The 107,566-nt window shown below is 71.9% G+C and carries 86 protein-coding genes and 10 pseudogenes (1 of these 96 running past the window's edge); 35 read left to right on the top strand and 61 right to left on the bottom strand.

Going from position 1 to position 107,566, the window contains the following annotated elements; translation table 11 throughout:
- Nucleotides 1-293: 293 nt before the first annotated feature.
- Entirely contained in the window at nucleotides 294-419 is a 126-nt protein-coding gene (locus CRP52_RS40175; protein WP_257033208.1) for a hypothetical protein, read from the top strand.
- A 77-nt stretch (nucleotides 420-496) separates the two neighbouring features.
- The gene (locus CRP52_RS35030) at nucleotides 497-712 is read left to right on the top strand and encodes a hypothetical protein (RefSeq protein WP_097240865.1); all 216 of its coding nucleotides are present in this window, start codon (nucleotides 497-499) and stop codon (nucleotides 710-712) included.
- Nucleotides 713-1,034: 322 nt separating this feature from the next.
- Here the strand turns inward: CRP52_RS35030 and CRP52_RS41070 are convergent.
- The 13 genes and pseudogenes from CRP52_RS41070 to CRP52_RS34980 form a co-directional block, all read right to left on the bottom strand.
- A pseudogene (locus CRP52_RS41070) lies at nucleotides 1,035-1,148 on the bottom strand (IS630 family transposase); the annotation flags it as partial.
- Between the two features lie 51 nt (nucleotides 1,149-1,199).
- Nucleotides 1,200-1,418 (bottom strand): annotated as a pseudogene (locus CRP52_RS41065) (transposase); the annotation flags it as partial.
- 154 nt (nucleotides 1,419-1,572) lie between these two features.
- Complete coding sequence (locus tag CRP52_RS40170) at nucleotides 1,573-1,740, bottom strand: serine/threonine-protein phosphatase (RefSeq protein WP_257033212.1); 168 nt, start codon at nucleotides 1,738-1,740, stop codon at nucleotides 1,573-1,575.
- Nucleotides 1,713-2,282: a PP2C family protein-serine/threonine phosphatase gene (locus CRP52_RS40165; RefSeq protein WP_257033207.1), complete on the bottom strand. Its 570-nt coding sequence runs from the start codon at nucleotides 2,280-2,282 to the stop codon at nucleotides 1,713-1,715. Before CRP52_RS40165 ends, CRP52_RS40170 begins: the two co-directional genes overlap by 28 nt.
- Nucleotides 2,249-2,476, bottom strand: coding sequence for a hypothetical protein (locus CRP52_RS40160; protein ID WP_257033206.1), 228 nt, complete (start codon nucleotides 2,474-2,476; stop codon nucleotides 2,249-2,251). Before CRP52_RS40160 ends, CRP52_RS40165 begins: the two co-directional genes overlap by 34 nt.
- Nucleotides 2,477-3,638: 1,162 nt before the next feature.
- Entirely contained in the window at nucleotides 3,639-3,920 is a 282-nt protein-coding gene (locus CRP52_RS35015) for a hypothetical protein (protein ID WP_143685913.1), read from the bottom strand.
- Between the two features lie 1,357 nt (nucleotides 3,921-5,277).
- Nucleotides 5,278-5,760, bottom strand: coding sequence for an ATP-binding protein (locus CRP52_RS35010; protein WP_097240862.1), 483 nt, complete (start codon nucleotides 5,758-5,760; stop codon nucleotides 5,278-5,280).
- A 162-nt stretch (nucleotides 5,761-5,922) separates the two neighbouring features.
- The gene (locus tag CRP52_RS35005; RefSeq protein WP_179853135.1) at nucleotides 5,923-6,195 is read right to left on the bottom strand and encodes an STAS domain-containing protein; all 273 of its coding nucleotides are present in this window, start codon (nucleotides 6,193-6,195) and stop codon (nucleotides 5,923-5,925) included.
- Between the two features lie 257 nt (nucleotides 6,196-6,452).
- Entirely contained in the window at nucleotides 6,453-6,713 is a 261-nt protein-coding gene (locus CRP52_RS35000) for a sigma factor (protein WP_373560581.1), read from the bottom strand.
- A gap of 348 nt (nucleotides 6,714-7,061) precedes the next feature.
- The gene (locus CRP52_RS34995; RefSeq protein WP_179853134.1) at nucleotides 7,062-7,376 is read right to left on the bottom strand and encodes a hypothetical protein; all 315 of its coding nucleotides are present in this window, start codon (nucleotides 7,374-7,376) and stop codon (nucleotides 7,062-7,064) included.
- 696 nt (nucleotides 7,377-8,072) lie between these two features.
- A complete protein-coding gene (locus CRP52_RS34990) occupies nucleotides 8,073-8,792 on the bottom strand; it encodes a hypothetical protein (protein WP_097240860.1) in 720 nt (239 codons plus the stop codon).
- Nucleotides 8,789-9,955, bottom strand: coding sequence for an NAD(P)/FAD-dependent oxidoreductase (locus CRP52_RS34985; protein WP_097240859.1), 1,167 nt, complete (start codon nucleotides 9,953-9,955; stop codon nucleotides 8,789-8,791). Before CRP52_RS34985 ends, CRP52_RS34990 begins: the two co-directional genes overlap by 4 nt.
- Complete coding sequence (locus CRP52_RS34980; RefSeq protein ID WP_097240858.1) at nucleotides 9,955-11,895, bottom strand: LodA/GoxA family CTQ-dependent oxidase; 1,941 nt, start codon at nucleotides 11,893-11,895, stop codon at nucleotides 9,955-9,957. The genes CRP52_RS34985 and CRP52_RS34980 overlap by 1 nt, the downstream gene beginning before the upstream one ends.
- A 274-nt stretch (nucleotides 11,896-12,169) precedes the next feature.
- Between CRP52_RS34980 and CRP52_RS40155 the strand changes: the two are divergent.
- Nucleotides 12,170-12,589: pseudogene (locus CRP52_RS40155) on the top strand (transposase); the annotation flags it as partial.
- A 115-nt stretch (nucleotides 12,590-12,704) separates the two neighbouring features.
- Here CRP52_RS40155 and CRP52_RS40150 read toward each other — a convergent pair.
- Entirely contained in the window at nucleotides 12,705-13,082 is a 378-nt protein-coding gene (locus CRP52_RS40150) for a hypothetical protein (RefSeq protein WP_101948343.1), read from the bottom strand.
- Nucleotides 13,083-13,110: 28 nt separating this feature from the next.
- On the bottom strand, nucleotides 13,111-13,488 hold the full coding sequence (locus CRP52_RS34970) for a copper chaperone PCu(A)C (RefSeq protein WP_097240856.1): 378 nt from the start codon (nucleotides 13,486-13,488) through the stop codon (nucleotides 13,111-13,113).
- 464 nt (nucleotides 13,489-13,952) lie between these two features.
- On the opposite strand from CRP52_RS34970, the gene CRP52_RS34965 reads away from it, so the two are divergent.
- Complete coding sequence (locus tag CRP52_RS34965) at nucleotides 13,953-14,372, top strand: hypothetical protein (RefSeq protein WP_097240855.1); 420 nt, start codon at nucleotides 13,953-13,955, stop codon at nucleotides 14,370-14,372.
- A gap of 171 nt (nucleotides 14,373-14,543) precedes the next feature.
- Here the strand turns inward: CRP52_RS34965 and CRP52_RS34960 are convergent, their stop codons facing one another.
- Complete coding sequence (locus CRP52_RS34960; RefSeq protein WP_143685912.1) at nucleotides 14,544-15,254, bottom strand: hypothetical protein; 711 nt, start codon at nucleotides 15,252-15,254, stop codon at nucleotides 14,544-14,546.
- A 340-nt stretch (nucleotides 15,255-15,594) separates the two neighbouring features.
- Between CRP52_RS34960 and CRP52_RS40970 the strand changes: the two are divergent.
- The 7 genes and pseudogenes from CRP52_RS40970 to CRP52_RS34930 all read left to right on the top strand — a co-directional run.
- Nucleotides 15,595-16,077 (top strand): annotated as a pseudogene (locus tag CRP52_RS40970) (AAA family ATPase); the annotation flags it as partial.
- An 845-nt stretch (nucleotides 16,078-16,922) separates the two neighbouring features.
- Nucleotides 16,923-18,299, top strand: coding sequence for a helix-turn-helix domain-containing protein (locus tag CRP52_RS40145; protein WP_257033205.1), 1,377 nt, complete (start codon nucleotides 16,923-16,925; stop codon nucleotides 18,297-18,299).
- Between the two features lie 243 nt (nucleotides 18,300-18,542).
- Nucleotides 18,543-18,998: an SRPBCC family protein gene (locus CRP52_RS34950; protein WP_097240853.1), complete on the top strand. Its 456-nt coding sequence runs from the start codon at nucleotides 18,543-18,545 to the stop codon at nucleotides 18,996-18,998.
- A gap of 51 nt (nucleotides 18,999-19,049) precedes the next feature.
- Nucleotides 19,050-20,501, top strand: coding sequence for an MFS transporter (locus CRP52_RS34945; protein WP_097240852.1), 1,452 nt, complete (start codon nucleotides 19,050-19,052; stop codon nucleotides 20,499-20,501).
- A 72-nt stretch (nucleotides 20,502-20,573) separates the two neighbouring features.
- Nucleotides 20,574-21,014, top strand: a complete 441-nt coding sequence (locus tag CRP52_RS34940) for an SRPBCC family protein (RefSeq protein WP_097240851.1) — start codon at nucleotides 20,574-20,576, stop codon at nucleotides 21,012-21,014.
- Nucleotides 21,015-21,077: 63 nt separating this feature from the next.
- Complete coding sequence (locus CRP52_RS34935; protein ID WP_097240850.1) at nucleotides 21,078-22,424, top strand: carotenoid oxygenase family protein; 1,347 nt, start codon at nucleotides 21,078-21,080, stop codon at nucleotides 22,422-22,424.
- A gap of 68 nt (nucleotides 22,425-22,492) precedes the next feature.
- The gene (locus tag CRP52_RS34930) at nucleotides 22,493-23,059 is read left to right on the top strand and encodes an SRPBCC family protein (RefSeq protein ID WP_257033204.1); all 567 of its coding nucleotides are present in this window, start codon (nucleotides 22,493-22,495) and stop codon (nucleotides 23,057-23,059) included.
- A 201-nt stretch (nucleotides 23,060-23,260) separates the two neighbouring features.
- Here CRP52_RS34930 and CRP52_RS34925 read toward each other — a convergent pair whose 3' ends face one another.
- The 5 genes from CRP52_RS34925 to CRP52_RS34910 form a co-directional block, all read right to left on the bottom strand.
- A complete protein-coding gene (locus CRP52_RS34925) occupies nucleotides 23,261-23,662 on the bottom strand; it encodes a DUF3592 domain-containing protein (protein WP_097240849.1) in 402 nt (133 codons plus the stop codon).
- A 156-nt stretch (nucleotides 23,663-23,818) separates the two neighbouring features.
- The gene (locus CRP52_RS38740) at nucleotides 23,819-23,980 is read right to left on the bottom strand and encodes a hypothetical protein (RefSeq protein WP_179853132.1); all 162 of its coding nucleotides are present in this window, start codon (nucleotides 23,978-23,980) and stop codon (nucleotides 23,819-23,821) included.
- Nucleotides 23,981-24,149: 169 nt separating this feature from the next.
- The gene (locus CRP52_RS34920) at nucleotides 24,150-24,563 is read right to left on the bottom strand and encodes a hypothetical protein (RefSeq protein ID WP_143685911.1); all 414 of its coding nucleotides are present in this window, start codon (nucleotides 24,561-24,563) and stop codon (nucleotides 24,150-24,152) included.
- 228 nt (nucleotides 24,564-24,791) lie between these two features.
- Nucleotides 24,792-25,964 (bottom strand): hypothetical protein, encoded by a 1,173-nt coding sequence (locus CRP52_RS34915; protein ID WP_097240847.1) that lies wholly within the window; start codon nucleotides 25,962-25,964, stop codon nucleotides 24,792-24,794.
- 512 nt (nucleotides 25,965-26,476) lie between these two features.
- Nucleotides 26,477-27,337 (bottom strand): LysR family transcriptional regulator, encoded by an 861-nt coding sequence (locus CRP52_RS34910; RefSeq protein WP_097240846.1) that lies wholly within the window; start codon nucleotides 27,335-27,337, stop codon nucleotides 26,477-26,479.
- 198 nt (nucleotides 27,338-27,535) lie between these two features.
- On the opposite strand from CRP52_RS34910, the gene CRP52_RS34905 reads away from it, so the two are divergent.
- The 3 genes from CRP52_RS34905 to CRP52_RS34895 all read left to right on the top strand — a co-directional run bounded on the left by CRP52_RS34905 (nucleotide 27,536) and on the right by CRP52_RS34895 (nucleotide 30,598).
- Complete coding sequence (locus CRP52_RS34905; protein WP_097240845.1) at nucleotides 27,536-28,222, top strand: isochorismatase family protein; 687 nt, start codon at nucleotides 27,536-27,538, stop codon at nucleotides 28,220-28,222.
- Nucleotides 28,223-28,367: 145 nt separating this feature from the next.
- Nucleotides 28,368-29,621, top strand: coding sequence for an MFS transporter (locus CRP52_RS34900; RefSeq protein ID WP_097240844.1), 1,254 nt, complete (start codon nucleotides 28,368-28,370; stop codon nucleotides 29,619-29,621).
- A 110-nt stretch (nucleotides 29,622-29,731) separates the two neighbouring features.
- On the top strand, nucleotides 29,732-30,598 hold the full coding sequence (locus CRP52_RS34895; protein ID WP_097240843.1) for a Cof-type HAD-IIB family hydrolase: 867 nt from the start codon (nucleotides 29,732-29,734) through the stop codon (nucleotides 30,596-30,598).
- Between the two features lie 237 nt (nucleotides 30,599-30,835).
- Here CRP52_RS34895 and CRP52_RS39020 read toward each other — a convergent pair whose 3' ends face one another.
- The 3 genes from CRP52_RS39020 to CRP52_RS34880 all read right to left on the bottom strand — a co-directional run bounded on the left by CRP52_RS39020 (nucleotide 30,836) and on the right by CRP52_RS34880 (nucleotide 32,659).
- Nucleotides 30,836-31,213, bottom strand: a complete 378-nt coding sequence (locus CRP52_RS39020) for a hypothetical protein (RefSeq protein ID WP_218893213.1) — start codon at nucleotides 31,211-31,213, stop codon at nucleotides 30,836-30,838.
- Nucleotides 31,210-32,004, bottom strand: coding sequence for a serine hydrolase domain-containing protein (locus CRP52_RS34890; protein WP_218893212.1), 795 nt, complete (start codon nucleotides 32,002-32,004; stop codon nucleotides 31,210-31,212). Before CRP52_RS34890 ends, CRP52_RS39020 begins: the two co-directional genes overlap by 4 nt.
- 340 nt (nucleotides 32,005-32,344) lie before the next feature.
- Nucleotides 32,345-32,659 carry a hypothetical protein gene (locus CRP52_RS34880; RefSeq protein ID WP_257033203.1) on the bottom strand — a complete coding sequence of 105 codons (315 nt, stop codon included), beginning with the start codon at nucleotides 32,657-32,659 and terminating at the stop codon, nucleotides 32,345-32,347.
- A gap of 377 nt (nucleotides 32,660-33,036) precedes the next feature.
- Between CRP52_RS34880 and CRP52_RS34875 the strand changes: the two genes are divergently transcribed.
- Entirely contained in the window at nucleotides 33,037-33,585 is a 549-nt protein-coding gene (locus tag CRP52_RS34875) for a 2'-5' RNA ligase family protein (protein WP_097240842.1), read from the top strand.
- A 51-nt stretch (nucleotides 33,586-33,636) separates the two neighbouring features.
- Here the strand turns inward: CRP52_RS34875 and istB are convergent.
- From istB to CRP52_RS34835, 7 genes and pseudogenes are all read right to left on the bottom strand, one after another.
- A pseudogene (gene istB / locus CRP52_RS34870) lies at nucleotides 33,637-34,432 on the bottom strand (IS21-like element helper ATPase IstB).
- 5 nt (nucleotides 34,433-34,437) lie between these two features.
- Nucleotides 34,438-34,761, bottom strand: coding sequence for a hypothetical protein (locus CRP52_RS34865; RefSeq protein ID WP_257033202.1), 324 nt, complete (start codon nucleotides 34,759-34,761; stop codon nucleotides 34,438-34,440).
- A gap of 119 nt (nucleotides 34,762-34,880) precedes the next feature.
- Nucleotides 34,881-35,969, bottom strand: coding sequence for a MerR family transcriptional regulator (locus CRP52_RS34860; RefSeq protein WP_218893218.1), 1,089 nt, complete (start codon nucleotides 35,967-35,969; stop codon nucleotides 34,881-34,883).
- Nucleotides 35,970-36,300: 331 nt separating this feature from the next.
- Nucleotides 36,301-36,990, bottom strand: coding sequence for an adenylate kinase family protein (locus tag CRP52_RS34855; protein WP_097240840.1), 690 nt, complete (start codon nucleotides 36,988-36,990; stop codon nucleotides 36,301-36,303).
- Nucleotides 36,991-37,782: 792 nt separating this feature from the next.
- Nucleotides 37,783-38,127, bottom strand: coding sequence for a YybH family protein (locus CRP52_RS39015; RefSeq protein WP_097240893.1), 345 nt, complete (start codon nucleotides 38,125-38,127; stop codon nucleotides 37,783-37,785).
- Between the two features lie 69 nt (nucleotides 38,128-38,196).
- Nucleotides 38,197-38,463, bottom strand: a pseudogene (locus CRP52_RS40140) (muconolactone Delta-isomerase family protein); the annotation flags it as partial.
- Between the two features lie 382 nt (nucleotides 38,464-38,845).
- A pseudogene (locus tag CRP52_RS34835) lies at nucleotides 38,846-39,549 on the bottom strand (phosphotriesterase family protein).
- A gap of 1,680 nt (nucleotides 39,550-41,229) precedes the next feature.
- On the opposite strand from CRP52_RS34835, the gene CRP52_RS34815 reads away from it, so the two are divergent.
- The 4 genes from CRP52_RS34815 to CRP52_RS34800 all read left to right on the top strand — a co-directional run bounded on the left by CRP52_RS34815 (nucleotide 41,230) and on the right by CRP52_RS34800 (nucleotide 43,991).
- On the top strand, nucleotides 41,230-41,748 hold the full coding sequence (locus tag CRP52_RS34815) for a MarR family winged helix-turn-helix transcriptional regulator (RefSeq protein ID WP_097240834.1): 519 nt from the start codon (nucleotides 41,230-41,232) through the stop codon (nucleotides 41,746-41,748).
- Between the two features lie 159 nt (nucleotides 41,749-41,907).
- Nucleotides 41,908-42,372: a hypothetical protein gene (locus tag CRP52_RS34810; protein WP_097240833.1), complete on the top strand. Its 465-nt coding sequence runs from the start codon at nucleotides 41,908-41,910 to the stop codon at nucleotides 42,370-42,372.
- A 61-nt stretch (nucleotides 42,373-42,433) separates the two neighbouring features.
- Entirely contained in the window at nucleotides 42,434-43,297 is an 864-nt protein-coding gene (locus tag CRP52_RS34805; RefSeq protein WP_097240832.1) for an NmrA family NAD(P)-binding protein, read from the top strand.
- 169 nt (nucleotides 43,298-43,466) lie between these two features.
- On the top strand, nucleotides 43,467-43,991 hold the full coding sequence (locus CRP52_RS34800; RefSeq protein ID WP_097240892.1) for a MepB family protein: 525 nt from the start codon (nucleotides 43,467-43,469) through the stop codon (nucleotides 43,989-43,991).
- Between the two features lie 218 nt (nucleotides 43,992-44,209).
- On the opposite strand, the gene CRP52_RS34795 is transcribed toward CRP52_RS34800, so the two are convergent.
- The 3 genes from CRP52_RS34795 to CRP52_RS34785 all read right to left on the bottom strand — a co-directional run bounded on the left by CRP52_RS34795 (nucleotide 44,210) and on the right by CRP52_RS34785 (nucleotide 48,502).
- On the bottom strand, nucleotides 44,210-44,959 hold the full coding sequence (locus tag CRP52_RS34795; protein WP_097240831.1) for an aspartyl/asparaginyl beta-hydroxylase domain-containing protein: 750 nt from the start codon (nucleotides 44,957-44,959) through the stop codon (nucleotides 44,210-44,212).
- Between the two features lie 74 nt (nucleotides 44,960-45,033).
- Entirely contained in the window at nucleotides 45,034-47,256 is a 2,223-nt protein-coding gene (locus CRP52_RS34790; RefSeq protein ID WP_097240830.1) for a non-ribosomal peptide synthetase, read from the bottom strand.
- Between the two features lie 241 nt (nucleotides 47,257-47,497).
- Nucleotides 47,498-48,502, bottom strand: a complete 1,005-nt coding sequence (locus CRP52_RS34785; protein ID WP_097240829.1) for a DUF5937 family protein — start codon at nucleotides 48,500-48,502, stop codon at nucleotides 47,498-47,500.
- A 122-nt stretch (nucleotides 48,503-48,624) separates the two neighbouring features.
- Between CRP52_RS34785 and CRP52_RS34780 the strand changes: the two genes are divergently transcribed.
- Nucleotides 48,625-49,842, top strand: coding sequence for an MFS transporter (locus CRP52_RS34780; RefSeq protein WP_097240828.1), 1,218 nt, complete (start codon nucleotides 48,625-48,627; stop codon nucleotides 49,840-49,842).
- On the opposite strand, the gene CRP52_RS34775 is transcribed toward CRP52_RS34780, so the two are convergent.
- The 17 genes and pseudogenes from CRP52_RS34775 to CRP52_RS34695 form a co-directional block, all read right to left on the bottom strand.
- Nucleotides 49,826-51,481, bottom strand: coding sequence for a DUF885 family protein (locus CRP52_RS34775; protein WP_097240827.1), 1,656 nt, complete (start codon nucleotides 51,479-51,481; stop codon nucleotides 49,826-49,828). The two genes, CRP52_RS34780 and CRP52_RS34775, sit on opposite strands and share 17 nt — an antisense overlap.
- Nucleotides 51,468-52,613, bottom strand: a complete 1,146-nt coding sequence (locus CRP52_RS34770) for a M20/M25/M40 family metallo-hydrolase (protein WP_097240826.1) — start codon at nucleotides 52,611-52,613, stop codon at nucleotides 51,468-51,470. The genes CRP52_RS34775 and CRP52_RS34770 overlap by 14 nt, the downstream gene beginning before the upstream one ends.
- Nucleotides 52,614-52,639: 26 nt before the next feature.
- Entirely contained in the window at nucleotides 52,640-53,869 is a 1,230-nt protein-coding gene (locus tag CRP52_RS34765; RefSeq protein ID WP_097240825.1) for a class I SAM-dependent methyltransferase, read from the bottom strand.
- Nucleotides 53,866-57,945, bottom strand: coding sequence for a non-ribosomal peptide synthetase (locus tag CRP52_RS34760; protein WP_097240824.1), 4,080 nt, complete (start codon nucleotides 57,943-57,945; stop codon nucleotides 53,866-53,868). The genes CRP52_RS34765 and CRP52_RS34760 overlap by 4 nt, the downstream gene beginning before the upstream one ends.
- Nucleotides 57,946-57,989: 44 nt before the next feature.
- A complete protein-coding gene (locus CRP52_RS34755) occupies nucleotides 57,990-58,346 on the bottom strand; it encodes a hypothetical protein (protein ID WP_097240823.1) in 357 nt (118 codons plus the stop codon).
- 629 nt (nucleotides 58,347-58,975) lie between these two features.
- Entirely contained in the window at nucleotides 58,976-62,215 is a 3,240-nt protein-coding gene (locus tag CRP52_RS34750) for a non-ribosomal peptide synthetase (protein ID WP_179853130.1), read from the bottom strand.
- Nucleotides 62,212-63,504, bottom strand: a pseudogene (locus tag CRP52_RS40135) (condensation domain-containing protein); the annotation flags it as partial. The gene CRP52_RS34750 and the pseudogene CRP52_RS40135, both read right to left, overlap by 4 nt.
- Nucleotides 63,505-63,873: 369 nt before the next feature.
- A pseudogene (locus tag CRP52_RS34740) lies at nucleotides 63,874-68,420 on the bottom strand (amino acid adenylation domain-containing protein); the annotation flags it as partial.
- Nucleotides 68,421-68,493: 73 nt separating this feature from the next.
- Complete coding sequence (locus tag CRP52_RS34735) at nucleotides 68,494-68,691, bottom strand: MbtH family protein (RefSeq protein WP_097240819.1); 198 nt, start codon at nucleotides 68,689-68,691, stop codon at nucleotides 68,494-68,496.
- Between the two features lie 31 nt (nucleotides 68,692-68,722).
- A complete protein-coding gene (gene asnB / locus CRP52_RS34730; RefSeq protein ID WP_097240818.1) occupies nucleotides 68,723-70,540 on the bottom strand; it encodes an asparagine synthase (glutamine-hydrolyzing) in 1,818 nt (605 codons plus the stop codon).
- Nucleotides 70,541-70,547: 7 nt separating this feature from the next.
- A complete protein-coding gene (locus CRP52_RS34725; RefSeq protein WP_257033200.1) occupies nucleotides 70,548-71,429 on the bottom strand; it encodes an LLM class flavin-dependent oxidoreductase in 882 nt (293 codons plus the stop codon).
- Nucleotides 71,426-72,598: a GNAT family N-acetyltransferase gene (locus CRP52_RS40130; protein WP_097240816.1), complete on the bottom strand. Its 1,173-nt coding sequence runs from the start codon at nucleotides 72,596-72,598 to the stop codon at nucleotides 71,426-71,428. The genes CRP52_RS34725 and CRP52_RS40130 overlap by 4 nt, the downstream gene beginning before the upstream one ends.
- Before the next feature lie 76 nt (nucleotides 72,599-72,674).
- A complete protein-coding gene (gene panD / locus CRP52_RS34715; RefSeq protein ID WP_097240815.1) occupies nucleotides 72,675-73,091 on the bottom strand; it encodes an aspartate 1-decarboxylase in 417 nt (138 codons plus the stop codon).
- A gap of 39 nt (nucleotides 73,092-73,130) precedes the next feature.
- A complete protein-coding gene (locus CRP52_RS34710) occupies nucleotides 73,131-74,510 on the bottom strand; it encodes a DUF6002 family protein (RefSeq protein WP_143685909.1) in 1,380 nt (459 codons plus the stop codon).
- A 57-nt stretch (nucleotides 74,511-74,567) separates the two neighbouring features.
- On the bottom strand, nucleotides 74,568-75,173 hold the full coding sequence (locus CRP52_RS34705) for a TIGR00730 family Rossman fold protein (RefSeq protein ID WP_179853129.1): 606 nt from the start codon (nucleotides 75,171-75,173) through the stop codon (nucleotides 74,568-74,570).
- A gap of 415 nt (nucleotides 75,174-75,588) precedes the next feature.
- The gene (locus tag CRP52_RS34700; protein WP_179853128.1) at nucleotides 75,589-78,387 is read right to left on the bottom strand and encodes an AfsR/SARP family transcriptional regulator; all 2,799 of its coding nucleotides are present in this window, start codon (nucleotides 78,385-78,387) and stop codon (nucleotides 75,589-75,591) included.
- 562 nt (nucleotides 78,388-78,949) lie between these two features.
- Nucleotides 78,950-79,315, bottom strand: coding sequence for a DUF308 domain-containing protein (locus CRP52_RS34695; RefSeq protein ID WP_143685907.1), 366 nt, complete (start codon nucleotides 79,313-79,315; stop codon nucleotides 78,950-78,952).
- Between the two features lie 378 nt (nucleotides 79,316-79,693).
- Between CRP52_RS34695 and CRP52_RS34690 the strand changes: the two genes are divergently transcribed.
- The gene (locus tag CRP52_RS34690; protein ID WP_097240810.1) at nucleotides 79,694-80,611 is read left to right on the top strand and encodes a hypothetical protein; all 918 of its coding nucleotides are present in this window, start codon (nucleotides 79,694-79,696) and stop codon (nucleotides 80,609-80,611) included.
- A 224-nt stretch (nucleotides 80,612-80,835) separates the two neighbouring features.
- On the opposite strand, the gene CRP52_RS39010 is transcribed toward CRP52_RS34690, so the two are convergent.
- A complete protein-coding gene (locus tag CRP52_RS39010) occupies nucleotides 80,836-82,476 on the bottom strand; it encodes an eCIS core domain-containing protein (protein WP_101948341.1) in 1,641 nt (546 codons plus the stop codon).
- Nucleotides 82,477-82,666: 190 nt separating this feature from the next.
- Nucleotides 82,667-83,668: a helix-turn-helix transcriptional regulator gene (locus tag CRP52_RS34680; RefSeq protein ID WP_097240809.1), complete on the bottom strand. Its 1,002-nt coding sequence runs from the start codon at nucleotides 83,666-83,668 to the stop codon at nucleotides 82,667-82,669.
- A 94-nt stretch (nucleotides 83,669-83,762) separates the two neighbouring features.
- Between CRP52_RS34680 and CRP52_RS34675 the strand changes: the two genes are divergently transcribed.
- Together CRP52_RS34675 and CRP52_RS40965 are read left to right on the top strand one after the other, a co-directional pair.
- A complete protein-coding gene (locus CRP52_RS34675) occupies nucleotides 83,763-84,161 on the top strand; it encodes a VOC family protein (RefSeq protein WP_097240808.1) in 399 nt (132 codons plus the stop codon).
- Nucleotides 84,162-84,332 (top strand): annotated as a pseudogene (locus CRP52_RS40965) (MBL fold metallo-hydrolase); the annotation flags it as partial.
- Nucleotides 84,333-84,763: 431 nt separating this feature from the next.
- Here CRP52_RS40965 and CRP52_RS34665 read toward each other — a convergent pair.
- On the bottom strand, nucleotides 84,764-85,438 hold the full coding sequence (locus tag CRP52_RS34665; protein WP_257033199.1) for a TetR/AcrR family transcriptional regulator: 675 nt from the start codon (nucleotides 85,436-85,438) through the stop codon (nucleotides 84,764-84,766).
- Between the two features lie 122 nt (nucleotides 85,439-85,560).
- Here CRP52_RS34665 and CRP52_RS34660 point away from each other — a divergent pair, with 122 nt between their 5' ends.
- The 4 genes from CRP52_RS34660 to CRP52_RS34645 all read left to right on the top strand — a co-directional run bounded on the left by CRP52_RS34660 (nucleotide 85,561) and on the right by CRP52_RS34645 (nucleotide 92,845).
- Nucleotides 85,561-86,142, top strand: coding sequence for an NADPH-dependent FMN reductase (locus CRP52_RS34660; protein WP_097240806.1), 582 nt, complete (start codon nucleotides 85,561-85,563; stop codon nucleotides 86,140-86,142).
- Nucleotides 86,143-86,170: 28 nt separating this feature from the next.
- A complete protein-coding gene (locus CRP52_RS34655) occupies nucleotides 86,171-87,703 on the top strand; it encodes a DHA2 family efflux MFS transporter permease subunit (RefSeq protein ID WP_097240805.1) in 1,533 nt (510 codons plus the stop codon).
- 194 nt (nucleotides 87,704-87,897) lie between these two features.
- On the top strand, nucleotides 87,898-90,924 hold the full coding sequence (locus tag CRP52_RS34650) for a glycoside hydrolase family 2 TIM barrel-domain containing protein (RefSeq protein ID WP_097240804.1): 3,027 nt from the start codon (nucleotides 87,898-87,900) through the stop codon (nucleotides 90,922-90,924).
- 388 nt (nucleotides 90,925-91,312) lie between these two features.
- Nucleotides 91,313-92,845 carry an amino acid permease gene (locus CRP52_RS34645; protein WP_097240803.1) on the top strand — a complete coding sequence of 511 codons (1,533 nt, stop codon included), beginning with the start codon at nucleotides 91,313-91,315 and terminating at the stop codon, nucleotides 92,843-92,845.
- Here CRP52_RS34645 and CRP52_RS34640 read toward each other — a convergent pair.
- The 3 genes from CRP52_RS34640 to CRP52_RS34630 all read right to left on the bottom strand — a co-directional run bounded on the left by CRP52_RS34640 (nucleotide 92,796) and on the right by CRP52_RS34630 (nucleotide 95,691).
- Nucleotides 92,796-93,470 carry a TetR/AcrR family transcriptional regulator gene (locus CRP52_RS34640; protein ID WP_097240802.1) on the bottom strand — a complete coding sequence of 225 codons (675 nt, stop codon included), beginning with the start codon at nucleotides 93,468-93,470 and terminating at the stop codon, nucleotides 92,796-92,798. The genes CRP52_RS34645 and CRP52_RS34640 overlap by 50 nt on opposite strands.
- A 143-nt stretch (nucleotides 93,471-93,613) precedes the next feature.
- Nucleotides 93,614-94,765 carry an MFS transporter gene (locus CRP52_RS34635; protein ID WP_097240801.1) on the bottom strand — a complete coding sequence of 384 codons (1,152 nt, stop codon included), beginning with the start codon at nucleotides 94,763-94,765 and terminating at the stop codon, nucleotides 93,614-93,616.
- Nucleotides 94,762-95,691, bottom strand: coding sequence for a pirin family protein (locus CRP52_RS34630; protein ID WP_097240800.1), 930 nt, complete (start codon nucleotides 95,689-95,691; stop codon nucleotides 94,762-94,764). Before CRP52_RS34630 ends, CRP52_RS34635 begins: the two co-directional genes overlap by 4 nt.
- 196 nt (nucleotides 95,692-95,887) lie before the next feature.
- Between CRP52_RS34630 and CRP52_RS34625 the strand changes: the two genes are divergently transcribed.
- The 3 genes from CRP52_RS34625 to CRP52_RS34615 all read left to right on the top strand — a co-directional run bounded on the left by CRP52_RS34625 (nucleotide 95,888) and on the right by CRP52_RS34615 (nucleotide 97,339).
- Nucleotides 95,888-96,457: an NADPH-dependent FMN reductase gene (locus CRP52_RS34625; RefSeq protein WP_097240799.1), complete on the top strand. Its 570-nt coding sequence runs from the start codon at nucleotides 95,888-95,890 to the stop codon at nucleotides 96,455-96,457.
- Nucleotides 96,458-96,626: 169 nt separating this feature from the next.
- Nucleotides 96,627-97,118 carry a DUF2975 domain-containing protein gene (locus CRP52_RS34620; RefSeq protein ID WP_097240798.1) on the top strand — a complete coding sequence of 164 codons (492 nt, stop codon included), beginning with the start codon at nucleotides 96,627-96,629 and terminating at the stop codon, nucleotides 97,116-97,118.
- Nucleotides 97,118-97,339 carry a helix-turn-helix domain-containing protein gene (locus tag CRP52_RS34615; protein WP_097240797.1) on the top strand — a complete coding sequence of 74 codons (222 nt, stop codon included), beginning with the start codon at nucleotides 97,118-97,120 and terminating at the stop codon, nucleotides 97,337-97,339. The genes CRP52_RS34620 and CRP52_RS34615 overlap by 1 nt, the downstream gene beginning before the upstream one ends.
- A gap of 95 nt (nucleotides 97,340-97,434) precedes the next feature.
- Here the strand turns inward: CRP52_RS34615 and CRP52_RS34610 are convergent, their stop codons facing one another.
- The 3 genes from CRP52_RS34610 to CRP52_RS34600 all read right to left on the bottom strand — a co-directional run bounded on the left by CRP52_RS34610 (nucleotide 97,435) and on the right by CRP52_RS34600 (nucleotide 99,709).
- A complete protein-coding gene (locus tag CRP52_RS34610) occupies nucleotides 97,435-98,037 on the bottom strand; it encodes a hypothetical protein (protein WP_097240796.1) in 603 nt (200 codons plus the stop codon).
- A 220-nt stretch (nucleotides 98,038-98,257) separates the two neighbouring features.
- Nucleotides 98,258-98,911, bottom strand: a complete 654-nt coding sequence (locus CRP52_RS34605; RefSeq protein WP_097240795.1) for a hypothetical protein — start codon at nucleotides 98,909-98,911, stop codon at nucleotides 98,258-98,260.
- A 108-nt stretch (nucleotides 98,912-99,019) separates the two neighbouring features.
- Nucleotides 99,020-99,709: a GntR family transcriptional regulator gene (locus tag CRP52_RS34600; RefSeq protein ID WP_097240794.1), complete on the bottom strand. Its 690-nt coding sequence runs from the start codon at nucleotides 99,707-99,709 to the stop codon at nucleotides 99,020-99,022.
- 188 nt (nucleotides 99,710-99,897) lie between these two features.
- On the opposite strand from CRP52_RS34600, the gene CRP52_RS34595 reads away from it, so the two are divergent.
- The 5 genes from CRP52_RS34595 to CRP52_RS34575 all read left to right on the top strand — a co-directional run bounded on the left by CRP52_RS34595 (nucleotide 99,898) and on the right by CRP52_RS34575 (nucleotide 105,056).
- The gene (locus tag CRP52_RS34595; protein ID WP_097240793.1) at nucleotides 99,898-100,617 is read left to right on the top strand and encodes a DUF969 domain-containing protein; all 720 of its coding nucleotides are present in this window, start codon (nucleotides 99,898-99,900) and stop codon (nucleotides 100,615-100,617) included.
- On the top strand, nucleotides 100,614-101,582 hold the full coding sequence (locus tag CRP52_RS34590; RefSeq protein WP_097240792.1) for a DUF979 domain-containing protein: 969 nt from the start codon (nucleotides 100,614-100,616) through the stop codon (nucleotides 101,580-101,582). The genes CRP52_RS34595 and CRP52_RS34590 overlap by 4 nt, the downstream gene beginning before the upstream one ends.
- Before the next feature lie 68 nt (nucleotides 101,583-101,650).
- Nucleotides 101,651-102,292 (top strand): pyroglutamyl-peptidase I, encoded by a 642-nt coding sequence (gene pcp, locus CRP52_RS34585; RefSeq protein ID WP_097240791.1) that lies wholly within the window; start codon nucleotides 101,651-101,653, stop codon nucleotides 102,290-102,292.
- A gap of 403 nt (nucleotides 102,293-102,695) precedes the next feature.
- A complete protein-coding gene (locus tag CRP52_RS34580) occupies nucleotides 102,696-103,832 on the top strand; it encodes a nucleotide disphospho-sugar-binding domain-containing protein (RefSeq protein ID WP_097240790.1) in 1,137 nt (378 codons plus the stop codon).
- 234 nt (nucleotides 103,833-104,066) lie between these two features.
- Nucleotides 104,067-105,056 (top strand): aldo/keto reductase, encoded by a 990-nt coding sequence (locus tag CRP52_RS34575; RefSeq protein ID WP_097240789.1) that lies wholly within the window; start codon nucleotides 104,067-104,069, stop codon nucleotides 105,054-105,056.
- A 104-nt stretch (nucleotides 105,057-105,160) separates the two neighbouring features.
- On the opposite strand, the gene CRP52_RS34570 is transcribed toward CRP52_RS34575, so the two are convergent.
- Nucleotides 105,161-107,566, bottom strand: the 3' portion of a protein-coding gene (locus tag CRP52_RS34570; RefSeq protein ID WP_097240788.1) for a beta-L-arabinofuranosidase domain-containing protein. 318 nt of this gene lie beyond the right edge of the window; the window shows 2,406 of its 2,724 coding nt (coding positions 319-2,724); the start codon falls outside the window, past its right edge; the stop codon is at nucleotides 105,161-105,163.

Raw genomic sequence — 107,566 nt, 5'->3', positions numbered from 1 at the left:
CGGCGATGCACGCTCAAGACAGGTGCCCATGAAGTCTCCCGAAGAAAAATCCTGACCACCGACCAGGCGGCCACGTCCAGGGGGAGGTTCGATGCCGACCGGGAGCTTCGGGAAGACCCGGTCAACGGGCACTGATTTCCGCGTGTCGGGGTGCCGTCAACGAGCGTGTCATGAGCCCCAACTGCGGTGGTCTTTGGTCTGTTGTGCGCGTTGGTCTGGGTTTGTCCTGCCGTGCGGGCCATGGGCGCAGCCGGTGGGCGTGGACGAGCTGGTGGAGCACTGGACGGTGCTCGATGATGAGGCGGGAGTGCGAGAGCATCCTGTTCAACAATGCCGCGTCGATCCTGGTCGCCGTCGAGGTCTCGGCCTGCGCCCGCGCCGTCACCGCCGAGGGCAGCCGTATCCGCGCCGGCCGCTGACCGATCAACAGCCGGCCGTGCCGACAACCCATGCGGGCGTCGGCACGGCCGTACACCCACCGCCCCGAAGGAACACCTTGCGACCCACCACCCGCATAGCCGCCACCCTGGCCATGCTCGCCGCTCTCACCGCCTGTGCCGGCACCGCCACACCCACCACGACGGCCACGGACGACAGCCCCGCCCTGCGGTGGGCCCGCACCCAATTCCTTCTCGCCGACCACGCCACCGGCAACACCCTGTGCCATGCTCGCGACATTGACGGCATCGAATCCGCCATCGCTACGCGATGATCGACGCCCCCAACGACAACATCCCTGACCAGGACCGACGCGACGCGATGCGCCAGGTCATCACCGTCATGTGCCAGTCCCCCACCGCCTCGAAGACGCACCGGTGACCGACAACACCCCGCGCCCTGATCGCGACACACGTCCCGACATGCCGCCATAGCAGCCATAGCAGTGGGTCTGTCAGAGGTCTGGCCAAGGTGAGGCTGGTAGCCGCCTCACCTTGGCCGGACCCCCATCACGGCCGCTGACAGGCCGTGAGCTCGTTTGGAGCCGGTGACACGGTCGTTACTGACGTCGGCTCGTCAGGGTGAGGTGAGGTGTCGAGATTCAGGCCTGTGCCGGCCATGAAGCCGTCGAGGGCGTCGGGTCGGAACTGCAGGCGCTTGAGCCGGTGACGGACGAGGGCTTCGAGTCGGTCGAGGGCCCAGGTGATCAGACCTCTCGCGTCGGCCCCGGCCTGCAGCTGGGTGAGGCTCCGGCTCCAGGTGCCGTCGCGCTGCCGGCGCCGGAGGAGGCCGTAGACGCTCTCCCACTCGCCGTGGTGTGCGGGATCGTTCCGCCAGGGCGCGCCGGTGCGCGTTCGCCGGCGTATGCCGTTGATCAGCCGGCGCTTCGACCGGACTGGAGGCCGCCGCGGCTTCTTGCCCACCGGCAACAACGGCTCCGGCCTGGCCCATTGCTCGCTCGTCAGATCTTCACACGCCACGAGTGGATCATGAAAGGCCTTGATCCACTGATAAGACAGCCCAACCCGCAGACGCACCCGCGAGCCTGGGCTCCTGGACGATGGGACGGTCCTGTGGCCGCTGAGGGAGCCGTCGCGCGCGGCTGTGGAATCCGGCAGACGTCGGCTCGGGTCCTCACCTGCCTGCCGGCGGCCGCGGCTGCGGGTGCCACTCGGTGAGCAGGATCGTGGCGTCGTCGCGCAGTTGCTGGTCCTGGTGGCGCAGGATCTGCTGGATGAGGCGGCGTAGGGCTTCCGGCGCGGGCAGGCCGTCGGTCATGGCGCGGACGACGGTGTCGGCCAGGCGGTGCTCGCCGAAGAGTTCGCCGCCGGGCGAGCGGGCCTCGGTGACGCGTCGGTGAACATCAGCACCCGGTCGCCGGGCTGCAGGCGGGCGGTGTGGACCTGCGGCGGGGGAGCGGCGCTGTCGAGTCCCAGCGGCAGGTGCGGGGGTCGGTCGAGTGCGCCGGTCACGATGCGGCCCTCGCGCAGCAGTAGCGGTGCCGGGTGGCCGCAGTTGATCCAGTCCAGCCGGCCGGTGGCGGTGTCCAGGTCGGCGATCAGGCAGGTCAGCAGCCGGTCGGGGATCCACCGGGCCAGGGTGCGGTCGATTTGCTCGGCGATGTCGACGAGGCTGCCGCCGGCACGGCGGGTGGAGCGGCAGGCGGCGAGAGCCACGGCGCTGCAGCCGCCGGAGGCGAGGTCGTGGCCCATGGCGTCCAGCAGGGTCAGGTGCAGGAGTGTGCCGGCCAGGCTGTGGTCGAAGGCGTCACCGCCGATCTCGTACGCGGGTTCCAGGACGGCGGAGGACGTCACCGCGGTGGTGCCGATCGTCCGCGGCGGCACGAACGCCAGAGCAGCTCCGCCTGCAGCGTCATCGGCCGGGTGCGTACCGTCTGGATCAGGACGTCGCTGCAGTACTGCTTGGTCGCGAGGATCATGGCCGTCAGGGATGCCAGGGCCTTGCACCGCACCAGCATCGCCGCATCCAGGACCGGGGCGGCCACCTTCAGGACGCCGATGCGTTCAATGCCGTCCACCAGCGGCAGCCAGCCCCGCCCGGTGTCCCTGTCCGCAGCGGTCTGTACGGACTCGGTGCGGTAGGCGCGGCCGGCCAGCGAGGTGTCGACCGCGATGGTCTCCAGCTGGACCGGCCTCCCTGGACGAGGAGTTCGGCCTGGGCCGGGCCGGGCAGGGCGACCAGTTCGTGTTGCTGCACGTCCGCCACGTAGACACTCGCCTGGGACAGCCCCAGCCGCACAGCGGTTTCCTGGACCAGCCCCGCGATCTCCGACGGAGCGATGCGGTGGGCCGCGGCCAGCACGTCCGCGAGAACCTCGCCAGAACGGAGTCCTCGACAGCCACCCGTCCGCCCTCGCCGTAGATCGCGCCAGCCGCCGCGGCACTCGTCCTCATCATCGCGCCGCGTTGCCCGGCAGTCGGTACCGACGCACGGCCCGGCCGGGTGAACGGCGGCCGCGCTGCGCGTCGGCCGGGTGTGACACGGCGCGGCCACGACGGCGAGAACAGCACAGCACAAACCGTCCCGCTGGACAACGACGACGACGGCCGGCGCCAGTACGACGACGAGCCTTCCTCGCCCACCCGCGCTCCCCGCCGGTGCGCGTGCGCCGGGCGCCGTCGAGCCGATGGCCGCCCTGTCCAAGGCCGGCCACACCCAGTCACCGCTGTCGCTGTGCCCCCACGACACGCTCGTGCGCGAGGCCCGAGAGGCCGGCATCGGGCACTTCTCCACCCGGATCGAGGGCCGCACCGGGTCCGGCGGCACCAAGGCCGCCCCGCTCGCCGCCCACCTCCACGCCACGGCCTCACCGGCCAGGGCCACCGGGTACTGCCGGTCGGCGACGCCGTCGACGACACGGATGCCGCCCACGCCAACGACGCTCACGCGGTGCTGCACACCGGCGGGCTGCACCATCCCGGAGAACACCGACAACCGGGCGGCGAAGCTGTCCGATGGCACGGTGGCGACCTTCCGGGAGCACGGCGGTGCGCGCGGGCCGTGGACCGCACGCGGCGGCTCCCCGGGCGCGGCGAGCCAACCGACAAGGCCAACCGACAAGGCCAACCGACAAGGCCAACCGACAAGGCCGACCGAAAAGGCCGACCGGCCGGAGGGAGCGGCACGGTCCCGTCGTGGTCCGGCCCCGAGCGGGACCACGACGGGACCGGCCTGGCCTGTCAGTACGAGGCACTGGTGGCGCAGCGGCCGGTGTTCCCGTTGCACACGACGACGTACGACGTGATTCCGGCGTCCAGGAGTTCTGCGGTCCACTGCGTGGCACCCCGGGTCGACGCGCCCGAGTGCCCGCCGTTCGATTGCCGGAGCTCCACGCTGCAGTAGTCGCCCATGGTGGAGGTCACGTAGCCCTGCACGTGGTCGTGCCCGCTGTAGAACGAGACCACCATGCCCCCGGCACAGCCGGAAACGTCGGCCGTGTAGGCGGTGCTGGCCGACGCCATCCCGACGCTGAGGCCCAGACCGGCGGCGGTGGCGGCGACGAGAGCGCCGAGGCGGACGGCGGTGCGCTTCCTGATCCGGGGCCGTGGGGCAGTGTGGCGGCCGGGTGGGTCCTTCGGCGACAGCGACGCCGCGGCGCACACCGGCCGCCGGGCCCCCACCCGCCGGGCCCCAACGCGCGCGCCCCGGGAAGCACCCGGCGGCGGAGGCCGGGCGTGACCGCCGTCCGGACAACGGCGTTCGCGCTGGTGCCGGCGGTGGTGCGCAGCCGCGCGAAGGCGGGGCGCCCGGCGGCGGCCGGTGGTCACCCGGGTGACTGCCGACGGCGGAACGGGCGCCGAGGGCGGGCGTTCCCCCGCCGGAGCGGATTCCTGCCCCGGAGCTCCGGGGCAGGAATCCGCTCCGGCTCAGTCCGGCGGTTCCGGTGTGCGGGGCTCGCCCGGTTCCGGCGCCGCCGGCTCGGGACGGGGCAGGGCGGGAGCGGGGTGCTCCGGTTCCGGCGGCGGCACGGGCACGCCTGGCGGAGCCGGGGGATCCGGCACCAGCGGGGGGCCGGACGGGCCGGCTGGGGCCGGCGGACGGGGTGTGGCCCCGAAGGGCGGGGCAGGGTCAGTCACCGTGTGCTCCGTATCGTCGTCGGGCCGGGCTCTCGGACGGGCCGACCGCTGTGTGCGTCCGGGTGCCCCCGATCTGCGGATTCATGCCTTCCGCCCGGCCCCGCCGCCGCCGCCGCCGCCGCCGGAACCACCGATACCCCGGAGGCGCTCGCCGCTCACGTGGTCGAAACCCCCCTCGACGACCCCGGCCCCACGGAAACACCGGCAGGGCCGAAACACCGGGGGCCGCCCGGGATGCCCCGCCTCCCCCGGCTCAGCCCCGTCGCTGACCTGCTAGTATTCCTCTCGTCGCGGGAGAGGGTGATCTCCCGTCAGGCGTCAGCGGTGCTACCAGAGCACGCCCTACTTTCAGTAGGGAGAGTCCGTGCGACCCGGGCCTGGCGCTCCACCATCGGATGAGGTCCGGTGCCCGAATCGGGCACCGGACCTCATCCGTGTTCGCTTGCCGGTACCGGCACGTGGTACGTCAACTCGTCGGGCAGTCCGACTCGAGGCCAGTTACGCCGGCACTGCAGAGCAACGCGAACCAGCCCCGCAGATCAGCAAGAGCCCCGAAGGGGGGATGAGCCAGCCCCGGACCTGACATCACGTCACCCGCACCGGCATCAGCGGCGCCGGTGCTGCCCATCCCGCGGGGCGCATCACGTCGGCAGGCCGGTCGCCTCACGCGACCGGCCTGCTCTTCTGTCTGTTCGAATCCTTGGAGGGAGCCTTTCGAGGGGACTGCCAGCGTGCGGCGTGCTCAGCGGCCCGGGGCCAGGCGGTCGACGTCAACCTCGGCCCAGACGGTCTTGCCCTGGCCGTGCCGCTCGGCGCCCCAGCGGTCGGCAACGCGCTCGACGATGAACAGCCCATGACCACCGGGAAGCCCCGGGTGGTGCGGGCGGCGGGGAACGGGCAGGGCGGTGGTAGCGTCGCTGACCTCGATCCGCAGCCGCGCCCCAAAGGCCTGGAGGACGAGCTCCAGCGGGCCGTCGGCGTGCATCATCGCGTTGGCGATGAGTTCGGCCACGAGCAGCAACACGTCGTCCACGACGTCCGGGTCGACGCCGGACGCGGGTGCGGCCCACGACCAGTCGGCGAGCGTCTGGCCGGTGAACTCACGGGCACGGGCGACGGGTCGGGGCAGACCGGCCAAGTACAGCCGCCGCCGCTGGCCACCGGGCGGCAGCAACGTGCCAGCGTCGGACCGGTCGCCGTCGAGGGTGCCCCGGCTGGTCGTCATCTGCGGGTACCCCTTCCCTCTCTGCGGTGACGGATCACCCGGACGGCTTCCCACCGGTCCTCGGATTATGTCTCTCCCGCCCGGATCGGTCGCCCCTCCCAGCCGGATCGGTCGCCCTCCCGGCACCCGCAGCCATACCAGGCACCGGACACCGAGAGGACGTCATCCCACAAGAGCAGCACGAACCGACGCGTGGACGGAGAAAACCACCTGCGCGCCAGTCAGTTCCAACACACGCCTCACCGCCGAGGCAGGGGCAGCCAGCCGGAACTCGACGCCCACCGCCTGCGCCGACAAGCGGGTTCCCAGCAGCAGGTTCAGGGCGCAGGAGTCGCAGAACCCGACACGTTCAAGGTCGACCACAAGCACCGGCGGACGGACACCGACGAGCGAGGTCAGCGCCTCCTCGGCCAGTGCCAGGATGTCGATCTCCAAGTCTCCCACCCCCGTGCAAACGACTGCCTCGGCGTCCGCCCGCCAGATATCCACAAGGACCCCGCCCACGGCAGACCCGACCGCGGGCGGGCGGGCGGCCCTCGGAACGATGATCTACGACCCGTTCTCGGCCGCCATCGTCGTGATGGTCCCCTCCGAAGTGCTCTGCGAATGCTCTTCGACCATACGCAGCACACGACGGCCGGCCAAGACGCTGCGGCGCCCGGGCCCAACCCCTCCCCCCGAGCCCCGCCCCCTCAAGCGCAGGTCAGACCCTCGCCCAGCTCGGTTGCGGTCGGCGCCCGGTCCAGCTGCTGGGACAGCTGTTCCTGCGCCTTGGCCAGGCCGATGCGCAGTTCCTGGAGCCGGCGGGGGACGTGGACGGCCCAGGTGGTGTCGCGGAAGTGGCGGCGGACCTCGCCGAGGATGGTCGGCAGCGCGAAGGTGGTGAATCCGACGCCGTGGTCGGGGTCGAAACGGTCGATGGCCTTGATCAGGCCGATCGCACCGACCTGCATCAGGTCTACGCGGAGGTGGCGCTGCGAGCCGAAGCGGCGGATCGCAGCGCCACCAGCGAGAGATTCAGCTCGATCAGGGTGGACCGCACGCAGGAGTACTCCCGGGAGCCCTCCTCCAGGCCGGCGAGTCAGCGCAGCAGGACCCGGGTCAGCTCCCGGCCGTCGGCGGGCGCGACCTCGCGCCGATCCCCGATGGCGAGGCCCTCGGGCGGGAGCGCCCCGGCGGCGCCCCCGCCCGGAGCCTCGTCGCCTGCCCTGCTCGGGGGCAGGGGCCCGCGGGAATGAGGAGTTCATCACTGGGCGCAGCCATGTCGATCCTTTCCTCTCTTCGGGCCGGTCCCCGTCCCGTTACCCGATGTCGGTGGATCGATGCCTCTGCCGCCTGTGAGGGTCCGGCGACGAAGGGCCGGGTTCGGCGTGCGGGCCAGGCAGCTGGCTGACGGACACCCGGGGCAGCGCGTGCGGGTGGTTCTCACGGATGTAGGCCACCAGATGCTCACGGAGCTGGCAGCGCAGTTCGAAGGCGTCATCGGCATTGGCCGACGTCGCCAGGGCACGGACCACGATCGTACTAGGCGTGGTATCGACGACCTGCAAGGCACTGCCCTCACCGTCCCAGAGCGGATTCATCGCGAGGAAAGCGTCGAACTCCTTCCGCAGCACAGCGACCGGGGTCGAGCTGCCAGCAGACGGCGAATCTCGGCCGGTGTGAGGTCCACGTCCTGGAGAGCATCTACGCCAACGAGCTCGGCGCCAACGGGCACTGGGTCCGCCCGGCGCGCGCGGCCCAGGCGGTCCTCGCCGAGCGGACCTGCCCATGGGACGCGGCCGAAACCGGCCGGTTCCGCCGGCAGCTGGCCGCCTGCGAGCGGCGCGCGGGCACCCCCCGGATCCCGGCCAGGATCTCCCCGTTCACCTGGCCCCGCACCGTGGAGGCCATCGCGTCCAGCGTCGAGAACCGGGGGATCTCCAGCCCGGTCCACCGGTTTCTCCAGCGCGATGTTGATCAGGTCCGCTGGGTTGTTCTTCGACGCCGTCTCGATCCGCATCCGTCGTAGCGCATCCCGCACCGCTCACGTACCCACGACCGGTGCCGTCGCCGAACTCGCCCAGGCCCGGGTCGACGCCGGCTTCACCGCCGTCAAGGTGAACGGCTCCGCGCAGCTGCGCCCAGTTCTGGGGACCGCTTCGAGACATGGCTGCGGATCGGCCAGTTCTCGCGCTGGTCCCGGCCTTCCGGATCGGGTGGTGGTGCCCGATCCGGAAGGCCGGCAGTTCCCACTGTGGAGTAGCCGGTCAGGAGTGGGTGAGCACGTCGTGGAAGCGGGACAGCGGATCGGTGTGCATGGCCCTGCCTCGTCAGGCGTTGAGTGTGGTGATGTTCCACCAGCGTTCGTCACCGAGGTCGAGTGTGATCGGCGTGGGGGCTGCCTTGCCGCGGTGGAGCATGGCCGGGTAGCTGCCGTCGGACAGCGGCCTGGTGGTCCACGGCTGGCCGTCGTGCCCGTTGTCGGGCACCGAGGGGATGGTGATCTCGACGGCGTTCGCCAGATCGTCGGCCTTGACGCCGTCGGGCACCTGCCGGAGGGTGAAGATCTGCTCGAAGTGGGGGCGCCGGACCAGGCGGTGGGCGATGTGAGCCTCCTTGCCCTGGCCGTAGAGCAGGTAGGTGAGGTGCGCGGGGAAGGGCTCCTCGCTGAACCGGCGGAAGTTCAGCACCCGCTTGACCCGCGCGGTGAAGCCGCCCGAGATGGGCTCCCAGATCCGGTCCTCGCCGTTGCCGGTCTGGGTGACCCGGTCGAGGCGGGCCGGGTACTCGGTGACCGAGCCGTCGCCGATCGGAGGCAGCACCATGTCCTCGGTGTTGCGCACCGCGTGCCAGCTGGCCGGGCGGTCCGCCTGGTCCTTGAGGTAGATGTCGACGATGTCGGTGGGCAGGTCGTACTCGACCACGACCTGGTAGCGGTGCTCGGCCATGCCGAACATGGCCAGGTGGTAGCCGAAGACCGTGTCCCGGCCGGACAAGATGAAGGAGTGGACCGAAGGGTCCTCGTGCTCGTGGTCGTGACGGGTGGTCATGCGAACTCCTTTTGGACGCTGTGCTGTGGTGCGGAGGGATGCGGTAGGGACGTGTGCCGGCGCTGCCAGAAGATCCGGTCGCTCCAACGGCTTTCCAGGCTGTACACCGTGTGGTGGTTGCGCCGGTAGGCGGTGAGGATCGCGGCGACCTGGGCGCGGTAGGACTCCAGCGCCTGGCCGTCGCCGTCGAGGTGGGCGGCCAGGGCCGAGGCTCCGGCCATACCGGTGTGCAGGGCGGTGAGGATGCCCTGGGAGGAGATCGGGTCGAAGGCGGTGGCGGCGTCACCGACGGCGATCCAGCCGTCGCCGGTGGGAGTGTCGAGGTGCGAGGAGTGGGCGGGGGCCCGCCGCGGAGTCGCGTCGGTGGGCAGCGGGTGGGCGCCGGCCCGGGCCGCGACGTGCCGGGTCTGACGCAGCAGCCGGGCGAAGTCCGAGCGGGTGCGCGGTGCGGGCGGGGCGAGGTCGGCGTCGGTGAAGTAGGCCACCAGGCGGCGGCCGGTGGGCAGCAGCGCGGTGTACCACCAGCCGTCCTGGGCGGATTCGACCAGCGAGCAGGTCTCGCCCGCTCGGCCCGTGGGGTCGGGTGCCAGGTCCATACAGGTGGCGACCAGGCCGTCCGTGCGCTGAGCGGCGGCCCGGCCGACGGAGGCTACCGCCCGCCGGCGGCCGCTGGCGTCCACCAGCCAGTTGCACCGGACCATCCGCTGCTCGGCTGGTCCGCGCAGTGCGACTGACCAACACCCGTCTGTGGCGCGGGACTTCGGACGTGCTGTGGTGTGCTCCGCCACTTCGGCGCCGGCCGAGCGGGCCGCTTCGCGCAGGCACCGGTCGAATCGAGCCCGGTCCAGGTGCCAGCCGGGCCCGTTCGGGTCGTTGATGAAGTCCGTGTGACGCAGGGCGGTCGATCCCCAGGCGGAGAGGTTGGCGTAGCAGGTCAGGTGGCCGGCCACGACGGGCCGTTGACCGGCGCCCAGGTCGGCGAGCAGGACCTTGGCCACCGAGGGCAGGGCCTCGCCGAGCTTGGGCGGGCCGTTCCCGGCGTCCGTGAGCAGGACGGTCCGGCCCGCGCGCGCCAGGGTCAGGGCGGCGGCGGCGCCCGCCGGTCCGCCGCCGGCGACCACCACGTCGTAGTGGCGGCCGGCGGCGGTGCGCCGACCGGTCATCAGGCGTTGTCGCGGAAGGGCGCGACCTTGTCGATGAAGCCGGCCGTCACCTCTTCGGCGGTGTAACCGCTGACCGAGATCGCCTGGTTGACCGCCACCGACGCGAGGGCCGGGTCTGCGGCCTGGGGCACGTGCAGCGTCACCAGGTTCTGGGTGAGCGGAACGCCTTCGAGGTCGATGGAGGGCCTGGACTCCACCTGGATCCGGTCGGGGAAGTCCTTGGCGCCCTCGCGCACTTCGACGATGCCGAGCCGGTACCAGTCGTCGATCATCTGGTTGAGCTGGTCGGTGTTCTGCCCGCGCAGTCCGCGCAGCCACACGGCCCGCCGCTCGAACGCCTCGGTGCGTTCGGCCAGCGGCCGGGTCTCGTCCACGACCACCTGGTAGTCGTCCTCGGTGAGGACGTGGTTGGGGACCCGGGCCGGCCAGAACGTCGGCAGGTACGGGTCGTGGCGCGGACCCAGGGACAGCTCGTAGCCGGAACGGCAGCTGGCGGTGTCGCTCTGCCACGGGACGGCCATCCACCGGGAGAGGTCACCCGGCGCCTGGGCGTACAGCGGTCCGTTCACCGACAGCGCGGTCTCGGGGGTGAGGACCGTGCCGTACGAGGGCTCGGGCCGGTCGGCCGGGCGGTGGCGGATCCGGAACGGCGCCATGTACATCGAGGGGTGCCGGATCGGCCAGGTGACTTCGCAGCCGGGGTGGAAGGCGTCGGCGAGGCAGAAGTCCAGTGCGGCTCGGTCGAGCGCGGCCGGCTGCTCGGCGAGGCGCACCTCGGCAAGTGTCCGGGGCGGCGGGGTGGCCCCGAGGGTGCCCCAGTCGTCCTCGAAGTCGCCGTCGGCCCAGTACTGGAACATCCGGTACTGGGTCGGGGAGAACGCCATGTGGTGCAGCGGCGAGCGCGGCGGGATAGCCATCGCATCCCCGTACAGCCAGGGCCAGGGGACGGGCGAGGCGCCGTCGCGCCCGAAGTCGCGCAGCGCGTTGAACACCTGCCGGCGCAGCGCGCGGCGGGTGGGGGCGTTGCTGCTGAGCCGTGCCAGCATCTGCGGGGTGGTGACCTGGCCGAGGCCGTCGTGTCCGTAGTACCCGGCGAAGCCGTGGTTGACCCACTGATGATCGGTGAAGCGCTGGAGCACCGGTGCGATGTGGCGGGCGAAGGAGACCCTGTCCGGGAACGGCAGCGATCCGTCGCAGACGAACACGTCGTACAGCAGGTCGTAGAGGGTGCGGATGCCCTTCAGCGCGGGGGCGTAGTTGGGCGGGGCGACCAGGACCCAGGCGGGGTCGACCGGCAGAGCGCGGCCGGCGACGGTGACGGTCGCCGTGACCGGGCCGTCGCCGATGTCGTCGTGCCAGCCGTCGTTGTTGGCGTAGGTGGTGATCGGCTTGCCGTTGTAGGAGGCCGACTGGCCGAAGCCGCCGAGCACCAGCAGGTGCCCGTCCTCGTCGGTGCGCAGTTCCCCGAGATAGACCTCCTTCCCCATGAACTTGCCGTCGCGGAAGTGGAAGTCGGGGCCTGAGAGATTTCTCCCGCTGATGCTGATCGGGCCCGGGTCGATGATCAGGTCTTTTCGGAGATCGCCGGTGATCTCCTTGTTACGCAGCTCGGACGCCTTGGCGCCCGCCGCGTCGGGAATGTCGAGAGCGAGCTGGAACTGGTACCAGGCAGCCTTCTTGTTCGCCAGGTGCGCGCTCCAGCGGATATCGGCGTTGTCCGCCGTCAGCTCGGCCACCACCTCGCCCAGGGCGTTGTACCCGTAGACCCGAAAGCGCGCCGCCTCGCGTTTGATCGCGCCGGCGGAGTCCTTGTAGAAGCCCGGGTCCTGCGGCGCGGGGTCGGGCACCTCGGGTGCGGTGTAATACTCCTCCAGTGAGTTTCCGACTCTGGCGATTCCGATGGCGGGGTGGATCGCAGCACGGACGATCTCGTCGGTCATCTGGCTCGGTGCCTCCAATTCCGGGGATCCGGCTACGAGCCGAAGGTTCGTTCGCAAACACTATGGGAGGAGGCTCTGATCCGATTGGAGGGACACGCATGACCACTCGGGAGAGTGAGGCGGGAATCCTGTGCCGTTCGGAAACCGGTCGCTGCTGGTCAGGCCGCGTATCCGTACTCGTTGATGACGCCGCCGAGCACTTGGGTGCGGAGGAGCCGGTGAGCGGTAAGACCGTGCTCACCGTGAGCCGTGTTGGGGCGGGTATCCGTCGGACCTGACGGATGAACAGTGGGCGCTGGTGGAGCCGTTGCTCTCGCCGCCGCGGGTGGGTCCGGAGGGCGGGCGGCGGGGAGAAGCATCCGCGGCGGCGGATCGTGGACGCGATCTTCTACGTGGTGCGGACCGGGTGCGCCTGGCGACAGCTTCCGAAGGACTTCGCCCCGTGGCCAACGGTGTACTGGTACTTCACGTGGTGGCACCGTGAAGCCGATGGCCGCGACGCAGAGCCGAGTGCGGACCTGATCGACTCGCAGTCGGTCCGCACCGCCGACACCGTCCCGCTGCCTGGAGGGGCTTCGACGCGGGCAAGAAGGTCAAGGGCCGCAAGAGGTTCATCGTCACCGACACCCTCGGCCTGCTCCCGGCCGTCCACGTCGTTGCGGCGAGCATCCAGGGCCGCGGCGGCGCGAGACGACCCTGGCGGCAAGCAGGCCAGGCGGAGGCGCAGCGAGGCGGGCAGCCCTTCGCTGACGCGGGCGGGCCCATGGCCTGTGACGGGCCCGCCCTGCGTTGCTGGTGGGTGGGGTGGGTTACTTCTCTACGGTGATGTCGGCGAAGGTGATGGCGAAGGCGTCGGGGTCGTCGTCCTCGTCGAGGTGGTAGGTGGCGCTGGCCCAGGCGTCGGCGAGGCGGACGCGGCGGGAGGTGGGGTCGGCGGGGTCGCCGGCGATGAGGACGACGTCCTGGTGGGTGGCGGTGTTCTCGACGTCCTCGACCCACTGAGTGGTGGCGGCGTGGCGGTCGTCGCCGCGGGTGAGGACCACGCTGCCCCACAGCGGCACGGGGGCCCGGTAGTCACCGGAGAGGTAGGTGTCGAGGTCGACGGGGGTGTTGATGAGTTCGAGCTGGGCGACGGAGTCCAGCGGTTCGGTCCGGTTGTCGCCGAGGTCGAGGTGGAAGACGGTCATGTCCGGCTCTCCTGGGTGCGTGGGCGGGTCAGTACAGCTCGGGGGAGGTGCGCACGGGGATGCGGGCCTTGAAGACCTTGCCGTCGCTCAGGAAGAAGACGATCTTGGCGTTGTCGCCGGGCTTGATCAGGCGGGTCGGCTTCTCCAGCATGAGGTGGTGCTCGCCCGGCGTGAAGGCGAAGCCGCCCTTGGCGGACAGGGTGACCTTGTCCAGTTTGACCATCTTCGAGGTCTCGCTCTCGGTGGTGGTCTGGTAGATCGTGATCTTCTGGTAATCGGGGGCTCGTGATCTTGGTGATGTCGAGGCGCTGGTCCGAGGAGTTGTCCAGCGTGATGTAGCCGGCCGCCGGCAGGGCGTTGGGCAGCCAGCGGACCCAGGCGGACTTGTCCCGGACCGTGACGTCAGTGCTCACAGGGATCTTCATGAAGTGCAGCTCCTCTTCGGAGGGCCGGTGGTCGGCCCTGCACTCGCCAGCACATCCAGTGACGGGCCCATCACACAAGGCGAGGCCAGGGAAGATCACCCGATCCGGTACACGCCCGCCGGATCTCCGGACAAACCTCGCTGAGACTGATCAACATCCGGTGAGATGGGTCACCGGGACGGATGGCGGTTTGTGCCAGCAAAGGTGGCCACCGCAGGTCAGCAGCATGAGGTAGCGGCAGCCGGAGCGGACGCAGGGTCAGGCGGAGGTCGGCAGGCCCGGGAGGACCTGGCCGCCGACGATCCGCGCGCGAGCGGCGATGGCACAACCAAAGGTCCAGACAGCCCGGCCTGCAGGGCCGAACCACCCCCACGCACGCCAACAGGTCACACCCCGGCGGGCTGATCCCATTTCCCCCGAACAGCCCCGCCGATAGGGTCACGCCATGGGCATGTTGAAAGCGGTCGACCGCGTCGTCGACGAGGCGGAACTCCAGCTCACCGACGGAACATGGCAGCTCACCGCCACCGACGCGGCCTTGGCCCGGGAGACGGCCGCAGCTCTCGCGGGCGCCGTCGGCCCCGCGGGCACCCACGAAGCGCTGCCGCGGATCGAGCGGCTCGCCGCGCTGCGCGAGGCCCTCGCCGCCCTCGCCCTGACCGTCGCCCGCACCCACGGCCACCTCGCCTGGTTCCTCGCCGACGCCAGCAGCCACCTCGCACCCGTCCTCCACTGGCGCGCCCTGGACGCCCCCGGCGGCCGCTCCTTCGGGGCCGTCCTGCCCACCGACGCCGAACTCGCCGACGCCGAAGCCGCCATCCGCCTCCTCACCCACGCGCTCACCCGCACCAGTCAACCTGCCTGACCACACCCGCCGGCCCCTCGCCGGACATAGTTCGGCACTGTTGCCCCCGCGTTGCAGTGCCGCGTTGTACTCGGCGATCAGGACCCACGGAGCAGCGACGGCGGCGTGCAAGAACGATCGTTGGTTCCCGCTCTGGGGGACCTCGGAGATGGAGGACCGGGGCGCGCGGCGTCAGCCGCCGGCGGAACGGTACGACTTCACGGCGGCGGCGAGGACCTCTTGGGTGTCCGTGGACGGCTCATGGCTGGAGGAGTGCTGCACCACGAGGATCACGTCGCCCTGGCGGGCGAAACCGGTGACCTTCTCGAAGGGTTTCGAGGCCCCGGGGAAGGTCGAGGTGAAGTGGATCAGGAGGCTGTCGTCGGCCGGCACCCCGGCCGGCGTGACGGACGCGGTCTCCCGGATCTTCGTGCCGTCCGTGAGTGTGGTGGTGAAGGAGGCGCAGCGCTTCGCGGCACCGCGGATGGCGTCCATGACCTCGGCCGCTCGGCCTGGCGCGTAGCGGTCGAGCAGCTCCCGGCCGAACCAGCCGTCGCCCTCGCCGCCGGTCGGCGTCCGTTCCAGGTCCGCCGCCACGTTCTCCAAGGGTGGGGCGTGCCTCGTCATGAAGGAGTCGACCTCGAGTTCGTCACACCGAAGCGAGGCGATGGGGACGGGCGTGGTCGAAGCGGCGGTCGACGTCGGGTCGGCCTCCACCTTGGTCAGCCGGAACCCCTTGGGCAGCCGCTCCTGGGTCAGCAGGCCCTCGCGCAGGTTCCTGGGCGCTGCCACCGGGCCGGAGGTCGCGGCTGCCTCCGGCCCGGCCTTCCGGTCGGCCGCGCAGGCCGACACCCCGAGAACCGCCAGAACGATCCCCACCACCGCGCAGTGACGTGTGCGCACTGATCCCACCCCCCAGGATTCGTGATCGCCACGTACTCTCCCACATAGGCCCTTTCGCGCTCTCACGCCGCCTCCTCCAGCCGGTGCACGAGGGGCGGTCGATGGAGGCCACCGGCCCGACGTGGGGACGGGCAGTTCGGCGGCCGCGGTCGCCAGTGCCGAGCAGCCGTGGCCGGAGCGAGCCTCCTTCGGCAACGATCCTGTCGCGAAGGCACCACGCCTCCATGAAGGTGGGGCCCTGACGTCCTCGGCCGTCGACCGGTCGGCGGTCGGACGGAAGGCGCGGTTGTCCACGACTCGGCGTATCCGCCGAGTTCAGAGGGCATGACATGATTCCGACGTGGCTCTTGTGACCGGCTCCGAGTACTTCCCGCCCACCGACCGCGTCGCTCTCGCTGAACTGGTCGCCGCCGCACGAGCGGGGCGGGGCGGGGCGGCCGTCGTTCGCGGGGAAGCCGGTATCGGCAAGACCACGTTGCTGCGTCATGTCACCGAAGGGGTCGAGGGCGTACGGCTGCTGTGGGTGAACGGGGCTGAGTTCGAAGCGGAGTTCGCCTACGCGGCGGTGCACCAGCTCACCCACGCGTTGCACGACCGGATCGAGCGGCTGCCCTCCGCGCACCGGGAGGACCTGGCCGTGGCCATGGGGCTGCGGGACGGTGGCACACCGAGCCGCTTCACCGTCGGCCTCGGCCTGCTGGGCCTGCTGTCCGATGCCGCGGCCGAGGCGCCGGTGGTGTGCGTCGTGGACGACGCGCAGTGGTTGGACCGGGCGTCGGCTCAGGTGCTGGCGTTCGTGGCCCGGCGGATCGCGGACGAGCCGGTGGCGATCGTGTTCGGAGTGCGTGACCCGCACGCCGTCGCGGAACTCGAAGGGCTGACGGCGCTGACGCTGTCCAGGCTGCCCGACCAGGCGGCCCGGACCCTGCTGTCCTCCCGCCTCCCGGGCCCGCTGGACGAGCGGGTGCGCGAACGGATCCTCGCGGAGGCCCGCGGAAACCCGCTCGCCCTGTTGGAACTGCCGCGCCGCCTGGGCCCCGCAGGTCTGGCCGGAGGGTACGGGCTGCCCGCTCCGGTCTCGCCCGCCAACCGCATCGAGCGCAGCTACCAGGAACGCATCTCCCAACTTTCCGACGGCGCGCGCACGCTGCTCCTCGTCGCGGCCGCGGAGCCGACCGGGGATCCGGGCCTGCTGTGGCGGGCCGCCGACGACCTGGACGTGGCGCCGGAAGCCGGATCGGAGGCCGAAGCCACGGACCTGATCGAGCTGGGCGGCCAGTCCCGGTTCCGGCACCCGCTGGTGCGCTCCGCGGTGTACACGTCCGCGTCGCCGGCCGAGCGCCGCCGCGTCCACGCGGCACTCGCCGATGCCACCGACCCGCTGACCGCGCCCGACCGGCGGTCCTGGCACCGGGCCCAGGCCGCGCCCCGCCCCGACGAGGACGTCGCGGCCGAGCTGCTGCGCTGCGCGCAGCGCGCGCGGGCAGGGGCGGTGCCGCCGCCGAGGCGGCCTTCCTCGGACAGGCCGCGGCCCTCACGGCCGATCCGCGCCTGCGTGCCGGACGAAGCCTCAAGGCGGCGCGGGCCGCGCTGGAGGCCGGCTCCTTCGAGAACGCGATCACGCTGGTCGAGGCGGCCGAAAGCGGCCCGATCGACGGCACGGGCCGGGTGGAGGCCGAACTCCTGCGCGGCCGGGCGGCGTTCTTCCGCGACGGCGCGGCCGACGCGGTCGGCCACCTCATCAGGGCCGCCGCTCTCGATCCCGCCCGGGGCCGGCTCCACCTGCTCGACGCCCTGCAGGCGGGGCTTGTCGTCGGCCGCGTCTCCGCCGCCGCGCGCCACGCCCTGGAAGCAGCCCGGCGCGCCCCTGCCGCGACGGGGGACCGCACCACGGCCGACGAACTGCTGGACGCGCTCGTCGCCTACCTCGACGACGACCTCGCAGCGGTCCCGAGGCTGCTGCGCTTGCTGTCGGACGTCACCGATCCGCTGTGGACGCGCCGCCTGTCGCTCGCCGCTCTGCTGGCCATCGAGCTGTGGGACGTCGCCCTGGAGGACGAACTCGCCACCCGTGCCGTCGACAGCGCCCGGACCGACGGAACGCTGATGATCCTCCCGGTCGGGCTCTGGATGCAGGCCATGGCAGCCGTCCAGCGCGGCGACCTGCTCACGGCCTCCGCTCTGAACAGCGAAGCCGACGCGATAGCCGACGTGACCGGAGTCCCGCGGCACTGGTACGGCCGACTGTTCGCCGCCGCGCTGCGCGGCGGCGCCGCCGAGGCGCAACCCCTGATCGCCCGGGTCCTGGCCGAGTCCCACGCGCGGCGCAAAGGCATGCTGACGGCGACCGCCCACGCGGCGGCGGCCCTCCACGCCAACGGGACCGCCGACCACCGCACGGCGCTGGCCTCGGCCCGGCTGGCCCTGACCGACGGTGACCTCGGGACCTCCAGCCTCGCCCTGCCCGAACTGGTCGAAGCGGCACTGCGCTGCGGTGAGGACGATACGGCCCGCGAGGCGTTCGCCCGGCTGTCGGACCACGCCCGTGCCGCGAACACCGACTGGGCGCTCGGCGTGCGCGCGCACCTCGCCGCCCTGCTGTCCGACGACCCCGAGCCGCTCCACGCCGAGGCCGTGGCACGGCTGGACGCCGCCGGCCTGCGCCTGTGGCACGGCCGGGCCCTGCTGCACCAAGGGGCGTGGCTGCGCCGGGACGGCCGTCGCCTGGAGGCGCGCCACGCGCTGCGCGCGGCCCACGGGCTGTTCACCGCGACGGGTGCGGAGGGGTTCGCCGAACGGGCCCGGGTCGAGCTGGTCGCCGCCGGCGAGCAGGTCAGGTCCGCCACGCTCGGGGGGATGGAGGCGTTGACCGGTCAAGAGTTGAACATCGCCAGGCTGGTAGCGACCGGCGCGACCTCCCGGGAGGTCGCCGACCGTTTGTTCCTCAGCCCCCGGACCATCGACGCCCACCTCCGGAGCGTCTTCAAGAAGCTCGATATCACCTCCCGCCGCCAGCTCGCCGCCGTTGTCGGGCAGACGACCTAGGAAGCCCGTCCTGCCGGCCAGGTGACGGCCTGCTGTCCGGGACGCGGCCGTCCCTCGACGCCGCCCCGGGGGGAGCGCGGACGACGTCGGCCGCGCGAGGTTCCGTGCTGTGCCGTCAGCCCGTCGGGTCGTACGGGGCGATACCGCTGCGCGTCTCGGTATCGGTGTCCGGGCGACTTAGGCAGTCGCCTAGGCGACTTTCGCCGATGAGGGCGTGGGGCCTGCCGGACGAGACTCGGGCCCATGAAGAACACGCCCTCGGGCATCGACCGGGCCGCTGCGGTCCTCGCCCGTCGTGAACTGCCGATCAGCGCCCCGGCCCCCGCCGTCTGGGATCTGCTGGCCTCCGTGCCCGACTGGCCGTCGTGGCAGCCGGACATCACCGAGGCCCGGGCGCTGACCCCGTTGACGCCGGGCGCGGTGTTCCACTGGCGGACCGCCGGACTGGACATCACCTCCACCGTGTACGCGGTCGAGGCGCCCCGCCTGATCCTGTGGGGCGGGCAGTCCCAGGGCATCACCGCGATCCATCAGTGGAGGCTCACGCCCTCGGCGGGAGCGACCCTCGTCGCCACGGAGGAGTCCTGGGACGGCGCGCCCGTGCGAGCCGATCCCGCAGGCATCGGGCAGGCGCTCGACCAGTCCCTGCTCCAGTGGCTCCTCCATCTGAGGTCCGCTGCCGAACGCGCCCCGCGCTGAACGCCGCCGGACGCCCCAGTCCCCCACCCACCGGCCCGTCAGGAGCCCCCCATGCGCAAACCGCCTCCCGGCGCCGTCCTCGCGGTACTGGCCGCGGGCCAGTTCACCGTCATGCTCGCCACCTCGATCGTCAACGTCGCGCTGCCGCAGATCCGGGACGGCGTGGGGCTCTCCGACGCCGCCACCACGTGGGTGGTCAACGCCTACGGCCTGGCCTTCGGCGCGCTGCTGCCGGCCGGCGGGCGCGCCGCCGACCTCCTGGGCCGGCGCCGGGTGCTGCTCGTCGGCCTGGGCGCGTTCGGGGCTGCCTCGGCCACCGCCGCGCTGGCCGCCTCACCCGGTGTCCTCATCGCCGCCCGCGCCGCGCAGGGCGTCGGCGCGGCGGCGATCGCCCCCGCCGCACTCGCCCTGGCCATGGACCTCCATCCGCCGGGCCCCGGCCGGACCAGGGCGCTCGCGGTCTGGGGCGCGGTGTCCGGTGCGGGAGGTGCGGCGGGAGTGGTACTCGGAGGGGTGCTCACCCGGGCGTGGGGATGGCCGTGGATCTTCCATGCGGTGACGATCGGAACGTTCGCGGTCCTGGTGGCGACGCTCACGTTCGTCCCGTCCACCCCTCCCGCCGACCGAGTCGGCTTCGACCTCGCCGGCACCGCGGCCAGCGCCATGTCCGTGACCGCCCTGGTGTGGGGCCTGACCACGGCCCGCCGCGACGGCTGGACCGACATCCGGGTCCTCGCCGCGTTCGGTGCCGCCACCGCACTCGCGCTGGTCTTCCTCCGGATCGAGCGCCGCGCCGCGGCCCCGCTGGTTCCGCCGCGTCTGTTCGCGGGCGGGAGGGTGGCGGCCGGGAACCTGCTGATGGGCCTGTTCGGCTCAACCTGGATCGCCCTGTTCTACTTCCTCCCGCTCTACCAGCAACAGGTCCTCGGCGAAGACCCGTTGACCACGGGCCTCGGCCAACTCCCGCTCGCCGGTGCCAACATGGCCGGTGCCGCACTCGCCCCCGCCCTCGCCCGCCGGGTCGGCACCCGGGCCGCGCTGGTCGGGGCCCTGCTGGCCGAGGCGGCCGGGATGCTGTGGCTGTCCCGGATCAGTGCCGACGGCGGCTTCCCGACCGACGTCCTGGGCCCCAGCCTCCTCGTCGGAGTCGGTCTGAGCATCGCCTTCGTGCAGCTGACCGCCCTGTCCGTCGAAGGGGTCACCGGCGCGGACGCAGGACTGGCGGGCGGGCTGGTCAACACCACCCGCCAGGTGGGCGGCGCCGTCGGGCTCGCCGTCCTCGCGACCGTCGCGGGAACCGTCACCGCCCACGCCGGCGGCCACCGGCCCGACCCGGAGGCGCTGACCTCCGGCTACCGCAGCGCCTTCGCCGCCTCCGCCGCCGTCCTGGCCGCCACCGCCCTGCTCGCGGCCCGCCTGACCCGGCGCACTCCCACCGACTTCACCGACCCCACCGACGCCCCGAACCCCGCTGCCCGGCCCACCGTTCACGGCCCGCACTGACCACCCCCTCCCCCGGCGATTCCCGCCAGCCCCCCGGCAATCCGCCACACACCGACCGAGAGGAACCCCGCCATGACCACCATCGACGAGACCGCACCCGTCATCGTCCGCCTGTCCACCGAGATCGACGCCCCGCTGGAGCGGGTGTGGGCCCTGCACACCGGCATCGGCGACTGGCCGGTGTGGAACACCGACATCGACCAGGCCCGCCTGGACGGCCCGCTCGCCGAGGGCAGCTCGTTCACCTGGCGCACCCACGAGCTGGACATCACCTCCACCGTCCACGAGCTGGTGCCCGGCGCCCGGATCGTGTGGGGCGGGCCCGCGCACGGCATCGACGGCGTCCACGTGTGGACCTTCGAGCGCGCCGGCGACCGGGTGCTCGTCCGCACCGAGGAGTCCTGGAGCGGCGCCCCCGTGGAAGCCGCCGCCGACCAGCTCGGCGCCGCCCTGCGCACGTCCCTGGAGGACTGGCTCACCTGCCTGAAGAACCGCTCCGAGCGCCGCTCCTGACGATCCGCCACCGCCACGCTCCGTGACGCCGGTACCACCGCGCCGACCCCTGAGGAACCGACCATGACCGACAAGCCCTTCCTGACCGGCCACTACACCCCCGCCGCCGACGAACTGACCGCCACCGAACTGACCGTCGAGGGCTCCCTGCCGCCCGAGCTGACCGGCCGCCTGGTCCGCAACAGCCACAACCCGAAGCCCGGTGTCACCCCCACCCACTGGTTCAAGGGCAGCGGCATGGTGCACGGCATCCGGCTGCGCGAGGGCCGCGCCGAGTGGTACCGCAACCGCTGGGTGCGCACACCCGCGCTGGACGGCGCCCCGTACATCACGGAGAACGGCCCGGACCTGACCGCCTCCACCGCCGGCACCCACGTGATCGAGCACGGCGGCCGGCTGCTCGCCCTGTGCGAGGCCAACTTCCCGTTCGAGCTCACCACGGACCTGGAGACGGTCGGCCCGTTCGACTTCGCCGGCAAGCTGCGCAGCGCGATGACCGCCCACCCCAAGAGCGACCCGGTCACCGGCGAACTGCACTTCTTCGGCTCCTCGCCCTTCCCGCCGTTCCTCCTCTACTACGTCGCCGACTCCGACGGGCACATCACCCACAGCGCCGAGATCCCCGGCGCCACCGCCTCGCTGAAGCACGACTTCGCCGTCACCCGCAACCACGTGGTCTTCGTCGAGGGCACCGTCACCTTCGACCCCGCCGAGCACTCGGGAATCCCGTACTCCTGGCAGGACGCGCAGCCCGCCCGGATCGGTGTCATGCCGCGCGGGCCGCAGGGCGCCGCCGCGGTCCGCTGGTTCCCGATCGAGCCGGGGAACATGCTGCACGTCGCCAACGCCTACGAGGACGCCGACGGGCGCATCGTGCTGGAGGGCCCGACCGTCGACCGCGAGGGCTTCCGGCTGTCCTGGAACTGGTGGGTCGGCGCCCCCGGCCGCGGCAGCGAGCCCAACGCCCGCTCCTACAACCGGCGCTGGGTCGTCGACCTGGCTGCGGGCCGGGTGGACGAGCGCGTGATCGACGACCTCGCCATCGAGTTCCCCACCCTCAACGAGGACTACCTCGGCCTGGAGAACCGCTACCAGTACGCGGTCTCCTTCCCCGACCAGGACGGCTTCGGCGGGTACGGCATCGTCAAGTACGACCGTGCCACCGGCGAGCGGCGCATCCACCAGGCCGGCGATGCCCGGCTGCCCAGCGAGGCGGTGTTCGTCCCCGCGGCCGGCGGCACCCGGGAGGACGACGGCTACCTGCTGACCGTGGTCTCCGACCTCAAGCAGGACGCCTCCCGGCTGCTCGTCCTGGACGCCGCCGGCCTGGACCGGATCGCCACCGTCCACCTCCCGCGCCGGGTGACCGCCGGCATCCACGGCTCCTGGATCCCCGACAGCACCCGGTGACGAACGCCCGGGGACGAGCACCGCCCCGGGACGCCCGGTACCCCCTCTCTCCACGAAGGAGCACAGCCTTGCGCACACTCACCGCAGCCACGACCGCGGCCGTCACCGTGGCACTCCTGCTCACCACCTCCACCGCCGCCTCCGCCCTCACCACCGACCGCCCCACCGCAGCGGCCGAGGCGAACGTGCAGATCGACCAGCAGGCCCCGGTCATCACCCGCACCGACATCCTCATCCACGCCCCGCTGCACACCGTCTGGAAGATCCAGACCGACGTCGAGAACTGGCCCACCTGGCAGCCGAACGTCGAGAGGATGACCAAGGACACGCCCGGACGCCTGCGCCCCGGCTCGGTGTTCCGTTGGAGCACCGAGGGCCTCGACATCACCTCCACCGTCAAGCAGGTCATCCCCTGCAAGCGCCTCGTCTGGGGCGGCCCCGCCCAGGGCATCACCGCCGTCCACGTCTGGACCTTCACCCCCACCCGCGACGGCGTCCTCGTCCACACCGAGGAGTCCTGGACAGGCGAGCCGGTCACCGCCAACCAAGCCGTGCTCCAGGCCGCCCTCGACACCTCCCTCCACCACTGGGTCACCAACCTCAAGCACGAGGCCGAGGCACAGGCCACCCGGTAACCCGGCCCACCTTCCTCGGCCCGGAACCGGCAGCCGCCCGGTCCGGGCCGAGGCGGTGCGGGCGACTCCCGCACTCCGTTGATCCTCGCCGCGAACGGCGTCCGGGCCGATGACCAGCACCACCCGGCAACCACGACGGCAGCCGGCACAAGGCCCCTGCCCGGCAAGCCGGCACGCTGCAGCCGGCGCTTCTACGGCCTCTCAGCGCCCCGACAGCACGTGGGGCAGGCCGCCGGAGCCGAGCAGCGACGCGGACACCCAGAGGAACACGCCGCCCACCGCCGTGGCCATGATCGGCAATCCCCAGGGGGCGAGGCCGCCGACCCTGCGGGCGCGCTGCGGCTTCCCGGCCGGATACCCGACCCGGACCGTCTCTCCGACCTGGCCGCGGACGTTCGTCTCGAAGCGTCGGGGAGTACCGGACTCGTCCATGAACTGAACCGTGCAGGAGCTGCCGCCGCGCCCAGCGGCGCTGATGCGCGTGATCATGCCGCTGGTACGGCGCCCCGCGCCGGCCTGCCACTGACGCGCCGCCTGATAGGCGGCGACCCCCCAGGCAGCGGTCCCGACTGCGCCGGTGAAGAGGGCTCCGGTGTCGACCATGGTTCCGCCTGCTCGGTGCTCGGTGGCCGCAGGCAGGGGTCGCCAACGGCTGGGCGTGCAGCATACGCGGCGCGCTCGGCTTCCTCGGGCCGCGGGTGTGCCACCGGCGCAGGCCCAATGACATCGTGGCCGTGGCTCAGTGCTGCCGGAAGCGGATCAGCGACGGTGCTCCACGGTCTCGGGGTCCGTCCGCGGGCCGTACCGGTCCGGGCCACCGAGCACCGACCCCTTGACCAAGGCGATGCAGTGGGCCTGCTTGCCGTCGACGAGGAAGCGGGCGGGCGCGGTCTTCCGTTGCCGTGGCCAGGGCTTCGACACCTCATGAGCACCCGGAGGCCCTGCTTGCCTCCGTTCAGCCTTCTGCCGCGAACGGTGAAGCGACGTTCGTCCGCCTCGGCAGCGCATGCCCGACTACGACCGGAAACCCGGCGGGGCTCGATGACACCGTTTGACGCTGCCTCGGCCGTCAGCGGGCGTGGGCTCCTCATCAGGGGCGGGGCGGTCGGCGGATGATCCGCAGGCGCGGTGCGGGCAGCAGGAAGGCCGCGCAGCCGATCTGGAACAGCATGCCGATCAGCGCCCACCCGCTGACGAACAGCACGAACATCGGCGGCCCGCACCACAGGACGGTGACGACGGGCCGATGGAGTTCGCTCTCCCGCTTCGACGCGAAGAGGAGGAGCAGCAGCAGCGACGGCACGCCGAACCACCCGAACAGGACCAGCCCCAGCTCGATGAAGCCGGTCAGGAACTCCGGTCCGGAGAACTCACCGGTATGTGCCAGCCAGAGCGCGAAACCACCGGCCGCGGCACTCCATCCACAGCCGAGGGCGAACAGATAGCGGACGGTGGCCCGAACGAACCACGCCAGGGCGCTCTCGGTTCTCAGCACGGCATCCATGGCCACTCGACCTCTTCGGCAGCTCCAGCAGGAGCATCATCCTCGCAGCATATTTGAACGCGTTCAATAGCTTCCCTGGGTCGGCCTCTGTCCGAGTGACGGGGTTGACACATGAGCCACCCCGGCCATCTGAACCCGTATCAACCCGGACAGCTCCTCCGAACGACGCCGCCCTGGCTTCAGCCCGGGGTCCGGTACCGCCAACACCGCGGCGACCGGGCGGCGTGATCAGCGGTCGTGGAGGAGGGCGACCGCTTCGGCGAAGTCGGCCCGCGCGGGTTCGAAGGATCGTGCCGCGGCGAAGAACATCGACCGGTCGGTGAGGGCGCGGGCGAGGCGTGCGGGATCGTCGGGAAGGCGGCGGGCGAGCGTCACCCCCTCGTCGAAGTACGGTGTGAACCGCTCCTGGAACAGGTAGGGACGGTCGCCTTCGCGGACGGCCGCGCGGATGCTGATCCTGCGTTGGACGTCGACCAGCTCGGGCAGCCGGTCGGTCTCGCGCAGCCTCGCCGCCTCTGCTTCGAGGCCCGGCAGCATACCGAGGAAACCGTCCCGCACGTCGCGCGACCATCCGAGCCCCGTGCCGAACGGCGGCATCGGGGACTCGGGGCTCGCGGCGGGTTCGGCTGCCCGCCCCGACAGGACGAAGAGCGTCCTCCACCACCCCAGGATGCAACTCCAGTTCTTCGGCTCGCCTGTGGTCGCAAGCTCCTCCAGGACACTCAGGGCCTCTCGCCGAGCGACCGCAGCACCCGCCCCATCCCCGACGGTCTCCCGCATCCGGGAGAAGTGAACCGACTCCCAGGTGAGTATCGCCAGAGCGGTGCGCTGTTCAGTCGCCTCGCGCCGGGTCTCCTCAAGGAGCCTGCGGAAGACGGTCGATGCGGCGTCGTGCAGGCCGGCGCCCTCCAGGTTCGCCGCCCACCGCACCATGTTCCAGAAGGAGTGCTCCGGGATTCCGTTCCGGGCGGCCTCTTCGTCGAGCTCCGCAGCCTCCCTGAAGCACCCCTCCTCGGCCAGAACACTCGCCAGAGGCTTGCTTCGTCCGGCCCTGGCCAGCTCCGCACAGATCGCGCGTCCTTCCACCCTGCGCCCGAGGGCGAACAAGGAAGCCTGGTAGGCGTCCAAGGCCCGGCACAACAGCTCCGCCCGGTCCGGCGCCCCGGCCTCCATCCTGCGAGCGGCCTGGGAAGCCTCGGCGGCCAGCGCGACGTCCACCGTCGGATCCCGGCTCTCGTACCACAACGCGAGCAGGGCATCGACCAACTTCGGCACGTACGCCTTCGGACTCACCTCGGCCAGAACCCGGTACGCGCCGACCAGTTCGGCCCGACTCCGCCGGCCGGAGCCAAGCAGCAGCACGCGGGCCCGAAGCACCGCGTCGTGATCGATCGTCACCATTCCCCCTGTCTCCGGATGACGCACGAAGGAGATTCTGAGAGGCGGGGGACGGACCGGACAAGCCTCGCGAACTGTGGGTTCCGTCCTACGAAAATCGGCGCTGACCTGCCATGATGGACATGCTTTCGCCCTGAATCCACGAGCGGGGAGCCGCACCGAACGCCTCCCGCCCCGCACACGGCACCCCGGAGGGATCGGGGTTCCTGGTCCTCGCCGGATGCTGTAGCCGACCTTCCGGCCGACGTATGGACGTCAGCGCGCCGGACAGCATCGGCTCGGACGCCGCCTTCACCCCCGGGGTGAATCGCGGCGCCGCGGGCGGGTGCGGCAGGTCGTCACGTCACAGCGTCACAGCGCCGGTTGCGCGGCTTGCGCAAGGATGGTCATCCCGCGCTGCCGGCCGGTCCGTTCCGCGATCACGGGCGCGGGCAACGTCGGCGTCTCCCGAGGAAGCTCGCGGATCCACGGAGACGAGCCCGACGTGTTCGGCCTGCCGGGTGCCGTGCCGGCGCCTACTCGATGTGACGCAGCAGGGCGGTGACGGCTGGATGCACCTGCCCTCGGGGGTGTACCACCATCACCTTCCAGGTGGGTGCGTGTGGGGTGAAGTGGTGGGGCATGAGGTCGGGGAAGCGGGCGGCCAGGGATGCGGGCATGATGCACACGCCGAGGTCCTGGCGGACCAGGTCGGTGGCGGCCAGGATGTCGTTGACCTCGAAGGTGGCGGTGCGGTCGACGAGGGCCGCGCGGAAGGCCCGGTCGACCGAGTGCCGGATGGCCCAGCCGGCGGGGAACTCCACCAGTGGCAGGGCGGCGGCCTCGGCGAGGGTGACCGGTCGCTCGCCTTCCATGGCGCGGCCCGGTGCCGTGATCAGGACCATCTCCTCCTCCTTCAGCACGCGTGTGGCCAGTCCTCGTTGCTGGGGGCGGTCCAGTGCCGCGACGGCCACGTCCGTGGTGCCGTCGCGCAGTGCCTGCAGGATGTCGTCGGCCGGTGCCTGGCGAAGCCTGAGCGTGACCTGTGGGTGCTGGTGGCGGAAGGCGGCCAGCGCCTGGGCGAGGCCCGTGTGGAGGCCCTGCATGACGCCGATCGTGATCTCTCCCGTCAGCTCTCCTTTGACGAGGTCGACGGCGGCGCGGGCTTCCTCGGTTGCCCGCAGTGCGGCGCGGGCGGCCGGGAGGAACGCCTGGCCGGCCGGGGTGAGGGATACCCGGTGGGTGGTCCGGTGGAAGAGCGGTGCGCCCAGCTCGCGCTCAAGGGTGCGCACCGTGGTGGAGACCGCGGACTGCACCACGTGCAGGCGTCGTGCCGCCGCGCTGAAGCCGCCCTCCTCGGCGACCGCGACGACGACCTCCATCTGTCGAAGATCCATTTCGCCTCCGTACCCCCTCCGGGCCCGCTGACTCCAGGCTATCTCCGACAGAGATTACCGTCATCTCAAGCCATCTCCTCGACATGGGAAGCGGTGGCGGTGGCACGAGGTTGAAGAGGTCGTCGGCAGCGAGGGAGCTGCCGGTGAACCAAGGCCTCCGGCCCGTTGCCGGATGCCCGCCCCAAGCAAGGAGACGTCATGTCGAACAACGGCCTCATCGACCCCGCCGACGCAGCGGTTCTGCTGGTGGACCACCAGAGCGGTCTGCTGCAGATCGTCAACCACACCAACATCCACGAGCTGCGCAACAACGTGGCTGTTCTGGCCAAGGCCGCCACCCTGGCCGGCGCCCCGGTGATCGCCACCGCGTCCGTCCCCGAGGGCCCGAACGGCCCGCTGATCCCCGAGGTCTTCGACAACGCCCCCCAGGCGACCTACGTCCAGCGTCACGGTGAGATCAACGCCTGGGACGTGGAGGGCTTCCGCAGCGCCGTCGCGCGGACCGGCCGCCGCACCCTCCTCATCGCCGGCATCATGACCAGCGTCTGCGTCGTCGAGCCCGCGCTGGCCGCCCTCGCCGAGGGATACGACGTGTACGCCGTCATCGACGCCTCCGGCACGTACTCCGACGAGGCACAGCGGATCTCGATCGAGCGCCTGAGCCGTGCGGGCGTCAAGGTCATCGACGTCCTGGGTGTGGCGGCCGAGCTGCAGAAGACCTGGGCCCGCGAGGACTGGGCCGCCTGGGGCGGCATCTACGCGAGCGTCAGCCCCGGCTACGCCGCCGTCATGGAGTCCGTGGCCCGCGCCCAGGCGGAGGCCACCGGGTCCGAGGGCGCCGGCGCCGAGGTCAAGTGGGCCGAGGCCCGCGGCCGGCTGGCCTGAACCCCTTCGCCCGCCCCGGGCCGTCCGGCCCGGGCTGGGCGAACCCGTCCTTCAGCGACTTGAGTTTCACGGCCGGCGTCGGTCCCAGGCGGCGCCGGCCGGCCACCGTCACCACTCGGAGCACTCACGAAAACGGAGCACCCCCATGTCGTCGTCCGCCCCCCGGCTCGTTCGCCGGACACCCGGCCGGCAGATCGCCGCCCGGCACTCGGCCCGCAGGCACGGGGCCGGGTTCTGGCTGATCGCCTCGGCGTTCGTCACGGCCATGGCGTTCTCCACCGTCCCGACGCCGCTGTACCCCCTCTACCAGGCACGCGACGGCTTCTCCACCTTCACCGTCACCGTGGTGTTCGCCGTCTACGCCCTCGGCGTCCTGGCCAGCCTGCTGCTGGCCGGGCACATCTCGGACTGGCTCGGCCGACGCAAGGTCCTGATCACGGCACTGACCCTCGAACTGGCCGCCGCCGCACTGTTCCTCACCCAGCCAGCCCTGCCGCTCCTTCTCCTCGCACGGCTGGTCACCGGCCTCGGGGTCGGCATGCTCACCGCGACCGCCACCGCGCACCTGCACGAACTGCACACCGCCCACCGCCCCGACGCCTCGCCGCAGCGCTTCGAGATCGTCTCCACCGCGGCCAACATCGGCGGCCTCGGCTTCGGCCCGCTCATCGCCGGCCTTCTCGCCCAGTACCTCGGCGCCCCCCTGCGCCTGCCCTACCTCGTCTTCGGCGCCCTGCTGCTGATCAGCATCGCCGCGGTCGCGCTCACCCCCGAAACGGTCCAGGCGCAGTCCGTCAGGCCCGCCTACCGGCCGCAGCGCATCAGCACCGACCACGGTGACCCCGCCGGATACCTGGCCGCCGCGGCCGCGGGCTTCGCGTCCTTCGCGGTCTTCGGCCTGTTCACCTCGCTGGCTCCCGGATTCGTCGGCCACACCCTGCACCACCCCTCCCGCGCACTGGCCGGACTGACCGTGTTCGCCGTGTTCGGCGCCTCCGCCGCGGCCCAGACCCTCACCAGCCGCCTCGACGCCGCACTGCGCAGGAACCTCGGCCTGTACGCCCAGGCCGCCGGGACGACCGCGCTCGCCGTCGGCATGCACACCGCCAGCCTCACCCTGTTCCTGGTGGCCGGCATCACGGCCGGCATCGGCGCCGGGGTCCTGTTCAAATCCGCCGTCGGCACCGTCGTCGCCATGGCCACCCCGGCCAAACGCGGCGAAGCCCTCGCCGGCCTCTTCCTCATCTCCTACCTCGGCCTCGCCCTGCCCGCCATCGCCATCGGCATCGCCACCCGCTACACCACCATGACCACCGCGATGACCTGGTTCACCGCGGCCCTGCTCGCCCTGCTCACCACGGCCGGCCTCCTCGCCCGCCGCCCCCGCCACACCGACTGAGCGCATCCTGCGCCACCAGGCCCGAAGACCCATGCGGCGCCCCGTCCAGCCCCGTGCGGCCCGGCGCCCGGCCCACTCGACCAGCCCTCCCCCGGTCCGGAAGGTGCACCATGACAACGACGCCAACGCCGACTCCAGCCTCCCCGCCGCATCCCCGGCCGAAGCTGGTGGCGACCGACCTCGACGGCACACTCCTGCACAGCGACGGCAGCCTGTCCCAGCGCACCCGGGCCGCCCTGACCGCGGCGAGCAAGGCCGGCATCCGCATCGTCCTCGTCACCGGCCGCCCACCACGGTGCGTTCCCGCCCTGCTGGAGACCATCGGACGGCACTACGTCATCGCCGCCAACGGCGCCGCACTGTACGCGCCGGACGCAACCCCGATCCGCATCTCCCCGATTCGGTCCGACCCGGCGACCGAACTCGTGACGCGACTGCGCGCTGCCGTGCCCGGCGTCTCCTTCGCCGTGGAGTACGAGACGGCATACGGCCACGAACCCGACTACCCCCACTGGTCGTACGGCGAAGAGGCCGTCGAGCCGATCGCTCCCGCCGAGGACCTGCTCACGCCGGCGCCGGGCCGCCATGTACTCAAGCTCCTCGCCCACCACCCCACACTGCCCCTCGACGTCTTCCACGAGCAGGCGCGGCGCAGTGCCGGCGGCAGTGCCGAGACGACCCACTCCACGGGTTTGTCACTGGTGGAGTTCAGCGCGCCCGGCGTCACCAAGGCCGCCACGCTCCTCGCGTGGAGCAGCCGGCTCGGCATCACCGCCGACGAGATCGCCGCCTTCGGCGACATGCCCAACGACCTCCCCATGCTCAAGGCGGTCGGCGCGCCCTACGCCATGACCAACGCCCACCCGGAGGTCCTCCGGACCGCGCGCTGTCGTACCGCCTCCAACGACGAGGACGGCGTCGCCCAGGCCCTCGAACGGTTCGTCGCCGCGCCGGCGCACGCCCACCGAGTGCGCTGAACCGCCTCGTGCGGGCCACCGCCGCACTCGCGCGCTGCCCGGTCTGCACCGCGGTCGGCGTTCGGCGTGGAACCGGTGCACTGACCGGTGCACTCTTCCTCAGCGCATGCGGAACGGATCGTTCTGGATTCTCCGGCGAGCCGGGAAGCAGGGGGGATTCCACGGGGCCCGGCCGGCGGGAGGCCGGCAGCGCCGAGCCGCGGCGCGGCCGCTCGGAACCGCCCCGACTCGGCTCGATCAGGGTGCGTGCACGACCCGGTTGAAGAGCCGGCCGGCGAGATCGACGCCTATGACCGCGCCGTTGTCGTCGCGGGAGAAGTAGCCGCGTTGCCCCTCGCGACCGCCTTCGGTGACGATGTACTCATCGCGGTCGCCGAGAAGGAAGCCGATGGCTGCGGCCGGGTAGCCGGGCGGCATCTCCTCGTCCGATGCCTCACGGATCTCCGGCTTGATATCGACGGCCAGGGTGAGACGGGTGCCGTCGGTGGCGATGTCGAGGCTCATGGCGTCGATCTCGTAGTGGCCGACGACCTGCCGGGCCCGCTCCTCGTCGTACGGGAGCGGCTCCGCTGCCTGCTCGACGACGCCTAGGTAGTGCTCCAGCGCCCACTTCACGACGGACTGGTTGAAGGGCCGTTCGGCCCGGCGTTGGCCAGGCAGACCACCGCGAAGTTGCGTTCCGGCACGATGAGCAGCTCGGCGAACTGGCCGTTACCCGAGCCGCCGTGCCCGATCCCGAGAATGCCGTCCAGGTCGTTCAGGAACCAGCAGATGCCCAAGCCGTCGCCGAGCGTGCTGGCGCGCAGCGTGACTGTCTGCTCCCGCATGCGATGCAACGCCGAGGCGGGCAACACGCCGTCACCATCGCCGAGTTGGAATCGCGCCCAGCGCAGCAGATCGCTCACCGAGGAGGCGAGGCCGCCACCGGGGTTGTCGGCGCGCGCGCCCTCCTTGAAGGCCCCCCACGGGCGGGCGGGGCGCAGTTCGCCGTCCTCGCCTCGGTTGTAGCCCACCGCGAACTTGCGGACCATCACCTCGGCCAGACCGTACACGGTGTCCGACAGGCCTACCGGCTCCAGGACGAGTGAGGCCATGGCCTGCTCGAAGGGCAGGCCTGTGACCTTCTCGATGACCCGTCCGGCCAGGTCGTATCCGGCCTGGCTGTACGACGCGCGGGCACCGGGCGGTGCGACCAGCGGCAGCTGGGGCAGCTTCGCCACGAGCCCGGCCAGGGAGCCGTCGCCCTTGCCGTCGTCGACCAGGTTCCAGTCCATGCCTGCGGTGTGGTTGAGCAGGTTCAGGACGGTGATCTGCGCTGCGGCCCGCTCATCGGCGAGCTTCAGCTCGGGGACGTAGCGCCGCACCGGGGCATCCAGGTCCACCCTTCCCTCCGCGACCAGGCGCATCAGCGCGGTAGTCGATCTCGCCGGCCTCGGCGCGGCGGATCTGGTCGGCGAGCTGACGCACGTGCAGGGCGTCGCCGGCCCACCCGCAGGACGGCAGGTCCGCGTGGGTCAGGTCGCGGACCGACGGCTGCAGCCTGATCTCGGTCATCGGCGCATCCCTTCGACTCCAACAGCGGCCGTCTCCCATTTCAGCAAGGCAGTCCCCGTGCCGTCCAAGGGGTTTCGGAGCGGCCCCGACGTCAGCTGGAAGGGCTTGCGCTCGCGCTTGGGGCTGGGCGCGGCGAGGTTCGGGGCGGCCGGGGAAGCACGGTGACGCCCGTGGGCGGGGCGCCAGCCCGATTCAACGGTCGGCCCTGGTCAGGTGGGCTGGTGGTGCGGAGTTGCTCGGGCAGTGCAGGGCGAACAAGCCGGCTTCGGGCTCGGCGAGGACGCCGAGGCTGACCAGGCGCTTGAGCTTGTGCCGGGTACTCTCGATGTTCTTCGGCATGATGGCGAGGTCGAGGCGCTCGCATAGGTCGCGGGCGCGCATCGGCCCGGCGGCGTCGGCGAAGACGGTGAGGATCTGCTGGTAGGCCGGGTGGTCCGGCAGGACGGGCGGCTCCTCGGCCGGCTCCGGAGCAATCGGCGGTAGGGCGAGAAGCGTCTTGCGGGTCACCGCCAGGTCTCCATCTCCTCGTCGAGTTCACGCAGGCGCGCGGTGAGCTCGTCGTCTGCGTGCGGAGCTGGTCCACAGTGGTAGCGAGCTCCCGCGCGCGTGCGTCGATCCGCTCGAGGAACGGTGTGATCTGAGCGTCCATGCGATCACCCGCGCCAGGTGGGCGTGGTCTGACTGGCTTCGTTCACTTCAACCGACAGCGTTTGTTCATGGGTTCCGGCAGCGTTCAGTGATCATCTGCACCCTGGATGTTCACGGGAAATGACGGCACCGTTGCCTCCGCGATGGTCTCCTGCTGGCCGGAGCGGAGCCGGCCGTGATCGTTCACTGAAAAAGGAGCCGTGCCGCGTGCGGCAGAGGTGACACCATGCGGTGTCATGGCAGATGACAGCACCAGCACGTTTAAGACGGGCCAAACGGGACTTATCGTTCGGATCCCGGAGGCAGAGCCGTTCGTCGGCGGGTGGCGTGAGCGGTTCGACCCCTCAGCCCAGGCCGGGGTTCCAGCACATGTCACCGTGCTCTTCCCGTTCCTTGACGAGAGTCGAATAGATGCGCTCGTCCATTCTGCGCTCGCAGACGTGCTGGGAAGCCACCCGACCTTCGACCTGCGGTTCGAGAGATGTGGGCGGTTCCCGGAAGCGCTGTATCTCGTTCCGGACCCCGACACGCCGTTGCGGCAGCTCACGGAGGCGATCACTGATCGTTGGCCTGAGGCTCCGCCATACGAGGGTCGATTCACCGAGATCCTGCCGCACCTGACCATCGCTCAAGGTCAGGAGGAAGCCGTCATAGAGGAGATCGAGGCTGACCTCGCCGGCAAGCTCCAGTTCACTTCTCGCATCTCGTCGGTCGAGCTCATCGTGCACGACGGCACGAAGTGGCAGGAACGTGCGTCGTTCGCACTCGGAATCAACAGGTCATGAGGCTTGCTGGTCCACTGCCCTGTGGGCAGCGGACCAGCGCAGGGGCTCCGGTCAGCCTGTCTTGGCGGGTGCTTCGGCTCGGGCACGGGTGCTGGCGAGGCGGTAGGAGTCGGTGCCGGTCTCGATGATGATGCCGTTGAAGGTGAGGCGGTCGACGATGGCCGCGCAGAGGCGGGGGTCGGTGAAGGTCTTGGTCCAGCCGCCGAACGACTCGTTGGAGGCGATGGCGACGCTGTTCTTCTCCTCGCGTTCGGTGAGGACCTGGAAGAGCAGTTCGGCGCCGCGGCGGTCGAGTTCCATGTAGCCGAGTTCGTCGATGCAGAGCAGGTCGACGCGGCCGTAGCGGGCGATGGTCTTGTTCAGCTGCTTCTCGTCGGCGGCCTCCACCAGCTCGTTCACCAGCTTCGTGGCGAGCGTGTAGCGAACGCGGTAGCCCTGCATGGCGGCCTCGGTGCCCAGGGCGATGAGCATGTGGGACTTGCCGGTGCCGGAGTCGCCGATCAGGCAGAGCGGCTGGCTCTTCTTGATCCACTCGCAGCTGGCGAGGGTGTTGATCACGGCGGGGTCGATGTTGGGGTTGGCGTCGAAGTCGAAGGTCCGCAGCGACTTGTCGCGGGGGGAACCCGGCGGCCTTGATCCACCGCTCCGAACGGCGCCGGCCCCGGTCGTCGCACTCGGCCATCAGCAGCTCGGCGAGGAAGCCGCGGTAGGTCATCTGGTCCTTGACCGCCCGGTCGGCGATCTCGGCGAACTCGCCTCGGATCGATGGCAGCCGCAGCAGCCGGCAGGCCGTGTCGATGGCCGTGGTCGCGGCCTGTTCGGTCAGGTTCCGCTGGCGGGGCAGCATGGCGGTCATGGGGCTTCTCCCTCTCGCAGGTCACCGCCGCCGGCGCGGCGGTGTCGGAGCAACTGGTCGTAGTGGCTGACCGAGGGCAGCGGCCTGGTGTCCTGCGGAAGGTGGTTGAGCCTCCACTCGTGCAGGAACGTCACCGTCCCGGCCCCCGGCCCGGCAACCGGCCTCGGGGCCGGGACCTCGACGGCGGGCTCGTCCTCGACCTGGGCGGCCTTGCGGGCCTCCAGAGCGACCGCGTCCGCGGTCAGTGCCCCCGCCCGCAGTGCGGTGGCCAGGCCAGCAACGATGTGCTCGTGCGTGAGGTGGCGGCCCAGCAGCAGCACCTCGATCAGCGCCCGGGTGCCCTCGGCGTCGCCGTGGGCCCTGACCGCCGCGGCCCACCAGGCGTCGTGGACCGGGGTGAACTTCCCGGCGGAGCGGGCCTGGTCGAGGGCGGTCGCGCTCAGGCGACGAGCAGGCGAAGGCCGAGCTCGGCCGCGTCGAGGGCGACGAGGTCGCGGTTGCGCTCGGCCCACCGGCCCGAGGCGAGGTCGGCGCGGAGCATGTTCACCGCCCGCTGCTCGGCCTCCGGGCCGACTCGGGTCCACACCGACACCGCGCGGCGCACGTGTTCGTCCAGGTACGCCTCGGGCCGACGCCAGTGGGCCTCGAAGAAGCCGTCGGCGCAGTCCCATGGTACGAGCACCGGCTCCGCGCGGCCCCCGATCGCGCGGGTCATGTCGGCCAGTGAGGGCCAGTTGGCGAGAAGGTCAGCGAATTCGGGCAGGTAGTCGCGGGTGAGCCAGAACCGTTGAAGCCAGCCGGTCGTACTGGCGTCGTACGTGAACACCACCACGCGCCGGGCCACCCGCCGCATCTCGCGCAGCCCGGCGATCGGGTCCGGCCAGTGGTGAACGGTGCTGACCGCCATCGCGGCGTCGAAAGACTGGTCAGCGAACGGCAGGCGCTCCGCACTGGCGGCCACGCACGGCGCCGCGCCCGCGGGACGTTGCGCCCGCATCACCGCCGACGGTTCCACCGCCGTGACCTCACGGTCCGGGGGCTCGTAGGAGCCGGTGCCGGCCCCGATGTTCAGTACCGTCCGCGCGTCGCCGAGCGCCTCCCAGATCCTCGCGGCGATCCGCGGCTCGGTGCGCCGGGTCGCCGGGTAGGCGGTCCCGATTGCTTCGTACAACTGCGCGCCGAACACCTTCAGTTGGTCCTCCGGCGTCGCCCTGATCCCCATGGCCCGTTCCTCCAGTTCCTTGTCAATGGCCGCCACGATGACGGCAGTGCGGTCCTGCTGTTCCACCAGCAGGCCGCGCAGCCGGTGCAGGCGCGCAACCGCGTTGGTGGCCGGGTCGTCCACCAGATCCGCGATCTCGCGCAACCCGAAGCCGAGCCGCCGGAAAGCGAGCACCTCCCGCAGGCGCTCCACGTCGCCCGCCGAGTAGGCCCGGTACCCGGCGCTGGTCCGCGCGGACGGCTGGACGAGGCCGATCTCGTCATAGTGGTGCAGGGTGCGAACGCTCACGGCGGCCAACTCGGCCACACGTCCAACGGTCAGGTGCTCGTGCTCTTCCACGTCGGCGACTATGCGGCATCACGCCACGTGAGGGTCAAGCGCTTCGCTCCTGGTACCGCGCGTGGCCGGCCATGAGACCAGGCTCCGCATCCCCCACGCCGCACGCCCCGCGCTGAGGCCTTGAACCGGCCCATCCGGCGCCGACAACGCCAGGCCGTCGGCCGCCACTGCCGCTACCAACGCCGACTGCACACGATCGAGGGGCGACCCATGAAGACCGCCCCTGATGAAGCATCAGCCCACCACACTGCACCACGCAGCCTCTGACCAGGCAAAACGTCGAAGTCCTGCTGGAGTACTAGGACGTCGCCGGCCCCGAGTAGGGCCGGGGGCCGTGCTTCCGGAGCGCTGTGAGCCCGCTCCTGGTTATCTCGTCGAACGTGCCGACAGCCTCGACCGTGACGAGGAGATGCTGCCTGGCGTAGTGCTGGGTGATGGGTTCCAGCATCGCCTCGTGGGACCTGAACCGACCGCGGATGCTGTTTTCGTTGTCGTTCCCGCGTTGATAGAGCTCACCGCCGCAGACGTTGCAGACGTCCTCGACGAGGGGATGATCCAGCGATGGCTCGAAGACGTGGGTCTGGTCGTTGCGGCAGAGGCGGCGGCCCGCCAGGCGACGGACGTGGCGCTCCTTCTCCTCCCCGGGAAGATGCAGGTGCAGAACGTTGTCCAGGGGCTTGTCGAGCTCGCGGAGCAACTCATCCAGTGCGAGCGCCAAGGCGACGCTGTGCGGGTATCCAACGAGGAGGAAACCCGCATCGGTCACCCGGAGCAGGTGGTCCCGGATGATCGCGGTGATGATCTCGTCGGGAAACAGCCTGCCGGAGTTGATGATCTCGGCAGCTCGGATTCCCAGCTCGGTGCCCTGGGAGAGGTGAGCGCGCATGAGATCGCCGAAGTGGACCTGCGGCACTTCCAGGGCCTCAGCCAGCGAAGCGGCCGGAGTCTCCCGCCTGAACACTGGAGGCTGGAAGAGAACGACGCGCATCAGTCCATCACTCCTTGGCTTGGCTCTGATCGCAGATCCACTGGGAAGCCCGCAACTTGGACATGCAGACGCGGACGCCCCTCCCGACCAGGTCGCTAAATCACGTCAGGTTTCGCGAGTTGCGATCCTGCCATGCCGCAACCGCAGCCTGCCAACGTCTTTGACGGGCCGAACCTGAACTCCAACACCGAGGTTCGGCCCGGGCATGGGCGCACCGCCCCAGGCGCCGTCGGCGTCACCCGGGCCGACCTGTGCACCGTCGAACACGAGCGCCGGATCCACCGCCGGGCCCAGCCGTGCCGATGTGGCGCAGCGGCTCGGTATCACCGAGGAGACCTACCGGGTGGTGGAGACCACGGGGTGCCGCGGCACCCGCGTCCGCTACGACCAGGCACGCGACGAGTCGATCGCATGGGAGCGCGGCTTCCAGGTCCAGCCCAAGCGGTGGGCGGTGGAGCGCACTTCTCGTGGCTCACCGCCCTCCGCCGGCGGGTCCACCCTGTACGAGGCGATGACGGACGCCGGCACGTGGCGGGACCCCGTTCGCCGCGGAGGACCTGCCCACCTTCCACGCCGAGCTGCCGCCTGCCGGTGCAACGGCGTACCGGGTCGACTGTCTGCTCGTCCACGTCACCCAGATCGCTGGCCGGTCATCGGAACCGACCGCATCTTCACTGAGCCGGTTGCGATGCCGTCGGGCGGCACGACCTTCCTCTCGGACCACGTGGCGCAGGTGGCCGGGATCGGAATCCCCTGAGAGGGCGAGCGTGGCGGCGGCCTGCCGGGTCACCGTCAACCGAGCTTGGACACCTGGTAGTGGCTGATGTACCAGCGGTCGGCCGCCCGCTTGACCACCAGGCTCAGGTTCACCGTGAGCGTCGGCCGGTCGGTGAACGAGAAGTCGACACTCGTGTAGCCGAGCACCGCGCCGTCGACCAGCTGCCTGGTTTCGAGGATCCGGTAGTCGGCGGTCATCCCGAGCGGCTGGGAGCCGTAGTAGTCGGCGATGCCGCGGCGACCGACGGTGTACGGATGGAGGCCCTGGAAGATCGCGTCCTCGGCGAAGCAGGAGGCGGCCCGCTCGGGCTGGTGCGCGTCGACGGCCGCCTTCCACTCGTCGAGGATGCCACGAAGGATCTTCTCGTTGTCCGCTGTGCTGCTCGTCGCAGTCGTGGCGCCGCCGACGTGGCCGGGGTCGCTCGGGTGGGGCGAGAGCGGCGTGACCTCGTCGGTGCGCCAGATGCGCAGCGGCATGGAGGCCAGGACCTCCTCCAGTCGGCCGCCGTCGGGGGCAGCGAAGAGCCCGAGGGTGCGCCACTCGCCCGGTCGAAGGGGAGGGCGCCACAGGCGGAGCAGGTGTCCCTGCGTCGCGAGCTCTCGCGCCCGTGCGGCCTCGCGGGCGCGGATGTCCTCGACAGCCTGCTCCGGGGTCCCGTCCGGGACGTGGGTGGTCATCGTGACGAGGAATTCCATGATCACCTCTTTCGGGTAGCCGGCCGTACGGGAACCCGCCCTGCGGTTGGCCGGCGCGCCTCTTCCCAGTCTGCATCAGCCAGGTCGGGCGGTCCTGATGAGCAAGCCCCAGACGGCCTCGTCAGCTCGTCACCCTGCTTCGCGAGTTAATCCCCACCAAACTCAGACCAACACCAGCAACCAACGCGCCAAAACAGCCGAACGGAACACCCGGCAGAATTCACACCCGGAAACCGGCCCCCGAGGGGCCCACCACCCCACCACCACACACAGTCACCAAAAGCGCATTCGGCCTGAGCTGAGCCGATCACCGGAACCGCTCAACTGGCCTGTCCAGATGAGCGGTTCCGGATCGGTGTCGCCGGAGAGGTGGTCGTGTGGGTCAGGCGTGCGGCATGCGGCGGTTGGTCAGTGCCGCGCGCGGGTTGTCGACGAGGATGGTGTCGATCTCCGCGCTGCTGACGCCGGCCGCCATGAGCCGCGGCAGGAGGTCGAACTGGACCCAGCAGCCGCGGCGGGCCAGGGCGTCGTGGTACTCGGTGTCGGCGTAGTGCCCGCAGTGGCCGATGACGACGCGGCCGGGGTCCACGCCCTCCTCCTCCAGCAGGTCGAGCTGGGCGGTGCCGACCCTGCGCTGGGAGGCGTGAGTGGTGATGGTCAGGCCGGTGCGCAGGTGGGCTCGGGCGGCGGCCCGGAAGGACTTCTCCTCCACCGGTGAGACGTAGTGCCGGTCGGTGCCGATCTCCCCGATGATGCCGGACCGTACCCGGTGTTCGCCGACGCCCTCGCGGATCTCGCGCACGATGTCGTCGGCGAGTTCCCGGGCCGTGCGGGTCCACAACTCCTGGTCGTAGTAGGGCTCGCGATACCAGCCGCAGCCCATCACGATGTTGACCCCCTGCGCCGCGCCACCTCGACCAGGCCGTCGGGATCGCGCGCCAGGTTGTGGTTGGTCACCTCCACGACGGTCGCACCGCCGGCCTGCACGAAGGAGGAGAGTTCTCGGACGGCCAGCGGCATTTCGTGCAGGTGGTAGTCGTCGTCGCGCAGGATCCTGGCCCGGTCGATGAAGAGGTGCTCGTGCATGAGTGTCAGTCCAAGCTCGCGGGCATCCACCGGCCCCAGCACCGTCATCACGGCTCTCTCGACACCCTCGTCCACCATGCCTCGCCCTTGTCCCGGCGGCTTTGCGCGAAGGATGCCCAGCGAGGCCGGAAGAGGCCGGTCACGGTGCGACGGACTCGCCGTGTCCCGCGCGATGAGGTGGGTCGGGCAGGAGTGGCGGTACTCGTGCAGCTCCCAGCCGGTGCCCGGCCCGGCGCTGAGGGCCGACTGCCGCGGGCCGGCCGCCGGCATGGGGACGAACCCGGAGCGCCGGCGGCCGACATTGCGGGCGGTCAGTCGCCGGTCTTCAGATAGCCGACCTTGGTGCGACCGTTGAGGTCGGACCAGGCGTAGGCGTTCCGGATTCGGCCCAGCCGGATCTGGACGCTGACCTCGGCGCGGATCACGGTCGGGGCGGTGACCTCGATGACGGCGAGGGTGGTGCCGGTGGGGCCGATGGCGGGGTTTTGATGGTGTCGCGGCGGGGTTGATGGTGTCGCGGCGGTAGATCACCAGCACCTCGGTGTCGCTGACCGGGGCGCCGGCGGTGACGTTGAAGAGGCGTCCGACCATCCACGCGTCGGTCTCCACGCCGGGCGGGATGTCGAACTGTCCGCGGATCGCCCCCGAGCAGCAGGTAGCGGCCGGGGCCGGGCAGAGTGACTTCGGCTCCCTGTACCGACGTCCACCGGTCGGCGGGGACGCCGCTCACGTCGGTGCCCGGCCCCGGCGGGGTCGCCTCGCCGCAGGGGGCGGCCAGGCGGGCGCCGATGGTGACGGCGTTCGGGCAGCCGGGGGCCTCGGTGACGGTGATGTCGACGGCGCGGCCGGTGCCGATGGTGGGGCTGGGGGCGCGGCCGGTGTAGGTGGTGGCGGGGACGAGGAATCCCTGGGGGGTACGGGTCAGGGCGTTGCACGCGCTGGGGTCGATGGCGGGCAGGCAGGGCTCGCAGGGGCCGCAGCCGCCGGAGGTCGGCGGGCACGGCGGGCAGGTGGGAGCCGGCTCGACGCAGACGGTGACGGAGTCGGCGTTGTTGCCCGGGTGCAGGTCGGTCTCGTTGCTGTGGGCGGTGGCGGTGTTTGGTGACCGGCCCGGTCGTGGTGGCCTTGGCCTGGAGTGTGAGCGTCGCGCTGGTCTCCGAGCCGCAGGCACGCTCGCTGATCAACACCAGCCACCAGGTCATCATGATCGGCCCCAGCTACCGGCCCAACAAGCGCCGTCCGGACCGTCGGCCGACTCGCAACCCAGGACCCCGGACCAGAACCGCGCCAGGCCCGACGGCCGGGTCGCATTGAAGCAGATCGCGAACAGTTGACGGCCATGCCCCGTGCATCTCCGATCCACCGACGGTCGATACGGCGCCCCGCCCTCCGTGGCCGGAGCCCAGGGGTGCCGTGCGGCACTCGCATCCGGGTTCGTGCAGGGTGGCAGGCGTCCGGGGTCGACCTGGTCAGCCAGGTACATGAGAGTGGCCTCGGGGTCCATGCCGAAGGCGACGGCAACGAGCTCGGGATCCATGGTGTTCACCGGTCACCATCGTCGCCCTGCCGGCCACCCCGAAGGCGCTGGGTCGGCCGATCGCTCCAGTGCCTGGGCCAGGTCCCGATTCGCCTGATGATCGTGCCTTGACACTCCAAGTTGTTAGCTGCCATATTACTTGCATGACGAACGGCGGGGTCGACAGCGAGCAGCCCACGCTGGAGCAGGCCGAATGGCAGCTGCGGCACTACGACTTGGACACGGACCCACAGGCGGTACTGGTCGCGGTGCGGCTCATCTCCGCAGGCGCGAGGGTCGGCCGGGCGGCCGAGGCCCACTTCGCCAGGTTCGGACTGTCGACGGGCCGTTACCGCCTGCTCTCGGACCTCGAAGGTACCGGGGGAGAGAAGTCCCCCTCGCAACTGGCGGCCGACCTCGATGTCTCCAGAGCCACGGTCACCGGCCTGCTGGACGGGCTGGAGCGCGAGGGCCTGATCGCCAGGCGTCCGTCCGCCGAGGACGGGCGCGGCACGGTCGCGGTCCTGACCGCGCGCGGCGCGCAGCGCTTGCGCGACATGGCGCCCGAGCATTTCGGGCGACTGGAGGCGATGGTGGGAGGACTCACCGTCGAGGAGCGCACGGTGTTCCTGGACCTGCTCGCCCGCGTCGTGCGCGGCAGTTCGGCCCTGACCGCCGACTGACCCGGCCACAAAGGGAATCCGGGCTCTCATCGCGTGGATGAGAGCCCCTCTTTGCGAAGCAATAATTAGCCAGCTAATTATCTGGTGAGGGCAGGCCGATCGACAGCCCGGCCGAACCCCCTCAGCCTTTCGGAACCCGAACGAGATGAAGAGGCCGAGATGCCTGCAACGAAGGACAGAACCCACCCGAGCCGAACGGCCGCCCGGCCGTTCGCGCTGTGGCGCGAGGTGCTGACCGCCTACGCCGCCCCCGCGTTGACGGCGGGCACCGCAGGAGTCGTCACCGGACAGGCGGACCTGACAGTGGCGGCCTGCACCTCCATCGCCGGCACCTCCGCCGCGGTGGCGTTCCTGATCGGCACCTGGCTGCAGCACGGCGGGCAGCCGCGGCGCTGGACCACGACCCTGCCGCGCGTCGTCCTGACCGTGCTGCTCGTCATCCCGGCCGCCGGCCTGGCGGCGGCGCTGGGATGGTTCGCCGCCGAATGGCTGCCGGCCCGCACCCCCGTCCACGCCGCCCCCTGGCTGCAGCGGCTGCGCATCGACCTGCCGGTCTCCGCCGTCCTCGCCACCACCATCGTCACCCTGCGCTGGCGCAGCACCATCGCCAAGCTCCGGCCGTAACCGAACCCGCCCCGGCGCCACCGGCTGCCGCGGACGACACCAAGCACTGAGGACACATTCGATGATCGTTGTCATGGGAGCCACCGGAACCACCGGGACCGCCCTGCTCCACAGCCTGCGCGCACTCGACGTACCCGTGCGCGCACTCACCCGCAGCCCGCACCGGCCGCTGCCCGCCACCGCCGACCCGCACGAGCGGCCCATCGAGGTCCGCTACGCCGACGCCGGCGACCCCGACTCGCTGCGCACCGCCTTCGAGGGCGCCGACCAGCTCTTCCTCGCCATGGCCAACAGCCCCGCACAGGTCGAACTCGAAACCCGCGTCATCGACATCGCCGCCCACAGCGGCATCGCACACATCGTCAAGCTCTCCGCCCCCGCCGCCGAGCCTGCTGCACCCGTCGCGATATCCCGCGGACACCACGCCGTCGAAGAACACCTGCACGCCAGCGGACTCACCAGCACCGTCCTGCGCCCCTACGCGTTCATGCAGAACCTGCTGCGCCTCGCGCCCACCGTGGCAAAGGGTCTCTTCCTCGGCGCCATGAGGGACGCGCCCTGCAACTACATCGACTGCCGCGACATCGGCGACGTCGCGGCCGCCGTGCTCACCCGGCGCCACCTCGCGGGCGGCACCTACACGCTGACCGGACCGGAAACCGTCTCCCACCCCGACCTCGCCGCCCGGCTGACCGAACTGACCGGCCGCCGGATCCAGTACATCGACCTCGCCCCGGACGAGCTGCGCGACAACCTCATCCACCAGGCCGGCATGCCCGTCTGGCTCGCCGACCACGTCGTGGAGATCCAGCAACTCGCCATCGCCCGGCCCGAATTCCCCACCACCACCGTCACCGGGATCCTCGGCCGCCCGCCCCGCACCCTCGACGCCTTCCTTCACGAACACCGCACCCACTTCGAGTGATCCAGGAAGCTCTGCTGTCCCTGGGCACGCCGGCGAAAGCACGCGGCGCGGTACAAGGCGTCGCCCGTCGAGGTGCTCGCTGCGTTTGAGTGCCCAGTCGGACACCTCGCGGCGGGGCCTCGATCTCCTGCCGAAGCAGCGCGAACGGGTGCGATGGCAGGATGACAGCATGGTGACGAATCAGCCGTGGACGGGCCTTCACGGTGACCTGCTGGCAGCAAAGGCATCGGTGTACGACCCGAGCGGTTTCGACTGCTCGCTGCCCGTGCCCGAACCGGAGAGTGCCGAGTACGCGGCTTGCGCGTTCACGCTCGATGACCGGCCGGTTCGGTTCCGCGTGGCCAAGACCACCCCGACGAAGGTGGGCCAGTTCGTCACCGTGTGGCAGCGGTCCCCGGAGGGGCCGATCCGGCCCTTCGACGCCGACGACGGAGTGGACCTCTTCGTCATCAGCAGCCACGACGACGACGGCTTCGGACAGTTCGTGTTCCCGCGCGAGGTGTTGTGCGAGCGCAACATCGTCTCCCGCAACGGCTCCGGCGGGAAGCGCGGATTCCGCGTCTACCCGCCGTGGGTGACCACGACCAACCGGCAGGCCCGCGGCACGCAGGCATGGCAGGTGCAATACTTCCTCAACCTTGGCCTGGACGGGCTTGCCGACCTGACTCTCGCCCACGCCCTCTACCACCCGTAGGTGCGCGCTGCGCCACGGCGTTCGGCAACCTGGAACACGGCGGCCGGACGATGATGGCGATCCCTGCCCGGCCACACCACCCATCACAGCCCCTGAACCCATGCCGACGAGCCGGCCCCGCGCGCCAAACCGCAGCAGAGCAACACGCCACCGGCATGAAGGGCTGGCGACACCGGCTGATCGCCCGGTGATGACGAACCGCGGATTCGCCGGCTTGGTCACTCCCCGAGAAGGAGCCGGATCTCGGTGATCAGGGCGGTCAGCGCTGCGCGCTCGGCGAGGGTGGTCTCGGGGTGCCACAGGTCCACCAGCAGACAGCTGCGGGTTCCGTCGCCCTTGTTCCAGGCCTCGTGCTCGAAGGAGTAGTCGAAGAGCAGGCACCTGCCCTCGACCCAGGCGCGCGCCTCGTCCGCGACCTTGATCCCGCACCCTTCGGGGATGTCGACGGCCAGGTGGAGGTTGATGCTGAAGTTCCACAGGTCGCAGTGCGGCTTGACCACGGCTCCGGGAAGCAGGGTGGAGAAGTGGCTCTCCAGCAACGGGCAGTGGATCCCGGTGCGCAGGGCGTACTCGTCGAGGATGCGGTACGCCGTCGGCACGACCTGGGCCGATTCGGGTACGGGTGCTCCGGCGCGGAACAGGTAGAGGGCCTGCCAGTCGGACTGCGTGGACAGGTAGTGCTCGTAGTCGGTGAACGACGGCCGGCTCCGCGACCACGCGGTCGTCAGCTCCTCCTTGATACGCGCGTGTCCGGCCTCGAAGGCACGGACGACGGGGGCGATCTCGGGGTGCTCGTAGGGGTCGTGCCAGGGCTTCTTCGACAGGCCGGGCAGGATCCACTTGGCGTTCTTCTGCAGCGGGTGCCGCTCCTGCCTCGCAGGGTCGAGCATCTGCCGCACGCGATCGATGCTTCCGGCCCCGTACTGCTTCTCGACCGCTTCGAAGGCGTCGTCTATCTCGGGTGTCATTCCTCTGCTCCCTCATACTGGTTCGGGCCGGCGGGGGCGGGCGGGCGGTGCGGGTACGCCATGGCTGCAGAGCCTCAGGAGGGGCCCTCCGATTCGGCGAAACGTTCCAGGACCCGTCGGCTGAGCGCCTCGACGGTAGGCCCCCGGAACAGGTCCATGAGGCTGATCGCGACCCCGGTCAGCGCCTCGATGCGGTTGGTCACGCGGGTGGCGAGCAGTGAGTGACCACCCAGATGGAAGAAGTTGTCCCGGACCCCGATGCGCTGCATCCCGAGGATCTCTGCCCACACGTCCGCGATGGCTTGTTCCACCTCGTTGCGCGGCGCCACGAAGGTGTCGTCCTGCGTCTGCGCCTGCGGATCCGGGGCCGGCAGGGCACGACGATCGACCTTGCCGTTGGGGGTCAGCGGCAGGGCGTCCAGGACGACGATGACGCCGGGCACCATGTACTCGGGCAGGGTGCGGCGGCAGTGCTCCCGCAGGGCCCCCACGTCCACGAGGCGTCCGGGGGCCGGGACGCTGTAGGCGACGAGTCGTTTGTCGCCCGGGCTGTCCTCGCGCACGGCCGCCACGGCGGACGCCACGTCGGCGTGCGCGACCAGGGTGGACTCCACCTCGCCGAGTTCGACGCGCTGGCCGCGCAGCTTCACCTGGGTGTCGATGCGGCCGAGGATCTCCAGAGCGCCGTCGGAAAGCTGTCGCACGAGGTCCCCGGACCGGTACATGCGTTCCCCCTTGGCGAACGGGTGGGGGACGAACCGCTCGGCCGTGAGCGCCGGCCGGCTCCCGTAGCCGCGCGTCACGCCCACGCCCCCGATCCAGAGCTCGCCCGGCACCCCCACCGGTACGAACCCTCCGGCCCGGTCCATGACGCACACGTGGGTGTTGGCCACCGGTGTGCCGATGAGTACCGGACCCGGGCGGTCGAGCACGTACGTCGTCGCCGTGATCGTGGCCTCGGTGGGGGCGTAGGTGGTGTGGACGGGTACGGAGGTGACGGCGAACCAGTTGGCCACGGAGCCCGGCGAGATCTTCTCACCGGCCAGGACCAGGAGCCGTAGCCACTCCCCCGTGCCGCGTCCGGCCAGGAGCGGGATCACCTGCTCCCACAGCGCGACGGGCAACTCGGCGACGGTGACCCGGGCCTTGCGCAGGGTGGCCACCACGTCCTCGGGGCCCCAGTGAGGGGCGTCCCGCAGAACCAGGCTCGCGCCGCACATCAGCGCCGGGAAGATCTGCTCGGCGGCCGCGTCGAAGCTCGCAGAGGCGAACTGCAGCACGCGGTCGTGCTCCGTCAGTGCGAACTGGCGGCGCATCTCCTGGAGGCGGTTGCTCAGCGACCGGTGGGTGAGCTGTACTCCCTTGGGCCGCCCGGTGGAGCCGGAGGTGTACAACACATAGGCGAGGTCGTCGGGCGTGGTCCGGGGCTCGGGACCGATGTCCGGCAGGCCGGCCGCCTCCTCGTCGTCCTTGCCGACCAGGACCGTGGGGATGCCCTCGGGCAGTGTCGCCAGCTGTCGTTCCTGGGTGACGACCAGGGCTGCCCCGGAGTCCTCAAGCATGAACCGCAGTCGCTCGGCCGGGTAGTCCGGGTCGAGCGGGACGTGCGCCCCGCCCGCCTTGAGCACCCCGAGAAGCGACCAGATGAGCTCCGCATCCCGCCCCACACAGACGCCGACGGGAGTGCCGGCGGTGACGCCGAGCGCCGTCAGCCGATGCGCCAGAGCGTTGGCGAGGGCGTCCAGGCGCCGATAGGTCAGGCTCTCGGCGCCGCAGCGCAGGGCGACGGCGTCGGGGGTGCGCGCGACCTGTGCCTCCACCAGCTGATGCAGCAGCAGGGAATCGTCGAAGAAATGCGCGGTGTCGTTGAACGGGCCGACGATGGCGCGCCGTTCCTCGGGGGTGATCAGGTCCAGCTCTTGGACGTACTGCTCCGGCCGATCCGTGCCGTTGGTGAGCAGCAGCGACAACTGCTCGGCGAAGCGGCCGAGTTCGGCCTCGTCGAAGGTTCCCGGTGCACAGTCCAGCGTGCAGTGGATCCCCTGCGCGTCCCAGGAGCAGCTGAGCCGGAGCTCGTGCGGGCCGCCGCCGGGCACCAGCGGATGGGGGACGGTGGCCCGGTAGGAGGCTGGGGAAGCCCCTGCGGCTTGCGTTGCTCGGGCGGCCTGCTCGATGAGCTGGCGGAACGTGGTGTCCTCGTCCGTACGGCAGCGCAGCGGCCCGGACGCCGTGTCGACCTGCACCTGCTCGTGGCCGCTCCACCGCAGCAGCAGGGCCCAGAAGCCCGCCAGCGGCACCGCGGCCGGGGCGTGGCCGGCGTGCTCCGCCAGCAGCTGCAGGCCGCGAGCGGTGGCGGGGGCAGGGGGACGGCCACCGACACGTCGAGCGCGCCGGTGGCGGGTGGTGGCGTGGCGGTGCCCGTGTACGTCGTGGGTTCACTGCTCACGGGCGGACCTCCTGGCAGGTGAAGGATTCGGTCCGGCCCATGGTCGACGCCCGCATATCTTCGGCGTATCGGCGGCCCATCCCTCGGCTATCTCAGGTGGCCCAGGGCCCCTTGATCAACGCGTCGCCCAGTGCGGTGCGCCGGTAGACGACGGCGCGGCCCGTCCGGGTGCCCTCGACCAGACCGGACGTGCGGAGCACGCCGAGATGGTCGCCGACTGCGCCGAGGCTCATGCGCAGGGCGCGGGTGAGCTGCGTGGTGGTGACCGGTCCGTCCATGGTGGTGAGGATCAGGGCCCTGGAGCGGCCGATCAGCGGGACCAGGTGAGCGGCGGCCGGATGGTGTGAGGCAGCCGCCGGCCACAGGGCGGCGGCACCGTCGGCCGGGTAGACCACGGCGTTGCGCCAGGGTTCGTCCAGGCAGACCCACAGGGCGTCGAACAGGTTGGGCAGGTACAGGATGCCGCCCGTGCGCAGGAGCCGTCGCTCGTGCGGCATGCCGGAGACCTCCATGACGGCGCCGCCGGCCTGGGTGTGCCACCGGAGTGTGGGGGCCAGCTCGCTGAGCACTGCGTCCCAGCCCTGGGCGATCAGCCGGTCGGCGCGGTGGGCGAGGTCGCGCTGCAAGATGGTGCGCATCCGGTCCCAGTCCGGGGCCACGAACTCCTCCCAGGCCAGGCTGAGGGCGTGGGTGAAGCGGCCCATGGGGTCGGGCGAGTCGAAGATGCGGGCCACCCCGTCGGGTGGCTCGCGTCCTTCGAGGACCCGCATCACCTCCTGGTGGGCTCGCACCGCTGGTGTCTCCCGTACCGCGGCCAGGTCCTGCGCGAACGTCGAGGTGTTGCCCCGGGGAGGCGGTGCGATGAAGTCCGGGTTGTAGCCGCGGGCGCGGAGGATGGACACCAAGGTCGCCAGGTCCGGCTCGGCTTCGCACATCGCGTGCAGTCGCCCCCGGTTGCGCTCCGCCCATGGACGCGCCGTCCATGTGGAGATGCGGCCGGACAGGACCAGCAGGGCCGCCACGACCTGAGTGATCGGGGATATCGCGAAACGGCTGGCCCCGAGGTCTGCGGCCCCCACCTCGATGCGCAGCGTCACGGCGCGACCTTTCGTTTGTGGGCGAAACCCTAGTGGACGCCGCCCGGGCGTGGCCATCGTGCTGTTTCCCGGCCGTCGGAGAACCGCTGCCGTGCCGTCCCCCCTGCCCGAGGAGAAGCACCATGCTCGTCAGTGACGACATCCGGCCCCCGGGGTACCGGGAGGTGTTCCGGGAGCGGGACTTCCGGGTGCTGTGGGCGGCGCACGCGCTGCTCAATCTGGGCGAGGTCATGAAGGCCCTCGCCCTGTCCGCGCTCGTCTACAGCCGCAGCGGCTCCCCACTGTTGTCCGGCATCGCCTACGTGGCGGGATTGCTGCCGCAGGTGGTGGGCAGCGCCGCCCTGCTCTCCCTGGCGGACCGGCTTCCTCCTCGGCTGACGATGGCCGGCTGGGACGTGGCCCGGGCCGTCGGGGCGGGGGTGTTGGCTCTCGACGTGCTGCCGGTGCCCGGGGTACTGGCCCTGAGCATGCTGTACGGCCTGTTCGATCCGGTGCCCGCTGCCATGAAGTCGGCGCTGCTGCCGGAACTCGTGGGCGAGCGTCGGTTCGTGCCGGCGCAGTCCCTGATGAACGTCACGGTCGGGGCTGCGCAGATCTCCGGCTTCGCCGTGGGCGGCGCTCTGCTCGCGCTGCTGGGGCCGGTCGGCACGCTGTGGGTGGTGTGCGGCGGCGCCCTGCTGTCCGCCGCGGTGCTCCGTCTTGGTCTGCGGCTTCGTCCGCCGCGAGGGGCGGACGAAGCCGCGATCACCCCGGCACGGGCCCTTTCCAGGACCTGGTCGGTCAACCGGGCGCTGTGGGCGGATGTCCGGGTGCGCCGTCTGCTGCTGGCGCTGTGTCTGCCCGCGTGCTGGATCGTGGGCGCGGAAGCGCTCATGATCTCGTATGCGGACGAGATCGGCCGTCCTCGGTCCGTCGGCGCGCTGCTCACTGCCGCGGCGGTCGGCATGCTGGTCGGTGACGTCCTCGTCGGCCGTTTCGCCACCCGACGCCAGCGCAACCGCTGGGCGCTGCCGCTGTCCGTGCTGCTGGGTGCCCCGTACCTGTTCTTCGCGGCCCGGCCGGACATCGCCGTGGCCGCCGGGCTGGCGGCGCTGGCCAGTGTCGGGTTCGGCTACAGCCTGTGCCTCCAGGAGCCGTTCGTCAGCGCTGTGCCCGTCGGGTCGCGCGGCCAGGCTTTCGGGCTGGCGGCTTCCGGCCTGATGTCCTGCCAGGGTGTCGCCGCCGGGCTGACCGGGGTGGTCGCCGAGCTGGTGCGGCCGTCGGTGGGTATCGCCGTGGCGGCGGCGGTCTGCCTGGTCTGCACGGCGCTGCTGGTCCGGGTGCTCAGGCCGAGGCCGTGACCAGGGCGTCGGCGCGGTCCAGCTCCTCCCGGTCGCCGAGGTACTCCCAGCGCAACAGCGACAGCGGGACGTTGCCGTTGCGCCAGAGGTGGTTGTGAAAGCGCCGCAGCTCGAAGTGGTCCCCGAACAGGCGGCGCGCGTCGGCCAGCAGGGCCAGCACCTGGGTCTTGCCGGCCTGGTAGGACAGGCCCTGGCCGGGTGTCAGGGCGAAGAAGGCGGCTTCGTGGTGGGCGGTCGCGGCGTCCAGTGGGACCTCGCGGACCAGCAGCTCTGCCGCTTCGGGCACGGTCACGCCGCCCACGGCCAGGGCGATGTCGACGCCCACCCGCGCGCTGCGCAGGCGCATGAAGTTGTGCACGGTACGGCGGGAGGCGGGGTTGTCGTCGAAGAGCCCGGCCAGCAGGACCAGTTCCTCGTGGTAGAAGGCGATGCCCTCGTTGACGGCCGAGTCGTGGAAGTGGCGGCGGACCGGGTCGGGATGCCGCCAGGACATCGAGAGCTGCTGGTGGTGTACGCCCTCGTGGATGATGCCCAGCCGGGGGTCGTGCGCGTTCGCCCGGTCGAAGTAGGGCAGGTCGGGACGGGGCGGAGGCACGTAGCTGACCGCGTCCTCGGTGAGCCGGGCCGGACCGGTCAGGTCGTCGGTGATGCCGAGCCAGCTCAACTGCGCCAGATAGCCCGGAATCGGAGCGGTGCGGTAGCGGGGCAGGTCGGCGGGCAGGTCGAGCAGCGCCCGGTCGCGGTAGAAGGCTCGTACGTCCTGCTCCGCGGCGGCGTGCCGGGCACACTGTGTCGCGGCGTCCGCGGGCAGCGCGGGCTCCCCGGTCGGGGGGCCGTGCCGTGTGCCGACCAGGTCCGCCATGGCCGCGCGGTCGTCCTCGCGGCGGCCCAGCGCGCGCAGCTCGGCCACGGTCCACGGCAGCAGGGCGACCTCGGCCAGGTACCGCTGGAACGGGCCTTCGCCCACCGGTCGGTGCGGCGGCAGGTCGGGCATCCTCGCCCGCCAGCGCTCCCGGAAGGCGCCGAGTGCTCGCGCGGCCGCGTCGGCGGCGTCCGCCAGCTCCCGGGCCACCTGGGGGACGTGCGGGGTCAGTTCCCGGACGGCCCGGGCCAGGCGCGTCTCGATGTCCTCCAGTTCTCGGACGGTGAGGGCGGTGAACTCGGCCTCGGCGTGGTCCCGGGTGTTCTCCTCGGCCCAGCCCAGCACCCTGGGCACGTCGCGCAGGTGCCGGAGCACGGCCTGGGCCCGGACCGGTGCGAACGGCGGCGGGGGCAGCAGCAGGTCGTACACGGCACCGAGTGCTTGATCCGCGTAGAAGCCCGGGTGGCGCTGCCACAGCCGCAGGGTGTCCAGCTCCCAGCCGGCGCGCGCGACGGCCGAGGTGACCAGCCGGTGGTCCACCTGCACCGGCACCGGGGCCGTGCCGGGGGCCGGCGCCGCCACGGCCTGCCGGAATCCGGACAGCGTCTCGCGGTGCCGGGCCACCCCCTGCGCGCTCCAGTCCGGGGTCCAGCCCGTGGGCCGGTCCAGGCGCGGGATGTCATCGCGTGAGTGCGGGCGCTGCGCCGCGCGCCAGGCCCAGAACTCCCGCGCGAGACGGGCCGTGGCGCGGCCGGCGGCGTGGTCAGTGACTGTCATGGTGGGCGATCACCGTTTCGAGGAGCACCTGGGCGCCCTGGGTCAGCAGCCGGTCGGGGGTGTGCTCGTGCGGTGAGTGGCTGACGCCCCGGGTGCTGGGCACGAACACCATCGCGGTGGGGACGTGCGCGCTCATGACCCCTGCGTCGTGGCCCGCGTAGCTGTACAGCGACCCGGCGGGCCGTCCGGTGCTGCGGCACACTTTCTCCACCAGGGTGCGCATGCTCTCGTCGAAGGCGACCACGGGCTTGTGCGAGAGCATCCGGTGCTCGACCGTGCACCCTTCTTCGGCGGCGATGGCCCGGGTGTGTTCCAGGATGAGTTCGGCGCAGCGGGTGAGGGCGTCCTCGTGGGGGGAGCGCAGCTCCAGTACCAGGTGGGCGGCGCCCGGGATCACGTTGGGGGCGCCCGGTTCGAGGGTGAAGGAGCCGATGTTGCCCACGAGTGTGTCGCTGACGGACTGCATGAGGTCGTGAGCGGCGGCCGCGGCGCGGGCCATGGCCCGGCCGGCGTCCTTGCGTAGCGGGAACGGGGTCGTCCCCGCGTGGTTGGGCTCGCCCACGGCCCGGATCAGGTGGCGGTCCACGCCGACGATGCCGTCCACCACGCACAGTTCCTGGCCCGCCAGTTCCATCCGTGGCCCCTGCTCGATGTGCAGTTCCACGAAGCCGGTGATCTCGGCCAGGTGCGGGTCGGCGCACAGGGCGGTGGAGCCGGTCATGCCGCCCGGGGACTGCGGCTGGGCGCCTTCCTCGTCCCAGAAGCTCACGATCTCCAGCGCGTCGGCGGCCGGATGGCCGTGCTCGTGCAGGGTGGTCAGCACCTCCAGGGCGGCGATCACGCCGTAGGCGCCGTCGAGCCGGCCGCCCGCGGGAACGGTGTCGGTGTGGGAACCGACGAGCAGCCGGCGCTTCGCCGCGTTCGGTGTGTGGCCGAAGACGTTGCCGATGTCGTCGGTTCGGGACAGGAGTCCCCGGGCCCGCATCTGCTCGGCGAGCCAGCGACGGGCTCGCAGGTCCTCGGCCGTGCCGGCGACGCGGTCCACCCCGCCGTCCGGTCGGCCTCCGATGGCGGCCAGTGCGTCCAGATCGTCCAGTAGTCGTCGTGCGGAGACACCTGGTGTGGCCGACATGTCTCGCCCCTTTCTGTCGTGCGTGCCTACGCGGGCACGCTCAGCACGTACGGGAACTCGGGTGTGGTCAGTTGGGCGCGCATCCGCCGTACCGTCTGCGGGTCGGTGGGCAGGCCCAGCCGGGTGCACGTCTGTCCGATGGTCCACTCCGGCGTGAGGTGTTCCCACAGGGCGCGGAACTCGGGAGCGACGGGCATCACGGGCAGGGGTGAGGATTCGACGAGCACGCGGTATCCCTCGGCTCCGCGCAGTGCCCAGGTGCGTTGGGCAGCGGCGACGGGTGCGGCCCGGGCGGCCAGGAAGGCGGCGTTGCGTGAGGTGTCGCTGGAGGCGGGTAGTGGTGCGTCGGCCCTGCGGAGGTAGAACCAGTTGTACGGCGACTCCTCGGCGAGCAGCAGTTGCGCGATGCGCCATCGGGTGTGGTCGTCGCACGCCTCGTAGCGCTCGCGCAGCGCCGCGTCGTGCAGGACGACGTCCCACAGGGCGGCTTCGCCGGAGTCGTCGTGCGGACCGGTGCGGGGCGCTTCGAGGAGCAGGCCGCAGCGCTCGGCCAGTGCCCGGAACTCCTCGACGGTGAAGGTCAGTTCGTAGGGGTTGAGCCAGGTGTCGGTGAAGGCGGCGTCCGGCTGAAGCCGCGCTTCGGCGAGATCGCCGGCCAGGGAGTTCCGCAGGTCCAACGCGTCGGCCAGTGCGCGTCCGGTGCTCGGCACCGAGGCGGTGTCTGCGGCGAGGAGCCGAGTGGCTTGCTGGAAGGCGACCGGATTGCGGCGGTGGTAGGTGTTGTAGACCATGACCTCCAGGACGCCGGTGGGACGCAGCGCGGCGGCCAGGTGCTGGAGGAGGGCCGACGGATCCGGGTTGTGGTGCAGGACGCCCGTGCAGACGATGTAGTCGAACTCTTCGTGGTAGCGGGCGGCGGTCAGTCCCTCCTGGCGCAACTCCAGGTTGTCCAGGCCGAGTTCCTTGCGCCCCTGGTCACACAGGGCGAGTGAGCCTTCGGAGACGTCCGTGCCCACGACCCGGGCCGACGGGTGGCGCTGAGCGGTGATCAGGGCCTGGTTGACGCCGCAGCCGGCCACCCAGACCGCTCCGTCGGGTGCGATCCGGCGGTGGTCGAAGTCGCCCACCGCTTGGGAGAGCAGCGCGGGGTACAGGCCGGGATCGAGCGGTTGCTGCAGTGTGTGGGCTCGCCATGGGTACGGGCTGTCGGTGTAGAAGCCGCCGATGACGGCTTCGTGGCCGTTGCTGGGGTTCATCGTGCCTCTCGTGGGTGCGCGGGTGCCTGGGCCGGGCGTGTGAGGGGGTGGCCGTAGAGGGCGTCGGCGACGGTGTGGACGTGCTCGGGGTTCAGCATCGACTTGTGGTGGCCGCCCGCGTCGTGGACGGTGAGTCCGCCCTGGGCGATCGTCCGCCAGCTGTCGAGGTAGGTGGGGTAGGAGGTTCCCGAGGCCGCGGACGGCTGTCGCGTGCTCGCCGCACGGCATTCCTGCGTGACGATGAGATCGACACTGCCCGGGTAGGTGGTGGGCCGGTGGGTGTGGAAGGCCTCGAAGAGCTGACCGGCGGCGCGAACGGGTGCCGCCGTGGTGAGTTCGCTGACGGCGTCCGGGAGCAGTTCGGACTCGGCGAGGACCGTTTCGAGTTCGGCGCGCAGTGCGGTGGGGTCGCCGCCCGCGTTCGCGACGCGGGTGATGTCGTCGATCAGCCGGGCGCAGCGCCGGTGCAGCTGGATGATGGGCCGCAGGGTGGTGAGCGTGTACGGGTCCGGGAGGGTCGGTTCGACCAGGATCAGTGACGCGACCGTCTCGCCGCACTGGTGGAGTTGTGCCGCCATTTCCAGTGCGACGACGCCGCTCCAGGAGTAGCCGAGCAGGTGGTACGGCCCGGTGGGCTGGAGGGCGCGCAGTTCCTCCAGGTAGCGGGTGGTGAGGCTTGCCACCGTGACGGGTGTCGACGCCTGGGCCAGTTCCAGTTCGAGGAGTTGGAAGGCCAGGAGGGTGTCCTCGGGGCGCAGTACGGCGGCGATGGGCTGGTACCAGTGGACGCTGCCCCCGCTCGGGTGCACGCAGAACAGTTTCCTGCCGTCGTCCTGGCCGGCTTTCAGGGTGACGAGGGAGCGGGTGGCCGGCGTGGTCCGCTCTGCCGTGCCGTCGGCCGGTCGGTTCCACAGGTGTGCGAGTGCGGCGATGGTGGGGTTCTCGAACAGGTCGCGCATCGCGACCTGTTCGTGCAGTTCGTTCCGTAAGCGGGTGATCATGCGCAGGCCCGTGAGGGAGGTGCCGCCCAGGGAGAAGAAGTTGTCGTCGGCGCCGACGGTGTCGCGGCCGAGGAGCTCCTGCCAGATGCGGGCCAGGGCTCGCTCGGCGTCGGTGGCGGGGGGACGGGTGGGAAGGTTCTGCGTGCCCTTGGGGTCGGGCAGTTGCCGGCGGTCGATCTTGCCGTGCGCGGTGAGGGGGATGGCGTCGACGGTGGCGTAGTGCGAGGGCACCATGGGGTCGGGCAGCAGCCGGGCGAGCCAGGCGCGCAGTTCTCCGGGGCGCACGGTCGTACCGGGCTGCAGGGCCACCCATGCCGCCAGTTCGTCACCGTGCGGGGCGGTGATGGCGGCCACGTGGACCGCGGTGACGTCGGGGTGTCGGGCGAGTGCCGCCTCGACCTCGCCGGGTTCCACGCGGTAGCCGCGGATCTTGACCTGGTCGTCCGCCCGTCCGAGGAAGTGGACGTTGCCGTCGGCGAGTACCCGGCCGAGGTCGCCCGTGGCGTACAGCCGTGCGCCGGGTTCGGTGGAGTAGGGGTCGGGCACGAACCGGTCGGCGGTGAGAGCCGGTCGGCGCTCGTAGCCCCGTGCCAGGCAGTGGCCGCCGATGTGGATCTGGCCGATCGCTCCGGGCGGTACGGGGTTCATGCGGCTGTCCAGGACGTACATGGAGGTGTTGGCGATCGGCACGCCGATCGGCAGGAGGCCCGCATCGAAGGTGTCGGTGTCGGACGGCTGCGTGGTGTAGAGGGAGTTGGCGACGGTCGCTTCGGTCGGGCCGTATTCGTTCAGCACCACCGATGTCCGGTCCAGCGCCCGCCAGGCGCGCAGTGTGCGGGCGGGGAAGGCCTCGGCGCCCACCACCATGACGCCGGCCAGTGCCTCGGCCTGGTCCGCCGTCAGCTGCTCGGTGAGCAGGTTCAGGTGGGAGGGTGTGACCTTGAGGAACGAGTAGGGGCCGGAGGCGGCCAGCGCGGGCCCCAGGTCGGCCAGGTCGAGCGTCTCGGGCAGTACGTGCAGTGGCTGGCCGAGGACCAGCGGGGTGAGGATGTTCGGCACGACCGCGTCGGCCGCGACCGAGGCGAAGAGGGCGGCGCCGCCGGCCGTGCGCAGTGCGTAGCGGTCCGCGCACGACTGCACGAAGTTGGCGAGCGGCCCGTGCTCGATCATGACGCCCTTGGGGCGCCCGGTCGACCCCGAGGTGTAGATGACGTAGGCGAGCGTGCCCGGGGCGGCCGGTTGCCGCGCCGTGCGTCCCGGCCGTGCGGGCTCGGTGTCGTCCCGGTCCGGCGCGTCCAGGCAGACCACCTCGACCGGGCAGTGCGTGAACCGGTGGGCGAGGGCGCGTTGCGTCAGCACCACGGGGGCGCCGGTGTCCTCCAGGACGAACCGGTTCCGCTCGTCGGGGTGGGCCGGTTCCAGCGGGACGTAGGCCGCCCCGGCCTTCCAGGTGCCCAGGAAGGCCGCGACCAGTTCGGGCCCGCGTTCCAGGCACACCGCGATCCGGCTCTCGGTGTTGGCGCCCGAGCGGTGCAGCGCGTGCGCGATCCGTTCGGCCAGCGCGTCGAGCTGTCCGTACGACAGCGTCCTGTCCCCGCAGACCACTGCGGGGGCTTGCGGGCGGGCGGCGGCCTGCTGCTCGAAGCGGGTGAGCACATCGGAGGCGGGCGGGGTGTGCGGTCCGCGGCCCAGTTCCACCACTCGGCGGCTCTCGTCGTCCGGGAGTACGGGCAGCTGGTCCACGGGTTCGTCGGCACGGGTCATGGCCTGCGTGAGGACGTGTTCGAGGGATCGCTGCCATCGCTCGGCCGTGGCCCGGGTGAACAGGTCCGTGCGGTACCCCAGCGACAGCTCCAGCCGGTCGCTCCCCTGTCGCACGGACAGCGACAGGTCGAACTTGGCGGTGTCGGTGGGCACGTCGATCTCGTGGACGCGGGCACCGGGCAGCGCCAGGTCCTGCCGGTCGGTGTTGTCCATCTCGCACCACACCTGGAACACCGGCGTGCGGCCCGCGTCCCGTTCCGGTGCCAGTGCCTCGACGATCTGCTCGAACGGGACGTCCTGGTGGTCGTAGGCGTCGAGCAGGCCCTCCTGGACGCGCTCCAGCAGCTGCGCGAACGTCGGGGCGCCGGACAGGTCCGTGCGCAGCACGACGGTGTCGAAGAAGAGGCCGACCAGGTCCTCCGTCCCGGTGCGGTCCCGTCCGGCCACCGGTAGCCCGACGGCGATGTCCCGGCTGCCGGCGTAGCGGGACAGGACGACCTTGAGCGCCGCCACGAGAACCGTGAACAGGGTGGTCCGGTGGGCGCGGGCGAAGGCCGTCAGTGCGTCGAACCGCTGCCCTTGCCACAGTGTGTCGACGGTGGCGCCGTGCCAGTCCCGCTGCCGGGTGCGTGGCCGGTCGGCGGGCAGTTCCAGTGGCTCCACGCCGTCGAGCCGCTTCCGCCACCAGGCCAGGGACTCCTGGAGGGCGCCGCTGTCGATCCGCTCGCGCCGCCGTGTGGCGTCGTCGCCGTAGCACTCGGCCAGCGGTTCGAAGCGCGGGGTCCGCCCTGCGGCCAGTGCGTGGTAGGCCGTGCCCCACTCGTCCACCAGGATGCCCGTGGACCACCCGTCGGTGATCAGGTGGTGGAGTGTGAGGACCACGGCGAGGTCGTCGTCGGCGAGCTGGACCGCGCGGGCGCGCAGCAGCGGGGCGGTGTCGAGGGCGAAGGGGGTGAGGGCCTCCTCGCGCACCGCCTGGCTCAGGGCTTCCTCGCGTGCGTCGGCCGGCACTGCGCGGATGTCGTCCGTACGCCAGGGCACGTCGGCTTCCGGCTCCACCAGCTGTACGGTGGCGGACCCGGTGGTGGGGAAGCGCGTGCGCAGCGGGTCGTGCCGCGCGACGACCGTCGCCAGCGACCGGCGCAGGAGCGTCGTGTCCAGCGGGCCCCGGATCCGCCAGGCGAGCGTGACGTTGAACTCCGGCGAGCCCTCGTTGAGCATCGACAGCAGCCACAGCCGCGACTGCGCGGGCGAGAGGGGGTAGGTGCGTGCGGCCCGGCCGGTCCCGGTCCGCTGAGCCAATCCGTCCATGGGTGGGTGTCTCCATCGTGTCGGGGAACGGGTGTCACCGGCTTTCACCGCAGGAGCAGCATCCAGCGGTCCGGGTCGGCGGCCTGGCCTTGCTGGAGCCGGAAGAGGTGGCGCCGGGCGGCGATCACGGTGGGCCCCGGCTGCCCGCTTCTCACCGGCCGGCTGCGGTGGCCCTGCCCGATCCGTGCTACCTGCTGCACCAGTGCGGGGCCGCCGCACACGAACGCTTCCGAGACCCGTCCCTGCAGGTTGAGCCGGTGCCACTGGGTCATCGACAGGTGCCGCTCGCGCACCCGCAGTCCCCAGCGCGGGGCGAGGGCGGCGACGCTGGCCCGCGCGAGCGCTGACACGTCATCGGATGCGACGGGGGTGAGCATCAGGTGCTCCTGGGCGTCGTCCACCCAGCACAGGTGCAGTCCGCGGGGTAGTTGCGCGTCGCAGCACAGGTGCAGGGGGTGAAGCCCGCTGCGAAGGCGGAGGGGAGCAGGTACGCGGAGAGCTGGAAGACCCAGCGTTGCTTGTCGTGTTCGGCGGCCAGGGCCGGGCGCAGGTAGAGGGCGGACTCCGGGTCGCGCAGCAGGGGCGGCAGTGGTTCGCCAGCCGTTCCACCGCGCCGAGGAACTGCGCCGGGGGCACGTCGGGGAACCGGAGCCGGCGTGCGGCGCGGGCGAAGCGGGTGGCGAGGAAGTCGGGGCGCAGTGCCGCCAGCGCCCCGTCGGGGCGCAGGCGTACGTGCACTCCGGCGTCGGGGCGGAACGTTGTTCCGGCGTCGCGCAGGTCATCGCCGGAGGTGGCCGGCTCGTACCGCCACCCGGTCCCGGGCCGCTTGCCGAGGCGCAGGGTGCCGCACGGGTGTGCCCCGGCCGGGGTGCGGCATGAGTGCCGCTCACGGCTGGGCATGGCAACAGCAGGGTTGGCCATGTCGGCGGACCTCCACCTCGCTTGTCCGGTCGGGCTTTTGCTGAGCTTGAGTGTCGGTGCCGCGCTATCGGCTGCGTATCGTGCGGCGATCGTGTGGCTTTCGGCCTCCCTACTCCGGTGAGGTCCGGTCGGCGGCCTCGGACAGGCGGGCGATGGTCTGGTGCTGCATCACTTGCCGGATCGTCAATTCGATGCCCTGCTCGCGCAGCCGGTTGGTGATCCGCACGATCTGGAGCGACTGACCGCCGAGATCGAAGAAGTTGTCGTGGATGCCGACCCGCTGCACTCCCAACACGTGACGCCAGACGTCCGCCATGACCTGTTCCACGTCGTCGCGGGGTGGGGCGTAGCCGTCGGTTTCGGTGGCCTCGGGTATCGGCAGTCGGCGACGGTCCACCTTGCCGTTGGGTGTCAGCGGCAGGCTCTCCAGCGCGACGAACCAGGTCGGCACCATGTAGGACGGCAGGCTGCGGCGGCACCGCTCGCGCAGTTCCTGCCCGGTCCGGGTGCTTTCCGGTGTCGGCACGTAGTACGCGATCAGGTGCTGCTCCGGCCCGACGGCACGCAGTACGACCACGGCCGAGACCACCTGCTCGTCGGCCGCCACCACGGACTCGATCTCGCCCGGTTCGATGCGCTGCCCGCGCAGCTTCACCTGGTCGTCCACCCGCCCCAGGAACTCCAGACGGCCGCCGGGCAGCCAACGGACCAGGTCGCCCGTGCGGTAGGCGCGGGCCCCGGACGCCGTGGAGAAGGGGTGCCGGACGAAGCGCTGCTCGGTCAGGGCCGGGCGGTTCCAGTAGCCGCGTGCGACGCCGGGCCCCGCGATCCACAGTTCGCCGGGCACTCCGACGGGGGACAGCCGGCCCGTCGGATCCATCACGTACACCTCGGTGTTGTCGAGGGGCCGCCCGATCGGCATGGTGGGCCGGTGCTCGTCCGTGGCTTCCACCGTGTGGCGCACGGCGCAGACCGTGGCTTCGGTGGGGCCGTAGCAGTTGGCGAGTCGGCCCGGCGCCCACGGGCCGGCGATGACCGCGTCGGCGACGGAGCGCTCCACTGCCTCGCCGCCGTACAGGACCGTCTTCAATCCGGCCAGCATGTCGGGGCGTTCGGTGAGGTGCCGGTTGAACAGGGCCGAGGTCAGCCACAGGGTGGTGATGCCGAGGCTGCGCACGGTGTCGGCCAGCCGGGCGCTGTCGACCAGTGCCTCCTTGGCCACGACGGCGAGCGTGGCGCCACGGGTGAGCGCGCTCCAGCACTCGTGGGTGTAGACGTCGAAGCAGAAGTTGCTGGTCTGGCCGACCACGTCCGACGCGCTCACCTCGGCCAGGGAGGCGGAGTCGACCAGCCGGCAGATCGACCGGTGCTCGATCATGACGCCCTTGGGTTCGCCGGTCGAACCGGAGGTGTAGAGGATGTACGCGAGGTGGTCCGGGCCCACGTCGATGACGGGAACCTCACCCGCGTCCTGCGCCCCCGCCTGGTCGATGAGCAGGGCCGGCATGTCGCTCAGCCGCGTCAGCCGCGCTCGGTGGCGCTCCTGGGTGAGCACCAGGCATGCGTCCGTGTCCCGCAGCATGAAGGCCAGCCGCTCGTCGGGGTAGTCGGGATCCATCGGCACGTAGACTCCGCCCGCCTTGCAGACGCCGAGCACCGCCACGACGGTGTCCAGCCCACGGTCCAGGCAGAGCGCCACGCGGTCCTGCAGACGGACTCCGTGCGCGTACAGCAGGGCTGCGAGCCGGGTGGCACCCTCGTCCAGCTGCCGGTACGTGAGGTGGGTGGTGCCGTCCGTGACGGCAACGGCGTCGGGTGTCCTCGCCGCCTGCTCCTCCACCAGCCGGTGCACCGCCACGTCGTCGCGGTAGGGCCTGGTCGTGTCGTTGTACGGTCCGAGAATGAGATCCCGGTCCTCGGCGGACAGCAGGTCGAGCGTACCGATCCGCTGCTGGGCGTCCTGGGCCATGGCGCGTAGCGCCAGCACGAGGTGATCAGCCAGGCGGCGGGCCGTTGCAGGCTCGAACAGCTCGGTGGAGTAGAACAGTTCGCCGGTGAGCCCGCCGTCGTCGCTCTCCGCGACGGCGCACGAGAGGTCGAACTTGGAACGGGCCCCTTCGAGGGTGACGGGCTCCACCTGAAGGCCGGGCAGCGACCAGTGCTCCTGCTCGGATGCGGTCTGCAGCATGAACACGACCTGGAAGAGCGGGTTGCGGCTGAGGTCCCGGTCCGGGGCCAGCTCCTCCACGAGCCGTTCGAAGGGAAGGTCCTGGTGGGCGTACGCCCCCAGACAGGTCGTGCGGACGCGCTCCAACAGCTCGGTCAGGGTGGGGTCGCCGTCCAGATCGGTGCGCAGCACCAGGTCGTTGACGAAGAACCCGACCAGATTCTCGATCTCGGCCCGGTTACGGCCGGCGATCGGGGAACCGACCGTCACCTCCGACTGGCCGCTCCAGCGCGCGAGCACCGTCTGGAAGGCGGCGAGCCCCACCATGAAGAGCGACACCTCGTGCCGCAGGGCCAACTCCCGTAGCGCGACGGCCACGTCGGCCGGGACGGCGAACCTGACCTCGCCTCCTGCGCCCGAGCGCACCGCCGGGCGCGGCCGGTCCTTGGGCAGCTCCAGCGGCTCCAGTCCGACCAGGTTCTCCCGCCAGTACCGCAGCTGCCGCTCCAAGGACTCCCCCGTCAGGCGCTCCTGCTGGTCGACGGTGAAGTCCGCGTACTGCAGGGGAAGTTCCGGCAGTGCGGGCGGGGACGGCGCACCCGACTCCACGGCGTACAGCGCGCACAGGTCGCGGATGAGCACCTCGATCGACCAGCCGTCGCAGACGATGTGGTGCAGGGCGAGCAACAGGACGTGCTCGTCGTCGGCGGTACGCACGAGGGTGACGCGCAGCAGCCGTGCCGAGGTCAGCGTGAACGGGGTGCCCGCCTGGCGCGCCGCCAGGGCGCGTACCCGGGCCTGCCGGTCCGCGTCGCCGCTCTCGTCGCACAGGTCCACCACCTCGACGCGCACGGGCCAGGGGTCCTCGATGATCTGGACGGGCTCGCCGTCCGCGCCGACGGCGAAGCGGGTGCGCAGCGTGTGGTGGCGGCGCACCAGCGCGCAGAAGGCTCGCTCCAGTGCGTGGACGTCCAGCTGCCCGCGCAGCCGGTAGGCCACCGGGAGAACGTAGTCGACCCCTTCCTGGTCCAGCTGGTCCAGGAACCACAGTCGGCGCTGGGCGAAGGACAGTGGGGCCCGGCGCAGCCGGCCGCCGGCGGGGGTGGTCCTGCTCGTGCGGGCGGCCTGCAGCCGGGCGAGCAGACGGCCTTCTGTGGTGCTGTCGTTCGTGGCGGAGTTCACTGGGGGCTCCCTTCGGCGGATGGGGCGCAGCGTTCGCTCTCCGGTGCGATGTCGTCGAGGGCGTCGAGGAACGCGTCGGCGATGCGGCGTACGGATCCGGGGGTGAACAGGGCTGCGGCGTACTGGATCTCGGCGGTGAGGCGGTCGTCGGGGCCGCGGCGCACGGTCAGTTCCAGGTCCTGGCTGGTGGTGCGGCTTTGTGCGAGGTGAGCGGTCACGGACAGTCCGGGCGGCGCGGGCAGCGGTTCGGTGTTCTCGATGTAGTTGAAGACGACGTCGACGACGGGGGGCCGGGACGGGTCCCGCGGCGGGCGCAGTTCCCGTACCAGACGGTCGAACGGCAGGTCCTGGTGGGCGAAGGCGTCCAGGGCGGTTCGCCGCACCCGGGCGAGCAGCTCGGCGGGGGTGGGCGCGCCCGATGCGTCCGCGCGGATGACCACGAGGTCGACGAAGGATCCGGGGATCGTCGCGGCCTGCGGGTGCGCACGTCCGGACACCGGGGTTCCGAGGACGATGTCGTCCTGCCCGCAGACGTCGGCGAGTACCGACACGAAGGCGGTGAGCAGCACCATGTACGGTGTGGCCGCGCCGCGCCGGGCCGCGCCCGCAAGCCGCTGCCACGCCCCGTCGGGCAGGGCGAAGTCCAGCGTCTCACCTTCGGGCTGCCAGACCTCGGGCCGCGGACGGTCGATGGGCAGGTCCAGCGGCTTCCAGCCGGCCATGGTCCGCTTCCAGTGCTCCACGAGCGGTGCGACGAACTCCTCGTCCCAGTGCCGGCGCTGCCAGCGGGCGTAGTCCGCGTACTGCGGGGGTCGGGCGCCGTCCGCCGGAACGCCTGGCGCCGTGTAGAGCTCCAGCAGTTCGCGTTGCAGCGTGTCCAGTGAGGTGGCGTCGCTTCCGATGTGGTGGAACGTCAGGAAGAGCATGTGGTCGTCGTCGGCCAGCTTCACCAGCCGTACCCGCCAGGGATGCCGGCGGGCCAGGTCGAACGGGGTGTCCCGTTCGGAGGCGGCGATGTCCCGCAGCCGCCGCCGGCGCTCCGCGGTGTCCAGCTGCGACAGGTCCTCCCGGGCGAGGGGAACGGTCCCCGGGGGATCGACCAGCGGCACGGGCTCGCCCCGCTCGGCGGGGTAGCGGGTGCGCAGGATGTCGTGGCGGGCGCTCAGCGCGTCCAGTGAACGCCGCAGCACCTGCGCATCGAGCGCGCCGCGCAGCCGTAGCGTCAGCGGCAGCAGGAACTCGGTGTCGCCGGGGTGCATCAGGTCCAGGAACAACAGCCGTTGCTGGGCGAAGGACAACGGGTCCGGCCCTCGTGGTCGCCGCCGAGCGGCTCCTGGGCACCCGCCCCCGGGCCTGGCGCCGCTGCTCCACGACGGTGGCCAGAGCGGCGACGGTCGGTGCGGCGAACACATCGCGCAGGTGCAGGCCGGTGTCCGCGGTGCGGTTGAGCAGCGCCACCAGGTGGGCCGCGAGCAGCGAATGGCCCCCAGCACGAAGAAGTCGTCGTGCACCCCGACCTCGGCGACCCCCAGCGTCTCGGCCCACACCCGGGCGATCTCCCGTTCGAGCGGGGTGCGCGGTGCGAGGCGGTCCGTGCGGGGAGCGGCGTCGGCGCGCGGCGGCATCGGCAGCGCCGCCCGGTGCACCTTGCCGCTGGAGGTCAGCGGCAGCTCGGCCAGCGTCACGTAGCGCGAGGGCACCGCGAAGGCCGGCAGCCGTTCGGACAGGTAGCGGCGCAGCTGCGCCGCGTCCGGTTCGGCCCCGGGCTCGGGCACGACGTAGGCGGTCAGCACCGGCTCGCCCGGCAGTGGTTCGCGCACGGCCACGGCGGCGCTGCGCACCGCCGGATGCCGGTGCAACAGCACCTCGATCTCGCCGGGCTCGATGCGCACACCGCGCAGCTTGATCTGGTCGTCGACCCGGCCCCGGTGCTCCAGCACCCCGCGGTACAGCCAGCGCCCGAGGTCTCCCGTGCGGTACACCCGGGCGCCCGCAACCGTGCCGAACGCGTCGGGCAGGAAGCGTTCGGCCGTCTGCCGGGGCATGCCCAGGTACCCGTGGGCGATGCCGTCACCGGCGATGTAGAGCTCCCCGGGCACGCCCACCGGCAGTTCCCGGCCGTGCTCGTCCAGGACGTGGACGCGTTTGTTGCCCACGGGCCGGCCGATCGGCGGGGGCGCGAGCTCGGCGGCGTCGTCCGGTTGCGGCACGGGCAGAGCGGTTGCGGCGTGCGTCTCCGACGGCCCGTACTGGTTGTGCAGTCGCAACGACCCGTGCCGCAGCACCCACAGGATGTCGGCGGTCAGCCGCAGCTGCTCCCCGGCCGTGGTGACCTCCCTCAGCCCCGCGGGCACCCGACCGCGCCGGCGGGCCTCGGCGGCGAAGGCGGCGAACAGGGTGGGCGTGCAGATCACCTGCTCGGCGTCGGTGAGCGACAGCCAGTCGTACAGCTGTTCCGGGTCGCGCCGCGCCTCCTCCGGTGCGAGGAGCACTTCTCCCCGGAGGCCAACGGGATGAAGATCTCCTGGAAGTGGACGTCGAAGCCGATCGAGGCCAGCTGCGCCGTGCGCACCCCGCCCAGCTGGTCCCGCAGCTGCCACTGGGTCAGGTCGACCAGCGCCCGGTGCGGCAGGCACACGCCCTTGGGGGTGCCGGTCGAGCCGGAGGTGTGGATGACGTAGGCGGCGTCGTCCGGCATCACCACCGGCAGGGCGGGCGCCGGGCCCGGTGCGAGGACGGCGGCGTCGACGCGCAGCAGCTCATGACCCCCCTCCGGGACGAGGCCGCAGGTGGCGCCGGTGACGAGCACCAGCGGCGGGCGGGCCTGCTCGAGGATCGCGGTCAGCCGGGCCGGCGGATACGCGGGGTCCAGCGGCAGATAGGCCGCACCGCAGGCCAGCACGGCGAGCAGGGCGACGGGCAGGGGAAGATCGCGCTCTGCACAGACACCGACCACGTCGCCGCGGCCGATCCCGCGCCGGACCAGCTCCCGGGCCAGCGCGTCGGCCTCTGCTCCCAGCCGGCCGTACGTCATCGTGCGGGACCCTTGCCGTACGGCGATCCGGTCTTCGGCGGCTTGCACCTGACGCCGCACCAGTGCGTGCACGGTGTCCGCGGCGGGCGGCGCCATGGCCGTGCTGTTCCAGCGGGCCGGCGCCGACTGGTCCGCGGCGGCGGCGAGCGCCGTCGCCAGGTCGGCCCCGCCGCCCGCCGCCGCGACGTACGCCAGCATCCCGGCGTAGTGCGTGAGCATGCCCTCGACGGTGGCCCGGTCGTACAGATCGGTCGCGTACTCCGCCGCGAGAGCGAGACGGCCGTCCTCGTCCTCGCGGACCGTGACCGCAAGGTCGTAGCGGGAGGCGCCGGCGTCGACGTGCACCGGTTCGGCCTGTGTCCCGGCCAGCCGCAGCCGGCCCGCCTCTTCGCCCTCAAGGGTGAACAGCACCTGGAACACCGGGTTGTGGCCGAGGCTGCGCTGCGGGCGCAGCGCCTCGACCACCCGCTCGAACGGGACGTCCTGGTGCTCCAGGGCCTCGTAGACGACGTCCCTGACCCGCGCGGACAGCGCGGCGAACGTCGGCGCGTCGGCCAGGTCGGCGCGCAGCGCGAGCGTGTTGGCGAACAGGCCGACGACCTGCTGCGCTTCGACGTGCGAGCGCCCGGCGGCCGGGGTGCCGACGACCACGTCGGAGCTGTTCGCGTACCGCCCCAGCAGCGCCAGGAACACGGTCAGCAGTCCGGTGTACGGGGTGACGTGCCCGGCCCGGCACAGCCGGCGAAACGCCGTGCCGGCCGGCGCCTGCACCTCCGCGGTCGCCAGCGCGCCGTGCGCGGACTGGACGGGTGGCCTGGGCCGGTCCTCGGGCACGGTGCACAGCTCGGGCAGCCCGGCCAGCCGGCCCGTCCAGTAGTCGAGCTGCCCGGCGGTGGCCGGGGCGTCGTGCAGGGCCCGTTGCAGGGCGACGGCCTGGGCGTAGCGGGCGGACGGCGGGGGCAGCGGCGGGCCGTCGCCCAGGGCGGCGGCATAGGCGGTGCCCAGGTCGTCCAGGAACAGGCCCAGGGACCAGCCGTCGAAGACGAGGTGGTGCCAGCAGAACAGGATCAGCGTCTCCTGCTCGCCGGTACGGGCCACCACCACGCGCAGCAGCGGGCCTCGCTCGGGATCGAAGGGCCGGCGCGCCGCGTCCTCCAGGAGCCGCAGCGCCTGCGCCCGGGTGGGACGGCCTGCCAGCACGGTCACCGGGATGCTCGCCGCGGCTTCGATCCGCTGCACCTGCGCGCCGCCGGGCCGCGGCGCGGGAAAACGGCAGCGCAGGGCCTCGTGGCGGGCGGCGACGGCCTGGACGGCGCGGTCGAGGGCGGCCGCATCGAGCGCCCCGGTCGTCCGGTAGGCGACGGACGTGGCGTAGGACGATCCGCCGGTGCGCACCGACTCGGCGAACAGGACGCGCTGCTGGGCCGACGTCAGGGGCAGGTCACCGACGGCATCGGGCTGCTGCGCCGCGGCTCGCTCCGTGACCCCCTCGGCGACCCGTGGGGCGCGCCCCAGCAGCCGGGCCTGCGCGGCCGGTGTCGCGTGCCGCAGCAGTTCCCCCGCACTGACGTCGAGGCCCAGGACGGTGCGGATGCGGGCGCTCAGCGCCGCGGCGGCGAGCGAGTGACCGCCCAGGTCCAGGAAGTCGTCGTCACGCCCGATGCCGCTCACCCCCAGCACCGCGGACCAGGCGTCGGCCAGGAACTGCTCGGCCTGCGTGGCGGGAGCCTGCGGGGCGGGCACCTGCCTGCTGCCGTCGCCGTCTCCGGGCCGGGGCAGCCGTGCGCGGTCGACCTTGCCGTTCGGGGTGAGGGGGAACGCGTCCACCGTCACGTACTGCGAGGGCAGCATGTACGCCGGCAGGGCGCGGGCCAGTGCGGTGCGCAAGTCCCGCGCCGTCGGTGCGCCGGGCCCTCGTGGCACGACGTACAGCACCAGCCGGATGCCGCCCGCCGGGTCGGGCCAGGGGTGGGCGAGCGCCATGCGCACGCCCGGGACGGCGAGGGCGGCCGCTTCGATCTCGCCCAGCTCGACGCGATGGCCACGGATCTTGACCTGGTGATCGGTGCGGCCCGCGATCTCCAGGCTTCCGTCCGGCCGGAACCGGCCGAGATCACCGGTGCGGTACAGGCGCGCGCCGTCGGCGTACGGATCCGGCAGGAACCGCTCCGCCGTCAGCGCGGGCCGGTCGTGGTAGCCGGCGGCCAGGCCGGCCCCGCCGATGAACACCTCCCCGAGCTGCCCGTCGGGCACCGGACGCAGGACCTCGTCCAGCACGCGCAGCGTGGTGCGGGCCACCGGCCACCAGCCTGCGACGGCCCCCGTGTGGTCCAGCAGCGCCGTGCTGGACCAGATGGTGGTCTCCGTGGGCCCGTACAGGTCCCAGGCCTTTGCGCCGCAGCGGCCGAACCATCGCGCCAGGTCCGGGGGAAGGGGCTCGCCTCCGCACAACAGGGTGAAGTCCCGCGGTGGTTGCCAGTCGTCGCTCTGCAGCATCCGCCAGGTCGCCGGCGTGGCCTGCAGGGCACCCGCGCGGGTGGAGCGGATCAGGGCGGCCAGCGCGCGCGGGTCGCGGCTCTCCTCGGCGGTGGCGATGACGACATGGCCGCCCAGGGCCAGTGGCAGGAACAGCTCCAGGGCCGCGATGTCGAAGGCGACGGTGGTGACCGCCACCAGGGTGGCCCCTTGCGGCAGTGCGGGCCGCTGCGCCATGGAGGACAGGAAGTTGGCCAGGGCGCCGTGCGTGACGGTCACGCCCTTGGGGCGGCCGGTGGAACCGGAGGTGTAGATGGTGTAGACCGCATCGCCGTCGACGAGCGGGACGGGCCGGAAACTGCCGGACCCGTTCCCACGTGCGTCGGCGGTGTCGGCGGTGTCGGTGTCGGCGTCCGTCAGGACCAGCGCTGCCCCGCAGTCGCGCAGGATGTGGCTGCGCCGCTCCTCGGGATGCGCCGGGTCCAGGGGCACGTAGGCGGCCCCGGCCCGCACCACGCCGAGCAGGGCGGCGAGCAGTCCCGTGCTGCGGCTCATGCACACCGCCACCCTGGTGCCCGGACCGATGCCGCGCTCCTGCAGCCGCCGGGCCACCCGCGCGGACGCCGCGTCCAGCTGCCGGTAGGTCATCGTCTCCTCGCCGCAGGTCACGGCGATCCGGTCACCGTTCCCGTGCACTGCTGTCGCGAACAGCTGGTCCAGACGCTGCGCCACGTTCGTCTCCTGGTCCGTCGGCCCTCGGGGATCTGCTTCAGTGGTCGGCGCTGCGCCGTGCCTCGCGCACCGAGCGGGGGCGCATGTCGGTCCACACCCGTTCGATGTGCTGCAGGCACTCCTCGCGGGATCCGGCAGTGCCTTCCTCGTGCCAGCCCAGCGGCAGGTCGCGGTCGGTCCACCAGATCGAGTACTGCTCCTCGTCGTTCAGGACCACGCGGTAGGTGTCGTTCATGGCTGCTCCTTCTCGGGTGGGGCGTCAGGTGTCACACGATCCGCACGTTGTACGCGCGCAACCAGGCGTCGGTCTCCAGCAGCGGGGTGAGCAGGTGCGCGGTGTTCGCCCAGGCCACGGAGACGTCCGCGCCCTCGGCGACCTTGCGCACCCGGTCGGCGTCGAGCAGCTCGCGCAGCGGTGAATCCGGATCGTCCAGCAGGCGCAGGACGGCGGTGACGACCTGCCGGGTGTAGTCGGGCGCGTGGGTCGCGGGGTAGGCGCTCTTGCGGCGGTTGAGCAGGCCCGGCGGGAGCAGGTCGCGCACGGCCGCGCGCAGCAGGCTCTTCTCCCGGCCGTCGGCGCACTTCATCGACCAGGGCACGTTCCACAGGTACTCCACCAGCCGGTGGTCGCAGAACGGCACCCGCACCTCCAGCCCCACGGCCATGCTCATGCGGTCGGTGCGGTCCAGCAGCAGGTGCAGCGGACCCTGGAGGCTCAGATACAGCACCTCGCGCATCCGGGCCTGCAGCCCGCTCTCTCCCTCCAGCCGGGGGACCCGGGCCAGCAACGTGGCGTAGCCGTCGCGTTCCTGCTCCTGGGGCCGGACGCGGTCCAGGACGTCCGGGGCCAGGCACTCGGCCAGCTGGAGGCCCTGGCCCAGCCACGGGTAGGTGTCCGCCTCCACCAGCGCCGGCGTGTGGAACCAGGGGTACCCGCCGAACACCTCGTCGGCGCCCTCCCCGGACAGGGCGACCGTGGAACGGCGGCGCACCGCGGCGAACAGCTGGAGCATCGAGGAGTCGAACTGGCCCAGGCTCGGCAGGTCGCGCGCCCGCAGGGCCTGGGCCGCGCCGGCCGCGACGGCCGCGGAGTCCAGCACCACATCGGTGTGCCGGGTGCCCAGGTGCCGGCTGGCCTGGCGGGCGTAGGGGGCGTCGCGGTCCGGGCGCAGCGCGGTGGAGTGGAAGTGCCGGTCGGAGTCGGTGAAGTCCACGGCGAACGTGGTGAGGGGGCGGCCGCTGCGCCGGGCGGCCAGGGCGCTGAGCGCCGTCGAGTCCAGGCCGCCGGACAGCAGGGAGCACACCGGCACGTCGGCCGCGAGCTGACGCAGCACGATGTCCTCCAGCAGGCCTCGGACGGTGGCGACGGTGGTGTCCCAGTCGTCGGTGTGCGGGCGGCTGACCAGGCGCCAGTACGGGAACTCGTGGGCGCCGCCGCGGTCGACGACCAGGGTGGAGGCCGGGGCCACCTCGCGCAGCCCGGCCAGCACGCAGCCGCCCGGCTCCTTCAGCCGGGGGTTGAAGACCACGGGCAGCCGCTCGGCCTGAAGGACCGGTCGGAAAAGCGGGTTGGCGAGGATCGCCTTGGGTTCGGAGCCGAACAGCAGCCCGCCCGGGTAGACGTGCACGTACAGCGGTTTGACGCCCAGCCGGTCCCGGGCCAGGGTCAGGGTTTCCCGGTCGCCGTCCCACACCGCGAACGCGAAGATCCCGTTCAGGTGCTCGGCGCAGTCGGCGCCCCACTCCAGGTACGCCCGCAGCACCACCTCGGTGTCGCTGCGGGTGGCGAAGACGTGGCCTCGGGCGGTGAGCTGGACGCGCAGCTCGGGGGTGTTGTAGATCTCGCCGTTGTAGACCAGGACGACCTGCTCGCCGTCGGGCGTGCGCCGGGTCACCATGGGCTGGGCCCCGCCCTGGAGGTCCACCACCGCCAGTCTGCGGTGGCCGAGCGCCACGTGCGGCGCCGTCCACGTCCCGCAGCCGTCGGGTCCCCGGGAGGCCAGGGATGCCGTCATCCGTTCCAGGACGGGAATCTCCTCGCGCATGTCGCGTCGGAAGTCGAGCCAGCCTGTTATGCCGCACATCCGGGTCCTACCGCCTCTCCGTGAGATGGCGCTCAGCGATGTCGTGGAGCACTGTCGGGTCCGCGCGGTAGGGGCCGTGCGGCGCCGGGAAGGGGACGACCAGGTCGGTGAAGCCGAGCCGTGCGTAGCGCTGGAGCGCGGCGGCGAAGGTGGCCGCCGAGGCCAGGACGGGGTGGTCCCGGCCGGTGTCGACCACCATGCGGCGCACGGTGCCGGGGTCGCGCCCCAGGGCCCGGCAGGCCTGGTCCAGGGTCCGGGACTGCTCGGCCAGTGCCGCGTCGTCGATGCGCGGGGCCTGGTGGGGCCCCGGCACGACTCCGTTGGTCACCCACATGTCGGCGTGTCGCGCCGCGACCGCGATGCCCCGCCGGCCCGTGGCGGCGACGGCGATCGGGGCCCGGGGACGCTGGACGCAGCCCGGGACGACGCGGGCCTCCTCGAAGTCGTAGAACTCGCCGTGGTGGGTGACCTTGCGCTCCCGCAGCAACCGGTCCACCACCGCGGTGAACTCGGCGAAGCGGCGCATGCGCGACGTGCCGTCCGGCGCGCGGCCCAGCGCTGACGCGTCGATGCCGGTCGTTCCGGCGCCCAGGCCCAGGACCATCCGGCCCCGCGACAGGTCGTCCAGCGTCATGAACTCCTGGGCGAGCGGGACGGGATGACGGAAATTGGGCCCGGTGACCAGCGGCCCGAGCCGGATGCGGCGGGTCGCCAGGGCGGCTGCGGCGAGCGTCGGCACGGCCGCGTACCACGGGTTCCCGACGCGCTCGCGCCAGGTGAGGTGGTCGTACGTCCAGGCGTGGTCGAAGCCGAGCTCGTCCGCCAGGCGCCACTGCTTCACTGCCTGCTCCCACGGCGTGTCGGGCAGGATGACGAGACCGATCCTCACCGTGACCACCGCCCTTCGCGCGGCGCGCCGGTCGGGCGGGCAGGGCTCAGGAAGGCGTCGAGGTCCACGTCCCGGGCGTCGGTGACGTTGGGGCACTGCCAGGGCAGCGTCCGGTGCGCCGGACGCTGGGCGTCGTGGAAGTACAGGGCCTGCCAGCGGCCTGGCGCCGACGGGTCCTCGGCCAGCACGGGGTTGGCGACCAGGAAGTCCCGTACGGCCGGGGTGTCGCGGCGTACCGAGAGCCACAGCCGCTTGTCGTGGAAGTGGGTGCGCGGCAGCTCGACCAGGGGATGGAACTTGCGCTTGAACTGGAAGATGCCCTTGCTGACGAACGGCTCGCATCCCGACAGGTCCAGTCTGCGGACCCCGTGCCGGCCGGCCCAGTCGATCAGCGCGGGGTAGAGGGCGGCGAGCGCTCCGTGCGCGTAGTGCTCCTCGGCGCCGTCCAGTACCCCGGCCAGGCGCAGGGTGAGGGTGCCGGCGCCCGGACCGTAGCGGCACAGCATCCCCGCGACGTGCCGCTCGCCCTCGCGCAGGAACAGCAGGACGCCTTGGCGCAGCAGGCACTCGCGTGCCATGTCCTTGTCCATGGACCGGGTGGCCGTGCCGTGGCGTCGGCGCATCGTGGGCAGATGGATGGTGTCGTAGAAGCGGTCGAAGTCGGCGACGGACGTGGAGGTCTCCACAGTCCAGCCGCGGGTGCGGAACTGCCGCTCGCAGCGCTGGCGTTCCTTGCGGGAGATGCGCCGGCGCATCTCCTCGACGTCGGCGACGACCGGCACCACCAGATGCAGCCGGAACGGAAGCAGCAGCGAACGCTCCCGGGGCAGGCGCGGGGCACGGCCGGCGGTGGTGCCCACCGCCAGCAGGTCGCAGTCGGGCAGTCCCGCTCCCCGCTCCAGCTGGGTCCACCCGATGGTGCCCTGCCGTCGGCGCACCGCGTCCGCGTCCGCGCCACGGCGCCCTTCCAGGAACGGCAGCACGTGGCGCAGCCCGTCGCCGATCCCCGCGTAGCCCAGGACCAGCGGATGGCCGGGAAGCTCGGACACCACCAGGGGGAAACGCGTCGGCCGGTCCCCGTCCCACCAGCGCCGCAGCCGCGTGAAAGCGGGGTGCTCGCTGTTGGTCCAGGCGTAGCGGGCACGGAGCATCACTTTGGCGCGGTGCATGGCCCCTCCCTCTGTGAACAAGCGCGGACTCTGTGAACGTGCGCGGAGATGCACGGACCTGCGGGGGCGGGCGGGCTCAGGACGCGGTGATGTCACTGCGCCGCAGGTGCGCAGCGCCGAAGGTGTCCGCCGGGTCGCCGCCCGTGCCGGTGATCCTGTTGTCGCCGTCCACGAAGACGACCCGCGGCTCCAGGTCCTTGCACTCGGCGTCGGCGACGAGGCCGTAGGCGATGATGATGACGAGATCGCCCTCGGCGACGAGGCGGGCGGCCGCGCCGTTGACCCCGATGACCCCGCTGCCGTACTCGCCGCGGATGACGTAGGTCTCCAGCCGGGCACCGTTGTTGACGTCCACGACGTGCACCAGCTCGCCGGGCAGCAGCCCGGCGGCTTCCATCAGTTCCTCGTCGATGGTCAGCGATCCCACGTAGTGCAGGTCGCACTGGGTCACGGTGGCCCGGTGGATCTTGGACTTGAGCATGGTTCGGAACACGGCGTACTCCCAAGAGGTGCGCTGGACGGGCTTGTCGGATCAGGCCACCGCGGTGTGGAGGATCTTCAGGACCTCCTCCTCGCCGGCGGCGAAGCGGATGCCGTCGGGGGCCGCGGGCGGCAGGGTGTCGTCGCAGTAGCTGCCGGAGGCGTGCACCACGACGTCCGTGCCCTTGGGGATCAGGCCTCGCTCGTCGCCGACGAGCAGACCGGTGAGGGCCATGACCAGCGACCACTCCCGCAGGTCCTCGGGGCAGGCGGGCAGGTCCGCCCCGAGGGGCGCGGCGAGTTCCCGCACCCGGCTGTACCGCTGCAGGCACTCGTGCTGGGACACCACCACACCGTCCCCGCCGTGCGTGCGGATGAGCGGGTCGATCTCGGCGCAGGTGACCGGGGCGCGGGTGTAGAAGGTGGGGTCGATGAGATCCGACGGGGAGTCGGTGACCGCAGGGAAGCGCGGATCGGCCGACTGCCGCCACAGGCCGTCCGCCACGTCATGCGTGTAGCGGGGCAGGCGGGCGCCGGACAGGCTCAGCACCATGTCGGGCGTGGAGAGGTGCTGGACCAGGAAGAAGCCGGGGTGGGCGGGCGGCGCCTTGAGGTCGGCGGCGACGCCCTGGGACAGCAGCTGGTAGCCGAGGCTGTATCCCAGCAGTCCGTACGCGCTGGAGACGGCGTGGGCGTGCCAGCGCGGCACGCCCGTCTCGTGCGGGGCGGTGAACTCCGCCTCGACACAGGCGCGGACGACGTCGGCCATGCGGTAGTTGTCGAGGTCCATCGTGTACCACACCCGCCAGGTGTCCTTCACGGCCGGATCGGCGAGGTAGGCGTCCACGACGTTGCGGGTCACCGCCTTGACCTGGGCCGGCTGGTCGACCTGGGCGAGCACGGCGGGGTTGGCCGCTCGCAGCTCGGGGGTCGCCGCCAAAGGACAGTTGCGCAGCTTGCGCAGCGAGTCGGCCGGGGCGACGGTCATCACCCGCAGCCGCTCCGGTCCTGCGATCCCGGTCGCGTACGCCCGGGCCACCGCGTCGCGAAGGGCGGTTCCCTTGTTGCCGGAGGTGGGGGTGACGATGATGACGTTCTCCCCGGTCTCCCGGATGTGCTGCACGGCCCGGGCGACCATGCTGAGCGAGGCGAAGGTCTTCGTCGTCCGGGTACCGGGGTTGCGCATCAGGTTGAGCGCGGTCACCCGGCGCCCGCCGACGGGCTCCAGCTCGTGCACGGACACGTCGGAGGCGGCGTAGAACTCGCGCAGCCCGTCGTCGATCTCCGGGACGCGAAACGCCAACTCGGCGTCCCCCGGGCGAGAGCGACGCGAGCCCAGGGTTTCGGCTGCCGCCCGCACGACCCGGTGGTAGCGGGTGAGCGTGGCGGGGACGACGGTCGGCGTCGGCTCTGTGACGGAATGGAGCGGCAAGAGTCGTCCTCGATTCTTGTGGCAGGGGCCTGCGGGGGGTCGTACGAAAGGCTGGGGTCACCGGGCTCCGGGGCCGCCGGCCATCTTCTCCAGGGCCTCGACGGCGGTGACCGGATCGGTGGTGATCTCGAACGGGACGGACAGCGGGCCGCGGGTGAACCCGCGTTCCTGCACGGCCGTCACGGCACGCAACAGCGGGGTCCAGAACCCGTCCACGTCGAGCAGGACCAAGGGGCGGGGGTTCTGACCGAGGTAGTTCAGGGACACCACCTCGATGACCTCGTCCAGCGTGCCGTAGCCGCCCGGCAGCGCCAGGAAGGCGTCGGAGCGGGCGAACATCTCCCTCTTGCGCGCGAACATGTCCTCGGTGACGACCAGTTCCTGCTCGGGTGCCGCATCGTCACGCTCCAGTTCGCGCAGGAACCGGGGGATGACACCGGTGATCGGGGCGCCGTGCCGCTTCGCCGCACGAGCCACCGCACCCATCACACCCACGCCCCCGGCGCCGTACACCAGACGGTGACCGCGGGTACCGAGCAGGGCGCCCACAGCCTCGGCGTACTGCGTCACACGGGGCGAGGCCCCGGACCGGGCACCGCAGAAGACGGCCACCGACAAGCCGGTCCCGTCCTCGGTCCTGACCTGCGACACGTCACCCGCCATCGATGGCCTCCAGTTACAGGGATACGGCCGGAGAGTCCCCCTTCGCGGTGACGTCCCCGGTGTCGTGACTCGACGGGGCACCATGCTCACCACGGTGCTATCCCTCGCCTATCGCAGGACGATCAGCCTCCTATCCGGTGGCCGCTCGCGCTGCCCACGGGGCGCCGATAGCGCGCCGATGGGAGGGTGAAGGATCACGTTCGTACGATGCGCAGCACACGAAGGCCCGTTCGCCGACAACGGCCGGCCAGGGCCGAGGAGATTCCCGGAGGCATCTGTGAACAGGTTGTTGGCCGACAAGACGCGGATGTGCCCCGTTGCGGTGGCCGGTGAGGCGCCCGCCGGCCCTGCGGACGACACGCCCTGGGGGCCGACGGTGCGCTCACTCACCGGGCAGTACGGCCCGGTTGCGGTGTCACGGGCGGGACGGAAGTAGCGACAGGGTCCTGCGTTGCGCACCCTCGTCGCCGTACTGCCGGAACACCGGCAGCGCCTGCTCAAGAAGGGCCACGGCACGCTGCCGGCGGTCCTGCCTCAGGTAGACCTCGGCCAGGCTCAACCTGGCCAGTGCCATGGCGTGGTCGTTGCCCGTGGCCTTGGCCAGTGCCAGGGCGCTCTGGAAACAGCGCTCCGCCTCGGCGAGGTTGCCCTGGGCCAGCTGGGCACTGCCGAGCCCGCGCTGCACATGTCCCTCACCCACCCGGTCCGCCTGCTCGCGCACGATGGGCAGCGCCGTGAAGAACCGGCACATCGCCTGCTGCGGCCGCCCCTGCTGCACATCGAGTGCGCCCAGGTGGAACAGCACCTGGGAACGCACCCGCTGGTTGCCCACCTCCTCGCAGATCCGCAGGGCATCGGTGAGCAGCTGCCGCGCCGTTGCGTCGTCACCCGACGACGCATGGATCTGCGCCATGGTGCACCACGTGTGGGCCTGGCCGACGGGGTCTGCCGAGGCGAGGAACAATTCGGCGGCCCGTCCGTAGCCCTCCAGCGCTTCGTCGAAGGCACCTTCGCTGTGCAGGCACAGGGCGAGGTTGCGCACAGTCAGCGCGGTGCCGACGCCCTCCCGCAATCCCTCGAATATCGGCAGCGCCTTCTCCAGCTGGGGCCTGGCACGGTCGATGCGCTGCTGCGAGATGTACAGCGAGCCCAGCGAACAGCGCAGGGCGGCCTCGCCCCGCACGTTGCCCATGCGCATCACCACGTCCAGCGCCGTCTCGTGAGTCTCCCGCCAGTCATCGCGGTAGAAGCGGGCCTCGAAGAGGGCGACCAGGTTGACGGCCAGTTCCCAGCACGGCTCGTCCAAGCCCTGCGCGGCCGCGTGCCCCACGGCGGCCAGCAGCCCCGAGCGCTCCACGTCCATCCAGTGAAGCGGGTCCGCCAGCACATGGCGCACGAGGGCCGCAGGAGGCTCCCAGCGTGGCGACTCCCCGCGCACGAGCGTGAAGTTCCCCCCGTAGAGCCGTCCGCGGGCCTGCTCGACGAGAGAGAGCCAGGCCCCCACGACACGGCGCACCACCTCCTGGCGGTACTCGGCAGTGAACCGGTCGGCGGTCTCACGCAGGAACAGACGCGTGAGGTTGTGGAAGCGGTAGTGGGGGTCGTTGGTCGGCTCGGCGCCCACGGGCAGGAGCAACTGGCACGCGGCGCCCTGGTCCATCAGGTCGAGCGCCTCACAGGGACCGACACCGAGGACCACCCCGGCCATCCAGGCGGGTATGGCGTCCATGTCGAAGAGGCTGAGCAGGCTGAGGAGGTCGCGCAGCCGCTGCGGCAGAGCGTGGAAGGCCGAGGCGATGCTGTCGCGCACGGACTGGCTGCCGTGGACGAGTTCGTCCAGACTCCGCCGCTCGTCGTGGACGCGCTGTGCCATGGCGGAGACCGTCCGGCTCGGCATCGTGGCCAGACGCGCCCCGATGATGCTCACGGCGAGCGGCAGCCCCTCGACACTGCGGACGAGGGAGGTCGCGGCGGCCGGCTCGGCGCCGACTCGACCGTCTCCGACGATCCGTTGCAGCAGTTCGACGGCGTCCCGGCACGTGAGCACGTCCAGCCGCACCTTCTGCAGGGAGGCGAGGCCCGTCTGCGGCGTACGGCTGGTCACGATCACCGCGCAGTTCCGCTCCCCGGGCAACAGCGGCTGGATCTGGTCCTCGTCGGCGGCGTCGTCGAGGACCAGCAGCATCCGCCGCCCCGCGACACAACTGCGGAACATCGCCGCACGCTCCTCCACCCCCTCCGGAATGCTGGGCGGCGGCACACCCAGCACGCGCAGGAAGTGGTCCAGCACCCGGGCCGGCGAAACCGGGTCGGGCCGGCTGCCGTGCAGGTCGTAGTAGATCTGGCCGTCAGGGAAGTGTTCCTGCATCAGCTGGTACGCGACGTGGAGGGCCAGGGCCGTCTTGCCGACGCCGCCTTGGCCGAACAGATTGACGGCGTGGGTCCCCTGGCGCCCGGCGGAGGCGGTACCGGTCAGCGCTGCGCCGACCTGCCGGATCTGCTCGTCCCGGCCGGTCAAGCACGGGGGCTGCTGCGGCAACTGGCGCGGGACGACCTGCTTGGCCGCGGTGATGCTGGTCCCGGGCACCAGGTTCGGCGCATCGTTGAGGATCTCCTTCTCCAGACGGCTCAATTCCTCGCAGGGTTCGAGCCCGAGTTCCCGGACCATGTGCTCGCGCCCCTCCCGGTACACCTGGAGGGCGTCGGTTCGTCGGCCCACCCGGTGCAGGGCGAGCATGAGCTGGCCGCGCAGCTTCTCGCGCAGAGGATTCTCGGAGACCTTGGTCTCGATTTCCGTCAGCAGGGCTCGTTCCCGGCCTTGGAGCAATTCCAGGTCGAAGCACTCCTCCAGGACCGAGAGGCGCTCCTCGTTGAGCAGAACCGCCTTCCTCTGGAAGATGTCACTGTCGAGCCCGCTGAGAGCCGGTCCGCGCCAAAGAGCGAGTGCGGACCGGTAGTTCTGTACGGCCTCGGCGATGTCACCGGAATCACATGAGGCCCGGGCATCGGCCACCAGCCTGGCGAACTCGTCGACATCCCGCAGACCGGGGTCAAGCATGAGGGAGTAGCCGAAGTGATGCGTTTTCAGGGCGTCCCGCATTCCCACTTCGGCCAGCGCCCTCCGCACTGCGGAAACACAGATCTGTATCTGGCTTCGCACGGTGACGGGAGGATCCTCCGGCCAAATGACGTCGACGATGTCCTCGATGCTCACGATCTCCCGCGCCCGGCAGGTCAGTGCAGCCATCAATAACAGATGTCGGCGGGCATTGAGGTGGACTGTCGCTGCTCCGCGCCTTAGTTCAAAGCGCCCGAGGAGGCGGAACTGCGCCTGTTCACTGCTTCCCCATTGTGCGTGCACAGCACCTCCGCTTGTAGCGTGATCCGATCCGACGACAGGCGGGATTCCGGGCCGGACGTGCACCACGGCCCCTCCACGGCCACGCGCACCCCCCCATGCCATGACTTCCGAGACTGCCGAGACTTCCGAGGCGTCAGAGGCGGAAACGCCCGCCGTGCAAGTCCAGGGCTCGTAAGGCCCGGGAGTGACCATGCACACCTCATGTTAAAGAGGCAGTCCGGTGATGGGAGTATGCACTGAGTCTCCGACTCTGTGCTCGGCGTCTCCTCCACCGCCGGCCCCGGCCTCGGCCGGCAGCGGTGTTCGCGCCGGCAGAGGCCGCCGGCGACTTCGAGAAGCCGTTGCCGTACCGATCAAGAGACGTGTCGACCTCCTGGCAGCCGGCCAGCAGCTCCAGGGTGGTCGCGACGGCCGACTACGCCGCGGGCTCGGACGTCGCCGTCGCCGCACGCCAGGTGGCGATGACGTCGGCCGCCTTGGTCTCGAAGTCCGGGTCGCGCCAGGCGCCCGGCATGCCGATCACCGCCGGCAGCTTGAAGTCACCGTGCTCCCGGTGGGTGACCCGCACGACGTCCCCGGAATCGGGGCGGTTGCGGTGCTTCCCGACCTCGACGTTGGTGATGTCCGCCCAGGCGAACCGCTTGCCGGCGCCCAACGCGCCGGTCCACCAGATCTCGCGCTCGTCGAAGCTCACGCTGCTGAAAGCGCCCCTCACCTGGAGGAGTCCACTGATGACCAGGAGAACGCCGACAGCCATGACGGCGGCACTCCGGACGTTCATCGGGAGGAGCGAACCGCGGTACAGGAGGTAGGCACCACCGGCCAGGAAGAGCGTCGAGAAGATCCACTGGCGGCGTATCTGTGCCGGATGGAGACGATGAGTGACGTGTTTCACCAGCGGATCTTGGCAGGTCGGGCGTATCTGAGGAAGCGTCATGTCGCTCGGTCGGCGGGTAGCGGCCGCCGCGGTCGAGGGCGGTGGAGAGGGACTGGGCTGCGGTGCCGGGCGAGGTGGCGGTAGGCGGCGTCGGTGCTCTGGCGGGCCATCGGGTACGGTCACGGTTTCACGCCGCTCAGTTCCGGTGACGGGCCGTCCGGACCGCCACCGGGGAGCGGTGAGTCCCACACGAACCGTGTGCAACCCCTAGGGAGCTTCCTCGTGCACCAACTCCTGCGCCGGAGCCTTTCGACCCTCGCCGCCCTCGGCATAGCCGTCGGCACTCCGCTGCTCACCGCCGGCACCGCCCAGGCCCAGGCCCAGCATGAGTGCGGCGCCGTCGGCGTCCAGTTCTCCGTCGACGGCGGCAAGAGCTGGATCTCCGACGGCCGGATGTCCCAGCCGCACGGCGTCATCCAGGTGCGCCTGGTCGGCGACGTCGTGGACGGCTGCGACTACCGCGTCTCGCTGGCCTCGTACGACACCGAGGGGCCGACCTGGGCCACCTCGGGCAAGCAGACCTTCCTCGGCTGGGCGACCACGACGCTGCGCAGCGGGAACCGCCAGGCGACCCTGGACGTCTCCGCCCACCTGCCGAAGTGCTACGGCCAGATCGACCTGTACAACGGCGACAAGAAGTTCGACGGCGTCGCCAACCCCGCACCGAGGTACCCGGACGGCGTCTTCCCGGACAACCTGATCTCGGCCTGGAACGGCGGCAAGGCCTGCGTGCCGACCCCGACCGGCACGCCGACCTCCTCGGCGTCGCCCACGGCCACCGCGACCCCGCACCCGACCGGGACTCCCACCGCCACGACGACGCCTTCGGCCACCGCCACCGCGACGGCCACCGCCTCGCCCTCCACCACCGCCAAGCCGTCGGCGCCGGCCACCACCGGGACGCCGTCCAGCGGCCCGTCGACCGCCCCGGCCGTGCCGGCGCCGTCCGCCCCGGCGGACACGACCGGCCCGGTCGGCAAGCCGACCGCCAATCCGGTCTCGACCACGCCGGCCAGCACCCTGGCCAGCACGGGTGGCAACAGCAGCCAGATGATCGTCTACGGCGCCGGCGGGGCCGCGCTGCTCGCCGTCGGCGGGGGCGCGCTGGTGATCGCCCGCCGTCGGGGCGCCCGCCGCTGACGCGGCACCGCTGAGGTACCCAGGACGCCCGCGGTCCCCGGACCGCGGGCGTCCGTCGTCCGTTCACGACCGGTCGGATCGGCCGCCAAGCATCCCCCGTACCACTGACGTCCCGCGTACGCGTCCTGACTGCCCGGCGGTTGCAGCGGCGCGCGGCAGCAGGTGGCCGGGATCCCGCGGGACCGCGTCCGCCGCCCACGAGGGGGCATGGCCGGTCGGGTCGGTCACTCGCCCGCCAGGATGTCGGCGAAGACGATCACGGCCGCGCTCTCGCCGTACTTCGTCGACTTCTCCTGCCGGAAGTCGCCACTGCGCACGAGGATCCGGGTGATGTGGATCTTGGTGCCGATGGGGAAGGTCATCTCCGCCTCGGACTGGTTGTTCCTGCCGAGCGCCCTCCCCCGGTGGCCCTCCGGGAGGCCGAACTCCCAGACGATCTCCTTGCCCGCCACGTACGTGTGGGTCAACGGATCGCCGTACGTCGTCGACAGGATCGCCGGCCACTCGATCGTCTGGTCCACCGAGACGTAACCGCCCTCCGGGTGGCTCTCCTGCTGCTTGAGGATGCCGCCGAACGAGTCGTACATGTGCTTGCTGTCGCCGCGCACCACGTTGCCGTCCGCGTTCGCGGGGGGCGTCGTGAAGTCGTCCCACACGCCGTTGATCCGGGCGAAGATGTCGAAGGTGTCCGCGAGGTGCTTCTCGTCCCACGCCGCCGTGCTCTGCTCGTCCGCGTAACCGCGCGCCATGGCGACACTGCGCCAGGTGTCGAGCACCTCCCTCTCCTTGGACTTGTAGGAGAAGCCGGGGGTGGCGATCTCGCTGGGGGTGAAGCCGACCTGCCCGAGGGCCGCGAGGAGCGGGTTGATCCGGCGGTAGTCGGCACTGAGGTAGTTCTCGCCGAGGTCGAGGTCCTTCTGCTTCTGCTTGGCCGCGAGGACCGCCGGGTCCAACTCCAGGGCGCGAGCCGCCTCGTACTCCGCGCGGGACGTCTCCCGGTCCGCGACCGTCCCCCACGACTTGTCCTTGAGGGACGCCCGGGGCTTCTTGCCGTCCGCGCCCTCGGAGATCAGGTAGGACCCGAAGCCGAAACTGAGGATCGTCTGCCCCTCGACGTCCCCCTCGTCCGTGTGCTTGACGACCGGGGTCCCCTTCGCGAGGCCTGCCGCGAGGGTGCGCTGCAGGGGCGCCTGCGCCACACCGGCCGTCCCGTTCCCGGGGCCGGGCGCACGCTGTACGTCGGAGGACGCCTGCGGGGCCGGGCGGCTCATCACCGCGCGGGCGTTGGCCTCGGCCTCGCGCTCGAAGCGGTCGGTGGGGTCCGAGACCGACAGCCCGTTGCCGTTGTCGGTGCCGCTGACCGGCCCTCGGCGCTGCTGGATGACATGAGTGAGCTCGTGGGCGAGGGTGTGCGCGTCACCCCCTCCCTCGCCGATGACGACGTGGTTGCCGGAGGTGTAGGCACGCGCGCCGACCTCGGCGGCGGAGGCCCTGGCGGCGGCGCCGGTGTGGATGCGCACGTCGGAGAAGTCGGCGCCGAGGCGGGACTCCATGTCCGTACGGATGGCCTGGTCCAGAGGCCGGCCGGGGCCGCGCAGGACCTGGTGGACGGAGGAGCGCTGAACGGCCGGGGCCGCCGCACGCCGGACGGCGGGGCCCTCGTGGCCGCAGCCGTCCCCGTGCCGGTGTCCCTTCTCGTCCGGGCCGTGGCCGGCCCGGCGGAGCATCTGGACGACCGCCGCGTTGCCCACGGTGGCCTGGAGGCCGAGCAGTCCTGACCGTGGATGCCCGGCCTGGGCGGCCGCGTGCCTCGCCTCCCGGCCGGCCTCGGCCCTGGTGGCTTCCTCGTTCTCCCGCTTGCGCATCGGGCTCCGCCCTCCTGGGATCGTCGGCAACCTCCCACTCAACCCGACGGCCACGGCGCTGCGGAAGGTACTTCAGGGCAGAGTCGGGGTCTCCGCGACCGTCTCCCGCGGCACTTCCGTACAGGCGACAGGCACACCGGCAGCAGGAGAAGGAGGCGGTCGGCGGTGCCGGGCGGGGTGGGCAGCGGTGTCAGGTCCGGCGGGCGGAGGCGGTGAGCCGGTCGGCGAGCGCGGTGACGAGGTCTCGCAGTTCGTCCGGTCGCTCGATGACGAACGGCCGGTCGAGCGAGGCGAGGACGGGGGGCAGCCAGTCCAGCCGCTCGGCCCGCACGCCGACGCGGATCCAGCGCTCGGCATGCGGATCCGTGCCGTCCTCCGGCGCGGGCTCCTCCAGGGTCGCGATGCCGGCGGGAAGCCGGGCGCGGATCTGTTCGACCGTCCCGTGGATCCGCAGGGCCACGTCGTGCCGGTAGGCCGCCTCGGCGAGCCCGGACAGGACGCGCTGTGCCGGATCGGAGCCGGCGGGCGGCTCGAACGAGCCGGGCAGGGCCCTCGCGTCCGCGATGCGATCGAGGCGGAAGGTCCGGTCCTGGCCGATCCCCGGATCGGTGCCCGTGACGTACCACCGGCCGGCATGGGTGACGATCCCGTACGGGTGCAGCGTGCGTTCGCTGCGCCGGCCGTCCCGGGTGGTGTACCTGAGGGAGATCGGGCGGCGGTGGCGCACCGCATCGGCCAGGGCGAGCAGGACTCCGGTGGCCGGGGTGGCCCACTCGCCGGGCGGGGCCGTGAAGGCGAGGGATTGCATGACGGCGTCGAGCCGGCGGGCCAGGCGCTCGGGCAGAGCCCGGCGGATCTTGGCCGCTGCCGTCTCACCCGCGGTCACGGTCCCGGTCCCGGCCGCCGTCAGCAGCCCCGTCCTCGGGCCGGCGAGGAGCCCGAGCAGCACGGCGAGCGCCTCGTCGTCGTCGAGCATGAGCGGAGGCAGGCGGTACCCCGGGGCGAGCCGGTAGCCGCCGTAGCGGCCGCGGACCGCCTCGACGGGGATGTCGAGATCGACCAGGTGGTCCACGTACCGGCGCACGGTGCGCCCGTCGACGCCGAGCCGGTCGGCGAGTTCGGCCGCTGTTCTGATGCCGCCCGACTGCAGGAGTTCCAGGAGGGCGAGCACGCGGCCGGTGGGTCGAACCATGCCCAGGAGCCTAACGCCGATACCGGACCGGTTCTGTCCACTATTTGCTCTAGCGTTCCACGGGCAACAGCGCCACCACCCTGAGGAGAGCACCATGGAATTCGTTTCGATCCGGATCATCACGGGCGACGTCGCGCGCCTGGTCGACTTCTACGAGCGGGCCACCGGCGTGCAAGCCCACTGGTCCACCGAGGACTTCGCCGAACTGCGGACCGCCGGCGCCACCCTCGCCATCGGCCACACCCGCACCGTCGCACTGTTCGCACCCGGCTCCGCCCGTCCGGCCGACAACAACACCGTGATCACCGAATTCCTCGTCGCCGACGTGGACGGCGTGCACCGCAACCTGGCCGACTCCGTCACCGACTTCGTGGCCGGGCCCACCACGATGCCCTGGGGCAACCGCTCGCTCCTGCTGCGTGACCCCGACGGCAACCTCGTCAACTTCTTCACTCCCGTCACACCGGCGGCCATCGCGAAGTTCACCCGCTGACCGCTCCCCCTGGACCGGGTCCACCTTCTCGATCCCGGCGAGTCACTCGACGTCGGCGACGGCACGCTCACCGCGTTCCGGCCGCCCCTGTTCGACGATCCCACCACCGTCGGCTTCTTCGACGACCTCACCGGCGTCTGCTTCAGCTCGGACTGCTTCGGCCCGATGCCCGGCACGGCACGGGTACGTCGGCACCTTCATCCGCCGCGAGGTAGCGCTGAGTAGAGATGACATGTACGCTGCGTGTCGCCGGTTGAACAGCAATCGGGCCCGGCCGCCGCTCCGTGGGGGGAGTCACGCCCAGGCCCGCTCACCGGTCGGGGCTCGGTCGCACTCGTGGGGGAGTCGCGGCCGGGCCCGTAACCGGATGCTGTTCCTATGCCCGCCCGGCAGTTCCGCCAGACATGACAACCGTCCAGCCGGAGAGCTGTTCCAGGCGCGTCCGTCCACAACGCCCGGTCAGGGGTGTTCCGTTCAGACGGCCTGCTCGACGCGGGACTGGCAGCAGTACCACCTCGGCCTCTGTCTCCTCGGCCTCCTTCAGCCCGCAACGGGCGTGCAGGCGACTCCCATGCGCGGGACGGGCGGGGTGGTGGGTGAGGTCACCGCTTGGAGGGTGCGTAGGCGCGCAGGAAGGCCTGGACGCCGGCGGTGACGATCTCCTCGGTCTCGGCCGCATCCAGGGGGTAGGCGCCCCAGTAGGAGCGCTGGGTGACGTCGGTGGCGGTCAGGAGCACGAAATGGGTGGCCGCGCGCCCCGGGTCGGGCGCCTGCAGCCAGCCCTCCTCGGCCAGTTCCGCGAAACGCCGGGCCAGGGCGGCGAAAACCCGGCGCGGACCGGCCTCCTGCCAGGCGTCCAGAGCGGCCTTGGGCAGGTGCCGGGCCTCGGCGTTGATCTGGCGCACCAGGCCGAAGTGGTCGGCGAACTCCGTCAGTGGAGCCACCCAGGCCAGCGCGAACGCGGTCAGGTCCGCCTCCAGGTCGGTGACCTTCCCCAGGCGGCGGTCGATGATGTCCAGCTGGGCGTCGCCGACCTGCGTGGCGCTTTCCTGGACGACGGTCTGGAAGAGCAGTTCCTTGCCCGCGAAGTGGTTGTAGATCGTGCGGGTCGACACCCCGGCCTCGGTCGCGATGGCATCGATGCTGGCACGGGTGTAGCCGTCGCGGCCGAACACGGTGCGGGCGGCGCGGGTGATGGCCTGTCGTTTCTCGGCCAGCCCGCGGCGCGGCCGCCCGGCTGTGTCCTGCCGGTCGCCCGTCGTGGGGGTCTGGTGCACTGTCGCCGCCTCCAAGAAAATTGCAGTCACCGTTGTACTTGTTGCCATACACGTTGTACTTTACCTGACGTGCCGTCCGAACGGGCGGCGCACCAGACCACACCCCACCCCTGGAGACAGCCATGACCCGGACCCCGCTGCGCCTCGCCGTCATCATCGCCAGCACCCGCCAGGGCCGCTTCGCGCCCACCGTCGCCCACTGGTTCACCCGCACCGCAGAACAGCGCGCCGACCTCGACATCGACGTCATCGACCTGGCCGAGCACCCGCTGGCCCACCTCGGCGAGGAAGCCACCCCCGAACAGGCCCGCCACCACGCCGCCCTGACCCCCCGCCTGGCCGCCGCCGACGCCTTCGTGGTGATCACCCCCGAGTACAACCACAGCTTCCCCGCCGCCCTCAAGAACGCCATCGACCTGCACCGCAACGAATGGCACGCCAAGCCCGTCGGCTTCGTCTCCTACGGCGGCCTCGGCGGCGGACTGCGCGCCGTCGAACAACTGCGGCTGGTCTTCGCCGAACTGCACGCCGCGACCGTCCGCGACACCGTCAGCTTCCACAACGTCTGGAGCCTGTTCGACCAGGACGGCGAACCACTGGACGCGACCATCCAGAACGGCGCCGCCAAGGGCATGCTCGACCAGCTCACCTGGTGGGCCCACGCCCTCAGGAACGCTCGCACCACCCACCCCTACAACGCCTGAAACCACGACACAAAGGGGGGAAACAACCATGACCACGGCCACAACCACCACCGGCACGAAGACGGGCAGCGGGACGGGCGCTGCGGGCCCGCCCGGTCCGCGCACCGCGGCCCTCGCCGCCGTCGTGGTCCTCGGCTCGCTGCTGACCGTCCTCGACACCACGATCGTCAACGTCGCCCTCAACCGCCTCGCCGGGGACTTCGCCGCCCCACTGGCCACCATCCAGTGGGTCACCACCGGCTACACCCTGGCCCTGGCCACCGTCACCCCCGCCACCGCCTGGGCGATCGCACGCTTCGGCACCCGCCGCCTCTACCTGGGCGCGCTCACCCTGTTCGTGCTCGGCTCCGCCCTGGCCGGTGCCGCCTGGGACGCCCCCTCACTGATCGCCTTCCGCGTCCTGCAAGGCCTGGGCGCCGGCATGGTGATGCCCGTCGGCATGACCATCCTGCTGCGCGGCGGCGACCCCGCCCGCACCGGCCGCACCATGAGCACGCTCGGCCTGCCCGTCCTCATCGGCCCCCTCGCCGGCCCCGTCCTCGGCGGCCGCCTCGTCGACGAAGCCTCCTGGCGCTGGCTCTTCCTCCTCAACCTGCCCCTCGGCGCCCTCGCCCTCGTCCTCGCCGCCCACCTGCTGCCCCGCGACGCCCGCACCGCCGCCGCCCGCCCACCCGTGGACCTGCCCGGCCTGCTCATGCTCTCCCCCGGCCTGGCCGCACTCATCTACGGCCTGGGCGCCGAACACGGACACCCCACCGCACCCGCCGCCCTCCTGCCCACCCTGACCGGAGCCGCCCTCGTCACCGCCTTCACCGTCCGGGCACTGACCACACACCGGCCGCTGATCGACCTACGCCTGCTGACCCGCCCCGCCTTCGCCGCACCCGCCGCCACCATCGCCCTGTTCGGCCTCGGCTACTTCGGCTCCATGCTCCTGCTCCCCCTCTACTACCAGCTCGTCCGCGGCCAAAGCCCCACCCACGTGGGTCTGCTCGCCATCCCCCAAGCCCTCGCCACCGGCCTCACCATCCAACTCGCCGGCCGCCTGTCCGACCGCTTCTCCTCCCGCCGGATCATGGCCACCGGCACCGCCCTCGCCGCCGCCGGCTTCCTCGCCTTCACCCTCCAACTCACCGCCGACACCCCCTTCCCCCACCTCGTCGCCACCCTCGCCGTCACCGGCACGGGCATCGGCATGACCCTGATGCCGGCCATGGCCGCCGCCACCCGCAGCGTCACCCCCAGCGACGTCCCCGCCGCCACCACCCTCCTCACCATCGTCCAACAGGTCTGCGGCGCGGCCGGCACCGCCCTGATGTCCACCCTGCTCACCACCGCCATGACCGACCAACTGCCCACCGCCGCCACCACCACACAAACCGGCGACGCACTCACCGCCGTACAGTCCCTGGACGACGCCGCGCGCACGGCACTCGCCCCCCACCTCGCCCACGCCTTCCAACACACCTACACCTGGGTCACCGCCCTCATCGCCCTCGCCCTGGTCCCCGCACTGCTGCCCATCGCCGGCGAACGGGCACGCGTCGAAATCCGGCGCTGATCCCGCGGGCCGGACCCGTCTCCGACACGCAGCGAAGTTGCCGGCCACAGACCGGCGTTCCACGCAGGCCGGAGCTCGCATTCGCATGGCAGGCGCGCCCGTCGAGGCCGCAGCGGCGGGAACGTCTTCCCGCAACAAGCCTTCGATAGTACGGTCGCGCGCATCACCCCCGAGACCGCCCGGAGGGCTTAGGCATGCCTGCACGCTACTTCGAGGACTTCGTGCCCGGCCGCGGAAGGCCGGCGCCGCGCGCGGTCCTGGACTCCGATGCCCCCCGGATCGACCTCAACGGGCCGTGGGCGTTCCGGTTCTCCCCGGCGCTGCGGGCCGAACCGGACGGGTTCCAGGACCCGGAGTTCGACGACGGCTCCTGGGACGCCCTGCCGGTCCCCTCGCACTGGCAGCTGCGCGGCTACGGCCGGCCCGTCTACCTGAACATCGCCTACCCCATCCCGCTCGACCCGCCGTTCGTCCCGGACGAGAACGAGACCGGTGACTACCGCCGCGTCTTCGACCTGCCGGAGTCCTGGCAGGGCGTGCCCGCGGTGGTGCGTTTCGAGGGGGTGGACTCCTGCGCCCGGGTCTGGCTCAACGGCCGGGAGCTGGGTGTCACCTACGGCAGCCGGCTGGCGGCCGAGTTCGACGTGACCGAGGCGCTGAGGCCCGGCCGCAACGTGCTCGCCGTGCGGGTGCACCAGTTCTCCGCCGGCACCTACCTGGAGGACCAGGACACCTGGCGCCTGTCGGGCATCTTCCGCGACGTGGCACTGCTGGCCCGCCCCGCCGGTGGCATCCGGGACGTCTTCGTCCGCGCCGACTACGACGACGCCACCGGCGAGGGCCGGTTGCGCGTGGACGCGGACGCGGACGCACCCGTGCGGATCAGCGTCCCCGCCCTCGGCGTCCACGACCAGCCGGCCGACGGCGAGCTCCGGTTCCCGGCGGTGCGGCCCTGGAGCGCGGAGGACCCGCACCTGTACGAGGCCCGGCTGGCCACCGGCAGCGAACGCGTGCGCGTCCGCTTCGGCTTCCGCACCGTCACCGTCGACGGGGACGGCGTCCTGCGGGTCAACGGGCGCCGCGTGGTGCTGCGGGGCGTCAACCGGCACGAGTTCGACCCCGACCACGGCCGCGCCCTCTCCGTGGAGGCCATGCGCCGCGACGTGGAGCTGATGAAGCGTCACAACATCAACGCCGTCCGCACCTCCCACTACCCGCCGCACCCCGCCTTCCTCGACCTGTGCGACGAACTCGGCCTGTACGTCACCCTCGAATGCGACCTGGAGACCCACGGCTTCGAGTACGCCGACGCCACCACGTGGGAGCGCAACCCCTCCGACGACCCGCGCTGGCAGGCCGCCTACCTGGACCGCATCGAGCGCACGATCGAGCGGGACAAGAACCACCCCAGCATCGTCCTGTGGTCCCTGGGCAACGAGGCGGGCGACGGCCGGAACCTGCGCGCGATGGCCGACTGGGCGCGCCGGCGCGACCCCTCCCGTCCGATCCACTACGAGGCCGACCGGCTCGGCGAGTACACCGACGTCCACGGCCAGATGTACCGCCCGCCCGCGGCCGTCGCCCGCATCGGCCGCGGACAGCTGCTCCCGGGCGAGATCCACTACCCCGCGAGGGCCGGCTCCGGCGACCCGGCCGACGATCCGCGCAACCGCATGCCCTTCCTCCTCACCGAGTTCGCCCACGCGATGGGCAACGGACCCGGCGCCCTGGCCGAGTACGCGCGGCTCTTCGACGAGTACCCGCGGGTGCAGGGCGGCTGGGTGTGGGAGTGGATGGACCAGGGGCTGCGCACGCACGACGCAGCGGGCCGCGAATTCTTCGGCTACGGCGGCGACTTCGGCGAGGACCTGCACGACGGCAACTTCATCTGCGACGGCCTGGTCTTCCCCGACGGCACTCCCTCGCCCGGCCTGCTGGAGTACGCCAAGGTCATCGCTCCCGTCCGCATCGGCCCGGGCCCCGAGCCCGGAACGCTGAGCGTCGAGAACCACTACGAAGTCCTGGACCTGTCCCACCTGCGGTTCACCTGGTCGCTCGCGCGCGAGGGCGTCGAGATCGCCGCAGGCACACTGCCCACGCCGCAGCTGCCAGCCGGAAACCACGGTCGACTGCTGCTGCCCGCGCCGGCCTGGCAGGCCGCTGACGAGGACGGCGGTGAACTGTGGCTGACCGTCCGGGCGGAGCTGGCCAAGCCCGCCGACTGGGCGCCCGAGGGCCACGTCATCGCCTGGGGACAACTCCCGCTTTCCGCACCGCGCCGCGACCGCTCGGACGCACCGCTGATGTCCCCGCACGCCGCGGACGGATCCGTCACGCTCGGGCCCGGCCGGTTCGACCCCGCCACCGGCAGCCTCCTCGACCTCGGCGGACTGCCGCTGCAGGGCCCCACCCTGGGCCTGTGGCGCGCACCCACCGACAACGACCGCGGCTGGTCCCAGCGCGACGCCGCCTACTGGAAGGAGCGCGGCCTGGACCGGCTGCGCCACCGCACCGTCTCCGTCACGCCCGACGCCCAGGGCCTGACCGTCGTGGTCCGCAGCGCCGCCGCCGCCGTTGCCTGCGGCTACCTGACGACCTATCGCTGGACCAGCGACGGGACCGGCCTGCGGCTCCACGTGCACGCCGAACCGGTGGGCCACTGGCCCGAGCGGACGGACGACTTCGCCGACACCATGGTCGACCCCGCCCTGCCGCCGGAAGAGCGCCGGGAACTGGTCCGCCGCAACACCTCCCGCTCACTGGCCCGGATCGGCCTCGACTGGCAGCTCCCCGCCGACTGGTCACAGGTCGAGTGGTTCGGCGCCGGCCCCGGCGAGGCCTACCCGGACTCCCGGCAGGCGGTCCGCGTCGGACGCTTCCGCGCCACGGTCGACCGGCTGCAGACGCCCTACGTGCGCCCGCAGGAGAACGGCAACCGGATGGACGTGCGGTGGGCGCGGATCAGCGACGGCTCCGACGCCATCCACGTCCGGGGCGAAGAACCCTTCCACCTGTCCGCCCGTCCCTGGACCGACCGGCAGCTCGCCGCCGCCCGGCACCAGACCGAGCTGACCCCCGGCCCGCTCGTCCACCTGCACACCGACCACGCCGTCCAGGGCCTCGGAAGCGCCGCTTGCGGACCCGGTGTCCTGCCACAGCACCGGCTCGAACTCGGCACCGCCGACTTCACCCTCAGCCTCACACCCTTCCACCGCCCGTGACGTCGGAACCGGTCCGCCCGCGCGGGCGGACCGGTGAAGCGGGCCCCGGACATCCGATCCGGTCGGAACAGGCGCACCTACTCGCGTGGTCCGGATCTTGAACAGCTCCCAGGGGGTGCGCCCGCCGGCCCGGATCGTACGCACAGTCGCCTGACGAGCCTTCACCTCTGGTGCAGCGCACGGACTTACGTCGGCAGCGTCGTCGTGCCAAGGGCCCCCGAGTGGCAACGCCGCGGGGCAGGAGACCGGTCCGGAGATGGGCCGCGGGGCGTCCCGCGCTGTGGTCGGCGGGTGTCCACGCCTCGGTCGGGGCGGCCGGAGGACTTGATCACGACGGGCGGTCGGGGCCAGGATCTCCCCCGGTTGGATCACAACGGGGGGAGTCGTGATGTCCGAGGACCGGTCGGTCAGTCGTGGGCTGAGACAGCGCCACATCGCCATGATCGCGCTGGGCGGTGCGATCGGAGCCGGGCTGTTCGTCGGCTCCGGTGTCGGGATCGCCGCGGCGGGGCCCGGGATCGTGGTGTCGTACGTGGTGGCCGGGGCGCTCACCGTGGTGGTCATGCGGATGCTCGGCGAGATGTCCGCCGCCCACCCCGACTCCGGGTCGTTCGCCGCGCACGCCACCCGCGCCTGGGGGCCGTGGGCCGGGCTGCTGGCCGGCTGGATGTACTGGGCGCTGCTGGTGGTGAGCGTGGCCGCGGAGGCGATCGGGGCGTCCAGGATCGTGGCGGGATGGCTGCCGCAGGTACCGGCCTGGGTGTGGGTGGCAGCGTTCATGGCGCTGTTCACCGGGACGAACCTGGCGGGTGTGCGGCGCTTCGGCGAGCTGGAGTTCTGGTTCGCCGGGGTGAAGGCGGCCTCGATCTGCGCGTTCATCCTGCTCGGCGCCGCCGCCGTGCTCACCGGCCGGACTCCGGCCGCGGAGAACCTGACCGCGCACGGCGGCCTGCTGCCGCACGGCTGGCACGGGGTCGCGGTGGGCACCATCGCGGCGGTGTTCGCGTACGGCGGGCTGGAGACGGTGACCATCGCCGCCGCCGAGTGCGAGGACCCGGTGGCGGCGGTGCGCCGGGCGGTGCGCACGGTGCTGTGGCGGGTGGCGCTGTTCTACATCGGCTCGATGGCGGTGATCGTCGCCGTGGTGCCGTGGGACGATCCGGCGGTCGCCGGCGGCCCGTACGCGGCCGCGATCGGACGGATCGGGGTGCCGGGCGCGGCGCAGCTGATGGACGCCGTCGTGCTGGTGGCCCTGCTGTCGGCGATGAACGCCAACATCTACGGCTCCTCGCGGATGCTGCACGCCCTCGCGGCCCGCGGCGACGCGCCGCGCCTGCTGACCCGGCGCGGCCGGTCGGCGGGCCGCGGCGACGGCGCGGCCGGTACCGGGCGCGCCGTGCTCGCCTCGGCCGCGTTCGGCTTCGTGTCGGTGGTGCTCAGCCTGCGGTGGCCGCGCAGCGTCTTCCCGTTCCTGCTGAACTCCATCGGGACGGCGATCCTGGTGGTCTGGATCCTGATCGCCGCCTCGCACCTGCGGCTGCACGGCCGGCGGCAGCGTCCGGACGGGCCGGGGCAGCAGGAGCGGGACCAGGAGCGCGGGTCGCGGCAGGCGGCCCCGGTGCGGGGCTTGCCGTACCTGGGCTACGCGGCACTGGCGGCGATGGCCGGGGTGCTGGTGTTCATGCTGGTGGACCCGGGAAGCCGCAGCCAGGTGCTCTGCACCGGTGCGTGGACGGCGGTGCTGCTGCTGGTGGCCGGGGTGCGGCGGCGCCGTCGCCGGCCGGACGACGCTCCGGCCGCGGCACCCACGGACCCTGCGGAACCCGCGGCACCCGCGGCGGACCCGGACGCCGGGCCCGCCGTGGCTGCGCTCACTGCTGCCGCGCGTACCGTGCCAGGAACAGGTCGACCCCGGAGCTGATCATCCGGTGCATCTCGGCCTCGTCCAGTTCGGCTTCCGGACGGAACGTGCGCACCAGCTGCGGCACGCCCACCGTGCAGGCCACCAGCTGCTGCACGGCCAGCACCGGGTCCTCGACGGTGAGCTGGCCGCGGCGGTCCAGCTCGGTGAAGGCCTCGATCAGCGGGCCGTTGTTCATGTCGTAGCTGACCCGGTACCAGAGCTGGCCCAGCTGCGGGAAGCGGTCGATCTCGCCGATCACCAGGCGGCGCAGCGACATGATGTCGGGGCGCAGCAGGATGCGGGTCCAGTCGAGGGTGAGCGTGATCAGTGCGGAGCGCAGGTCGTCGGCCTCGGCGATGGTGGAGTTCCACGGCTTGAGGTCCTCGTAGGTGGTGGGCAGTATGCCGCCGATCACCGCGAGGAAGAGGCGTTCCTTGTTCCCGAAGTGCTTGTAGATGGTCGCCTTGGAGACGCCGGAGCGTGCGGTGATGGCGTCCATCGAGGCGGCGGAGTAGCCCTCCTTGAGGAACTCGACCAGGGCCGCGTCGATGATCGCCTGCCGGCGCCGCTGGGCGGCGTCGACCGGGCTCGGGATGATCGGGATGCCGAACTCGTCGACCGGCTGGGGGCTGTCGGCGGCCATCGGGGTTCTCCTCGGGGTGCTCAGGGGGGAGATGGTACGGGCCAGTATAGGAAACTGAACGGTTCGGTCGGCACGGCTGGCGGGGTGGACCAGGGACGGAGGACCTGGCGTCGCGGGCCCGGCAAGGCTCCGTCCGACACTCCTTACGGGCCCAGCCCGGCGATCCGCCCGCCGAACGCCGCCAGCTGCGGGCCGAGTGCCGCGCCGAGCAGGAACACCAGGTTGAACAGCCCGATCGCCTCCGGCTGGCGCTGCGGGGCCACGGCCTGGGCGGCGGCGCCGGTCAGGACGCCCTGGCCGGCGGCGTTGACGCAAGCGCTGGCCCCGGCACCCAGCAGCACCAGCGGTGCCCAGGGGGCGAAGGCGGCGAGCGCGAGTGCGGTGCACGAGACGCCGAGCAGCAGGCCGGCGGTCCGCTGCAGGCCCAGCCGGGACGCGGCGCGCACCAGCAGCCAGGAGAGCAGCGCGCCGGACAGGGTGGCGAGCGAGGCGACGGCGCCGGTCTGGACGGCGCTCCAGCCGGTCAGCGCGGCGGCTCGCCGCGGTGCGCCGTAGACCAGGCTGAAGTTGACGGTCGCCAGGACGAGCATCACCGCCGCGACGGTGCGAAAGCGCGGCACCGCCAGGGAGTCCAGGCCGAGGAAGGAGCGGCGCGCCGCCGGGCGATCGCCCGTGCCCTGCGCCGTCTGCGCTGCGGCGCACCCGCGCAGTGCGGCCGGCAGCGCCGCCAGGGCCGGCACCGGCAGCATCAGGCAGGCCCGCCAGCCCAGCCCGGCCGCCACCGCCGCGCCGATGAACAGTCCGGCGGTGCCGCCCGCCGCGCTGCCGATCGCGACGAGGCCCGAGGCGCGTGCGTCCGGTTGACGTGCCGCCAGCTGGAAGGCGGCCACGTTGAAACCGGCCGCACCGACCGCCAGCACGGCGCGCCCGGCCACCAGCGGGCCCAGGGCCGTCCCGGCGGCGAGCGTGACCAGCACGCCGATCAGCAGCGCGCCCGCGGAGGCGAGCAGCAGAGCCCGGGGGCCGCGCCGCCCGGCCGTACCGGTGAGCAGCGGGGTGCCGAGCATCATGCCGAGCCCGTAGCCGCTCATCAGCCAGGCGGCCGGGCCGGGGCCGGTGTGCAGGTCCCGTGCGATGGCGGGCAGGACGAGGCTCGGAGCGGAGAGTCCGGCTGCTCCCGGGGCGGCGAGCGCCGCGAGCAGCAGGCCGGCGCGCAGCGTCCCTCCTGCCCCACGGCTGGCGGGCGCCGAGCGCGCGCCCGCGCCCGCCGCCGTGTTCCGCGTTCCCGTGCTCATTCCGGGATCGTTCCGAACTTGCCGTTCGCGAAGTCGAGTTGGGCCTGGCGGAGCTCGGCCGCGGTGTTCATCACGAACGGGCCGCCGCGGGCCACCGGCTCACCGATCGGCTCGCCGGCCAGGACCAGCACCTCGGCCTCGCCGTGCGGCGCGGCGACGGCGATCCGCTCGCCGTCGTGCGCCAGCACCGCGAGCTGGCCGTCCGCCAGCTGCGCGTCGGGCAGTTCGACGGCGCCGGAGAGCACGTAGACGGCGGCGTTGTGGCCGGTCGGCACCGTGAACTCGGCCTGTCCTCCGGCGGGCAGCACGGCGTGCGCGAGCAGGACCGGCAGGTGCGTCTCGAACGGCCCGGCCACGCCGTGGCTGCGGCCCGCGATCACCTTGACCCGGCTGCCGTCCTCGGTGTGCACCACCGGGATGGTCTCGGGTCCCTGGTTCTGGCTGCGGGCCGGGAGGTCCTTCAGCCGGGCGGGCAGGTTCACCCAGATCTGGAGCATGTGCTGGCGGCCGCCGCGGGTGAGGAGTTCGGCGGTCGGCTCGTTGGAGTGGACGATGCCCGCACCGGCGGTGAGCCACTCCACCTCGCCCGCGACGCTGGTGCCGCGCCGCCCGGTCGAGTCGGCCCAGTCCATCGAGCCTTCGATGAGGTAGGAGACCGCCTCGAAACCGCGGTGCGGATGGGCAGGAGCGCCCTTGGCCTCGCCGGGGGCGAGCAGCAGCGGACCGGTCTGGTCGACCATCAGGAACGGATCGAGCATCGGGAGCTCGGCCACCGGGAACGGGCGGCGGACGGGGAAGCCCGCGCCCTCGAAGGTGTGCACGGGATCGATGACGGTAGCCGTCGAACGGACCGGGGCGGACGCGTGGACGGGAGCGGACGGGCTTACGGGGGCGGCCTGGGCCGCGGCGAGCTGAGTCGTCGTCATGCCGAAAACTGAACTACACCTCCCAGTTCAGAGTCAAGACTGAACTGTCTGGTTGACGCATTGAACTGAACGGTTTAGATTTCTCGGCGTCGGAACGACCGCCGGCCGGAACCGACCTGACGTCGGAACGGCCGCCGCCCCACCCCCGCCCCGCACCGGGCAGACCCGCCCGCACCACACCGCAAGGAGCACCGTCATGAGCGCGTCCAAGGTCTTCGCCATCTCCGGCTCGCTGCGCGCCGACTCGCACAACACCGCCCTGCTGCGCGCCGCCCGGACGCACAACCCCACCGGCATGGACATCGAGATCTACGACGGCCTGCGCGACATCCCGCCGTACGACTACGACCTCGACCACCCCGGCGTGCGCCCGGCCGTCGTCGAGGAGCTGCGCCGCAAGGTGCTCGCCGCGGACGGCCTGCTCATCGCCACCCCCGAGTTCAACTACTCGATCCCCGGCGTGCTCAAGAACGCCCTGGACTGGCTGAGCACCGACTGGACCAAGAACGAGGGCCTGCCGCTGCACCGCAAGCCCACCGCGATCATGGGCGCCGCGCCCACCAACTTCGGCTCCGTCCGCGCCCAGCTGGCGCTGCGCCAGGTCTTCGTCTGGACCGACAGCGACGTGGTGGTCAAGCCCGAGCTGGTCGCCTTCCGCTCGCACGAGCGCTTCGACGGCGAGGGCGAGCTCGCCGACGAGGTCACCATCGGCATCCTGAAGGACCTGCTCACCGCCCTCCAGGGCAAGATCGACGCCCGCGCCTGACCCGCCCCACAGCACACCCGCCCCAACCCGGAACCCACCGCCCCCACGCGGTACCGAGCCCCGCCGAGCACCCGCCCGGCGGGGCTCCGCCGCATCCGCCGACTCCTCCCCTTGCCTAACCTATCGATATTCGATAGATTCCCATCGCAACTCGATGGGAGGACAGGTCTTGGGAAAGCTGACAGTGCGCGCGCTGCGCGCCGTGCTCGTGGTGGTGCTCACCGGCAGCGTGCTCGTCCAGGTCTTGATGGTGTGGGCGCTGGTCAGCGGGAAGGACCAGGAGGGCGGTTCGCTCCCGTTGACCGCACTGCGCGTGATCACGATCCTGGGCATCGGCACGGCCCAGGTCGCCATGGGCTGCGTCTGGCGGCTGGTGACGATGGTGCGACACGGAACCGTCTTCTCCCACACCGCCTTCCGCTACGTGGACGGCATCATCGGGGCCATCGTCGCGGCCGCGCTCGCGTGGTTCGCGATCACCGCCGTGAACGCACCCGGCCAGCGCGACGACCCGGGCGTCACCGGCATCATGGCCGGGATCGGCGTGGCCGTCCTCGGCGTCGCCCTCATCGTCCTCGTGCTGCGCAAGCTGCTCGCCCAGGCCGTCGCCCGCGACGTCGAAGCGGCCCGGATGCAGGCCGAGTTGGACGAGGTGATCTGATGCCGATCGCCGTCGACATCGACGTGATGCTGGCCAGACGGAAGATGTCCGTCGGCGAACTCGCGGACCGCGTGGGGATCACGCCCGCCAACCTGGCCGTCCTCAAGAACGGCCGCGCCAAGGCGGTGCGCTTCGCCACCCTCGCCGCGCTCTGCGAGGTGCTCGAATGCCAGCCGGGCGACCTGCTCCGCTGGGAGGCCGACGGCACCGGGAGCGGATGAATCACGGCATACGTGGTCGGATCCGCCCCCGGTCGCCGTCCGGTCCGCCGGGGTGGCGCACGTCGTGCGGTGCCCCGGCGGACCGGCCGGTGGGATCAGGCGCGGGAGAGGAAGTAGCCGCCGTGGCCGGTGCAGCCGGCCGCCCAGTAGGCGCCCGCGAGGAAGCCCGGCGGGATCGGCGAGTTGGGGCAGACGAGCAGGCCGGGCTTCGCGATCTGGTGGTACCAGGCGCCGACGTTGTGGCAGCCGGGGACCTGGTAGCCGGTCACCACGTACCCCGGAACGATCGGGGAACCGCCGCAGGTCCAGATCCCGTCCTTGACGAGGCTGTGCTGCCAGGAGCCCATCCCGTTGCAGCCGAAGCTCAGGTAGTCGGTGAGGACGTAGCCCGAGTAGATCGGGGAGCCGCCGCAGCTGTAGAGCCCGTCCGCGTCCGGCTGCTGGAACCACGAGCCCCAGCCGCTGCAGCCGTCCTTGTTGAAGGCGGTGAGGACGTATCCGTTCGGGATGGCGGCGCCGGAGCAGGCCCACTGGCCGCCGCTGCTGACACCGGCCGGCTGGGCGGCCGCGTTCGACGTGCCGGCGGCGGTGCCCGCGAGGACGAACGACGCGATGAGCGCGAGCGCGCCCATGGTGGCGCCGAGGCCGCGGCGGACGACCGCGCCGGTGAGGCGCTTCCACAGGTGGCGAGGATGCATGATCGGTTCACTCCAGTCCTGGCGGCGGGCATGCGTGATGCCCGCTGGTCGGGGGGATGGACGAGCGGTGGATCGGGCCTCACCCTAGTGAGGAGATCATGCGTATGTCTGATGTTCGGACTGTGAAGAGCTCAACTTGGCCGGAACACGTTCGAGCGGAACGAAGAGCGGTGGGGCACCTGCGGTGCCCCGCCTGGCCGTTCGGGATGCCGCCCGTGGGTCAGTGGTCGAAGGTGAGCAGGGTCGCCACCGTTTTGCCGTCGGCGTCCAGGCACGCGGTCGTGTTGCACCCGTCCGGGCTGACCAGGATGCCCAGGACGGTGCCGGTGCCGGCTTCGTCCGGGATCATCAGCCAGTCGTTCGCGAAGTCGCCCTCGATCGGGTCCACCGGCCAGTCGGACGGGTCCACCGAGGCGTCCCGGAGGCTCTCGCGGAAGTTCTCCAGCAGCCAGCCGCTGCCTTCGGCGGCGCGCGCGTGCAGCGTGGCCCAGGTGCGTTCGAGCATCCGGGCGGCCGGTTCGATCCGGGTGGTGCTGGGGTCGGCGTGCAGCACGACGAGTCCGGAGGGGGTCGCCAAGCCGTCGCCGCAGTCGTCCATCCGGACCGGGACGTTCTCGGTGGGGTGCACCAGAGCGGCCACCGGGACCGCGGGTGCGTCCTCGCGGGAGACCAGGTAGACGGGCGTGCCGCCGGGCCGCATCGGGACGTTCATGCCCTCCCACCCCAGCGGGTCGTGGATCGTGCAGTGGTCGGCAGCCCCCTGGATCGGACCGACCCGCTCGATCCGCCAGCCGTCGACGGTCCGCTTCTCCTCGGACGGGTCGGCCACGGCCGTGAACAGGGCGGGCAGGTAGTCGTAATCGTCGTAGAACATCCGGTCTCCCCCGAGCTCGTAGGTGATCCGGAGCGTAGACCGTGGCTCTGACACACCGCCCCGCGGCCGGCGCTGCTCGGGCCGGTGATCGTCACGGGCCGGTGACCGTCACGGGCCGGCTTCCGTCATGGCCTGGACGATCACCGTGCGGGCGTCGTCCAGATAGCGCGTCAGCTCGACTTCGGCGTCGTCGATCTCGCCGGATTCCAGCAGGCCGGCGATCGTCTGGTTGCGGCGCAGGAACGGCTCGTGGAATCCGTGGGCCGAGGGGACCGCCGCGAAGGCCAGGCGCAGTTCCGCGACCAGCCTGGCCATGCACTCGTCGATCCGGTCGCTGCCGGCCAGTCCGGCGACGGCCTGGTGGAAGTGCAGGTCGGCGGTGCCCACGGCGACCCAGTCGTCCAGTGCCTCGGCGGACTCCGCGCGCGCGAGCGCGGCCCGCAGCGCGGACAGGTGTTCCGGTTTCGCGCTGCGCAGGGCCCGTACGCCGGCCATCTCCAGGGCGAGACGCAGCGTGTAGATGTCGGCGACGTCCCGGGGGGTGAGGATCCGGACGAAGACGCCGCGGTTCAGCTCGTGGACGACGAGGCGCTGGTCGGCCAGGAGGCGGAAGGCCTCGCGGAGCGTGTTGCGTGAGACGGCGAGTGCTCCGCCCAGGGCTTCCTCCGACAGGCGGGTGCCCGGGGTGAGCCGGCCTTCGGTGATGTGCTCGCGCAGGATGTCGGCCACTCGTTGGGCGATGCCGGTGCGTTCGAGCCGGTTCCGGTCGGCGGCGAGTGTGTCGAAGGTCCCGGTCATGGTCCGGCTCCTCCCCTGGTGTCGTGTCGGCGTCGGAAGGGGATACCGCCCGAAGTCTTGTCGGATTGTTCCACAATCCCCTAGCCTCGCGGCAACCCCCGTACGGTCGCGGCCCGTTGGGCCGTGGCCTTCATCCGCCGGGTGCGGACCGTGTCCGGCGGAGACCCCTCCGAAAGGCGGCCAGGAACATGATCGTTCTTGTCGGCATCCTCGTCGTGGTGGCGGGATTCGCCACCCGGCGCAATCCGCTCCTCGTCGTCGGTGCGGCAGGCGTCCTCACCGGCCTGCTGGGCGGGCTGAGCCCGGTCAAGGTCCTGGAGGCGTTCGGGACGGGCTTCGCCTCCAGCCGCTCGGTGACCCTCTTCGTCGTCACCCTGCCGGTCATCGGCCTCCTGGAGCGCCACGGACTCCAGGAGCAGGCCCGCACCCTGATGAACCGGCTGGCGAAGGTCAGCGCCGGCCGCCTCCTCGCGGTCTACCTGGTGGTCCGCCAACTCGCCGCCGCACTCGGCCTGACCGCGCTCGGCGGCCCGGCCCAGGCGGTGCGGCCGATGATCGCGCCGATGGCGGAGGCCGCCGCCGAACGCAGGCACGGCCCGCTGACGGACCGGGCGCGCGAGCGCCTGCGCTCCTTCGCCTCCAGCGCGGACACCGTGGGCCTCTTCTTCGGCGAGGACTGCTTCCTCGCCGTCGGCTCGATCCTCCTGATCACCGGCTTCGTCAACGCGACTTATCACACCGGCCTGGAACCGGTGCAGCTCGCGCTCTGGGCGATTCCCACCGCGATCTGCGCGACCCTCGTCCACGGCGGGCGCCTGCTGCGCCTGGACCGCACCCTCACGCGTGACCTGACCGCCGCCGGTACCACTGCCCCCGCCCCCGCCCGTGTCCGGGAGGGGTCCAAGTGATCAAGGTCGAATGGCTCTACTGGCTCGTCGGGGCCGTCTTCGTCGCGATGGCCGCGCAGATGGCGGTCGACCGCACCAACCCCAAGCGCCTTGGCAGCGCCGCGTTCTGGGGCCTGCTCGGCGTGAGCTTCGGCTACGGCACGTGGGTCGCGGAGAAGAAGGCACCCGCCGCGCCGCTGGGCGTCGCCGTCCTGGCCGTGATCTGCCTGGCCGGCTTCGGGCTCACCGGACGCGGCACCCCGGCGACCACCACCCCCGAGCAGCGCGGCGCCTCCGCCGCCCGACTCGGCAGCCGGCTCTTCGTCCCCGCGCTCACCCTGCCCCTCGTCGCGCTGCTGTGCGCCACCCTCCTCAAGGGCGTGCACCTCGGCCGCGGCACGCTCCTCCAGCCCGGCAGCGAGACGCTCCTCGGACTCGGCATCGGAGCGCTCGTCGCCCTGGCCGTCGCCCTCCTCCTCACCCGCGAGCGCAACCCCGCCGTCGCCCTGCACTCCGGCCGCGGGCTGCTGGAGGCCATGGGCTGGTCCCTGCTGCTGCCCCAGCTCCTCGCCGTCCTCGGCTCGATCTTCCAGACCGCCGGCGTCGGCACCCAGGTCGGCAAGCTCACCACCCATCTCCTGCCGGACGGCAGCAAGTACACCGCGGTGGCGCTCTACTGCGTCGGCATGGCCGTGTTCACCGTCGTCATGGGCAACGCCTTCGCCGCGTTCCCCGTCATGACCGCCGCCATCGGCTGGCCGGTCCTGGTCGCCCAACTGCACGGCGATCCCGCCGTCGTCCTGGCCGTCGGGATGCTGGCCGGCTTCTGCGGCACCCTGACGACCCCGATGGCCGCGAACTTCAACCTGGTCCCGGCCGCACTGCTCGAACTCAAGGACCAGTACGGCCCGATCAAGGCCCAACTGCCCACGGCAGGCGTCCTGTTGGTGTGCAACATCGCCATCATGTCGCTCTTCGCGTTCTGAGCCGGCCGGCCCTGCGTCCGGATCCCCCGACCGAACCGCGCGATCGACAGGAAAGGCCCTGACCGCCCATGACCCGGGTCCTGCTCACCGGCTTCGAGCCGTTCGACGGCGCCGCCCTCAACCCCGCCTGGGAGGTCGCCCGTCTCGTCGCCGACAACCCGCCCGCGGGACTGCACGTCACCCCCGCCCGGCTCAGCTGCGTCTTCGGACAGGCGGCCGACGAACTGCGCACCGCCGTCCGGGAAGCCGAGCCGGAGGTGGTGGTCTGCCTCGGCCAGGCCACCGGCAGGCCCGACATCACCGTCGAGCGGATAGCCGTCAACGTCGACGACGCGCGCATCCCCGACAACGCGGGCCGCCGACCCGTCGACCGGCCCGTCGTCCCCGGCGGACCCGCCGCCTACTTCGCCACCCTGCCCGTCAAGGCCTGCGTGGCCGCCGTCCGGGAGGCCGGCCTGCCCGCCTCCCTGTCCCACACCGCCGGGACCTTCGTCTGCAACCACGTCTTCTACACCCTCATGCACTTCCTCGCCGCCGAACGCCCCGGCACCCGCGGAGGCTTCGTCCACGTCCCCGCCCTGCCCGAGCAGGTCCTCGACTCCGCCACCCCGTCCCTCCCCGCCGCTACCACCGCCCGCGCCGTGCGCGCGCTGCTGGCCGCCTCGACCCGCCCCACCGACATCCACACCCACGAGGGCACCGTCCACTGAACCCGTCCACTGAACCCGTCCGCCGGCCTCTCGGAGCGGGCGCGCGGACACGGCGGGCGCGAAGACGCGGCCGTTCAGGACGCGGCCGTTCAGGACACAGACGCGACGGCATGGCAAGGGGAGCGGCCCGATGTCAAGCCCAAGGAAAGCCGGCCGCACCTGAGGTGAACATCTGTCAGAAGATACGAGTGCCTGGTCGGAACGGGCCGTGCCAGGATCGTCCGCACAGTGACCGCCGGGGGGCGGTCACCGGCTCACCAGGGGCGACGTGGCCACAGCCGACATCAAGGCGGACCCGGATGTCCCGGGTGGACGGGCCCTGCCGGCCGGCCGCGGACGGTCCCACTCCCAGCACCGCGAGCACGTCCGACCACGAGCACCCGTCTGCATCAGGAGAACCACCGTGCGAGTCCTGTTCACCGCCCCCGGGGCGGTCGGCCACATCTTCCCCGTGATCCCCACCGCACTGGCCCTGCGGGCGGCCGGCCACGACGTCCTGTTCGCCGGCCAGCCGCCGGTCGCGATCCTGCGCAACACCGGACTGCCCGTCGTCGAGATCGGCGACGGCACCACCCTCAGGGAGGCCTTCGCCCGCGCCCTCCCGAAGGACGTCCGGTTCGCCGACGCGGAGCGGACGGAGGACGAGACGAACGAACTGAGCGCCCTCGGCTTCGCCGAGTTCGGCCGCTCGACCATCGACGACCTGCTGAAGGTCGCGGAGGACTGGCGGCCTGACGTCATCGTGCACGAGTCCTTCCAGGGCGCCGCACCGCTGGTGGCCGCCAGGTTCGGCATCCCCGCGGTGCGGCACAACTTCGGGGTCACCTCGGGCGGGGCGGCGGCCCGCCTGCGCCGACTGCTCGCCGACGACTACCGCGCGCGGGGGGTCGAGGCGAGCGCTGCGTCCACCGTCCTGGACGTCGTGCCGGCCTCGCTCGGCGGCGACGGCGGGGGCTGGCGCGTGCGGTACGTGCCGTACAACGGCGGCGGGACGATCCCCGCCGACCTGATCGGGCGCGGCACCAGGCCGCGGATCGCGGTGACGCTGGGCACGGTGTTCACCGACTGGGAGGGCATCGCGCCCCTCTCCCGCCTGATCGAGCAGGCGGGGGCGCTCGACGCCGAGATCCTGCTCGCCGCCGGCGACGCGGACCTCACGCCGCTCGGCACGCTGCCCGGCAACGTCCGGCCGCTGCCGTGGGTGCCGCTGAGCCAGCTGCTCCAGGCCAGCGACGGCGTCGTCCACCACGGCGGCTCGGGCAGCATGATGACCGCCGCCGCGCTGGGCGTCCCCCAGCTGGTCCTCCCCCAGGGTGCCGACAACTTCGCCAACGCCGCCGCCGGGCAGGCCAACGGCTTCGCGCTGTCCTCCAGCCTGGACGCCGTCGACACCGCCCTGCTCGACCGGCTGCTCACCGACGACGGCCTGCGGAAGTCGGCCGCGGCCATGAAGGCGGAGATCGACGCCCTCCCCTCCCCCGCCGACCTGGTGGCGGACTTCGAAGCCCTGGGCTCCGCCGGGGCGGCACGGATCGGGTGACGGCCTGATCGCAGGAGGGGAGAGCGAGGCGCCCCGGCGGTCGGGCGGGCGGTCCCAGACCTCAACCGGCGGGCCGGGGAGCCTCGTTGGTCCCCCGGCCGTGCCGTTCCGCCTCCGGACGGCCCCGACACCGTAAGGTCCTCCCCGAGGGGACGAGGCCGGCCGGTCGCCCGGACCGGGGCGTCGGAAGGCGTCGGCCCATGGGAAGAACGAGACGAAGGGCCGGCACGCCACATGCAACAGCGCAGTCTGCGGGACCTCCAGGTGTCCGCCATCGGCCTCGGCTGCATGGGGATGTCCGCCTTCTACGGCACGGCCGACCAGGACGAGGGCGTCGCGACCATCCGCCGCGCCCTGGACCTCGGCATCACGTTCCTCGACACCGCGCAGGTCTACGGACCGCTCACCAACGAGTCCTTGGTCGGCGAAGCCGTCCGCGGGCACCGGGACGAGTACGTGATCGCCACGAAGTTCAACTACCGGATGGACAACGCCGTTCCGGGCGACATGTCCACCGTGGGCCGCCAGGACGGCTCCGCCGAGCACGTGCGCAGCTCCGTCCACGGTTCGCTCGCGCGGCTCGGCACCGACCGCATCGACCTGTACTACCAGCACCGGGTCGACCCGACCGTGCCCATCGAGGAGACCGTCGGCGCGCTCGGCGAACTGGTCGCCGAGGGAAAGGTGCGGTACATCGGGCTGAGCGAGGCGAGCGGCGAGACCATCCGCCGCGCCCACGCCGTCCACCCGGTCACCGCCGTCCAGAGCGAGTACTCGCTCTGGACGCGGGACGTGGAAGCCGAGGTGCTCCCCACCTGCCGGGAGCTCGGAATCGGCTTCGTGCCGTACTCCCCGCTGGGCCGCGGCTTCCTCGCGGGCCGCTTCAGCTCCCCGGACGAGCTCGACAAGGACGACTTCCGCCGCACCAACCCCCGCTTCACCGAGGCCAACCTGGCCGCCAACCTGCGGCTCGCGGAGAAGGTGAAGGAGATCGCCGCGGAGAAGAGCGTCACTCCGGCCCAGTTGGCGATCGCCTGGGTCCTCGCCCGCGGCGAGGACCTCGTGCCGATCCCCGGTACCAAGCGCCGCACCTACCTGGAGCAGAACGCGGGCGCGGTCGACGTCGAGTTGACCGAGGACGACCTGGCCCGGATCGACGCCGAGCTGCCCGAGGTGGCGGGCGAGCGCTACGACGAGGACGGGATGCGGGCGGTGAACCGCTGAACGACCACCGCTGAACGACCACCGCTGATCGCAGCCGGATCCGGGCAGCGTTGCTGCGGGATCCGGCTGCGATCACCCCGCGGCGACCGCGATCCGGCGCCGGATCAGATGAACCGCCACAGGTGGTCGCTGGTGCCGTTGTCGTCCCAGAGCACGGCCTGCGCTCCCGAGGCGGTGGAGGCACCGGAGATGCCGAGGACGCGGCCGCTGTCGGCGCACTGGATCCGGAAGGTGTCGCCGCCACCGTGGCGCAGGCGCCACCGGTGGTCGGCGGCGCCGTTGTCGGCCCACTGGACGATCCGGGTGCCGTTGGCGGTGCCGCCGTTCTCCGTGGCGAGGACCTTGCCGCTGTTGGCGTTGCGCAGGCGCAGGTAGCCGCCGGTGTCGAGGGCGGCCGTCCAGAGGTGGTCGGCGGTGCCGTTGTCGTCCCACTGGATGGCCAGGCCGCCGTCGGCGGTGGACATGTCCCGGATGCCGAGCAGCCGCCCGCTGGCGACGTTCTGGATCCGCCGGGCGCCGACGGGGGCGAACTGCCACTGGCCGGCGGCGGAACCGCTGTCGGGCAGCTGGACGGCTGCGGCGCCCTGGGCGGTGGAGCCGCCGGCGATGCCGAGCAGCTTGCCGCTGTTGACGTTCTGGAGCTTGTAGTAGCCGTTGCCGGCGTCGACGACGGTCCACCGGTGGTCGGCGGTGCCCGAGTCGGCCCACTGGAGGATCGGGGCGTTGTCGGCGGTGGACATGTCCTTCACGCCGAGGACCTTGCCGCTGTTGGCGTTGCGCAGCCGCAGTGCGGCGCCGTCGACGACGAGGGCCCAGTTGTGGTCGGCGGTGCCGGTGTCGGGCCACTGCAGGGCGAGGCCGCCGTCGGCGGTGGACGTGTTCTGGATGCCGAGGACGAGGCCGCTGGCCGCGTTGACCAGACGGAAGCTCGCGCTGTCGGTCCGCCAGTAGACGGTGTAGTTGAAGCCCTGGGCGTCGTGGAACGGGCCGAGGTCGACCTTCGCTCCGTCGGCGGTGGCCGTGAAGGCGAGGGCGGTGCTGCTGGTCCGGGTGATCGTGGCGGCGTCCAGGGCCGGGAGGGCGGACAGCGCGGTGCTGCCGTAGTTGCCGGCCAGGACGGCGGGGCCGTAGGTGACCGCCGCGACGCCCGGGCTGTCGTTGGCGGCTTGGAGGGCCACCCGCATCGGGAGCTTCACGGTGACGGTGTCGCCGGAGACCCAGGACCGGGTGAGGGTGGCGTACGTGCCCGGGGTGGCCGCGACGCTCTGCGCGACGCCGTTGACGCTGACGACGGCGCCCGAGGTCCACCCGGGGATGCGGACGCGCAGGGACCACGTCCCGCCGACGCTGCCGGTGACCTTGAGCGTCGTGGTGTCCTCGGCCGGGAACGCGGTGGTCTGGGTGACGGTGATGCCCCGCTGGGTCCAGTCCAGGACGGACGGCAGGAACAGGTTCACCGTGAGGGTGGTGCCGTCGTGGAAGTAGACGGAGTCCATCAGCTTGGTGTTGGACTCGACGCCCGTTCCCTGGCAGCACCAGAAGGTGCCGTAGTCGGTGCTCCAGGTGCCGCCGCCCCAGGCCGGGCCCTTGCCCCGGCGGCCACCCGGGTTGAGGGAGCTGAAGTAGGTGATGTGGCCGTGCGGGTCGGCCGGGTTCTGGGCGCCGAGGACGTGGTTGAGCAGCGTCTTCTCGTAGAAGTCGAAGTACGAGGCCTGGTCCGGGTTCAGCTGCCACAGTTCCCGGGTCAGCTTGAGCATGTTGTAGGAGTTGCAGAGTTCGCAGGTGTCGTCGGTGAGGTAGCCGGAGATGGCGTTCGCGGCCCGGAAGTGCTCCGCCTGGCTGTTGCCGCCGATGGCGTAGGTGTGCGAGCCGGTGGTGATCGCCCAGGCGTTGGCGGCGATGTCGCGGTAGCGGGTCGTCCCGGTGGCCTTGTACGCGCGGACGGCTCCGATCCACTTGGGCACCTGCGTGTTGGCGTGCAGGCCGTTGAGCCGGTCCAGGTTCGCGGCGAGCGGGTCGAGGACGGCGGCGTGGTCGAAGCGCTGAGCGGTGGTCAGCCAGCGGGTGTCACCGGTCTGTTGGCACAGATCGGCCAACACCTCGCTCATTCCGCCGAACTCGGTGCCCAGCACCGACTGCATCGTGCTGTAGCCGAGCGCGGCGGTGCGGCGGTCGACCCAGTCGGCGAGCGCGAGGAGCACGTCGCGGGCCTGGGTGTTGTCCAGGAGGCGCCACACGTCGAGCAGACCGGCCATGGTCTTGTGGACGCAGTAGTACGGGACGTTGCCGTTGCTCAGCCTGCCCGCTTCGAGGCTGGCGAAGTCGGCCTCGGGGAAGCCCGACAGGTAGCCGGCGGAGAAGCCCGCGGCAGCGTTGTTGGCCTGGCACTTGGCGAGTTCGGCCACCATCCGGTCGGCCTTGTCGCGGCAGGTGGTGTCGCCGAGCGCGACGGCGGCCTGGGCCCACGCCGAGAGGAAATGGCCCTGCACGTGGGTGCGGAAGGGGAACCC

This window comes from Streptomyces sp. 1331.2 (genome assembly GCF_900199205.1).
Lineage (GTDB): Bacteria > Actinomycetota > Actinomycetes > Streptomycetales > Streptomycetaceae > Kitasatospora.
This window is presented reverse-complemented; position numbering and strand designations above follow the sequence as displayed.

Bases quoted from the DNA above. Each gene is read 5' to 3' on its own strand.
- CRP52_RS40175 (WP_257033208.1), top strand. From the start codon at position 294: ATGATGAGGCGGGAGTGCGAGAGCATCCTGTTCAACAATGCCGCGTCG.
- CRP52_RS35015 (WP_143685913.1), bottom strand. From the start codon at position 3,920: ATGGCGTCGGCCAGCACCGCCTACACGGCCGACGTTTCCGGCTGTGCC.
- CRP52_RS35010 (WP_097240862.1), bottom strand. From the start codon at position 5,760: ATGACGACCAGCCGGGGCACCCTCGACGGCGACCGGTCCGACGCTGGC.
- CRP52_RS35000 (WP_373560581.1), bottom strand. From the start codon at position 6,713: ATGCAGGTCGGTGCGATCGGCCTGATCAAGGCCATCGACCGTTTCGAC.
- CRP52_RS34990 (WP_097240860.1), bottom strand. From the start codon at position 8,792: ATGACCACCCGTCACGACCACGAGCACGAGGACCCTTCGGTCCACTCC.
- CRP52_RS34985 (WP_097240859.1), bottom strand. From the start codon at position 9,955: ATGACCGGTCGGCGCACCGCCGCCGGCCGCCACTACGACGTGGTGGTC.
- CRP52_RS34980 (WP_097240858.1), bottom strand. From the start codon at position 11,895: ATGACCGACGAGATCGTCCGTGCTGCGATCCACCCCGCCATCGGAATC.
- CRP52_RS40150 (WP_101948343.1), bottom strand. From the start codon at position 13,082: ATGACCGTCTTCCACCTCGACCTCGGCGACAACCGGACCGAACCGCTG.
- CRP52_RS34965 (WP_097240855.1), top strand. From the start codon at position 13,953: ATGGGCATGTTGAAAGCGGTCGACCGCGTCGTCGACGAGGCGGAACTC.
- CRP52_RS34950 (WP_097240853.1), top strand. From the start codon at position 18,543: ATGAAGAACACGCCCTCGGGCATCGACCGGGCCGCTGCGGTCCTCGCC.
- CRP52_RS34945 (WP_097240852.1), top strand. From the start codon at position 19,050: ATGCGCAAACCGCCTCCCGGCGCCGTCCTCGCGGTACTGGCCGCGGGC.
- CRP52_RS34940 (WP_097240851.1), top strand. From the start codon at position 20,574: ATGACCACCATCGACGAGACCGCACCCGTCATCGTCCGCCTGTCCACC.
- CRP52_RS34935 (WP_097240850.1), top strand. From the start codon at position 21,078: ATGACCGACAAGCCCTTCCTGACCGGCCACTACACCCCCGCCGCCGAC.
- CRP52_RS34925 (WP_097240849.1), bottom strand. From the start codon at position 23,662: ATGGTCGACACCGGAGCCCTCTTCACCGGCGCAGTCGGGACCGCTGCC.
- CRP52_RS34920 (WP_143685911.1), bottom strand. From the start codon at position 24,563: ATGGATGCCGTGCTGAGAACCGAGAGCGCCCTGGCGTGGTTCGTTCGG.
- CRP52_RS34915 (WP_097240847.1), bottom strand. From the start codon at position 25,964: ATGGTGACGATCGATCACGACGCGGTGCTTCGGGCCCGCGTGCTGCTG.
- CRP52_RS34910 (WP_097240846.1), bottom strand. From the start codon at position 27,337: ATGGATCTTCGACAGATGGAGGTCGTCGTCGCGGTCGCCGAGGAGGGC.
- CRP52_RS34905 (WP_097240845.1), top strand. From the start codon at position 27,536: ATGTCGAACAACGGCCTCATCGACCCCGCCGACGCAGCGGTTCTGCTG.
- CRP52_RS34900 (WP_097240844.1), top strand. From the start codon at position 28,368: ATGTCGTCGTCCGCCCCCCGGCTCGTTCGCCGGACACCCGGCCGGCAG.
- CRP52_RS34895 (WP_097240843.1), top strand. From the start codon at position 29,732: ATGACAACGACGCCAACGCCGACTCCAGCCTCCCCGCCGCATCCCCGG.
- CRP52_RS34890 (WP_218893212.1), bottom strand. From the start codon at position 32,004: ATGCGCCTGGTCGCGGAGGGAAGGGTGGACCTGGATGCCCCGGTGCGG.
- CRP52_RS34875 (WP_097240842.1), top strand. From the start codon at position 33,037: ATGGCAGATGACAGCACCAGCACGTTTAAGACGGGCCAAACGGGACTT.
- CRP52_RS34855 (WP_097240840.1), bottom strand. From the start codon at position 36,990: ATGCGCGTCGTTCTCTTCCAGCCTCCAGTGTTCAGGCGGGAGACTCCG.
- CRP52_RS34815 (WP_097240834.1), top strand. From the start codon at position 41,230: ATGACGAACGGCGGGGTCGACAGCGAGCAGCCCACGCTGGAGCAGGCC.
- CRP52_RS34810 (WP_097240833.1), top strand. From the start codon at position 41,908: ATGCCTGCAACGAAGGACAGAACCCACCCGAGCCGAACGGCCGCCCGG.
- CRP52_RS34805 (WP_097240832.1), top strand. From the start codon at position 42,434: ATGATCGTTGTCATGGGAGCCACCGGAACCACCGGGACCGCCCTGCTC.
- CRP52_RS34800 (WP_097240892.1), top strand. From the start codon at position 43,467: ATGGTGACGAATCAGCCGTGGACGGGCCTTCACGGTGACCTGCTGGCA.
- CRP52_RS34795 (WP_097240831.1), bottom strand. From the start codon at position 44,959: ATGACACCCGAGATAGACGACGCCTTCGAAGCGGTCGAGAAGCAGTAC.
- CRP52_RS34780 (WP_097240828.1), top strand. From the start codon at position 48,625: ATGCTCGTCAGTGACGACATCCGGCCCCCGGGGTACCGGGAGGTGTTC.
- CRP52_RS34775 (WP_097240827.1), bottom strand. From the start codon at position 51,481: ATGACAGTCACTGACCACGCCGCCGGCCGCGCCACGGCCCGTCTCGCG.
- CRP52_RS34770 (WP_097240826.1), bottom strand. From the start codon at position 52,613: ATGTCGGCCACACCAGGTGTCTCCGCACGACGACTACTGGACGATCTG.
- CRP52_RS34765 (WP_097240825.1), bottom strand. From the start codon at position 53,869: ATGAACCCCAGCAACGGCCACGAAGCCGTCATCGGCGGCTTCTACACC.
- CRP52_RS34760 (WP_097240824.1), bottom strand. From the start codon at position 57,945: ATGGACGGATTGGCTCAGCGGACCGGGACCGGCCGGGCCGCACGCACC.
- CRP52_RS34735 (WP_097240819.1), bottom strand. From the start codon at position 68,691: ATGAACGACACCTACCGCGTGGTCCTGAACGACGAGGAGCAGTACTCG.
- asnB (WP_097240818.1), bottom strand. From the start codon at position 70,540: ATGTGCGGCATAACAGGCTGGCTCGACTTCCGACGCGACATGCGCGAG.
- CRP52_RS40130 (WP_097240816.1), bottom strand. From the start codon at position 72,598: ATGCACCGCGCCAAAGTGATGCTCCGTGCCCGCTACGCCTGGACCAAC.
- CRP52_RS34705 (WP_179853129.1), bottom strand. From the start codon at position 75,173: ATGGCGGGTGACGTGTCGCAGGTCAGGACCGAGGACGGGACCGGCTTG.
- CRP52_RS34695 (WP_143685907.1), bottom strand. From the start codon at position 79,315: ATGAACGTCCGGAGTGCCGCCGTCATGGCTGTCGGCGTTCTCCTGGTC.
- CRP52_RS39010 (WP_101948341.1), bottom strand. From the start codon at position 82,476: ATGCGCAAGCGGGAGAACGAGGAAGCCACCAGGGCCGAGGCCGGCCGG.
- CRP52_RS34680 (WP_097240809.1), bottom strand. From the start codon at position 83,668: ATGGTTCGACCCACCGGCCGCGTGCTCGCCCTCCTGGAACTCCTGCAG.
- CRP52_RS34675 (WP_097240808.1), top strand. From the start codon at position 83,763: ATGGAATTCGTTTCGATCCGGATCATCACGGGCGACGTCGCGCGCCTG.
- CRP52_RS34660 (WP_097240806.1), top strand. From the start codon at position 85,561: ATGACCCGGACCCCGCTGCGCCTCGCCGTCATCATCGCCAGCACCCGC.
- CRP52_RS34655 (WP_097240805.1), top strand. From the start codon at position 86,171: ATGACCACGGCCACAACCACCACCGGCACGAAGACGGGCAGCGGGACG.
- CRP52_RS34650 (WP_097240804.1), top strand. From the start codon at position 87,898: ATGCCTGCACGCTACTTCGAGGACTTCGTGCCCGGCCGCGGAAGGCCG.
- CRP52_RS34645 (WP_097240803.1), top strand. From the start codon at position 91,313: ATGTCCGAGGACCGGTCGGTCAGTCGTGGGCTGAGACAGCGCCACATC.
- CRP52_RS34640 (WP_097240802.1), bottom strand. From the start codon at position 93,470: ATGGCCGCCGACAGCCCCCAGCCGGTCGACGAGTTCGGCATCCCGATC.
- CRP52_RS34635 (WP_097240801.1), bottom strand. From the start codon at position 94,765: ATGAGCACGGGAACGCGGAACACGGCGGCGGGCGCGGGCGCGCGCTCG.
- CRP52_RS34630 (WP_097240800.1), bottom strand. From the start codon at position 95,691: ATGACGACGACTCAGCTCGCCGCGGCCCAGGCCGCCCCCGTAAGCCCG.
- CRP52_RS34625 (WP_097240799.1), top strand. From the start codon at position 95,888: ATGAGCGCGTCCAAGGTCTTCGCCATCTCCGGCTCGCTGCGCGCCGAC.
- CRP52_RS34615 (WP_097240797.1), top strand. From the start codon at position 97,118: ATGCCGATCGCCGTCGACATCGACGTGATGCTGGCCAGACGGAAGATG.
- CRP52_RS34610 (WP_097240796.1), bottom strand. From the start codon at position 98,037: ATGCATCCTCGCCACCTGTGGAAGCGCCTCACCGGCGCGGTCGTCCGC.
- CRP52_RS34605 (WP_097240795.1), bottom strand. From the start codon at position 98,911: ATGTTCTACGACGATTACGACTACCTGCCCGCCCTGTTCACGGCCGTG.
- CRP52_RS34600 (WP_097240794.1), bottom strand. From the start codon at position 99,709: ATGACCGGGACCTTCGACACACTCGCCGCCGACCGGAACCGGCTCGAA.
- CRP52_RS34595 (WP_097240793.1), top strand. From the start codon at position 99,898: ATGATCGTTCTTGTCGGCATCCTCGTCGTGGTGGCGGGATTCGCCACC.
- pcp (WP_097240791.1), top strand. From the start codon at position 101,651: ATGACCCGGGTCCTGCTCACCGGCTTCGAGCCGTTCGACGGCGCCGCC.
- CRP52_RS34575 (WP_097240789.1), top strand. From the start codon at position 104,067: ATGCAACAGCGCAGTCTGCGGGACCTCCAGGTGTCCGCCATCGGCCTC.